Genomic DNA, 86,662 nt, shown 5'->3' with positions numbered 1-86,662 from the left:
GCCCAGACCGGCCTCGACATCGGTCGCCAGCTCGGCGTCTTCAACGCCGGCCAGCCCGGTGGCACGATGCACTAGACCCAACGCGCAGAGGGCGGGCGAACGCCCGCCCTCCACGCACAAATGAGAATGGAAACCAGATGGCGGATTCAAACGCGTCGCAGCAATTCATCGTGCAGGGAGACCCGGTCCAATCCGGTGAGCTCAACGACCACTTGCAGCGTGAACCCGACGTGAAGCGAGTCGCGCAGGTTGCACCCGACGTCGTCATTCTTTCGATGACGAAGACACAGGCCGATCGCTTGAAATCGAGGTTTGCCACGCTCGTGGTTGAACCGGATTCGGCGCTGAAGCCGTTCGATGCCGACTGATTTCGGTGGGCAAACATTGGACACGCAAAACATCAAGGAGGCCGCAGATGGCCACGAGAGGAAAATCAGGACCTTCCGCGCAGGGCGAGCACGGTGCGAGCGAATCGGCGACAAACGGCAACGGCGCGCTTCCCGAGCATGGCGACAGCCCGTCACCGGCACGCGGGCAGGGGGCCGCAACGATCGCACCGCGCCCGGCGCAATTCATGATCGCGCCGCAGCAGCAACCCGGGCTTGCGACCTTCAGCATCGATTTTCTGACCCAGCAGCTCACCAGCAGCCCCGACATCGAAGTGGTGAAGACGGTGCCTGCGCCGCGCCTGTTCGGATTTCAGAGCGCGGATCTCGGGCAAGTGCCGCTCAGTCCGCTGGTCCTCGCCAAGATGACTCCCGACAAGGCCAGGGTGCTGCAGACCCAGGCGGGAGAGCGTTGCGCGGTGGAGCGTGACGAGCGGCTGACCTACATGCTCGACCCGACGACGCCGCAGCTTCCCAATCCGGGGGTGCTGACGCCGCTGGCCGACGGCTTCACTGCGACCATCGAAGTCCTGGGCCAGGACGGCCCGCTGCCCGGCGCCGAAGTCTACGTGTTCGGCAGCATGTGGCCGGCACAGGCCATCACCGACGCCACCGGCCGTGCCACGGTGACACTCCAAGGCGAAACTCCCGAGACCATCCGCTCGATCCTGGTCAAGCCGAAGATCGACTACTGGACCTTCTGGCTCGATCGTCCGCAGCTCGTTCCCAACAATGTCAACCGGATCGTCGTGCGGGCGCTCGGCGCAGTCTTGCGGAGCTTCCCCGGCCAGCAATTGACCGGTTGGGGTGAGCGCGCCATGGGCCTCGATCGTGTGCCGCCGTCCTTTGATGGCGCCGGTATCAAGATCGCGGTCATCGATTCCGGCCTGGCGCCGACCCATCGCAACCTGCGCGGCATTACGGAAGGCACCAGCATCGTCGGCAATGACAAGTCGGCGTGGACCGTCGACACGATCGGCCACGGCTCGCATTGCGCTGGGATCATCGCCGGCGGCCCCATCGGCTCCGGCGGCGGAATCCGCGGCTTCGCGCCCGCGGCTGAAATCCATGTCTGCCGCATCTTCCCGGGCGGCCGGTTCAGCGATCTCGTCTCTGCGCTCGATTATTGCATGGAGCATGGCATCGACGTCGCCAATATGAGCCTCGGTGGCGGCGAGCCTTCGCGGATCATCGAGGAACGCATCGTCCGCGCCAAGGAAAGGGGCATGGCCTGCATCATTGCCGCCGGGAATTCCTCGGGGCCGGTGCAGTTTCCGGCTTCGACCCCGCATTGCCTGGCGGTCGCCGCGTTGGGCAAGTGGGGCGAGTTTCCCGAGGACAGTTATCATGCGCAGCAAGCCCTCGACGGTTTCCAGAGCCGCGATGGATATTTTCCGGCCAAGTTCTCCTGCTTCGGGCCGGAGATCGACGTCTGCGCACCGGGTGTTGCGATCGTCTCATCGCTTCCCGCCGATGGTTTCGGTGCATGGGACGGTACCTCGATGGCGACGCCGCATGTCACCGGCCTGGCCGCGCTTGTGCTGGCGCACCATCCGGACTTCACCAAAGGCAGCTTCCAGAATCGCGATGCACGCCGGGTCGAGCGGCTGTTCCAGATCCTGAAGGAAACCGCGACGCCGCTGCAATTCGGTGACCCGAATCGTGCCGGCGCGGGACTGCCGAACGCGATGCGGGCGCTCGGCCTGGAAACCGGAATCGCCCCGGTTGCCGCCGCGGCGTCCGGAACCGATCCCTCGCTGGCAGCGCTGCGTCGCCTGCTTGGATTGCGGCCGGTCGAAGCGCCGAGCATGATTCCGGCGGGCGCGATGACGCCACAGTCCTTTGCTCCCATGCCGAACGGTTCGAGCCACGTCGCGCGCGGTCCGGCCCAGGTCGCCAATGGAATCGCCCCCATGATGATGGATCCCGATCCAGCTCAGATCCGGCAGCTCATGCACAAGGTCGGATTGCTGTAACGCGCGTCCTTGTGGCCTTGAACGCGGGGCACGGCAGGAGCTGTGCCCCGCGCGTTTTCTCACGCGGAGCGATCATTGCGACAGATTCAAGAAACCTCGGGATGTGCGATTTCGTACCAGCGAGGCTGGCATGGCGAGTGTGCTTCGTTTGGTGCTCAGGGCGACACCGCATGTCCTGTGTCGCCACCCCGTCAACCCCTCGTCGCAAAAATATTCCTCTTTACCGAAATTCGGAAATGGCGTATGTGTCGCCCATCCCGGCTCAACCAGGAGGGGCGATCTCGAGGTCGTCTTGATCGCGAGCCGGGCTTGCGGTGGACGCGGCAGCGTCGGCATGAGAGGTGCGGGCAGGGCGGGTAGTCCCTGTGAGTCCGTAACCGCGTGCGGACGACGGCGCTGCTAGGCTTCGTCTCGCCTGTAAGTTTCGCAGCTCCGTCGACAGGGCTGGAAAGACTGCGGCGAAAGGGCGGGCCGTGCGTACGGCAAAACCGTGTGGTCCTGGCCGTCGTTGCTACGGTCAAGCCTGTCGCGGAGATGTGCGCGATCCCAACCGGGCAGACGGCATCGTGAATTCGCGGGGCGAGGGAGGCCAGAAGGAAAGTTCGGCTCCCGGGAGAGTACGGCATAAGCCGTCCGACCACCGCGCAGGGAAGGCCGAGTGATCGGCACCACCTGTATGCTGCTGTGCGGTTCTTCTGCGTGTGCATTTTGCGCAGCGGACCGCGGGTGCGATGTCGGCACCCGGCCTTCCCTGCGCCCTCTTGGATTTGAGGGTGGAGTGATCAAGCAAAGCTCGGGCGAAAATCGTCGCGAGGCTGCGAAGTCGTGCCCCAATCCCTAAAGTCCCCTCACGGCCATGATCAGCGTGTGAGAGCCGCGTGATCCAGCACGTCTCCTTGGCCGCTTCGGCTCATGTCCTCGGCTTTGCCGGCATTCTGCTCGGCCTCGTACACGACGCCGATGGTCCGGAGGATGCTGGACGGATTGACGCTGATCGAGTCGATCCCAAGCCCGGCCAGAAACCGTGCGATCTCCGGATAGTTCGCCGGTGCCTCGCCGCAGATGCCGATATGGCGGCGGTTGCGCTTGGCGCCGTCGACGGCGAGTCTCAGCATTTCCAGCATGCCGGGATCGCGCTCGTCGAAGTCGAAGGCGACGATGTCGGAATCCCTGTCGACGCCCAGCGTGAGCTGGGTCAAATCGTTCGAGCCGATCGAGAAGCCGTCGAACAGCTCCGCGAACCGGTCGATCAGGATGACGTTGTTGGGAATCTCGCACATCACGTAGATCTCGAGCCCGTTCTCGCCCTGTTTCAACCCATGCTGGGCCATGGTCTGGATGACATTGCGGGCTTCCTCGACACGCCGGCAGAACGGAATCATGACCTTCAGGTTGGTCAGGCCCATGTCGTTGCGGACCCGCCGCAATGCGGCGCATTCCAGTGCAAAGCCCGCGGCATAGGCCGGGTGGGCGTAGCGGGCCGCGCCGCGGAAGCCGAGCATCGGGTTCTCCTCCCGCGGCTCGAAATCGGCGCCGGCTCTGAGATTGGCATATTCGTTGGTCTTGAAATCGGACAGGCGAACGATGACCGGACGTGGGAAGAACGCAGCCGCGATCGTACCCACGCCCTCCGAGAGGCGCTCGACGAAGAAGTCCGAGGGCTTCCTGTAGCGCCGGGTGATCTGCTCGATCAATCGCCGGTCCTTGGCGGATTTCACCTGCTTCGGCTTTGCCAGCGCCATGGGGTGAATGCCGATGTGCTGGTTGATGATGAATTCCATGCGCGCCAGGCCGACGCCGTCGTTCGGCATCATCGCGGTCTTGAAGGCCAGCTCTGGATTGCCGAGATTGACCATGATCCTGGTGCGCGGCTTGTTCAGCGCCGCGGTCGCGACTCGCTCGACGTCGAAGGGCAGGCGGCCGGCATAGACATGGCCGATGTCGCCTTCGGCACAGGATACGGTCACGTTGGCGCCGGTCTTCACCTTCCTGGTGATGCCTTCGATCCCCACCACGGCGGGAACGCCGAGTTCGCGGGCGACGATGGCGGCATGGCAGGTCCGGCCGCCATGCTCGGTGACGATCGCGGCGGCGATCTTCATGACCGGTTCCCAGTCGGGACTGGTGGCCGGCGCGACCAGGACCTCGCCCGGCTTGAAGGCGCGCAGATCCTGCTTCCTTCTAATCAGCCGGACCTTGCCGGCCGCGATCTTCTCGCCGACGGCGCGGCCTTCGCCGAGCACCGCCGCGGCATTCGGCTTGAGCACATAGTTCTCGAACGCCTCGGGCGTGCGGCGGGATGCAACCGTCTCGGGCCGGGCCTGGATGATGTAGAGCTTGCCGTCGGTGCCGTCCTTAGCCCATTCGACATCCATCGGTCGCGGATGTCCCGCCTTGTTCGAGTAATGGTTCTCGATGACGATTGCGCTCTCGGCGAGGCTGAGGACATCGTCGTCCGAAATGCAAAGACTCTCGCGCTCGCGGCGCGACGTCGGCACGTTGCGGGTGGTGGTGCGACTTCGCGCGTAGATCATCTTCTTGTCCTTGGCCCCGATCCGGCGCGACAGGACCGCGCGGAAGCCCGCGTTGAAGGTCGGCTTATGGACATAGAACTCGTCCGGCTCGACGGCGCCCTGCACGATGTTCTCGCCCAACCCGTAGGCGCCGGTCACGAACACCACATCGCGAAACCCGGATTCCGTATCGAGCGTGAAGATGACGCCGCTGGACGCGAGGTCCGACCGGACCATCTTCATCACGGCGACCGAAAGCGCGACCTTGAAATGATCGAAGCCGTTGTCGATGCGATAGGAGATCGCGCGATCCGTGAAGATCGAGGCGAAGCAGCGGCGGCAGGCCTCGAACAGCGCGCGCGCGCCGCGGACGTTGAGAAAGCTGTCATGCTGTCCGGCGAAGCTCGCGTTCGGCAGGTCCTCGGCGGTGGCCGAGCTGCGGACTGCCACCGCAACGTTCGGCCCGTATTCCTGCTCGAGCTGCCGATAGGCCTCCGCAACCTTCTGCCTCAGCTCGGCGAGGTCCGTCGCGGCGTACACGATGTCCCGTGCGGCGGCACCCCGCCGGGCGAGGTCCGCGATATGCCGCTTGTCGAGACCTGCAAGCAGCTTGCGCAACTCTTCCCAGGCGCCCTGCTGCAGCAGGGCGGCGCGGTAGGCGGCGGCCGTCAGCGCAAAGCCGTTCGGCACCGAGATGCCGCGCCGCGACAGCATCGAATAGAGCTCGCCGAGCGAGGCGGTCTTGCCGCCGACCATGCCGACATCGTCCAGGCCGAGGTCCTCGAACCAGCGAACGTAGGGGTTGTCGCTCATCTCTTTGCTCCGCATTGCAAGTCGAGGGTACCGGTCGGGACGCGATCCTCATCGGCAATGTGGCGGGAGGCGGGGTGTACGGTGTTGCGAAAGATCAATGGCGGCGTCAGCTAGGTTTCTTCGATCACCACTTGCTCGGCCAGCCGTTCGACATCCGCGGTCCGGCACAGCTCGGTGCCGGGATGGAGCAGGGCGGCGGCGCCCGCTGCCATGGCGTAGCGGAAAGCGGTGCCCAGATCGGTGCCGGAAGCGAGCCTCAGCACCAGCGCGCCAAGAAAGCTGTCACCGGCCCCGACGGCGCTCAGCGGCTTGATCGGCAGAGACTTCGCTCGCCATGTGCGGTCCCGGGTCACCAGCGCCGCGCCGAGATGTCCCATGGTCAGCGCGACGATCGATGCTTGCCGCATCTCGACGATGCGTCGGGCGGCCGCCACCCATTCACCGGCGTCCTGAGGCTCCGTTCCCGTCAATTCACGCATCTCGCGCAAATTCGGCTTGATCAGGTCGACGCCTTCGGCGACTGCCACGGCAAGCGCCGCTCCTGACGTGTCGAGAATGATCTGGGATCCGCGCCGCTTGGTGATCGCCGCCAGGCGGGCATAGAAATCGTCGGGTACTCCGCCCGGCAAGCTGCCGCTTGCGACGACATAGCGGGGAAAAGGATCGAGCGAGGCGACCAGCTGCAGGAACTCCGACCATTCGCGATCAATGAGTGTCGGCCCCGGAAGGATGAAGCGGTATTGCAAAGCAGTTGACTGCTCGTGGACGAAGAAATCCTCCCGCGTCTCTCCCGCGATCTGGAAGGTCTGGCTGTCGACGCTCTCCGCGTCGAGCAGGCGGCGCAGCAGATCACCCGTCCCGCCGCCCACCGGATAGATCGCGCGCACGCCGCGGCCGCCGAGCCGCTTGATCACGCGCGCGACATTGATGCCGCCGCCGCCAGGGTCGCGCCGCTGCGAGGTGCCGCGCAACTTCGCGACGGGAACGATCTTTTCGACCGAAGTCGACACATCGACCGCGGGATTGATCGTGACGGTGGCGATGTCCGGCATGACCTTGTCTGTATCCACTTGGAGTCAGAATATCGTCCCGCAATGATGGGCCAGCCTGGAGCGCTCATCTGCCTTCGATTAGCTTCGCAGGATATCCCGGCAGGGCAGCGCCAGTTTAATCTGGATCAAGGCCGATGTTGCGCCGTCGGTCGGTTGAAGAATCGAACCGCGGAGTCTTTGCCGCAAGGCGCGACTAGGAACTCCGGGCGCGCCCGGCGCTTGAATCGGCGGGCCAGAGTCGCCGTCGATTGCTGGCCTGCACGGCCCGCCTCCAAAGCCCCCATGCCCCCCAGGGTGGGCCGTGCGTCACCAGAGGAGACGCCATGTCCGACCCGACCGAGCAAGAGATCAGAGAACGCGCGCACCGCCTGTGGGAGCAGGCCGGCAAGCCTGAAGGCCGCGAGGACGAGTTTTGGCAGGCCGCCGAGCAGGAGCTGCGCAACGAGGACAAGTCCAACACGCTGCGGACGCCGGATACGTTGTGACCGACAAGGCCTGCCCATTCTGCCGGGGTCTGGGATGGGTCTGCGAAAATCATCCACTCCGGGCCTGGAGCGAACAGCTGGGCGGCTGCCGCTGCGGCGAGGGCATGCCCTGCACCTGCAACACGACCGAAGATCCGGAGATACGCGTGGTGATCGTCGAAGCGGACACGACGTGGCACTGAACCGGGGCGACCCGTTTCTCGTGCGACGCGGGCTGCGGCTCGGGGAACAGAGCATCCCGGACGGGCATTCAGTGTCTGAACAGCACGGGCTCCAAAAGATATCCCTTTCCCACGGCAGTGTCGGCGGTGGACGAGCAGAAGAAGCTAGAGCACCAGATCGAACTCGCAACGCGAGCGGCCGCGCTGGTCCGGGACGAAACCACCGGGCAGCGCTTCCGAAGCTTTGCCGAGGAGCTGAAGCGAAAGCTCCGGCGCATGATGCGGCGCGGCAAGGTGCGCGCGCGCGCCTACGAGCTTTGGGAGCAGGCTGGCCGGCCGGCCGGTCGCGAGCTGGAGTTCTGGCTCGAAGCGGAACGGCAGATCGAGGACGACCGCGAAGAACGGAAGGGTTCCGACGCGTCCTCGAAGCGATAGCAGCGAGCCCGATCCGGGCTCGATCACCGGATTTTTGCGAGGTCGTCAGGCCCGGGCTTGACTGGTGTCCACATTTTCGGTGCTGCGTTGCAATAGTGCGGCGCTTGCAACGAAAGAAAAGGCCGCCGGGTTCCTCACCCTGGCGGCCTCGAAAAGTCCGTAGCTGTTGATTGCCTCCGCAGCCTCGCGCGTACCGCCGTTACCTTGTTTGCGGCCATGCACGATGCTTGTAGGCCAGGGCGCGCGATTCGGCTGTGATCTGAAGCACACAATGGGAAAAGTATGATCGCGGCCAGCGGCGGCAATATGGATTGCTGCGCACTGACGATGTGGAGGCGGCGAGTGCTACCGCTCTCGTGCCCCGGACGCAGCGCAGTGTCGCTTCGACGGTGCGCTGCTGAGCCGGGGCCCATGTCGCCGCATCGTGCCGTATCGCCTTCCGGGTCCTGCTCGGCGCCGCAACGCCATAAGTGCGTTCACGCGCGTCTTCGACGCGCTATGCGCGTTGCAGCTTGTCCCGGACAACGGACTACACCCGATACCACGCCGCCAGATTCCACGTCGTGACGTCCCAGCCCGACATGTCGACCATGAGGTTGTTGACGTGGGCGTTGACGACGTTGCGAGAGAGCAGCGGCAGGAACACATGTGCCTCGCAGAAGATCTCGTCGACCTTGATCAGCAGCGTGGCGCGCTTGGCCGGATCGAGCTCGTTCTGCGCGGCCTTGTAGGCCTTGTCGGCTTCGGGATCCGACCAGCGCGAGATGTTGCGGCCGAGCCATTTATTCTCCTTGCTGGCGACCTCCCAGGAGACGCACTGGTTCAGGAAGCGCTCCGGATCGGGCTGCGGCTGCGTGGTGTTGTACATCTCCATGTCGGCATAGAATTTCGAGTAGGTGTCGGGGTTGCCGACGTCCGAGGAGAAGAACACCGAGGCGGTGACCGCCTTGATCTCGATCTCGATGCCGGCCTTCTCGCAGGCCTGCTTGATGATGGCCTGGGTCTTCTGGCGCGGCGCGTTGGTCGAGGTCTGGAACACGTATTTGAGCCTCTTGCCGTCCTTCTCGCGGATGCCGTCCGCGCCTTTCTTCCAGCCGGCCTCGTCGAGCACCTTGTTGGCCTTGTCGATGCTGAACTCGTATTTCAGCTTGGGCGACTTGAACTGCTTGGGTGCGTTGACGAAGCTCGCGGTGGCGATGCCGCCGCGGCCGTAGATGTATTTCTGGATCGAATCGCGGTCGATCAGCAGGTTGATGGCCCGGCGCACGGCAGGGTCGGACAGCGTCGGATGCTTGGTCTTGGCGTTCGAACGCTCGCCGTCGACCTCGGTCCACGGGTCGGTCGTGTTGAGGATGATGAACTCGACGTTGCCGGACGGCGTGATGTCGAGCTTGCCCTTGCCACCCGCCTCCATGCGCTTGAGGACCTCCTCCTCGACCTGCATGTTCCAGGCGAAGTCATATTCGCCGGTCTGCAGCACGGCGCGCGCCGCGGACACCGCATCGCCGCCGCCCTTGATCTCGAGCGTGTCGAAATGCGGCTGGTTCTTGATGTGATAGTCGGGATTGCGTTCGGCGCGGATCAGGTCGCCGGGCTTGAACTCGACGAATTTGTAGGGGCCGGTGCCGACCGGTTTCAGATTGGCCGGCGCCTCGCGCGACTTGGCGCCGGCATAATCGCCGAAATGATGTTTTGGCAGGATCGGGCCGACCGAGCCGACGAACGGGTCGGCCCAGAACGGCGTCGGCGCCTTGAAGGTCACCTTGACCGTATGGTCGTCGATCTTGTCGACCTTGATGTCCTTGTAGGATCCTGTGGTATAGGCCGCTGTCGCGAGATCGGCGGCATAAACCCAGGTGAAGACGACGTCGTCGGCGGTGAAGGGCTTGCCGTCATGCCATTTGACGCCCTGCTTCAGCTTCCAGATCACGCTCGTGCCGTCGGCGGCGAGGCCGCCGTTCTGCTTGGTCGGGACTTCGGCGGCGAGGCAGGGGACCAAATTGCCCTCCCTGTCCCAGCCGGCGAGCGGCTCGAAGAACACGCGCGAGGCCATCTGGTCCTTGGTGCCGATCGCGAAATGCGGATTGAGCAGGGTCGGGGCCTGCCAGAACAGCAGCTTCAGCGGGCCGCCGCCGCCAGCCTTGGTCGGCTTGTACGGCAGCGTGGCATCCGCCATCGCGACGTCGTGCCAGACCAGGATCTGGCTCGCGATCGGGGCCGCGATTCCGAGCGCGGCCACCTTTTGCATGAACGATCGCCGCGACAGCGTGCCTTGCTTCACCTGTCCGACCAGACCCCGGATTTCGTTCTCGTTCATCAGATGACCCCTCCACCTCGAAGACAAATCGTCGCTGGCAACCATCATGTTGCATCAGCCGCGAGGCGGCAATGCCGGCAATGCTGCCCTGCGACGAAATGACGACGTGGAGGGCCCGTGCGGGCCGGGACCTGGATCGCCGCCTGAGAAACCCAGGCGACGATCCAGTGCGAACTCAAGTGAACTTGGGGAAGTTCTAAGGCCGCGCCGCAACCCTAACGCGGTCACGCCTGGCATCAAGTTTCGTGATGTTGCTGCGGCCGCAGATTCGTTGCAGCCGCCACGCCATCGCCACACATGGTCCCGTGGACAGCCGGCATCGACCTGATGCTGGCCACGCAGCAAGACCCGAGTTCGCAGCTGAAACGCCGTGTTCGGCTACGCCAGCCCGCGAATGTCCGCTTGTCTCGAGCCGCGGCTACCGACATCATCGGGCGACTGGCCATCCTCGTCCGACAGGGGGCGCATGAAACGTTTTGCAAACCTGAAACGCCTGGGATTTTTCACGCGGCTGCTCGACGAGGCTCCGCCGGCGGACCGCTACCGCTTCGCGGCCGAGCAGATCGTGCACGCTGAGAAGGCGGGCCTTGATGCCGCGTGGATTGCGCAGCATCATTTCCACGAGCGCGAGGGCGGCCTGCCGTCGCCCTTCACCTTCCTCGGCTACGTCGCGGCGCAAACCTCGCGCATCCGCCTCGGCACCGGCATCGTCACGCTGCCGCTGGAGAATGCGGTGCGGGTAGCGGAGGACGCCGCGGTGCTCGATCTCCTCTGCAACGGCCGCTTCGAGCTCGGCGTCGGCACCGGCGGCAATCCCTCGGCGTTTGCCGCCTTCGGCCTCGACAGCGCCCAGCGCAACGAGATCTTTGCCCGCAATCTCGAGGTCGTCCGCACCGCGCTGGTCGGCAAGCCGCTCGCGGGCGGCGACACGATCTATCCGCAGCGGCCGCAACTGGACAAGCGGATCTGGCAGGCGACCTTCTCGGTGGCCGGCGGGGCGCGCGCCGGCAAGGCCGGCGATGGCCTGCTGCTCTCGCGCACCCAGCCGCGAACCAAGGAGGCGCCAAACGCGACCCTCGCCGAGATCCAGAACCCGGTGATCGATGCCTATCTGGACGCGCTGCCCAAGGGGACTGAGCCGCGCATCATGGCTTCACGCAGCGTCTTCGTCGCCGACGATCATCGAGAGGCCATGCGGCTCGCAGACATTGGTCTGCGCCGCGCGCTGCCGCAATTCCTGCAGGGCGGGCACGCCAAGCCGGGCGAGACACTGGAGGAGATGATCGCGGCGTTCGACACTCATGTCGGCAATGCCGATCACGTCATCGCCTCGCTGCGGGCCGATGCGACGCTTGAGCGGGTGACCGATCTCGTGTTCCAGGTGCATTCGGTCGATGCGCCGCACCCTCACGTCCTGCGCTCGATCGAGCTGGTCGCCGAGAAGGTCGCGCCGGCGCTGGGCTGGACCCAGACGGCGGGCGAAGTGGCGCTGGCGGTCTAGCCGGAATGGATGTGCTCGCGTTGCACCAAGTTATCTCGTATCAGGCCGACGCTGCTCGCGCGACCGGCTCGGCCGGCAGATCATCGCCGTTGGGGTCGCCCGGCGCGGTGGCCCAGGCCAGCTCCACCAGCGTCACGATGCGGCGGCCGCCGCCGTCGAGCTGGACCACGATCAGGCCCTGCTCCTCCATGTAGCCGAGCAGCCGCTGCGCCCGGCGCAGCGAATGCGAGCCGTAGGCCCGCGCGATCGCGGCATCGCCAGGGCAGGGCCAGCCCTCCTTGGCCGCGCGTGCGATCATCATGAACACGCCCTGCATGTCCTCGGGCAGAATCGACGCGCGCAGCGACACGTCCTGCCAGGCGTCGTCTTCGGTGAGATCGGTGCCAAGCCCGGCGCGCGCATGCGTCAGCATGCGGCGAAATTCATTGAGGTCGGGCACCGCCGAGCCGAGGCCCTCGATGCGGCAGCGGACCACGAACTCCTGGTAGAGCACGCCGATGGCGCGGAAGCCCGCGTCGGGCGCGGCGAGCACGGCCCGCAGCGTGCGGTCCACGCGCTCGCGCCGCTCGGCGAGCTCCTCGGCGCTGACCGGCACCTCGACCACTTCCGGCTGGATCACCGGGGCGGCGGCCTTCGCGGCACGAAGCTGCTCCAGCAGATCGGGCGCCGGCCGGCGCTGCGGCCGGCTGGCATCGGGCGGCGGCGCGGCCAGGATCACGGCGCGCGCATCTTCCAGCGTCGCTTCGGGCAGCGGCATCAGGCGCGGCGTCGAGTTGCGCGGAGAGGTGTCGGTCGGGCCGATGTTGAGACGCAGCGGACGGCGCGACAGCGCAGGTCCGAGCGCCATGAACTGCCCGCGCTCGAGATCGCGAAAGGCTTCGGCCTGCCGCCGCTCCATGCCGAGCAGGTCGGCGGCGCGCGCCATGTCGATGTCGAGGAAGGTCCGGCCCATTAGGAAATTGGAGGCTTCCGCCGCGACGTTCTTGGCGAGCTTTGCCAAGCGTTGCGTCGCGATGATGCCGGCGAGGCCACGCTTGCGGCCGCGGCACATCAGGTTGGTCATGGCGCCGAGCGAGAGCTTTCGCGCTTCGTCCGAGACTTCGCCCGCCACCGCCGGCGCGAACAGCTGCGCCTCGTCCACGACCACGAGCATCGGATACCAATGGTCGCGGTCGACGTCGAACAGGCCGCCGAGAAAGGCGGCGGCGCGCCGCATCTGGTTCTCGGCGTCGAGACCTTCGAGATTGAGCACGGTGGAGACGCGATGCAGTCGCGCGCGTTCGCCGGCAACCTGAAGGCCGCGCTCGGTGTGATCCTCGGCCTCGATCACCAGATGGCCGAAGCGCTCGGCCAGCGTGACGAAATCGCCTTCGGGATCGATGATGGCCTGCTGCACCCAGGGCGCACTCTGTTCCAACAGCCGCCGCAGCAAATGCGATTTGCCGGAACCGGAATTGCCCTGCACGAGGAGGCGGGTCGCCAAGAGTTCCTCGAGGTCCATGGCGGCCACGGCGCCCGCCGTGGTCTGCCCCATCTCGATCGCAACCGTCATGTCCCCGACTCAAGTCCTCGTCATTCGCGGACAGCGGCTTATCAATCCCATCGCGGCGCGTCGAGCGGCACGGGCTTGATCATTCGCGTTGCCCACGACGGCGTTCCGATTCGATGTGCCGTAGAAGTGAGGGACGACAGGGGATTTGCGGATCGTCCTCCCCATTCGTGGTCATTTCGGCGGCTTAGGCGCCGATTCCCGGCTTTGACGACCGGATTCGATGATGAAGATCAAACCAGCCTGACTGCAAGCCTGGTAGTCAGACGCATGAGCTTCGTAACCTTTCTCGCAGCGACCTATTTCCTGCTCGCCGTACCGGGGCCGACCAACACCTTGCTCGCGACATCGGGCGCGGGAATCGGCATTGCGCGCTCGCTTCATCTGCTCGTTGCGGAGCTTTGCGGCTATCTGCTGGCGATTGCCCTGTTGCGGCTCGCGCTCGGCCCCATCGTCGGCGACATCCCGGTCGCGGCGCTCGTGCTGCGCGTCGCGGTGACCTGCTATATTCTCTGCCTCGCCTTCATGCTCTGGCGGGTCAACACACGCGAGCTGCGCGATGGTGCACCGGTGACGTTCGGCCAGGTGCTGCTTGCGACGCTGCTCAACCCGAAAGCGCTCGTGTTCGCTTTCCTGCTCCTGCCGCTCGAGGCTGCGCCGCTCGAATTGCTGCCCTGGTTCGGCGCGATCGCGCTTCAGATTGTCACGGCCGGCGCCGCGTGGATCGCTCTCGGCGCAACGCTTGGCCGCGGCGCCCGTCGCCTCGGGCATCCCCATTTGGTCACGCGCATCGGCGCGGTCACACTGGTCGCCGTGACCGGCCTGATCTGGCTTCAACCTTTGCTGACGGCCTGAAGCGCCACGCCCGCTCGTAACGGGGCGCTTACTGCGCGCCGGAGCCGCCCTGCACGATCTTCTCGTTCAGCTTCTGGTCCACGGTGTCGACCGTGCGGTCGATCTCGGCGTTGGGCACGCCGAGTTGATGCGAGATCAGCTTCACCAGGAGGTCGACGCGTTCGATGAAGGGCGCGCCGCTTGCGACCGCCCGTGCGGCCGATGACGGCTTGAGCAGGCTCTCGGCGGCCTTGGCATATTTTGCGAACGGCACCTGGTCCTGCGGATCGGCGCCGAGGCGGCGCGCGATCGCGTCGACATGCTCGTAGATCGTCTGCGAACGCTTGAGGTCGCCGTGCACGGCGTCGCGGATCGACTGCGGCTCGTTCGGGGTGATGCAGCGGTAATTGCCGGTCAGCAGCATCGACCATTTCGCCAGCGGCACGAACAGGGAGTCGAATACTTTCAGCTTCACCGGAACGTCGTGGCCGTCGAGCGTCACCGCATCGATGTCGGCTTCGAGTTCGCGCAGCACCTTGTTGTGCTTGTCGTCGGCAAAGACCGACGCCTTGAAGTTGGTGGGCAGGCCGACATGCAGCACGTTGGCGGCTTCTTCCGGCGGGCGGAATGCCTGCGGGTCGGGCGAGCACAGCGTCACCAGCCCCGGCTCGAACCGCTCCCACACCTGCGCGTTGGTGTAGGCCTCTTCCAGATCCATGTCGGCGAGCGCCGGAATCCGCTTCAGATAGGGCAGCGGCGGCATGTTCATGATCGACAGGCACGGCAGCTTGGCCGCGGCGATCTTGACCATGAGAACGCGCACGGTGTGGTTGGTGTATTGCGGCTCCTGCATCGCAAGGCCGACCAGATCGTAGCGGGAGAGATCGACATTCTGCGGGGTCACCGCGTCGAGCTTGCCCGGAAGGTCGCGCGAGAAGATCGCCCGGTGCACCGCCTCGTCACGCAACTTGATGCGCACCTCGGTACCTTCGCGGTTGATCAGCTCCGCGGTCTTGGCGCGGCACACCAGGGTCACGTTGTGCCCGGCCATCAGCAGCTTCGTGCCCAGCAGGGAGCCGTAAGAAGCCCCGAGAATCAATATGTTGCGCGCCATGCTCCGTCCCTTTGACAATCTGTGCGATTTTTCAGCCCCGGCCGTCATCCGCGGGCGTTTGCCGGCATGTAAAGCGAAGTGCGCGGGGATGGCAACTGGGATAATGCATACAAGGCCGGCTGGGGCCGGCTTCTATTGGCGGTGATGCTCGAAGCTGGTGCAGAGCAGATCGACCTCCGCCTCCGCGATCGGCGAGCGGAACAGGCGGCAGCTGAGGCCGGCCGTCGCCTTGCTGTCCGAGGCGGTGCGCTCCTCCCGGAGGAAGATGCATCGCCTGCAGACGTCAGTGTGGTGCCGCTGCTCGGCCGAGTCCGACTGGTCCAGCACCTGCCGGAACGTGTCGCGGAAGCGGATCTTGACCTCGTCGTCGAGCCCGGCAATCGCCTCGACCAGAACGTTGACGGGATCGCGCACCAGGAATTTCTTGCCCTGCTGCGTCACGCTCAACATCACCGAGCGCTTGTCAGTGGCGGAGCGCTTCCGCTCGAGGTAGCCGAGCCGCTCGAGCTCTCCGATGATGAAGGATGCGGTGCCGCGCGTGGTGCCGACATAAGTTGCGAGCGCCGAAGGTGTCCGCGAGAAGCGGTTGGCGCGGGAGAGGAACCGCAGCGCCATCCACTCGCGGTCGCGCAGGCCGTGCCTGGTGCCTTCGAACCACAGGATACTTGCGGCCTGCTCCAGCAGTGCAATGGATTCGCGAGCCAAATTCATTTCAATTCCAAGCCGGATAAAGCTCTATTCAATTGAGCCTTTTGGAGCGCAATCTGAGTGGAGGAGATGAAGTCCCGCCTCGCCGTTCGTCCGTTGCCGGATGCGTACCGCGCGTGGGGAAGAAGCTCGCCGCTGGAACTTCCGGCCGTGGACCTAGGACGTCACACAGAAAGTTCGAGTAAATCGCACAGCTCAAATTGTTTGAAACTTTCAATCAAATGACGGCGGCTCGCACGTGATTGGGCACACGCGCGGCATTGGCAGCAGCGGCGCAATATGTTCGAGCTCTACGGCTTCGTTGCCGGCAGCTTTCTCGCTCTCACTTCGTCATCGCGCCATAGACGATGTCCTGCACTTGCTCGCGGTAATATTTCCGGAGCTCGCCCGGCGCCGCCGTTCCGACCACGACGACGAGACGCTCCCTGGGATCGCAGAAGAACTGCGTTCCGTAGGCACCGTTCCAGGTGAACTCGCCGGGGTTGCCGGGGACCGCTGACAGCCCCTCGCTGGTCCGGACCGCGACCGAAAGGCCGAAGCCGAAGCCGGCGCGATGCGGCTCGACCTTGGCCACGTTGTTCTTGATCTCGGGACCGAGATGGTTGGCCGTCATGTGATGCACGGTCTTGGGGGAAAGGATGCGCTGGCCGTCGAGCTCGCCCCCGTTGAGCAGCATCTGGCCGAAGCGGAGGTAGTCGCCGATCGTGGCGAACGCGCAGGCGCCGCCGCAGTCGAACTTGGTCGGCGTGTCCAGCAGCTTGATGGCTTGCGGCTTGCCGGTCAGCGGATCCTTGGCGAAGGGGCGGGCGAGGCGAGGGCGCTGCGCGTCGGTCGGGTGGAAGGTCGCGTCCTTCATGCCGAGCGGCTGCCAGACATTGGCGGCGAGATAGTCGCCGAGCTTCTGCTCGCTCACCTTCTCGACGACCGCGCCGAGCACGTCGATCGAAAAACCGTACTCGAACACGGTCGAGGGCTGGTGCGCCAGCGGCAGCTTGGTGATGCGGTCGATGAAGGCCTGGGTGTCGCCTTCGATCGCCGGAGCAATGCCGTCAGGGTATTGCCGCGCCACCGGGCTCGACGAGTCCGGACGGCCGCCATACATCAAACCCGACGTGTGCCGGTAGAGATCGTGGACGAAGATCGGCGAGGCCTGGGGCTCGAGCTTGAGCGAACCGTCGGCCTCGGTCACGCCGACCTTCATGTCGGCAAAGCCGGGATAGTAATTGGACAGCTTGGCCTGGAGCGGCAGCCGTCCCTGCTCCATCAGCGTCAGGCCCGCGACCGCCGCCATCGGCTTGGTCATCGAGGCCAGCGCGAAGATCGCATCGAGCGGCATCGGCGTGCCCTTGTCCGGATCGAGCAGGCCGTAGGCCTTGTAGTGCACCAGCTTGCCGTCCCGCGCGACGGCGACGACGGCGCCGGGCACGCGCTTGGCGGCGATCTCGCGCGCGAAGAAATTGTCGAGGCGTGCCAGGCCCGGCTTGGAAAAGCCGACGTCGTCGGGATTGGCTTCGGGCAGTGGCGCGGCGCTGGCCGTGCCGAAGGCGATGACGGCAGCCGCCGTCGCGATCATGGCGATCGTCTTGATCATTGCGTCCTCCCAGGCGAGCTCGTTATGCGGTGGCCCACGTGAGGCCTAGATCACGTCCGCTTCGACGCGAAGTCAAGCACGGGCGGGCATGACTGGGGCACCGGGAACGCCGGAACCTATCGTGCTTCGCCCGCGCGCCACAGCGCATCGAGGCCGTGCCGATAGGTCGGATGGACCAGCGCGACGCCGAGCTCGCGCTTCAATTTCGCGTTGGAGACACGGGCGCTGCTGGCATAGAAGCTGCGGGCCATCGGCGACATCTCGGCCGTCGCGAACGCCTCTTCCGGTGGTGGCGCCACGCCCATCAGCGTCGCGGCATAGGCGATCACGTCCTGCGGCGGCGCAGGCTCGTCGTCGCAGACGTTCCAGATGCCGCCGCTTTCGTGGCGGATGGCGGCCATGATCGCGCTGGCGATATCGTCGACATGGATGCGGTTGAAGACCTGGCCGGGCTTGATGATGCGCCGCGCCGTTCCCGCGCGCAGCGTCGCCAGCGCATTGCGGCCGGGACCATAGATGCCGGCGAGCCGCAGGATTGCGGCATTGCCGTGCGCAACGTCCATCCAGGCCTGCTCGGCGGCAATCCGCAGGCGCGCGCGGTCGAGCGTGGCCTGCGGCGGGGTGCTCTCGTCGACCCATCCGCCGCCATGGTCGCCATAGACGCCGATCGTCGAGAGATAGACGATCTTGCGGCGGCCCGCTGCCAGCACGTCGCCGAACGCCGCGATGGCGGGATCGCCGGTGCTGCCGGGCGGGATCGAGACCAGAAGCACGTCGGCGTCGCGCACCTGCTCGACCGTCTCGCGCGACGGAGCGCTGCCGGAAAAGGCGTGGAGCTCGATGCCGGCGAGGTCGTTCCGCTGCGCCGGATCGCGCACGCTGCCGGCGAGATGCGGGAAGCTGCCGCCGTGCTTGCGGACGAAATGCAAGGCGCTGTAGCCGAGGCCGAGAATGAAGAGGCGCATGGGTCTCCCTGAAAGCTCGAAGTTCCCGTCCGCGCCGTCGCGCGCCTTTCGCTCATAAGGGAATTTTGGGGCCGGCAAAAGATATTGCGATTTGTCTCGCCACCAGCCTCGGGCGATGTTCGCCTGTCACAGGGAGGCACCGATCATGCAGGCAGAAGCGCTCGCTTTGGCGCCGGCGAATGCCAGCGAGCTGATCCGGCGCGCGGCCGCGCTGATCTTCGACGTCGACGGCACCCTGGCCGAGACCGAGGAGCTGCATCGGCAGGCCTTCAATCATGCCTTCGCGCGCCACGGTCTCGATTGGCAATGGGGCCGCGCCGTCTACAAGGAACTGCTGCGGGTGACCGGCGGCAAGGAACGCATGCGCGCCTACCACGCCCGGCTGCCGATCGCTCCGCCGCTGCCGGATGCGGACATCGTCGCGCTTCACCGCATCAAGACCGCGCATTATGCCGAACTGGTCGAGACCGGCTGCTGTCGCTTGAGGCCCGGCGTGATCGAGCTGCTCGCCGCGGCGAAGGCACGCGGCCAGCGGCTCGCGATCGCGACCACGACCTCGCACGGCAACATCGATGCGCTCCTGTCGCAGGCGCTGGGGGCGCGCTGGCCGGCCGAGTTCGATGCCATCGTCGCCGGCGACGACGTCAGGCACAAGAAACCCGCGCCGGACGTCTATCTCGAAACGCTGGCGCGGCTGCAGCTGGGCGCGGCCGGCTGCGTCGCCATCGAGGATTCTGCCAACGGCCTGATCGCGGCCTCACGCGCCGGCATTCCTGTCCTGATCACCCGCAGCATGTTTTTCCGCGACGAGGATTTCAGCGCGGCACGGTTCGTGCTGGATGATCTGTCGGAACTCGACGCCGCCAAGCAAGAAACCGAAAAACAACCCCATGCACAGTAGAACGCGCCCGCCTGTCCGGCGCCGTCAGTGGACCCGGTGGCTCGTCCTATCGTCCTCAGCCTGCTCGACAATCTGCGCGATCGGGCTGGACTGGTGATGCACCAGGCGCCAATCGTCGCCGACGCGGCGGAAATGGTTCGCGGCGGCCAAGGCGGTGCCGTCGACGATCTCGATGCAGAGTACGCGGGCGCTGTCGCCGTCGACGATCGCCTGCGGTTCTGCGCAGACGATCTGCGGCCGCTCTGGATTTTGCAGGATGTCGCGCCAGCTTCCGATCACCGTGGCGCGGCCGACGATGGCGGGCCAGCCGGGATGGATGCAGGAAATGCCGTCGTCATCCGCCCACATCCGTTCCATGCCGGCGAAGTCGCCTGCTGAAAACGCGGCGTAGAAGGCCGCGTTGGCGGCGATGATCTTGCTGTCTCTTGCCATCTCTCCCGGGTGGGGCAACGACAGACAAAAATCAAGCGCGACTTCCGTTCGACGTGGCGTTCAATTTGGACCGCAGTGCAGCATTGTGCGCTTGTGCTCAAGCCGAGACCAGCGACTTCACCGCCCGCCGCGCGCCATCCTGGTAGAGACGGCCGAGGGCCGCGGCGACCGCCTCGCGCAGGCGCGGCTCCGCGCCGAGCGGTCCGAACACCTTCTCCACGGCGAGCAGCGCCGGCGCGAGCCGCTCCGCGACGGGCCCCGCCTCGCGTGCCAGCTGTGCGAACTCGGCGGCAAGCGGATCGCGCACGTCGATGGCGCGGCCCTGTTCGTCCGTTGCGCTGACGTAGCGCATCCAGCCGGCCACCGCGAGCGCATGCGTTGCGATCGGCAGATTCTTGGCGAGGCGGTCCCGCATCGTGCCGAGCAGGCGCTGCGGCAGCTTCTGTGAGCCGTCCATCGCGATCTGCCAGGTGCGGTGATGCAGCGCCGGATTGGAGAAGCGCTTCAGCAGCGAGGCGCGATAGGCGGCGAGATCCGTGCCTGATGGCATCGTCAGCGTCACCGCGGCCTGCTCCATCACCTGCGCGGCCAAACGCGCGAAATGCGGATCCTGCATGGTGTCGGCGATGGTCTCGTAGCCTGCGAGATAGCCGAGATAGGCCAGCGCCGAATGGCTGGCGTTGAGCAGCCGCAGCTTCATCAGCTCGAACGGCTTGACGTCGCTGACGAGCTCGACGCCCACAGCGGCAAGATCGGGCCGGCCCGCCGTGAAGCGGTCCTCCACCACCCATTGCGTGAAGGGCTCGGTCATGACGGGCCAGGCGTCGCGCAGGCCCAGCGCGGATGACACCGCGTCCCGGTCGGCAGCCGTGGTTTCAGGAACGATACGGTCGACCATGGTCGAGGGGAATGCGGCATTGTCCGCGATCCACTTGCCGAGATCCTTGGAGCGCAGCGCGGCAAACTGCGTCACGATCCGCTGTGTAGTGTGGCCATTGGCGGCGAGATTGTCGCAGCACAGCACGGTGAAGGGCTTGGCTCCGAGCGCGCGCCGCCGCGCCAGCGCCGCGACGATGAAGCCGGGTGCCGATCGCGGCGCGTCCAGATTGTTCAGGTCATGCACGACGTCAGGGTGCCGCTCGTCGAGATCGCCGGTCTGCGGCGTGTGGCAATAGCCCTTCTCGGTGACGGTGAGCGAGACGATGCGGGTGGCGGGATCGGCCATCCGCTCGACCAGGGCCGCCGGCTTCTCGCGTGCGACGACACTGTCGAGCAGCGCGCCGATGACGCGGTGCTCGGTGCCCTCCGCGGCGCGTACCGCAACCGTGTAGAGATGATCCTGCGGGGCGAGGGCGTCGCGCGTGTCCGGGCTGCGCAGGCTCGCCCCGACAATGCCCCAGGATGGGCTGCCCGTGGCAAGGCAATCGTCGATGACGACGGCCTGATGCGCGCGATGAAACGCGCCGAGACCCAGATGCACGATGCCGGGCGTGACGCGCGAGAGGTCGTAGGCCGGGCGGCGGACGGCCGGCGGCAGCCGGTCGAGATTGGCCCTGGCAAGACGCGCTGAACCTGGGCGCATGGACGTCTCCCCTTTGCTTTGCCGCTGCTTGACATGGCGTCCGGATCGGGTCAATGCTCTGGCCAATTGGTAAGGCCAATTTTCCAAAATTGGCGGGCCGCGGGCGGAAAGTCCCGCGTGACCCTTTCGGGAGGACCAGCGTGCCGCTGGAAGCTGTGGAGGCGAGACGGCTCTATCGCCAGGTCGCCGATCAATTGCGAAGCCTGATCGACAGCGGCGAGTACGCGGTCGGCAGCCGTTTGCCGACCGAACGTGAGCTCGCCGAGCAGCTCAAGGTGTCCAGGCCCACGGTGCGCGAAGCCCTGATTGCGCTCGAGGTCGAGGGGCGGCTGCGCATTCGCGTCGGCTCCGGCATTTATGTCATCGAGCCTGCCGCAAGCGCCGCGCCGGCAGCCGCGTCCGTCATCGAGGGGCCGTTCGAGCTGCTGCGCGCCCGCGAATTCCTGGAAAGCGCGATCGCCGAAGAGGCCGCGCGCGTGGCGACGAAGGACGACATCGCCCGCATCGACGCCTCGCTGCTCGCGATGGAGAAGGTTGAGCATCCCGGCGAAGCCTCCATGGTTCACGACCGCGCATTCCACGTCGCGATCGCCGGCAGCCTCGGCAATGCCGTGCTGGTGCGCGTGGTCGGCGAGCTGTTCGACCAGCGCCTCAATCCGTATTTCGCGCAGCTCGCGCATTATTTCGAGAATCCGGGCACCTGGCGCACCGCGGTAGACGAGCATCGCGCCGTGCGCGAGGCGATCGCGGCGCATGATCCGCAAGCCGCGCGTGAGGCGATGCGGGTCCATCTGGTGAGATCGCAGGAGCGCTTCGCGCAGAATTTCGGTGCCGAGAACGCGGCCGCGCCGTCGTCGGGAGCGAGCCGAAGCGAGCGCGCCCCGGCGAAGTCGCCAAAACCAAAACCGAAAAAGCGCGCCACGGGCAGCAGCGCGCGGCGGCGATGAGATTGTGCGGCCCGCATCCATGCCGGGGCGGGCGAACAAGAAGCAGACTTGAACGATGGAGGAAAAGTCGATGTTGAAAAAGATGACGATTGCAGCAATGATCTCCGCCGCTGCGCTGCTGGCTGCGACCAGTGCCAGCATGGCGCAGACCAAGCTCAAATGGGCCCATGTCTACGAGACCTCGGAGCCGTTCCACACCGCTTCGGTCTGGGCCGCGCAGGAGATCGGCAAGCGCACCAACGGGCGCTACCAAATCGACGTCTATCCGGCCTCCCAGCTCGGCAAGGAGACCGACATCAACCAGGGCCTCTCGCTCGGCTCGGTCGACCTCATCATCTCCGGCTCGAGCTTCGCGGCCAAGAGCTTTGCGCCGATCGGCGTGACCTATTATCCCTACACGTTCCGCGATGCCGATCATCTGCTCGCCTATACCAAGAGCGACATCTTCAAGGAGCTCGTCAAGGGCTACGAGGACAAGAGCGGCCATCACATCGTCGCGGTGACCTATTACGGGGTGCGGCAGACCTCGTCGAACAAGCCGATCAAGACCTGCGCCGACATGAAGGGCCTGAAGATCCGTGTGCCCGACGTGCCCGCCTATCTCGCGATGCCGCGCGCCTGCGGCGCCAACACCGCGCCGATCGCGTTCGCCGAAGTCTATCTCGCGCTCCAAAACGGCACCGTCGAGGCGCAGGAGAATCCCCTGACCACGATCGAGGCCAAGAAGTTCTACGAGGTGCAGAAGCACATCGTACTGACCGGCCACATCGTCGATCACCTCAACACCGTGGTCGCCGGCGCACTGTGGAAGAAGCTCAGCGACGAAGACAAGAAGATCTTCACCGACGTGGCCCAGGAAGCCGCCGCCAAGGCCACCGGCGAGATCAAGCAGAACGAGGCCAAGCTGGTCGCCTTCTTCAAGGAGAAGGGCCTGAGCGTGACCGAGGTCGACAAGAACGAGTTCCGCGACACCGTGCTGAAGAACGTCGCGTTCGAGACCTTCGGCTATCGCAAGGCCGACTGGGAGAAGATCCAGGCGGTCAAGTAAGCAAGACCCTCATGGTGAGGAGCGCGGAACGCGCGTCTCGAACCACGAAGGCCCCAATGCCAATGTCGCCCGCGGCCATCCTTCGAGACGCTTGCTTCGCAAGCTCCTCAGGATGAGGAGCGGCGATCGCAAAGCAAAGACGTCGTTCCGGGTTCTCGCTTCGCGAGCCCCGGAACGACGATCTGGAGAGAGGTAGCTTAATGTCCACCGCCGAAATCCACCGGCAGATCACCGCGGAGGAGATCGCCCATACTTTCGAGGAGGAGGCGACGCCGAAGGTCGATCTCGGCATCTACGCGTTCGAGGATTGGGTGGCGCTCGCGGTCTTCTGGGTGATGGCGCTCGCCGTCTTCCTGCAGTTCTTCACCCGCTACGTGCTCAATGACAGCTACGCCTGGACCGAGGAGATCGCGACCTATTGCCTGATCGGTGTGGTCTTCATCGGCGCTTCGATGTGCGTGCGGCTGTCCCGGCACATCCAGGTCGACCTTCTCTACCGCTATCTGCCGCCGCGCGTGGGGCGTGCGCTGTCGACGATGATCGACCTGATCCGGATCGGCTTCTTCGGCTACGCCATCAAGCTGGTCTGGGTCTACATCCAGATCATCGGCGACGAGCAGATGACCACGATCAATTTCCCCAAGAACTACGTCTATTACTTCGTGCTGCTCGGCTTCGTGCTGATGTTCCTGCGTTCCGTGCAGGCGGCGCTGCAACATTGGCGGCAGGGTTACTCGGTCCTCGAACGTCCCGGTGCCTACGACGGGTCGGAGATATAACGTCATGCTGCTGTTGCTCGGAGGCTTTCTCCTTCTGATGCTGCTCGGCGTTCCCGTGGCGATCGCCATGGCCGCCTCGTCGCTGCTCTACATCCTGGTCAGCGGGGTGACGCCCGACGTCACGCTGGCGCAGCGCATGATCGCCGGCGTCGAGAGCTTTCCGCTGCTCGCCGTGCCGTTCTTCATCCTCGCCGGCAACCTGATGAACATCGCCGGTGTCACCGGGCGCATCTACAAGTTCGCCGTCGCGCTGGTGGGGTGGATGCGCGGCGGCCTCGGCCACGTCAACATCATCGGCTCGGTGATCTTCTCCGGCATGTCCGGCACCGCGATCGCGGACGCCGCCGGCCTCGGCACCATCGAGATCAAGGCGATGAAGGACCACGGCTACTCGACCGAGTTCTCGGTCGGCGTCACCGCGGCCTCGGCGACGCTCGGGCCCATCATCCCGCCGTCGCTGCCTTTCGTGATCTACGGCATGATGGCGAACGTCTCGATCGGCGCGCTGTTTCTCGGCGGCGTCATTCCGGGCGTCGTTCTGACCTTGTTCATGATGATCACCGTCACCTATTTCGCCCACAAGAACAAATGGGGCAGCGACACCCCGTTCTCCTGGCCGCAGCTCGGATCGGCCGGCCTCGAGATCGTCATCGTACTGTCGTTCCCGCTCGCGATCTGGCTGATGGTGATGGCCGGCCTCTCGATCAACGTGGCGGTCGTCATCGGTCTCGGCACGCTGCTCGTGATCGACTGGTACTTCGACTTCTCGGCGGTGATGGCGCTGATGGCGCCGGTGATCCTGATCGGCGGCATGACGCTCGGCTGGTTCACGCCGACGGAAGCTGCCGTTGCGGCCGTGATCTGGTCGCTGTTCCTTGGCCTCGTCCGCTACCGCACCATGACGCTGCAGACGGTGGCGAAGGCGACGTTCGACACGATCGAGACCACGGCCTCGGTGCTGTTCATCGTCACCGCCGCCTCGATCTTCGCCTGGCTGCTCACGGTGTCGCAGGCCGCGCAGACGCTCTCGGACTGGATGCTCAGCGTCACCCACAACAAATGGGTGTTCCTGGCGCTCGCCAACGTGCTGATCCTGTTCGTCGGCTGCTTCATCGACACCACGGCGGCGATCACCATCCTGGTGCCGATCCTGCTGCCGATCGTGCTCAAGCTCGGCATCGATCCCATTCACTTCGGCCTGATCATGACGCTGAACCTGATGATCGGCCTGTTGCATCCGCCGCTCGGCATGGTGCTGTTCGTGCTCGCGCGTGTCGCAAAACTCTCGGTCGAGCGCACGACGGTGGCGATCCTGCCCTGGCTGGTGCCGCTGATGTTGGGGCTGATCGCGATCACCTTCATTCCCGAACTGACCCTCTGGCTGCCAAAATACATGGGACTCTCCAAATGACCTCGACCGCTCTCGCCGCAACCCTGTTCGGTCCGGAAGATCTGCGCATGATCGAGCAGCCGCTCGACAGGCTTGCCGACGGCATGGTGCGCATCCGCTTCGGGGCCGGCGGCATCTGTGGCTCGGACATGCACTATTTCCGCCATGCCCGGACCGGCGATTTCGTGGTGAAGTCGCCGCTGGTGCTGGGCCACGAGATCTCGGGTGAGGTCGTGGAGATCGCAGGCACTGCCGCCAATCTGAAGGTCGGTGACCGCGTCGCCGTCAACCCGTCGCGCTGGTGCGGGCGTTGCGTCGCCTGCCGCGAAGGCCGGCCGAACCTGTGCGAGAACATCTACTTCATGGGCTCGGCCTCGAAGACGCCGCACATGCAGGGCGGCTTTGCCAATTATTTCGACGCGATCCCCGCGCAGTGCGTGAAGATCCCGGATCACGTGTCGTACCAGGCCGCCGCGCTGGCCGAGCCGCTCGCAGTCTGCCTGCACGCGGTCGCGCGCGCCGGCAATATCGAGGGCAAGCGCGGCATCATCTTCGGTGCCGGCCCGATCGGGCTTCTGACCATGCTGGCCGCGCGCCGCGCCGGCATGGCCGACATCACGGTGGCCGACATCGCACCGGCGCCGCTGGCGTTTGCAACCCGGCTTGGCGCTTCGCATGTCGAGAATGTCTCGGGCGGGGAGGAGGGCCTGAACGCGCAGGCGGCCTCGCGCCCATACGACGTCGCCTTCGAGGTGTCGGGCACCGCCGCCGGCCTTGCCAGCGCCATCGGCATCGTCAGGCGCGGCGGCATCGTGGTGCAGATCGGCAATCTGCCGGGCGGCCAGATCCCGACGCCGTCGAATGCGGTGATGGCCAAGGAGATCGACCTGCGCGGCTCGTTCCGCTTCGGCTTCGAGTTCATGACCGCGGTGGAGCTGATCTCAAATGGCAGCGTCGACGTGCTGTCGCTGGTCACCGCCGAGCGTCCGCTGGCGACCGCGCCGGATGCGCTGCGGCTGGCGCTCGACCGCTCGCAGAGCGTCAAGGTCGTGCTGACCGCGACCTGATTGGGAGAGAGCCATGATGCTGGAAGGATGGCGCTGGTACGGGCCCGATGATCCCGTGTCGCTTGACGACGTCAGGCAGGCCGGGGCGACCGACATCGTCTCGGCGCTGCATCAGGTCCCGATCGGGGAGGCCTGGACGCGCAAGGCGGTCGAAGAGCGCAAGAATCTTATCGAGAACGGTCAACCGGGGCGATCGCAGCTGACCTGGTCGGTGGTGGAATCGATTCCGGTGCCCGACGACGTCAAGCGCCTGGGGGCCAAGGCGACCAGGTCCATCGAGGCCTGGATCGCCAGCCTTGAAGCCGTCGCGGCGGCCGGCATCAAGATCATCTGCTACAATTTCATGCCTGTGGTCGATTGGTGCCGCACCGATCTCGAATGGGAGCTGCCGAACGGCGCCCGCGCCATGCGCTTCGACCAGGATCGTTTCGCCGCCTTCGAGCTGCATATCCTCAAGCGTCCGGCGGCCGTGCAGGAGTACTCGCCGGAACAGCAGGCCCGCGCGAAAGCGCTGTTCGAGCAGATGAGCCAGGCCGACATCGACTATCTCGTGATGGTGATCGCCAGCGCGCTGCCGGGCTCGACCACCGAGCCGATGACCATCCCGCAATTCCGCGACCGGCTGGAGAGCTACCGCGACATCACGCCAAGGATCCTGCGGCAGCATCTCGCCGAGTTCCTGGCGCGCGTGACGCCGGTGGCCGAGCAGCTCGGGGTGTCGCTGACCCTGCATCCGGACGATCCGCCGCGGCCGTTGTTCGGCCTGCCGCGCATTGCCTCCTCGGCCGACGATTATCAGGCGCTGTTCGATGCGGTGCCGTCCAAGGCCAACGGCATCTGCCTGTGCACGGGCTCGCTCGGCGTGCGCGCGGAGAACAACCTGCCCGACATGGCCGAGCGCTTCGGCCCGCGCATCGCCTTTGCCCATCTGCGCGCCACCAAGCGCGAATCCGACGGGCTGTCGTTCTACGAATCCGATCATCTCGACGGCGACGTCGATATGGTCGCGGTGCTCAAGTCGCTATTGAAGGAGAACGCGCGACGGTCGCCGGACAAGAGGATCGTGTTCCGTCCCGATCACGGCCACCGCATGCTCGATGACCTCGCCGCCACCAAACGCACCAACCCCGGTTACACCGCCATCGGCCGCCTGCGCGGTCTCGCCGAGCTTCGCGGCGCGATCCGCGCGATCGAGCATCGGTAGACCGACGGTCTGTCCACATCGTCATTGCGAGCGCAGCGAAGCAATCCAGACTGCGTCTGCAGAAAGACCCTGGATTGCTTCGCTGCGCTCGCAATGACGTGGAGGGAGAGGAGCCTCACCCAGCACCGCCTGCTCAATAGCACGCCGCCATTGCCCCCAGCTCCGGATAGAGGCGGTCGATCGCGGCGATCTCGCTTGTCATCTGCGCGATGATCCAGTCGCGGATCTCGGCGGCGATCGGGCGCATCGGGCGGTTGCGCGGTGGCAGGAATTCGCAGACGCGGCGCGTGGTGGTGAGCCGGTCGGAGGCCGGCACCAGCGCGCCGGTGAGCAGCCAGTGCGAGGCGACCGTCAGCCAGCCGAGCGCGATGCCCTGGCCGAGCAGGGCGGCCTGCACCACGACGGCATAATCGGTGAAGCTCAGCGCCTTGGCCGCGCCGCGGCGACCGGTGAGGAGCGAGGCGTAATCCGCGGCCCAGTCGCCCGGCGTCTCGGCAAGGCGGATGATGGTGTTGCCCTCGGTGGGATCGGTTTCGCCGAGATAGGACGGGCTGCACATCGGCAGCATGACTTCCTTCATCACCAGCGTGCCGCCCGACGGCGGCTCGTCGCGATCGCGGAAGCGCATGCCGAGGTCGACATTCTCCACCGGCCCGCGCAACGCGCCGGAGATGAGCTGGAAGCGTAAATCCACTTGCGGAAACTGCTTCTGCAGCTTGTCGATGCGCGGCATCAGCCAATGCGTGGTGAAGGCCGACGAGACCGACAGCGTCACCGTCTCGGTGCCCTTGCGGCGCCGCTCGATCTCGACCAGCCCGCTCTCGATGCTGCGAAAGCCGTCGAGCACGCGGCGATAGAGCAGTTCGCCCTCCTCGGTGAGCACCGCGCGCCCCGCCTTGCGGTCGAACAGGCGCACGCCGAGATGCTCCTCGAACTGGCCGAGCATCCGGCTCACCGCCGGCTGCGTGACGTTCAGTTCGGCGGCCGCGGCCGTGAAGCTGCCATTGCGCGCCGCGGCGTCGAAGACGAACAGGGCGTTGCTCGATGGCAGCATGCGGCGAAGCTCGGGCATAACGCCATGTTATGAGCCGCGTGAGAATTTGGCAATTGCCGAGTTTTGCCAAGTCTGTTGTCATCGCGATCACAGCCAAAAGACAGGGGCTGGCGAGCAAGGATTTGGTGCGGCGCACGCTTCGATTCCGAGTGCCCGGATTCCCTGTCTATAAAGCAGGCTTATGGCGCGCAGTGAGGCACGCCGTTGCAGGGACGGGCGAGGTCGATCGTTGGACAAACGAGCGGAAAGCGTCGAGATCAGATCCGCGAGCAAGGCCTATGGCCCCGTCCGCGCCCTCGACGACGTCTCCCTCAATGTCGGCGCCGGCGAGTTCGTCTCGCTGCTCGGTCCCTCCGGCTCGGGCAAGACCACGCTGCTTGGAATTCTGGGCGGCTTCATCCTGCCGTCGGCGGGCACGATCCTGTTCGGCGGCCGCGACGTCACCTACATGCCGCCGCACAAGCGCGACATCGGCGTCGTGTTCCAGAACTACGCGCTGTTCCCGCATATGAGCGTCGGCGAGAACGTCGCCTTCCCCTTGCGTGCGCGGCGCCTGCCGAAGGCGTCCTGGCCGGACAAGGTGCGCGCGGCGCTCGGCATGGTCGGGCTCGCCGGCTATGAGGAGCGCGGCATCGCACAGCTCTCCGGAGGCCAGCGCCAGCGCGTGGCGCTGGCGCGTGCCATGATCTTCGAGCCGCGGCTGATCCTGATGGACGAGCCGCTCTCCGCACTCGACAAGCAACTGCGCGAATCCATGCAGATCGAGCTGCGCGCACTGCACCGGCGCATCCAGGCCACCATCATCTATGTCACCCATGATCAGCGCGAAGCCTTGACCATGAGCGACCGCGTCGCCGTCATGAAGGACGGCCGGCTGATCCAGATCGATCAGCCTGAACGCCTGCACGACCATCCCGCCAATTCCTTCGTCGCGAGCTTCATCGGCGAAGCGACCATGCTCCCGGTTCGCCGCGTCGATGCCTCCAGCGTCGCGCTTGGCAATGCGCTGCTGCGCAGCGCCCGCGTCATTCCCGATGGCGATGCGCTGATGCTGGCCGTGCACAGCGAGAAGCTCCTGATCGACGACGGCGCGCAGGATGCCGCCTGCAACCGGCTGACCGGCACGGTCACCGACATCGTCTACCAGGGCGAGAGCCTGCGCATCTTCCTGGCGCTTGCCGATGGCGTCGCGCTCAGCCTGCGCCAGCCGGCCTATCACCAGGCCTATACCCGCATTCCGCCGCTCGGCGGCAGCCTCACCGTCACCCTTCACCCCGAGGACACCATCGTCGTCCCCAGGGTGGACTGATTCAAGCCTTGTCCAACCGAAGAGAAGAAACCGACATGTCGACCCAAGCCGCGTTCAGCAATTTCAAGGTTCTCACCTTCGACGTCGTCGGCACCTTGATCGACTTCGAGACCGGCGTGCTCTCGGCGGTGCGCAAGATCGGAGGCAAGAAGGCGGCCGAGCTCAGTGACGAGCAGATTTTCGAGCCCTACAAGCGCGGCCGCGACAGGCACTATGAGCGCTCCAGCGAGGCGATGTTCCACGTCTACCGTCACCTCGCCACGGAGCTTGGGCTGCCCGCCGACGACGCGGCCTGCGATGTGTTCCAGCTCTCGGTGCTGCGCTGGGGACCGTTCGCCGATTCGGTCGAGGCGCTGAGGCGCCTGCGCACGAAATTCCGGCTGGTGGCGATGACCAACGCGGACTGCGTCGCTCTGTCCTGCTACGCCCACGCGCTCGGCGATCCCTTCGACGACACGGTGTGCGCCGACGACACCGGGGTGGCAAAACCCAACCCCGAATTCTTCGCCTACAACAGGGGACGCCAGTCCGCGTTCGGCTACAAGCAGTCCGACATCCTGCATGTCGCGCAGAGCCAGTACCACGACATCGGGATTGCGCGGAAGCTCGGCTACAAGGTGTGCTGGATCGAGCGCCGCCAGGGCATCGCCGGCTTCGGCGGCACGCCGGCCGTGGAGACGCTGACCAAGCCGGACTTCCATTTCCCGACGCTGAAGGCGCTCGCCGACGCCGCCGTCGGGCCCGCGGCGTAACATCGTGAGCGCGGGCATGACACGGGACTGGAGTGCGCTGCCGTCGGTCAACTCGCTGTGGGAAGCCACGGCGGCGCCGGCGCGCGATTTTCCCGTGCTGTCGGGCGAGCAGCAGGCGGATGTCGTGATCGTCGGTGCCGGCTACACGGGGCTCTCTGCGGCGCACCACATCGCCAGGAGCGGCCTCGCGCCGATCGTGCTCGAGGCCAACCGCCCCGGCTGGGGCGCGAGCGGCCGCAACGGCGGGGTGATCAGCGCAAAGTTCCGCCTGTCGTTCCGCGAGATCGACGCCGCGCATGGCCGCGCCATGGCGAAGCGGATGTACGAGATCGCGCATGAATCGACCGACATGGTCGAAGAGCTAGTGTCGGAGTACGGCATCACCGGCGCGAACCTGACGCGCACCGGCCAGGTCAAGGCCGCGCATAACGAGACGACGCTCCGGGCCGCGATCGACGAAGCCAACTGGATGACGCGCGAGATGGGCTCTGCCGAGGTCCGCATCCTCGACAAGAACGGGGTGCGCGAGGAGACCGGCTCGGACATCTTCGTCGGCGGCGTGCTCCATCCCGGCTCCGGCGGTATCCATCCGCTGAACTACCTGCGCGGCCTCGCCGACGGCGTCGCGCGCCGCGGTGTCTCGGTGTTCCAGGAGTCGCCCGTCGTGAGGCTGCGGCGTGAGAAGGACGGCATCGTCGCCGAGACGCCGCAAGGCGTCGTGCGCGCAAGACAGGCGATCATCGCCACCAACAGCTATTCCGACCTCACCGGCGCCACCGCGCACCTGCAGCGCACACTGGTCCCGTTCCGCAGCGCCATGGTCGCGACCGCGCAGCTGCCGCGCAATCTTGCGGGAAAGCTGATGCCGTCGGGGCGCACCTATACCGAGACCAAGCGCATGATGCGCTGGTTCCGTATGGTCGATCAACGCGTGATTTTCGGCGGCCGCGGCGCCTTCGGCAAGCAGGACTCGCAAGCCGCGTTCGACGCACTTCGCAAGGCGATGGTCGGCATCTTCCCCGATCTTGCCGACGTCCCGCTCGACTACAAATGGTCGGGCCTGGTCGCGATGACGCTGGACTCGGTGCCCCATATCGGCCGGCTCGACGACCGCACGCTGGTCTCGCTGGGCTACAACGGCGCCGGCGTTGCGATGTCGAGCCTGATGGGTCGCTATCTCGCCGCTTTCGTGCGCGGCGAAAGCCCCGATGTCGGCCTGCTCGACGTCAGGCGGATGAAGACGATTCCGCTCTACCCGCTGCGCGAGCCCGCCGTGCGCATGGTCGCCGGCTGGTACCAGTTTCTCGATGCGATCGGTCGGTGAGACCCTTTGGAGGAGGCGAGGATGACGATGAAGCAGAGTTTTGGACTAAGCTGCGCGCTGCTGAGTGCAATCGGATTGAGCACGGCCGCCGGTGCGGCCGAGCAGATCACCTTCGTCTCGCAGGGCGGGGCCTATCAGCAGGCGCAGACGGTGGCGATTCTCGATCCCTCCGCCAAGAAGCTCGGCATCACCATCAACCAGGATTCGATCCCCGACGCCTGGCCGGCGATCAAGACGCAGGTCGGCAGTGGCAAGCCGATCTGGGACGTGGTCGACACCCCCACCGGCAATTGCCTGCGCGGCGGCGAGCAGGGGCTGATCGAGAAACTGGACTTCTCGAAGATTCCGAACGGCGCGGCCATGCCGGAGGCTTATCGCAGTCCGTATTCGGTGTCTTACGAGTTCTATTCGAGCGTGCTGGCCTACAGCCAGAAGACATTTCCGAAGGATGCGCCGAACAGCTGGGCCGATTTCTGGGACGTGAAGAAATTTCCCGGCCGTCGCGCGCTGCGCAACCACCCGTTCGCGACGCTCGAGGCGGCGCTGATGGCCGACGGCGTCGCGCCCGACAAGCTCTATCCGCTCGACGTCGACCGGGCCTTCAAGAAGCTCGAGGAGATCAAGCCGCACATCACGGTGTGGTGGACCTCGGGCGCGCAGTCGGCCCAGCTGCTCAACGACGGCGAGGTCGACATGGAGATGGCCTGGAACGGCCGTGTCAGCGCGGTCGCCAAGGAAGGCGCCAAGGTCGCCTTCACCTACAACCAGGGCATCCTGCAGAGCACATCGCTCTGCATCCTCAAGGGCGCGCCCAATCTCGCCACCGCGGTGAAATTCCTCAACGAGGCCGTCGATCCCGTGCACCAGGCCAATCTGCCGCTCCACATCGATTACGGCCCGGGCAATCCAAAGGCATTCGAAACGAACGTGATCAAGCCCGAGCGTGCCGCACAATTGCCGAGCGAGCCGGCCAATGCGGCCAGGCAGGCGCTGATGTCCTACGCCTGGTGGTCCTCGCCCGCCGGCGAAGCCGCGGAGAAGCGCTGGGCGTCGTTCATGCAGAAGTGAGGCGAGGCAACGTTGACGACAACAATCTCCGATCCATCGCAGAAGCATCAGCGCCGCGAGCACGGGCTGATGCTGGCGCTGGTGTCGCCGGCGTTGCTCGTGATCCTGGCTCTGATCGTGCTGCCGGTCGGCTGGCTCGCCTGGCAGTCGATCTACCATGACGGCTTCACGCTGGAGAATTATCGGCGCGTCTTCACCGAGGACATCTACTGGCGCAGCTTTGCGCTGACCTTCGAGATCAGCCTCGCGGTCACGCTGATTGCGCTGCTGCTCGGCTATCCCGTCGCCTATCTCGCCAACGCGCTGCCGAAGGGCTGGAGCATCCTCATCCTGTCGCTGGTCGTGCTGCCGTTCTGGACCAGCGTGCTGGTGCGCGCCTATGCCTGGCTGGTGCTGCTTCAGCGCAGCGGCGTGATCAACCAGTTCCTGCGCCATCTCGAATGGGTCTCCGAGCCGCTCGCGCTGGTCCACAACACCTTCGGCACGGTCGTCGCGACGGTGCACATCCTGCTGCCCTTCATGGTGCTGCCGCTCTATGCGACCATGCAGAAGATCCCGAACGAGCTGATGCAGGCCGGCGCCAGCCTGGGCGCGAGCCCGTCGCTGACGTTCGTCCGCGTGTTCCTGCCGCTGTCGCTGCCGGGCGTGCTGGCGGGCTGCACCATGGTGTTCGTGCTCTGCCTCGGCTTCTACATCACGCCGGAATTGCTGGGCGGCGGTCGCACCGTGATGGTGTCGATGCTGGTGAGCCGCAATGTCGAGCTCTACAACGAGTTCGGCGCCGCCAGCGCCGTTGCGGTGGTGCTGCTCCTCAGCGTGCTCGCCATCTTCGTTCTCGTCAGCCGCTTCATCTCGCTCGATCGCGTGCTGGGGCAGAAATGAACCGTATCTCGCCCGCACGCATCGTCCTCTACGTGTTCAGCGCGCTGGTGCTGGTCTACCTGATCCTTCCCGTGCTGATCATCGTGCCGATTTCGTTCTCCAGCGCACGCTTCCTGACCTTCCCGCCGCCGTCGTTCTCGCTGCGCTGGTACCAGCAATATTTCGCCAGCTCCGCCTGGATGCAGGCGACGCAGGTGACGCTGACGGTCGCGGCCCTGACCGTCCTGATCGCGACGCCGTGTGGCGTCGCCGCCGCCTACGCCATCAGCCAATCGAAGCTGCGCATCATGCGCGTGATCCACATGGCGCTGCTGCTGCCGCTGGTGGTGCCGATCATCATCACCGCGGTCGGCATCTTCTTCGTCTATGCCAAGGTCGGCCTCGTCGCCACCATGCCCGGCCTCGTGCTGGCAAATGTGATGCTGGGATTGCCTTACGTCGTCATCTCGGTGCTGGCAGGCCTGCAGAGCTTCGATCCGGCGCAGGAGATGGTGGCGCGCAGCCTCGGCATGAACCGCCTCCGCAGCTTCTTTGCGGTGACGCTGCCGCAGATCAAGTCCAGCGTGTTCGCCGGCGGCATCTTTGCCTTCATCTCGGCGATGGACGAGACCATCGTCGCGCTGTTCATCTCGGGCGGCCAGTATCAGCCGCTGACCAAGCGCATGTTCACCGCGTTGCGCGACGAGATCGACCCGACCATCGCCGCGATCTCGACGCTGATGACGGCGGCCTCGTTCATGCTGGTGCTGCTGGCGAGCGCGCGCAAGAAGGACGGGTGAGGGCGGCGTTGCTGCTGGCACAATACGGCGCGACAGAGGCCGTTGCGCGAGCCTTGTTCAGGATTACCCGATCGCGAAATCCGCGGCGGTCTCGGCGTGAATGGCCGTGGTGTCGAACGTCTCGACCGACGTGTCATCGGGGCCGACCAGCATCGTGATCTCGGTGCAGCCGAGGATGATGCATTCCGCGCCTGCGGCGACGAGCGCTGCCATCACGTCCTGATAACGACGACGCGAAGCATCGGCGACGATTCCGAGACACAGCTCGTCGTAGATGATGCGGTTGACGTCGGCGCGCGCCTCGGGGGGAGGAACCAGCACATCGAGGTCATGCGCGCGCAGCCGGTCGATGTAGAAGTCCTCCTCCATCGTGAACCTGGTGCCGAGCAGCCCGACCCGCCGGTAGCCTTTCGCCCGAATCCGCTGCGCCGTCGCATCGCCAAGGTGGATGAACGGGATGGTCACGCTGGAGACGATCTCGGGCGCCAGCTTGTGCATCGTGTTGGTGCACAACACGATCGCCCGCGCGCCTGAGCTTTCGAGGCGCCGCGCGACCTCGGCCAGGCTGGCGGCCGCCTCGCTCCAGCGGCCCGCATACTGCATCTGCTTGATCTCTTCGAAATCGTAGGAATACAGCAGCAGCGGGGCGGAATGCAGCCTGCCCATGCGATCGCGGACGCGCTCGTTGATCAGCCTGTAATAGAGCGCCGTGCTCTCCCAGCTCATGCCGCCGATCAGGCCGATGGTCTGCATTCCAGTTGCTCCCGAACTTGGTTCACCCGGATCGTAACCGAAGACGTCGAAGCTCGGTAGCCGTTGCTTGATTGCAGGCCTGTTGTGGCCGAAGGTCGCGAACAAGCCGTCGTGCAAACGGCACGGATCGGCATGACGCCTGCGCAGGCGACCAGGACCTTTCGACCTTGCGCGCGCTCTCGGCCTGTCTTACGCAGTTCCCGAATATTGGCGCATCGCCAGAGCCTTGAGGGAGCCGTCATGACCATCCGCAACACCCGCACCGGCGGCCAGATCCTGATCGATCAGCTCGTCGCGCAAGGCGTCGAGCGCGTCACCTGCGTGCCGGGTGAGAGCTATCTGGCGGCGCTCGATGCGCTGCATGACAGCCCGATCGACGTCGTGATCTGCCGCGCCGAGGGCGGCGCGGCGATGATGGCGGAAGCCTATGGCAAGCTCACGGGCCGACCGGGAGTCTGCTTCGTCACCCGCGGCCCCGGCGCCACCAATGCCAGCCACGGCGTGCACATCGCGATGCAGGATTCGACGCCGATGATCCTGTTCGTCGGCCAGGTCGACACCGGCATGCGTGAGCGCGAGGCGTTCCAGGAGCTGGACTACAAGGCGGTATTCGGCTCCATGGCGAAATGGGCGGTCGAGATCGATCGCCCCGACCGCATTCCGGAGCTGGTGGCGCGCGCCTTCCGCGTCGCCATGCAGGGCCGTCCCGGTCCCGTGGTGATCGCGCTGCCGGAGAACATGCTGACCGAGACCGCCGCCGTCGCCGATGCCATGCGCATCGAGCCTGCGGTGAGCTGGCCCGCGCCGGCCGATCTCGACAAGCTCAGTGCCATGCTCGCGGGCGCCAAGGCACCGCTGGTGATCCTCGGCGGCTCACGCTGGACCGATGAAGCGACCAAGAGCATTGCGCGCTTTGCCGAGCGGTTCGACCTGCCGGTCGCGACCTCGTTCCGCCGCGCCTCGCTGATCGACGCCGACCATTCGCACTATGCCGGCGATCTCGGCATCGGGCCGAGCCCGGGGCTGAAGGCGCGCATCGAGAATGCCGACGTCGTCCTGCTCATCGGCGGCCGCATGTCGGAAATGCCGTCCTCGTCCTACACGCTGTTCGCCATTCCCTCGCCGAAGCAGAAGCTGGTCCATGTGCATCCGGGCTCGGAGGAGCTCGGCCGCGTCTATCAACCGGCTCTCGCGATCCAGGCAACGCCTGCCGCCTTCGCTGCCGCCGTCGAGACGCTGAAGCCCTCGGGTGCGGTGGCCTGGAAGGGCGAGGCCGCCAAGGCCCATGCCGATTACCTTGCCTGGACCGACAAGGCGCGCGAGCTGCCGGGCACGTTCCAGTACGGCCAAGTCATGACCTGGCTGCGCGACCGGCTGCCGAAGGACGCGATCGTCTGCAACGGCGCCGGCAACTATGCCGGCTGGATCCATCGCCATCACCGCTTCCACAGCTTTGCGGCGCAGCTGGCGCCGACTTCGGGCTCGATGGGCTATGGCGTGCCGGCGGGCGTGCTCGCGAAGCGGCAATATCCGGATCGAATCGTCGTCGCCTTTGCCGGCGACGGCTGCTTCCTGATGAACGGCCAGGAATTCGCGACCGCCGTGCAATATGACGCAGCCCTGATCGTCGTCGTCGTCGACAATTCGCAATACGGCACCATCCGCATGCACCAGGAGCGTGACTATCCCGGCCGCGTCGTCGGCACCCAGCTCAAGAATCCGGACTTCGCGATGTATGCGAAGGCGTTCGGCGGCCATGGCGAGCGGGTCGAGCGCACCGAAGAATTCGCACCCGCGTTCGAGCGTGCGCTGGCTTCGGGCAAGCCGTCGATCCTCCACTGCATCATCGATCCCCGCGCGATCTCGGTCGGCAAGGATTTCACGCCCGCGGTGAAGGCTTAAAGCGATGGCGGCCGGCCGCCACGTCGCGATCATCGGCGCCGGCGCGGTCGGGGTGATCAGCGCCATCGAGGCGCTGCGTGAGGGGCATCGCGTCACGCTGATCGATCCGGGCGAGCCCGGCGGCGAACAGGCGGCGAGCTATGGCAATGCCGGTTGGCTGTCGTCGCATTCGGTGATCCCGCCGGCGGAGCCCGGCATCTGGAGGAAGGTGCCGGGCTATCTGATGGACCCGCTCGGGCCGCTGGCGATCCGCTGGTCCTATTTGCCGACGGCGCTGCCCTGGCTGGTCAGATACCTGCTCTCGGGCTGGACCGCGGCGCGGGTCGAGACGACGGCGTTCGCGCTGCGCGATCTCTTGAAGGACGCACCACTGCTGCACCGGAAGCTGGCCGAAGAGGCAGGCGTCCCCGAGTTGATCGAGCGCAACGGCGTGATGCATGTGTTTCCGTCGCGCGGCAATTTCGACAACGATCTCGGCTGGCGCCTGCGCAAGAAGGTCGGCGTCGAATGGCTCGAGCTTTCCGCCGACGAGATGCGCCAGCGCGAGCCGGATCTGCATCCGCGCTACAACTTCGGCGTGGTGGTGGAAGAGGCCGGACGCTGCCGTGATCCCGGCGCCTATGTCGCCGCGCTCGCCGCTCATGCGATCGCCAGCGGCGCCAAGCACGTACGGGCCAAGGCCACCGGCTTGAGGCTGGACGGCGGCAGGCTCGTGGCTGTCGTCACCGAGGCCGGCGAGATCGCTTGCGATGCCGCCGTGATCGCCGCGGGCGCGCGGTCAAAGCAACTGACGGCATCGGTCGGCGATCCGCTGCCGCTGGAGACCGAACGCGGCTATCACGTCATGATCGAGAATCCGGAATCGGGCCCGCGCAGCTCGATGATGGCGTCCGACGCCAAGATGGTGGTGAACTGGACCAACAAGGGGCTCCGTGCCGCCGGCACGGTCGAGATCGCCGGCCTCGAGGCTGCGCCGAACTGGAAGCGCGCCGAGATCCTGCGCGATCATCTTCTCGGCATGTTCCCGAAACTGCCGAGGGATATTCCGGCCTCGCGCATCAAGACCTGGTTCGGCCATCGCCCGAGCATGCCGGATGGGCGACCCTGCATCGGCTATGCGCGCGCCTCGCGCGATATCGTCTATGCTTTCGGTCATGGCCATGTCGGCTTGGTCGGCTCGGCCCGTACCGGCCGGCTCGTCGCGCAGCTCCTCAGCGGCAAGCAACCGGAAATTCCGCTTCGTCCCTTCGCGCCCGATCGTTTCCTCTGAGGTCGCAGCCATGACCAACTCGGCTCATTCGTCCTCCCGCATCGCCCGTGGCGGCAAGGCCATCTACGGCGCGCCGCTCGGCATCTTGATGCTGGAAGCGCGCTTTCCCCGCATTCCCGGCGACATGGGCAACGGCACCACCTGGCCGTTCCCCGTGCTCTATCGCGTGGTGAGCGGGGCTTCGCCTGAGAAGGTGGTGTTGAAGGGCGCGGCGGGCCTGCTGCCCGACTTCATCGATGCGGCTAAGGACCTGGTGCGGTTAGGGGCCGAAGCCATCACCACCAATTGCGGCTTCCTCTCGCTGTTCCAGAAGGAGATCGCGGCCGCGGTTGGCGTTCCCGTCGCGACCTCCTCGCTGATGCAGGTGCCGTGGGTGCAGGCGACCCTGCCGCCGGGCAAGCGCGTCGGTCTCGTCACGGTGTCGGGCTCGACCCTGACGCCGGCCCATCTCGAAGGCGCGGGCGTGCCGCTCGATACGCCGCTGGTCGGCACCGAGAACGGCAAGGAGTTCTTTCGCGTCCTGATCAAGGCCGAGAAGGACGACATGGACATCGCGCAGGCCCAGCGTGACGTGATTGAGGCCGGCAAGCAGCTCGTCGCCGAGAATCCCGATATCGGCGCCATCGTGCTCGAATGCACCAACATGCCGCCTTACGCCGCGGCGCTTCAGGCCGAGGTGGGATTGCCGGTCTACGACATCTATTCCATGATCACCTGGTTTCACGCCGGACTGCGCCCGCGCGTCTTTGCGTGACCGCGTCCCGCGAGATCGTCACAAGTCCTGGAGCAGCCCCATGAAACTATCCGGCAAGGTCGCCGCCATCACCGGCGCGGCGCGCGGCATCGGCAAGGCCTGTGCGAAGAGATTCTTGGACGACGGCGTCAAGATCGTGATCTCGGACGTCGATGCCGAGGGCCTCGCCGCGACGGCCGCGGAGCTGGGGCGGCCGGATGCCCTGCGCATCGTGGTCGGCAATGTCGCCAAGCGCACCGATGTGGATCAGCTCGTTGCCACCGCCGTGAAGGCGTTCGGCCGGCTCGACATCATGGTCAACAATGCCGGCGTCGCACGCAACCGGGACATCCTCGACATCACCGAAGATGAGTTCGACGAAATCATTGGCATCAACTTGAAGGGCGCGTTCTTCGGCGTGCAGGCGGCGGCGAGGCAGATGATCGCGCAAGGCGGTGGCGGCGTCATCATCAACATGTCCTCGGTGAATGCACTGCTGGCGATCCCGGCGCTGGCGACCTATGCGATGTCCAAGGGCGGCATGAAGCAGCTGACGTCGGTTGCCGCCGTTGCGCTTGCCCCGCACAACATCCGCGTCGTCGCGGTCGGACCGGGCACAATCCTGACCGACATGGTGGCATCGTCGATCTACACGTCAGATGACGCCCGCAAGACCGTGATGTCGCGTACGCCTGCGGGGCGCGGCGGCGAGCCGAGCGAGGTGGCCTCGGTGGTGGCGTTCCTGGCGAGCGACGATGCCTCCTACATCACCGGACAGACGATCTATCCGGATGGCGGAAGACTGGTCCTGAACTACACGGTGCCGGTGAAGGATAAGTAGGCCTCGCTGCATCTCAGTCGTCATGCCCGGGCTTGACCCGGGCACCCACGTCTCTCAACAATCGCGGTGCTGCGTGGATGGCCGGGACAAGCCCGGCCATGACGGTGGCGCCGTCCAGGCCTATTCCGCCGCGACTGTGATGCCGTGACCCAGCCGCTTCGAGATGCCGCCGGCGCAATCGCGCAGCGCATGCGCGATCGGGCTGTCCCAGCGCGCATCGAACGTGCCTTCGGGACCCATCGCGGTGATGACCAGCGCGACGTGGCCGGAATGGTCGAACACCGGGGCCGAGAAGGCGTTGACGCCGGGCAGGGGATCGCCGAGGGCGCGGGCGAGGCCGTGCTTGCGGACCTCCGCGAGCATCTCGGTGAGCTTGGCGCCCTTCACGGCGCGCTTCGGATTGTAGCCGACGCCGTGGCGGTCGAGCCCGCTCTCGAGAGCGGCGGTGATCGTCTGCTCCGGCAGGAACGCCGCGAAGGCCCGGCCGGTCGCGGTCTCCAGCAGCGCCATCACCGAGCCGACGCGCATCACGATGTGCACGGGCTGAGCCGGCTCCTCGAGCTGGACCACGGTCGGGCCGTGCGTGCCCCACACGGCGAGAGACACGGCATGCCCGATCTGGCTGGCGAGCGCGGCGATTCTCGGCCTTGCGATGCGAACGCCGGAGAGCCGGCGCAGGCTGATCAGGCCGAGCTCCAGCGCCAGCGCGCCGATCTCGTAGCGGCCGGTGGTCTCGTCCTGCTCGATCAGCCCGATGCGCGAGAAGCTGGCGAGATAGGGGTGCGCCTTGGCCGGCGCCATGCCGGCCTCGCGCGCGAGATCGCGCAGCATCATCGGCTCGCCGCACCGGGCGAGCGCACGGAGCAGCTCTCCGCCGACCTCGATGGACTGGATGCCGCGACTTTCCCTGCTCATGCGCTTCCTGGCGTGGCTCAAGCCGCGTCGCGCTTTTCGGCGCTGTCGGCGAGATGACGGCCGGCAATGTAGCCGAAGGTCAGCGCCGGCCCAAGCGTGATGCCGGCCCCGGGATAATTGCCGCCCATGATGCTCGCCATGTCGTTGCCGGCGGCATAGAGCCCGGGAATGACGCGGCCCTCGGCGTCGAGCGCCCGCGCATTCGCGTCGGTGACGATGCCGGCATAGGTGCCGAGATCGCCGATCACCATCTTGATGGCATAGAATGGCCCGTTCTCGATCGGCGCGACGCAAGGGTTGGGGCCGTGCAGCGCATCGCCCTGGTAGCGGTTGTAGGCCTTCGAGCCCTTGCCGAAGGCGGCGTCATGGCCTTGCGGCGCCGTCGCGTTGAACTGCCTGACGGTCTCGACGAAGGACTGGGCGTCGATGCCGGCCTTCGCCGCCAGCGCCTCCAGCGTGTCGCCGCACATGAGATAGCCGGACTTCAGGTGATGGCCCAGCGGCATCGGGAAGGGCGGCACGCAGCCAAGGCCGTATTTGCGCAACGTCTTGTGATCGCAGACGAGGAAGGCGGCGATCTCCTCGCCGGGCTTCGCGGCTTTGACCATGGCCTGGACGAAGTCGTGGTAGGAATTGCCTTCATTGGCAAAGCGCCTGCCGTCGCCCATCACTGCGATCACGCCGGGCTTGGCGCGGTCGATGAAATGCGGCATCACGCCCTTCGAGCCGTCCTTGCGGGTGGTCAGCGACACCGGCACCCACGCTGCTGCGTTCGGCAGGCGGTCCTCGACATGCCCGCCTGCGCGCTCCGCAAGACGCAAGCCGTCGCCGGTGTTGCCGGTGGGCCCCGGCGAAAAATGTTCATTGCCGGTCGGTGCGTGCGGAAACATCTTTCTGCGCCGCTCCACATCGTGCGGGAAGCCGCCGCAGGCGAGCACGACGCCCTGGCGGGTGCGGACGTGGACCTCGCGTCCCTCGCGCGACACGATGGCGCCGGTGACGGCGCCGCTCTCGACCGTCAGCTCGCGCACCGGCGAGGACAACCACATCGGAATCTTCAGGTCGAGCGCGGATTTTGCGAGGCGCCCGGCGAGCGCATTGCCGTTGGTCAAGGTCATGCCGCGGCCGTAGCGCAGCACGTCCATCAGGTGCCGCGACAGGCGCTTGGCGACATAGACCGCCGACGTCAGCGACTTCGTCACCCGCATGAAGTGGATGATCTCCTTGCCGCTTCCCAGCATCATGCCGAACACGGTGAGCTCGGGCAGCGGCATGCCCAGCGACTTGATGAGGTCGCCGAGCTCGCGGCCGTCGAACGGACGCGTCACCATGGAGCGGCCGCCCTGCGCGCCGCCCGGCGCCTCCGCGTGATAGTCCGGAAACACCAGCGGCATGTCGAAGCGCAGCGCGGTCTTGGTGGTGAAGAAATCGACCGCCTCGGGGCCGGCCGAGAGAAACGCATCGACGCGTGCCGCATCAAAGTTGTTGCCGGCCTCGTGCCGCAGATAGGTGCGGGCCTGCTCCGGCGTCTCCTCGATGCCGTACGCTTTCGCCAGCGAAGTCCCGGGAATCCAGAGCCAGCCGCCGGAGCGGGCGGTGGTGCCGCCGAAACGCGGCTCCTTCTCGACGATCAGGACGTCGAGGCCGCGGGACCGGGCGGTGATCGCGGCCGACATGCCGGAGCAGCCCGATCCGGCCACGAGCACATCGCATTCGTAAGTCTCTATGGCGCTCTGCTCGTTGCCGGTCATCTGGGCCTCACTTTTTCAGGAGCGGACATTTGGATTCGGAGACGGGGCGAAAGGCGTCCTCGCCCTTCACGGTCTTGACGATGTCCAGATAGTCCCACGGCTCCTTCGATTGCTCGGGCGTCTTCACCTTGGCGAGATACATGTCCCGGATGACCCGGCCGTCCTCGCGCAACTTGCCGCCATGGACGAAGATATCCTCGATCGGCAGCTCGCGCATCTTCGTCATCACCTTGGCGGACTCGTCAGTGCCGGCGGCCTTGATGGCCTTGAGATAATGCAGAACCGCGCCATAGACGCCGGTCTGGATCATGGTCGGCATCACCTTGGTGCGCTCGTAGAACTTCTTCGACCAGGCACGCGTGGCCTCGTCCATGGCCCAGTAAGAGGCCGTGGTCATGTAGGTGCCCTGCGCCGCCTTCAGGCCGATCGCGTGCACGTCGGTGTCGAACATCAGGAGGCCGACCAGCTTCTGGCCGCCCTGAACGAGGCCGAACTCGCCAGACTGCTTGATGGCATTGTCGGTGTCCTGGCCGGCATTGGCGAAGGCGACCACGTCGGACTTGGAGCTCTGCGCCTGCAGCGCGAAGGAGGAGAAGTCCGCGGTGTTGGTCGGATGCTTGACGCCACCGAGCACCTTGCCGCCCATCTCGTTGATGAAGCGGATTGCGTCCTTCTCGAGCTGCTGGCCGAAGGCATAATCGGCCGTGATGAAGTACCAGGACTTGCCGCCCTCCTTGATCACGGCGGACGCCGTGACTTTCGACAGCGCATAGGTGTCGTAGGTGAAATGCACGGTGTTCGGGCTGCACAGCTCGTCGGTCAGCGAACTGGCGCCGGGGCCGGAGAGCAGCGCGACCTTGCCGCGCTCGCGCACCATGTTGTGCACGGCGATCGCGATGCCGGAATTGGGAATGTCGACGACGGCATCGACCTTGCCGTTGTCGAACCAGCCGCGCACGATCTGCACGCCGACATCGGTTTTCATCTGGTGGTCGGCGCTGATGATCTCGATCGGCTTGCCGAGCACGGTCGGCCCGAATTCCTCCACGGCCATCTTGGCGGCTTCGACCGAGCCCGGTCCTGAATTGTCGCGGCCCCAGCTCGACAGATCCGTCAGCACGCCGATCCGCACCGCATCGTCGGAGACTTGCGCGGTCGCCGCTGTGGTCATGGCAGCCGAAGTCATGGCCGCGAGCATGGCGCAGGCCAGAAGCTCTCTCATGATGTTTCCTCTTTTCTTGGCCGCATGGCGCGGCGGGTGTTGAGGAGATAAATTAGATAATGGCGAATGAGTTTGTCAATGCCGAACGAAGAATGCCGGGTGGGTTCCGCTATGGGTGCGTGCCGGGCCGAAGAATTTTTGGGCCGCCCCCTTGAAAGCCATGTCCGATTTTCTAAGTCGTTTCTCGCCGCGAGAGCGGTGTGCCGGATGCCAGATCGGGTCCGGTACGGGCGCCGGGCCGGTCTTCGGACCTCGTCCGAAAACCCTGTCCTGCGCTCCTTCGTATCCATCTTGCTCTCAGGAGGACTTGGTTATGAGGACCAGTTTCGACTTCGCGCCCCTGTGGCGTTCCACCATCGGCTTCGATCACCTGGCCGACCTCGTCGACAGCACGCTGCGCCAGGCGACCGAGGACAATTATCCCCCCTACAACATCGAACGCTCCGGCGAGGACCATTACCGGATCAGCCTTGCGGTGGCAGGCTTCGGCGCCAGCGACATCACGGTGACGGCCGAGCAGAACGCGCTCACGATCGAGGGCAGGAAGCCCGAGACCGCCGCGCGGGAATATCTGTACCAGGGCATCGCCGCGCGGCCGTTCCGGCGTGTGTTCAACCTTGCCGACTATGTCCAGGTGAAGCAGGCCTCGTTCCAGGACGGGCTGTTGATCATCGACCTCGTCCGCGAGGTTCCGGAAGCGATGAAGCCGCGCCGGATTCCGATCTCGGGCGCCGCGCCTGCGGCATCGCAGATCGAGCAGAAGAAAGCGGCTTAGGCTCTCGAGCAGGCGAGACGGCGAAGCGCGGCGCGCGATGCGTGGGCCGCGCTTCCCCGATGCATGGAGGAGAGAACCATGGGTTTTCGTGATCTGATTCCCTGGTCAGGCAAACAGGAGCTTGCGCCTGGGCGCGACAATTTCGATCCCTTCCTGACGCTTCATCGCGAGATGAACCGTCTGTTCGACGACGTCTTCCGCGGCTTCGGCAGGACCAGCCTGTCGCCGCTGATGGAGGGCCGTTTCGGCTGGCCGAAGGTCGAGCTCAGCGAGACCGACAAGACGCTGACCGTCTCGGCCGAGCTTCCCGGCCTCACCGAGAAGGACGTCCAGGTCGAGATTGCCAATGGCGTGCTGACGCTGCGCGGCGAGAAGAAGGCGGAGCGCAACGGCGAAGGCAAATACTTCACGGAGCGCTATTACGGCAGCTTCGAACGTCAGATCCCTCTCGACGGCGTCGAGGAGGACAAGGCCGAGGCGTCGTTCAAGAACGGCGTCCTGACCGTGTCGCTGCCGAAATCCGAGAAGGCGCGCGAAGGCGTCAAGCGCATCGCGATCAACACGCGTTAAGTGAAGATGGGGCGGCGGCAGTTGCCGCCGCCCCATCATCGTCAACAAGCCCGTCCCTTGGAAAGGAGCATGAGGGGAGGTCCAGAAATGACCAACGTCAATACCAATACCGGCACGCTCAATCCGCTGTTTCACCCCGCGGCCCATTACGACTCGCCTGCCGACGTTCTGAATGCGACGGAGCTCTCTCCGCCGGAGAAGCGCATCATCCTGTCGTCCTGGGCGTCGGACATGTACGCGGTCGAATCCTGTCCCGCCTTGCGCGAGATCCCTGGGATGAGCCAAACGGTGCGGCTCGCCGATATCCTGGCCGCCCTGCGCAAGCTCGACGGCGACAATGACAACGACGATCCGCCGCGCGGCGGCGGCGTGCCGATGCGACTGCGGCGGCCCTGGGCCGCCGCAGAGGGGGCAAGCCCATGATGCTCACACAGACCGTTCTGGGACTCGTGCTGCTCGGTCAGGCCTCGGCGGCCTTCGCCGCTCCGTTGCTGGCCATGCAAGGCTGGATCGTCGCGTCCCGCGACGCGTGAAGCCACTTCACTCTTCGATCTCCATACAAGGCGGCAGGAAAGAATATGAATGCTGTGCGTCCGCTCTTGCTGGCGATGCTGGTGCTGACGCTCACGGCGTCACAGCCTGCCGCCGGCCAGATCCCCGACATGAAAACCGGCGGCCCGGTGCCGACACTGGCGCCGCTGGTGCGCCGGGTGACACCCGCCGTGGTCAACATTTCCGTGCACGGCCGCGTCCGCGAGGACAACCCGCTCTATCGCGACCCGTTGTTCCGCGAGTTCTTCGACGTTCCCCGGCAGATCGAAAAGGAGGTCAACGCGACCGGCTCCGGCGTGATCGTCGATGCCGAGCGCGGTTATGTGCTGACCAACAACCACGTGGTCGAAGGCACTTCCGCCGTCCAGATCACGACCAAGGACGGCCGGCAGTTTTCCGCCAAGGTGGTCGGGCGCGATCCGCCGACCGACGTTGCCGTGCTCCAGATCCAGAACCCCGTGGGGCTCAAGGCGCTTCCCTTCGGCGACAGCGATGCGCTCGACGTCGGCGATTTCGTGCTGGCGATCGGCAATCCTTTCGGTCTCGGCCAGACCGTGACATCCGGCCTCGTCAGCGCGCTGGGCCGCACCGGTCTCGGCAAGCAGGGCTATGAGGATTTCATCCAGACCGATGCCGCGATCAATCCGGGCAATTCCGGCGGCGCGCTGGTGAGCCTGCGCGGCGAGCTGGTCGGCATCAACTCGGCGATCATCTCGCCCGCCGGCGGCAATGTCGGCATCGGCTTCGCCATTCCGGTCAACATGGCGCGCAAGGTGATGGAGCAGATCATCGTCAGCGGCCGCGTCGAGCGCGGCCGCATCGGCGTCTCGCTGAAGGATCTGCATCCGTCAATCAACAAGGGACTGAATCAAGGCGCCGTCGTCGCCGAGATCGCTGCGGACTCGCCCGCGGAAAGGGCCGGCCTGCGCAAGGGCGATATCGTGACCGCAGCCGACGAGCGTCCGATCCGTACCGCCGCCCAGCTCCGCAACACGATCGGCCTCGCCCGTGTCGGGGAGGAGGTGAGGCTCACTCTGCTGCGCAACGGTGCGCCGCTGACCGCCACGGTGCGCGTGGCGCCGGCGAACCAATCGAGCAGTGCGCTTGCAGGCCCCAATCGCCTCGTTCGCTAAATCAAATGCAGGGGCAGTTCGCCGAAAGTAAAGGCGGTCCGCCCCTGCAACGGTCTTAGACCATTTTTGCTCTCTCGGTCAGGCGGCGCGAGAATCCGGCTCGCCTTGCAGGTCGCGGATCAGCCGACGCTCGCGCTCGATGCGCTGCCGATAGAGCTCGCGCTCATGCTCGCTCTTGGCGCTTGCAAGCAGAAGCTCGTAGTGGCCGATTACCTTCTCGCTGCCGCGAATGAGCAGCTGCCGCTGACGGCTCATCACGCCACCCCCATCGCCTCGGCCGGCATCCCGGGGGCTCGGAAGCCGACAGGGAAGGTCGCCGCGGTCAGCGCATCGAGTGCCGACCTCTCTTCTGCCAGGCGTCTCTCGATGAAATCGCGCTCCAGCTGCGACAGCGTCGTCTTCAGCAGCCGCCGATAGCGGTGAATATTGTTGCGGTGCGCACGTATGCGGGCAAAGTTCTCATCGAGCATCGTCGTCTCTCCAGACGGTCGCCTTGGATCCTTTGATTTTTCGAGGGTGAGAAAGTGCTTTCTCGCCCGAAAAATATTCAGCGCGAAACCGCTGTCAAGATGTTCGAAGCTCGTACGCCGCTGCACAACCGTCGGTTGGCGGCGTTGGCTCTGCGGCGACCGGTTCCGCTGAGCGATTGCCTCCTGTTGGCCGGCAAGCGAACCTCGTGCGGCCATATTTGAGCAGGAATGGTTTCCCGTGAGGGAGGCGCTCCGATGACCAAAGCTCTGATCAGTGCTGTCGTATTGCTGGCCTGTGTGCCCGTCAGCGCGCTTGCGCAGGAGCGCGCCGGCGATGCGGCGCTCGGCGCGGTATCCGGCGCGGTCGTGCTGGGACCGGTCGGGGCAGTCGCCGGGGCTTTGATCGGTTACACCGCGGGACCGTCGATCGCCCGCTCCTGGGGCATCAGAGGGTCGCACTCGGCAGGACGTCGGCCGCCGCCGCGCCGCGCGGCCGCGACCAGAAGCCCGCCGCCCACGCGCCAGGCCATGAATGCCAATGGCCAGATGCGAGCTGCCGCCAATCCGGCTCCGCCGGTTCAAGCCGCGCCCGCGCAGACCTCGACGCCGCCCGTTCAGGGCTTCGACTGATACTGTTTCCTCAAGCCGATGCCTCGGTTGAGCCGCTCGACCTGGCGGGCTGGCGCCCCGACCTAGGGCTGGCCGAGGATCTTTTTCGCGGCGCGAAGATGCGGCCTGTCGATCATCTGGCCGTCGAGCCGCAGCGTGCCGGAATTGGGATTGCCGGCAAACGCTGCGATCACCTTCTCGGCCCAGGTCCGCTCCGCGTCCGTCGGCGCGAACGCCGCATTGACGATGTCGACATGCTTGGGATGGATCAGCGCCTTCGCCGAAAAACCGTCGCGCCGCGCGGCGCGCGTCTCCTGCTCGAGGCCGGCGAGGTTGTCGATGTCGGTATAGACGGTGTCGATCGGCGCGACCTCGGCCGCGGCCGCAGCCATCAGGCATAGATCCCGCGCGAGGCGATAGGGGCTGTGGAACACTCCCGCTGCGGCTTTTTCGGTGGCGCCGAGCGACGCCGAGAGGTCTTCCGCGCCCCACATCAGGCCGGCGAGGCGGGGGGAGCAACCCTTGTAACTGCCGAGGCCGAAGATCGAGCTCGCTGTCTCCGTCGCGACGCAGACGATCCGCGTCGTGCCGACCGCGATGCCGGCAGCAGCTTCCAGCGCTTCGAGCCAGGTCGCGACCTGGCGCACGTCGTCGCCCCCTTGCGATTTCGGCAGCACGATACCGTCGGGCCTGCCGGGCAGCACTGCCGCGAGGTCGGTCAGCGTCATGCCGGTGTCGAGCGCGTTGACGCGGACATAGAGCTGGTGCGGACCGGGACGGCGCTTCAGCATCGCAAGCGTCAGGGTGCGCGCCTCCGGCTTCTTATCGGTGACGACGGAATCCTCGAGATCGATGATCAGCGCGTCGGCCCTGCCTTCGCTCGCCTTCTCGAACTTGCGCGGGGAATCGCCCGGCACGAACAGCATCGAACGCATCAGACCGGCCTCTTGTGCATCATCGCCATGCGACGGCATTTGCCGACAATCTCGTCGTTCTGGTTCAAGGCATGGTGCTCGAACTCGACGATGCCCGCTCTCGGGCGCGATTTGGATTCCCTCAACGCCAGCACCTTCGTCGTCGCCCGCAGGGTGTCGCCATGGAAGACCGGTTTTGGAAACGTGACGTCGGTCATGCCGAGATTGGCGACGGTTGTGCCCATGGTCGTATCATAGACCGTCATGCCGATCATGATGCCGAGGGTGTAAAGGCTGTTGAAAATGCGCTGGCCGAACTCGGTCTTCTCGGCGAAATGCGCGTCGATATGCAGCGGCTGCGGGTTGAGCGTCAGCAGGCTGAACATCGTGTTGTCCATCTCCGTGACGGTTCGCGTCAGCGGATGCCTGAACTCCTGACCCACGGAAAAGTCTTCGAAATAAAGCCCGGCCATCGCGGTTTCCTCCCTGCGAAATAACGGCGCGCCCTTGGCGTCACGCCGCATGAGCCCATGCATGGTAGACACAGTTGACAGGCAAATTCACGTATCTGCATACGGGATTCCGAGCTAAGAACACAGGCGAGGCACGTCGGGCGCAGCAAGTCGCCATGGCCTTTGCGTGGGGAACGCGACGAGACGGGAGATGGCGCGGTGGCGGCTCCCAGGAAGGAGACCAAGACCATGGATTTCGCGCTCACCGATCAGCAGGAAGCCATTCGCGACGCCATCGCCAAGATCTGCGAAGGCTTCCCGGATGCCTATTGGCTGAAGAAGGACCATGATGGCGGCTTTCCGCACGACTTCCACAAGGCCTTGGCGGACGCCGGTTGGCTCGGCATCTGCGTGCCGGAAGCCTACGGCGGCTCGGGGCTCGGCATTACCGAAGCTGCGATCATGATGCGCACCATTGCGGAATCGGGCGCCGGCATGTCCGGGGCATCCGCCGTGCACATCAACGTGTTCGGGCTCAATCCCGTCGTGGTGTTCGGCACCGAGGAGCAGCGCAAGCGCATGCTGCCGCCGATGGTCGAGGGCCGCGAGAAGGCGTGCTTTGCCGTCACCGAGCCCAACACCGGCCTCAACACCACCCAGCTCAAGACCCGCGCGGTCGCCAAGAACGACCGCTACATCGTCAACGGCCAGAAGGTGTGGATCTCGACCGCGCAGGTCGCGCACAAGATCCTGCTGCTCGCACGTACCACGCCGCTCGAGGAGGTGCGCTCGCCGACCCACGGTCTCAGCCTGTTCTACACCGATTTCGACCGCAGCAGGATCAAGGTCCACGAGATCGAGAAGATGGGCCGCAAGGTCGTCGATTCCAACGAGCTGTTCTTCGAGGATTTCGAGATCCCGATGGAGGACCGCATCGGCGAGGAAGGCAAAGGCTTCGAGTACATCCTCGAAGGCATGAACCCGGAGCGTATCCTGATCGCGGCGGAGGCGGTTGGCCTCGGCAAGCTGGCGCTGTCGCGCGCCACCGAATACGCCAAGACGCGAATCGTGTTCAACCGTCCGATCGGCAAGAACCAGGGCATCCAGCACCCGCTCGCGGTGAACTGGGTCGAGCTCGAGGCGGCCTGGCTGATGGTGATGTCGGCGGCTTGGCAATACGACAAGGGCATGCCGTGCGGCGCTGCGGCCAACGCCGCAAAGTACCTCGCGGGCGAGGCGGGTTTCTCGGCCTGCGAGCAGGCCGTGATGACCCATGGCGGCTTCGGCTATGCCAAGGAATTCCACGTCGAGCGATATTTGCGAGAAATCCTGATCCCGCGCATCGCGCCGGTCAGCCCGCAGCTCGCGCTCAGCTTCATCGCCGAGAAGGTGCTGGGGCTCGCCAAGTCGTACTGAACGCCTCTTGGGGCGGAAACCAGATAGGCGGCCTATTCGGCGGCGATCCGCTCCATCGCCATGGCGCGCAGCCTGGCGCGCTGGATCTTCACGCCGTTGGCGCTGTCGGTGACCGGAAAGGCGTCCACGAGATAGATCCGCGCCGGTACCTTGTAGCCGGCGAGCCGCTCGCGCAGATGCGCGATCAACCTCTCTTGCAGCGGCGGCTCCCTTGTCGGAATCACGAACGCGACGCAGCGCGCCTGGCCGTTCAAATCGACCGCAACCACCTGGGCATCACCCACGCCGGCACAGGACTTGAGCTCATCCTCGATCTCGCCGGGCGCAACCAGGAAGCCGCCCAGCCGCATGGCATCGCCGGCGCGGGTCTCGTAGACGAAGGAGCCGTCGCCGCGCAGCCGGCCGATGTCGCCGGTGCGGAAGAAGCCGTCCGCGGTGATCGCCTCGCGTGTCGCATCCGGGTTATGGAAATACCCAAGGAAGCGTGACGGCGCGCTAATCTCGATCTCGCCGGACACGCCGTCGGCCGCAAGCTCGCCGGTCTCGGTGTCGCGCACGCGCACGCTTGCGTCGGGTGACATCGGCCAGCCGCCGCCCTCGATGCGATCGGCGTAGGCATCGCTAGCTTGCGCGATCGCGAACAGGGCCTGGACCTCGCTTGAGCCGTAGAGGCCGAACAGCTTCAGGCCGCGCGATTCAGCCTCTGCCGCAAGCTCGCGCCAACCTGGCTGGAACGCGGCGAAACCGCAGAGCTCGAGATGCGGAAGCGGGCGTGGTGCATCGGTGAGGGCGAGAATGCGCCGGAACATCTCGTCGGAGCCGAAGGAATGCGTGATCCTGTGCTCGCGCAGAATCTCGAAGGCCGGCGCCGCCTCGAAGGCGTCGAGCACATGAATGGTTGCACCGGCCGCGACGAAGCCGAGCAGGCTCGTCATGCCGAAGGTTCCGCAGAACGGCAGCATGGCCAGCAGCGCGTGACGCTGTGGATCGAGCCGAAGCGCCTTGGCGACGGAGACGGCATGGCTCGCCAGCGTCCGCTGCGAATGCGCCACCAGCTTCGGCCCCTTGGTGGTGCCCGATGTGGTGTAGAGCAGCACCGGCAGGTCGATATCGTCCTCGGCCGGCGGCGCGGGCGGATAGAAGCTGTCGAAGGCGTCGAAGCGCACGCAGGGCCAGTGCGCCGGAATCGCATCTGCGCCGACCACCGCGAGCCGTTGCAGCGCGGGGACTTCGTGTCCGGCGATCCCGGCGAGGATCGCGGCAAAATCGATCGAGCGGAATGCGGCCTCCACCACCATCAGCCTGGCGCCGGACAAGCGAAGCAGATGCGCGACTTCCGCACTCCGGTAGCGCGTATTGACGGCGGCGACGATCGCACCACATCGGGCGGCGGCGAACAGCAGGGCGAGCCATTCGATCCGGTTGACCAGCCAGACCGCGACGACGTCCCCCTTGCCGATGCCTTGCGCTGCGAGCCAGGCGGCGGTCTGCTCTACTCTGCTTGCGAATTCCGCGCGCGAGACCGGCGTGCCGTCGAATACGAAAGCGGGATCGGCGGCGGCCTCGGCCCGGATCAGCGATTGCAGCGACGGCGTATTGGCACTCATGGCAACGGGAGTAACGCGATCATGCCAAGCTGTCTACTTGGTGCCGAACATCCGGTCGCCGGCATCGCCGAGGCCCGGCACGATGTAGCCGTGGTCGTTGAGCCGCTCGTCGATCGCGGCGGTCCAGATCGGCACGTCGGGATGCTCGCTCTGGAATTGCGCGATGCCCTCGGGCGCGGCCAGAAGGCACACGAAGCGGATGTCGCGGGCGCCGCGGGCCTTGAGCAGGGAGGCGCCGGCGCACGCGGAGTTGCCCGTGGCCAGCATCGGGTCCATCAGGATCACGGTGCGGTCGGACAGGTCCTGCGGGGCCTTGAAGTAATATTCCACAGCCTGCAACGTCTCGGGGTCGCGGTAGAGCCCGATATGGGCGATGCGCGCCGAGGGCATCAGCGCCAGCATGCCGTCGAGGAAACCGACGCCGGCGCGCAGGATCGGCGCCAGCGTGAGCTTCTTGCCGGCGATCTTGGGTGTCCGCATCGGCGCGATCGGCGTCTCGATCTCTACCAGCTCCAGCGGCAAATCGCGCGTCACCTCGTAAGCGAGCAGCATCCCGATCTCGTTCAGGATCTCGCGAAAGCTCTTGGTCGAGCGGTCCTTCTCCCGCATCAGGGAGAGCTTGTGCTGGACCAGGGGGTGGACGACGACGTTGACATTGCTGGTGCTCATGAAACCGCTCTACACGGTTCCGTGAAACTGCGCCAGATCGCTCCACCTGGCCTTTATGAGATTCCTATAACTTTGCCGTCGCGATCGTCTCGAAAACCTATGCCTGCGGTGGCACCTCAGCACGGTCAAGAGCGCGGGCCGGTCGTGGAAGCCCACCCCTCCTTGCGCTCACCGGAGTCCCGGGAAAGCGGTTGCGCCGCACATGAGGCGCAACGAGGAGTATCGCCATGATGGACTTTCTGATGCTGGCGCTCGCCATCGCCTTGTTCGCCCTCGCGATCGGCTACACCTACGCCTGCGAACGGCTGTGACGGAGCGGACCGTGATCCTCGATTATGCGCTCGCCGGCGCCGTCTCGTTCGGCCTCCTGCTCTATCTCACCTACGCGCTGCTGCGGCCCGAGCGGTTCTGAATCGTGCTGCTGCTCGTTCAATTGCTGCTGGCCGACGCTGTGCTCGTCGCGGCTCTGCTCGCGCTGCTCCTGCCGCTGTTGCGCCGGTCCCAAAGCCTGAAGGTTTAATGCCATGACTGCGATCGGTTGGTTCCAGATCATTCTTTACTGTGCGATCGTCGTCGCGCTGACCATGCCGCTCGGCTGGTACATGACGCGCGTGTTCAACGGCGAGCGCACGTTCCTGTCGCCCGTCCTGCGCCCGATCGAGGCCGGCATCTATTGGATCTCCGGCGTCGATGAGAAGCGTGAGCAGCACTGGATGACCTACACGGTCGCCATGCTGCTGTTCCATGTCGGCGGCTTTCTCATGATCTACAGCTTGATGCGGCTGCAGGGGGCGTTGCCCTTCAATCCGGCCGACATGTCGGCGGTCGCGGAAGATCTGTCGTTCAACACCGCGATCTCCTTCATCACCAACACCAACTGGCAGAACTACGGCGGCGAGAGCACGCTGTCCTATCTGACCCAGATGGCCGGCCTCACGCACCAGAATTTCCTGTCGGCGGCGACCGGCATCGTGCTCGCGGTCGCGCTGATCCGCGGCTTTGCCCGCGCCTCGATGCGCACCGTCGGCAATTTCTGGGTCGATGTCACCCGCTGCACGCTCTACGTGTTGCTGCCGATCTGCATCGTCTACACGCTGTTCCTGGTCTGGCAGGGCATCCCGCAAACGCTCGGTGCCTATGTCGAGGCGACCACGCTGGAAGGCGCCAAGCAGACCATCGCGGTCGGCCCGGTCGCTTCCCAGGTGGCGATCAAGATGCTCGGGACCAATGGCGGCGGTTTCTTCAACGCCAATGCCGCGCATCCCTTCGAGAACCCGACCGCGCTGTCGAACTTCGTGCAGATGCTCTCGATCTTCGCGCTTGGCGCGGCGCTCACCAACGTGTTCGGCCGCATGGTCGGCAACCAGCGCCAGGGCTGGGCGATCCTCGCGGTGATGGGCGTGCTGTTCATCGCCGGCGTTGCCGTCTGCTATTGGGCTGAGGCCAACGGCACCTCCACCATGCATGCGCTCGGCCTGGCCGGCGGCAACATGGAGGGCAAGGAGGTCCGCTTCGGCATCGTCGCGTCCTCGCTGTTCGCCGTGATCACCACGGCCGCCTCGTGCGGCGCCGTCAACGCCATGCACGACAGCTTCACCGCGCTGGGCGGCATGATCCCGCTGATCAACATGCAGCTCGGTGAGATCATCGTCGGCGGCGTCGGCGCCGGCATGTATGGCATGCTGCTGTTCGTCATCCTCGCGATCTTCGTCGCGGGCCTGATGGTCGGCCGCACGCCGGAATATGTCGGCAAGAAGATCGAGGCGCGCGAGGTCAAGATGGCGATGCTCGCCATTCTCGTCCTGCCGCTGATGATTCTCGGCTGGACCGCCGTCGCCGTGGTCTACCCGGCGGCGGTCGCTTCCATGGCGAATGCCGGTCCGCACGGCTTCACCGAAGCTCTGTACGCCTTCACCTCGGGGGCGGCCAACAACGGCTCGGCCTTCGCCGGCCTCACCGGCAACACCTTCTTCTACAACCTCACGCTCGCCAGCGCGATGTTCGTCGGCCGCTTCTTCATGATCGTGCCGGCGATGGCGATCGCGGGCTCGCTCGCGACGAAGAAATCGATCCCGCCGTCGATGGGCACCTTCCCGACCACCGGAGGCCTGTTCGTCGGTCTCGTCGTCGGCGTCATCCTGATCATGGGCGGTTTGACGTTCTTCCCGGCGCTCGCGCTCGGTCCCATCGTCGAGCACCTCGCGATGAACGCCGGGAACCTGTTCTGATTCAGTTCTTTCGGAGTGACCTCCATGGAATCCATCCATAAACCCAACAAGCGCATGCCTGTTACGGCGATGCTGGATCCCAAGATCGTGGGGCCCGCGATCGGCGCGGCCTTCGCCAAGCTCGATCCACGCGCCATGATCAAGAACCCGGTCATGTTCGTGGTCGAGATCGTCGCTGCGCTCACCACCGTGATCTTCCTGCGCGATCTTCTCACCGGCGGCGAGAATCTCGGCTTCACCTTTCAGATCATCCTCTGGCTGTGGTTCACCGTGCTGTTCGCCAACCTCGCCGAAGCGGTGGCTGAAGGCCGTGGCAAGGCGCAGGCCGAGACGCTGCGCAAGACTCGCACCGAGAGCCAGGCCAAGCTGCTGGGCGGCGCGAGCCGGGACTACAAGCTGGTGCCCGGCACGAGCCTGAAGATCGGCGATCTCGTGCTGGTCGAGGCGGGTGACACGATCCCCTCGGACGGCGAAGTGATCGAGGGCGTCGCCTCCGTCAACGAGGCTGCCATCACCGGCGAATCCGCGCCCGTGATCCGCGAATCCGGCGGCGACCGTTCGGCGGTGACCGGCGGCACGCAGGTGCTGTCGGACTGGATCCGCGTCCGCATCACGGCCGCCCAGGGCTCGACCTTCATCGACCGCATGATCAAGCTGGTCGAGGGCGCCGAGCGGCAGAAGACGCCGAACGAGATCGCGCTCAACATTCTGCTCGCCGGCCTCACCATCATCTTCGTGTTCGCCACCGTCACGATCCCGAGCTACGCGGCCTATGCCGGCGGCTCGATCTCGGTGATCGTGCTGGTCGCGCTGTTCGTGACGCTGATCCCGACCACGATCGGCGCGCTGCTGTCGGCCATCGGCATCGCTGGCATGGACCGCCTGGTCCGCTTCAACGTGCTGGCGATGTCCGGCCGCGCCGTCGAGGCCGCCGGCGACGTCGATACGCTGCTGCTCGACAAGACCGGCACCATCACTCTCGGCAACCGGCAGGCGACCGCGTTCCGCCCTGTCCGCGGCGTCACCGAGCAGGAGCTGGCGGACGCCGCCCAGCTCGCTTCGCTGGCGGACGAGACGCCGGAAGGCCGCTCCATCGTCGTGCTGGCGAAGGAGAAGTACCGCATCCGCGGCCGCGACATGGCGGAGCTGGGCGCGACCTTCGTTCCGTTCACGGCCCAGACCCGCATGAGCGGCGTCGATGCCGGCGGCTCGTCGGTGCGCAAGGGTGCGGTCGATGCCATGCTGAACTATGTCGGGGGCGGCGCTCCGACCACGGCTGCTTCCGGCAACGCGGCGCGGTCGATGCAGCCTGCCGCATTGTCCGAGCTGGGCCGCGAGATCCAGGCCATCGCCGATGACGTGTCGAAGTCCGGCGGCACGCCGCTGGCCGTCGCCAGGGACGGCAGACTGCTCGGGATCGTCCAGCTCAAGGACATCGTCAAGGGCGGCATTCGCGAGCGCTTCGCGGAGCTGCGCCGCATGGGCATCCGCACCATCATGATCACCGGCGACAATCCGATGACGGCCGCCGCCATCGCGGCCGAGGCTGGCGTCGACGACTTCCTGGCGCAGGCAACGCCCGAGGACAAGCTCAAGCTGATCCGCGACGAGCAGGCCAAGGGCAAGCTGGTCGCCATGTGCGGCGACGGCACCAACGACGCGCCGGCGCTCGCCCAGGCCGACGTCGGCGTCGCCATGAACACCGGCACCCAGGCCGCGCGCGAGGCCGGCAACATGGTCGACCTCGACTCCAATCCGACCAAGCTGATCGAGGTGGTCGAGATCGGCAAGCAGCTCCTGATGACCCGCGGTGCGCTGACGACGTTTTCGATCGCCAACGACGTCGCCAAGTATTTCGCGATCATCCCAGCGATGTTCCTGGCGTTCTACCCCCAGCTCGGCGTGCTCAACGTCATGAATCTGTCGAGCCCGCAGAGCGCCATCCTGTCGGCGATCATCTTCAACGCGCTGATCATCATCGGATTGATCCCGCTCGCGCTGAAAGGCGTCGCCTATCGCGCGGTCGGTGCCGGCGCGCTGCTCCGGCGCAATCTCTTGATCTACGGGCTTGGCGGCATCGTCATCCCCTTCATCGGCATCAAGGCGATCGACCTCGTGGTGACCGCCTTGCACTTGGCATAACCCCGTCATTGCGAGGAGCAAATTCTCTCTGTCATTCCGGGGCGCCTCGAAGAGGCGAACCCGGAATCTCGAGGTTCCGGGTTCGATGCTTCGCATCGCCCCGGAACGACGGGAGAGATGCTTCGCTCGCAATGACGAAATCATTGGAGACTCAACATGCTCAGAGAAATCCGCCCCGCGATCGTCCTCTTGCTGGCGCTCACCGCCATCACCGGTCTTGCCTATCCGCTCGCGATGACCGCCATTGCCGGCACGTTGTTTCCCGTGCAGGCGCAGGGCAGCCTCATCGAGAAGGACGGCAAGGTGGTCGGCTCCGCCCTGATCGGGCAGGAATTCAAGGACGACAAGTACTTCCATGGCCGTCCCTCGGCGACGGTTGCGCCGGACCCGAATGATTCGACCAAGACGGTGTCGGCCCCCTACAACGCCGCCAATTCGGGCGGCTCCAACCTCGGCCCGACCAGCAAGGCGCTGGCCGACCGGCTCAAGGAAGATGTGGCCAAGCTCAGGGCCGAGAATCCGAACGCCCCCGTGCCGGTCGACCTGGTGACGACCTCGGCCAGCGGCCTCGACCCGGACATCTCGCCGGCAGCGGCGCAATTCCAGGTGCCGCGCGTGGCCAAGGCGCGGAATATGCAGGAAGATCAGGTCAAGCAGCTCGTGACCGCCCACACGGAAGGCCGTCTGCTCGGACTGCTCGGCGAGCCCAGGGTCAACGTTCTGGCGCTGAATCTCGCGCTCGATCGGATGGTCGCGAAGTAGCAGTCTAGGCTCGCGGCGCGCAGATGAATATATTGATGAAATGGTCCGAGAGCGCCGCGATCCCGAACAACGTCCCTCTCCCGAGGCGCTGCTGGAAGCTGCGCGCCGGGAGGAGGGGGCGGGCGGCAAGCTGAAGATCTTCGTCGGCGCCGCGCCGGGCGTCGGCAAGACCTACGAGATGCTGCAAAGCGCCCACGCCAAGCGTAAGGCCGGCATCGACGTCGTCGTTGGCTTCGTCGAAACCCACGGCCGGGCCGAGACCGAGGCGCTGGTGCGCGGCCTCGAGGTGGTCCCGCGCAAGCGGCTGGAGTACCGCGGCCAGATCGTCGAGGAGATGGATCTCGATGCCGTGATCGCGCGGCGGCCGCAGATTGCCCTGGTCGACGAGCTCGCCCACACCAATGCGGCCGGCAGCCGCCATCCCAAGCGCTACATCGACGTCGAGGAGCTGCTCTCCCACGGCATCGACGTCTACACCGCCGTCAACATCCAGCACATCGAGAGCCTCAACGACGTCGTCGCCCAGATCACCCATGTCCGGGTCCGCGAGACTGTGCCGGATTCGGTCTTCGATCGCGCCGATGCGATCGAGCTGATTGACCTCACGCCCGATGATCTGATCCAGCGGCTGAAGGAGGGCAAGGTCTACGTGCCCAAGCAGGCCGAGCGGGCGCTGGAGCATTATTTCTCGCCGGGCAACCTCACCGCGCTGCGTGAGCTCGCATTGCGGCGCACCGCCGAGCGGGTCGACGAACAGCTCCTCAGCCACATGCAGGCGAATGCGATTGCCGGGCCCTGGGCCGCGGGGGAGCGCATCCTGGTCTGCGTCAGCGAGGATCCACGCGCTGCCGGCCTCGTGCGTTACACCAAGCGTCTGGCCGACCGGCTGCATGCGCCGTTCACCGCGCTGTCGATCGAGACGCGGCGCACCCTGCAACTGTCCGACCAGGAGCGGGACCGGCTGGCCGACACGCTGCGACTGGCGGAATCGCTCGGCGGCGAGGCGCTGACGATTCCCGCGGTCGGCCGCCGTATCGCCGATGACGTCGTCAATTTCGCGCAAGGCAACAACGTCACCCAGATCGTGATCGGCAAGTCGAGCCGCTCGCGCTGGTTCGAGATGACGCGCGGGTCGGTCGTACACGATCTGGTGCGCCGCGCCGGCAACATCACCGTCCACGTCATCGCCGGCGACGAGATGCCGGGCGAGGCCGCACCCAAGACCGCGGTGCAGACCGCTGCGCGGTCGGAGCCGTTCGATCCGCTGCCCTATCTGAAGGCGCTCGGCATCGTGCTGATCGGCCTTGGCGCCGCGGAGCTGATCCAGCCCCGGTTCGGCATCGAGAACGTCGACCTCGTGCTGCTGACGGCGGTGGTCGTGGTTGCCGTGCGCTATGGCTTATGGCCGTCGCTGCTGGCGACCGTCGCGGCTTCCCTGTGCTATAACTTCTTCTTCCTGCCGCCACTCTACACCTTCACGATCACCGACCCGACCAATGTCGCCGCCTTCGTGCTGTTCCTGGTGGTGGCGATGATCGTCTCCAATGTCGCCGCGCGCGTGCGCATCCAGGCCGACACCGCCATCGGCCGGATCAGGATGACCGAGCAGCTCCATGCCTTCAGCCGCAAGCTCGCCGGCACCGCCGCGCTCGACGACGTGCTGTGGGCCACGGCCTACCAGATCGCGTTGATGCTGAAGGTCCGCGTCGTGCTGCTGCTGCCGGAGAACGGGCTGCTGACGGTGAAATCCGGCTATCCGCCGGAAGACCAGCTCGATCAGGCCGACCTTGCCGCCGCCAACTGGGCGTGGAGCAACGACCGCCCCGCCGGGCGCGGGTCCGATACGTTGCCGGGTGCAAAGCGGCTGTTCCTGCCGATGCGCACCGGGCGCGGTCCGATCGGCGTCATCGGCATCGACAACGACCGCACCGGCCCGCTGTTGACGCCGGACCAGCGCCGGCTGCTCGATGCGCTGGTCGACCAGGGCGCGCTCGCGATCGAGCGCGTGCTGCTGGTCGAGGACATGGACCGCGTCAAGCGCACCGTCGAATCCGAGCGCTTGCGCTCCGCGCTGCTGACCTCGATCTCGCACGATCTGAAGACGCCGCTCGCCTCGGTGCTGGGAGCGGCCTCGACCATGCGCGATCTCGCCGGTGCCCTCTCTGACACCGAGAAGCGCGACCTGCTGGCCACCGTCATCGACGAATCCGAGCGGCTCAACCGCTTCATCGCCAATCTGCTCGACATGACCAAGCTCGAATCCGGCGCCATCGTCCCCAACTCGGCGCTGCACGATCTCGGTGAGATCGTGGGCAGCGCGCTGCGGCGCGCGGCCAAGATTCTCAACTGCCACAAGGTCGAGCTGGTGCTGGCTGCCGATCTGCCGATGCTCCAGCTCGATGCCGTGCTGTTCGAGCAGGTGCTGTTCAACCTGCTCGACAATGCCGCCAAATATTCGCCGCCCGACACGACGGTTTCGATCCGCAGCCGGCGGGACCGCGATCATGTCGTGCTCGAGATCGTGGACGAGGGGGCCGGGATTCCGCCCGACGAGCTCGAGAGCGTGTTCGACAAGTTCTACCGCGTGCAGAAGGGCGATCATGTCCGCCCCGGCACCGGGCTCGGCCTCGCCATCTCCCGCGGCTTCGTCGAGGCGATGCGCGGCACGATCTCAGCCGCCAACCGCAGCGACCGGCGCGGCGCCGTCCTCACCGTCCGTCTTCCCGTTCCGGCAGAGAGCCGCACATTGGATACCGCTGCATGAACGCTGCGCCGATCAAGGTCCTTGTCATCGACGACGAGCCGCCGATCCGTAAATTGCTGCGGATGGGGCTGACGACGCAAGGCTACGAAATCCTGGAGGCGTCGAACGGCAGGACTGCGCTGGAGAAGCTTGGCGAAGGGCCGGCGTTGATCATCCTCGATCTCGGCCTGCCCGACGTGCAGGGGCACGAACTGCTCCGCACCATCCGCGCCCGCGACGAGGCGGTGCCGATCGTGGTGCTGTCGAGCCGCGGCGACGAGGCCGGCAAGGTGCAGGCGCTCGATCTCGGCGCCGATGACTATCTCACCAAGCCGTTCGGCATGGACGAGCTGTTGGCCCGCCTGCGGGCCGCGCTGCGCCACCAGCTCCAGGTCAAGGGCGAACGCCCGGTGTTCCGCACTGGCGATCTCTCGGTCGATCTCGTCCGCCGCATCGTCAAGGTCGGCGAGCGTGAGGTGAAGCTGTCGCCGAAGGAATATGACCTGTTGCGCGTGCTGGTGCAGCATGCCGGCAAGGTTCTGACCCATCGCTTCCTGCTGAAAGAACTCTGGGACGAACTGACCGACGCGCAATATCTGCGCGTCTATGTCCGCCAGCTCCGCCAGAAGATCGAAGCCGACCCGGAGCGGCCGCAATACGTGCTGACCGAGACGGGGATCGGGTACAGGCTCAAGGCGGGGGATTGATTCTCGCTGTCGTTCCGGGGCGGCGCGAAGCGCCGAACCCGGAACCTCGAGATTCCGGGTTCGCCTCTTCGAGGCGCCCCGGAATGACGGTAGGCTTGCTAACCCGCCTTCCTGTGCCTTGCCGTCGACCGGTGCGCCTTCTTCGGGGCGTGCCGTCGTCCCGTCGCGCGGCGTGCATGGGACTTTGTCGCCGTCTTCTTGCCGCCCTTCAGGCTCTGCTTCAGCGCGTCCATCAAGCTGACGACGTTGCTCGGCCGCTCCTCGGGCTCGGGCAATTCAATCTTCTTGCCACTGGCCTTGCGTTTCACCAGCGCTTTCAGCGCGGTCTCGTAGTCGTCCCTGAACTTGCCGGGATCGAAATGCGCGGCCTTGGTGTGCAGGATGTGGCCGGCGAGCTCGACCATGTCCTTGGTGATCTTCGGGCTCTTGATGTCGTCGAAGAACTGGTCCTCGTCGCGCAGCTCGTAGGGAAAGCGCAGCGTGGTGCCGAGCAGGCCCTTGCCGAGCGGCTCGATCGCGATGACGTGCTCGCGGTTGGTGAGCACGATCTTGGCGAGCGCCACGCGGTCCTGGTCCTTCATGGCGTCGCGGATCACCGCGAAGGCGTCGACCGCGGCCTTGCCGTCGGGCGCGATGTAGTAGGGATGGTTGAGGTAGCGCTGGTCGATCTCCTCGCTTGGCACGAAGCTCTCGATGTCGATGGTATGGTTGCTCTCGATCCGGACCGCCTCGAGCTCCTCCGGCTCGATCTCGACATATTTGCCCTTGCGCAGCTCGTAGCCGCGCCCTTTCTGGTCGCTCTCGACGACGTCGCCGGTCTCGGAATCGATCATCTGCTGCTTGAGCCGGTTGCCGGTCTCGCGGTTGATCAGGTGAAACCGCGTCTTCTCCGCCGCCGTGGTCGCGGGGTAGAGCACGACCGGGCAACTGACCAGCGACAGCTTCAACGTTCCCTTCCAATAGGCGCGCGGGGCCATTCCATTCTCCAGCGTTTTCAAGGCGTTTTGGAACCCCAACCCTCCCACAGGGTTTTGGTTCCGGGCGGGACTTTGGCCGTGATAGGCTCGATGCCGAAAGAGAAGCGGGACCAGTCGTGCTGCAAAAACTCTCCACTTACCGACAAAAGCGTGACTTCGAGAAGACACCCGAGCCGTCGGGCAAGGCCGCGGTCGCGCCATCGAAGCAGCGGCGCTTCGTGATCCAGAAGCACGATGCCAGCCGTCTGCACTACGACCTCAGGCTCGAATTCGACGGCGTGTTCAAGTCGTGGGCGGTGACCAAAGGCCCCTCGCTCGATCCGCACGACAAGCGCCTGGCGGTCGAGGTGGAAGATCATCCGCTCGACTACGGCGATTTCGAAGGCACGATTCCGGAAGGCCAGTACGGCGGCGGCACGGTGATGCTGTGGGATCGCGGCACTTGGGAGGCCGAGGATCCGGAAGCCGGGTTCAAGAAGGGCGATCTGAAGTTCACTCTGCATGGCGACAAGCTGCACGGCAGCTGGGTGCTGGTGCGCATGCGCAATCGCGGTGGCGAAAAGCGCACCAACTGGCTTCTGATCAAGCATCGCGACGAATATGTTCGCGAGGGCAAGCACAACGACATTCTCGACGAGGACAAGTCGGTCGCCTCCGGCCGCGCGATGGAGCAGATCGCCGCGGGCAAGGGGCGCGCGCCAAAGCCGTTCATGCTGGCGAAGGGTGCCAAGGGCAAGGCCGACGCCGTCTGGCAGTCCAACCGTGCCGAGGAGGCGAAGGGGCGCACCGTCAAGCCGGCACCGCGCGCGGCGTTGAAGGCCGGCAAGACCCCCAAGACCAGGACGGCGAAGAAGAAAGCCACGATAGCGAGCAGCGCGAAGAAGGTCGCCGAGATGCCGGACTTCGTGGCGCCGCAACTCTGCACGCTGGTCGAGCGGCCGCCGGCCGGAGAGGGCTGGTGCCACGAGATCAAGTTCGATGGCTATCGCGTGCAGCTCCGAGTCGAGGACGGCGAGGCGACGCTGAAGACGCGCAAGGGCCTCGACTGGACCGGCAAGTTCGGCGCCATCGCCAAGGAGGCGGCCGCGCTGCCGGACGTGATGATCGACGGCGAGATCGTCGCGCTCGACCACAACGGCGCACCGAATTTCTCCTCGCTGCAGGCTGCGCTGTCCGATGGCAAGACCGAAGAGCTGATCTTCTTTGCTTTCGACCTGCTGTTCGCCGAGGGACAGGATTACCGGCGGCTGCCGCTCGGCGAGCGCAAGGCGCGGCTGAAGCAGCTGCTGGAGGCCCGCAAGCGGAAATCGAACCAAATCCGCTATGTCGAGCATTTCGAGAGCGGCGGCGATGCGGTGCTGCAATCGGCCTGCAAGCTCGAGCTCGAGGGCGTGGTGTCGAAGAAGCTGGATGCGCCGTATCGTTCGGGACGCACCGAGAGCTGGATCAAGTCGAAATGTCGCGCCGGCCATGAGGTGGTGATCGGCGGCTACAAGACCACGAACGGCAAATTCCGCTCGTTGATGGCAGGCGTGCAGCGCGGCGATCATCTCGCCTTCGTCGGCATGGTCGGCACCGGCTTCGGCTCCGACAAGGTCAAGCGCATCATGCCGTCGTTGAAGGCGATGGCGGCCAAGGAAAGCCCCTTCGGCGGCAAGAATGCCCCCAAGAAGACGCGCGAGGTGCACTGGCTGAAGCCGGAGCTCGTCGCCGAGATCGAGTTCGCAGGCTTCACCGCCGACGGCAATATCCGTCAGGCCGCGTTCAAGGGCCTGCGGCAGGACAAGCCGGCCGAGGAGGTGGAGGCGGAAACGCCCGTCGACACCGAGCTTGCCGAACCTGCACCCGCGAAGCGGGCCGCGAAGATGGCCAAACGCTCCAAGGATGCCGGCACCGCGGAGGTGATGGGCGTCATCATCTCCAAGCCGGACAAGGAGCTCTGGCCTGACGACGGCGAGGGTGCTCCCGTCACCAAGCTCGATCTCGCGCGCTATCTCGAAGCCGTCGGCGCGTGGATGATCGTGCATCTCAAGGGCCGGCCCTGCTCGCTGATCCGTGCCCCCGACGGCATCAAGGGCGAATGCTTCTTCCAGCGCCACGCCATGCAGGGCACGTCCAACCTTCTGGAGCTCGCGCGCGTCTCCGGCGACCGCAAGCCTTATCTGCAGATCGACCGCATCGAGGGACTCGCGGCCGTTGCGCAGATCGGCGGGGTCGAGCTGCATCCCTGGAATTGCGCGCCCTACGCCTATGACACGCCGGGCCGGCTCGTGTTCGATCTCGATCCGGCATCGGACGTCGAATTCGCTGACGTGGTCGAGGCGGCCAAGGAGATGCGGCAGCGGCTCGCCGATCTCGGCATGGAAAGCTTCTGCAAGACCACCGGCGGCAAGGGCCTGCACGTGGTGGTGCCGCTGCTTCACGGCGCGCGCGACAAGGTAAGCTGGAAGGAAGCGAAGGCCTTTGCGCAGGGCGTTTGCCAGTGGATGGCCGACGACAACCCCGAGCGCTATCTGCTCAACATGTCGAAGAAGCTGCGCGAGGGAAAGATCTTCCTCGACTATCTCCGCAACGACCGGATGTCGACGGCGGTGGCCCCGCTGTCGCCGCGGGCGCGCGCAGGTGCCACGGTCTCGATGCCGCTGACCTGGGCGCAGGTGAAGAGCGATCTCGACCCGAAGCGTTATACGCTGCGCACCGTGCCGGGCCTGCTGTCGCGGTCGAAGGCGTGGCAGGGCTACGAGGATGCGGCGGTGTCGATCAAGGCCGCGATCAAGAAGCTGGCGGGGAAGGTGAAGTAGGCGCCTTCCAAAACGTCATTCTGGGCTGCGCGATAGCGCAGACCCGGAATCCAGAGGTTATGCGGGCCCGAGATTCCGGGTTCGCGCTTGCGCGCGCCCCGGAATGACTGCGCGACTATATCCGCCCCATCAACAGCAGGATCAGCAGGATGACGATGACGAGCCCGAGGCCGCCGCCGCCGTAATAGCCGGTGCCGTAGAACGGGCCGCCGCCGATGCCGCTGAAGCCGCCGAGCAGGGCGATGATCAGAATGATCAGAATGATCGTGCCGATAGACATGCGAATCTCCTCCAGCCCTTCCTTGAAGGGTCCTTTGCAACCTGTCCCGTTGTGCGAAGGCAACTTGCCGCAGGTTGTAAAGTTCCCGCATTGAAACACGGCTGGCGGACCAGCTTGCATGGAACCTTTGTGCAGGCCGTCGGCATGACTATGTGAAGATCAGTCAATTCGGGGGAGGGCCATGTCAGCACCGCTTGTCGTTTCAATTCCGCACCGTCTCGGCCGCGAGGAGGCGGTGCGCCGCCTCAAGACCGGGCTCGGCCGCGCCGCGGCCAGCATTCCCGTGATGCAGGTCGAGGAGGAGCTCTGGACCGGCGACAGCATGGCGTTTCGCATTCGCGCGCTCGGCCAGATTGCGACGGGACAGGTCGACGTCGGCGACGACCAAGTCCGGGTCGAGGTGGTGCTACCCTGGCTGTTGCAGCGCTTTGCCGAGATGGCGCAGGCCACGATCAAAAAGCGTGGTCAGTTGCTGCTGACCAAGGATGGGGGAAAGTAATTTCAGGCGCGTCCGCGCCGTCGCGCCGGCCTGTTGGCGCCTGCCGTGCGGGCTTCGACGACGAACGCGGGAAAATCCCGGAACGCCTGCGCCAGCGGCAATTCACCACCGGCGAGGCCGGGCGCGGTGTAGCCGGTGAGGTCGATGGTGGCGTCAATGCTCTCCGACGCAGGCCATTCCCGGCCCGCTTGTGTGAGCGGCGCGAAGTGGCGCCCGACCACGACGATCGCCGCGCTGCGGCCATGACGACGGGCGAAGGCGACGACATGGTCCGCATGCGTGCCGTGCACCGCCAGCGGCTGGTAATCGCCTTGCGCGAAGACGTCGGCGAGCGCATTGCGCAGCTTGAGAAGACGCCGTGTCCAGGCCAGCTTGATCAGGCCGTCCGGCCACCGCGTCATGAGGCCGTTCCAGTCCGGCTCGTCCAGCGCGTTCAGCGCCGCGTGCCGCGCGCCAAAGTCGACCGGGCGGCGGTTGTCGGGGTCGACCAGCGACAGGTCCCAGAACTCGGTGCCCTGATAGAAATCGGGCACGCCGGGCAGCGTCGCCTTGAGGGTGAGCTGGCTCAGCGAATTCAACATGCCGAGCAGTGCGACGCGGCGGGCCAGCGTTTGCAGCGCATCGAGGAATTCGCCTGACAATGCGGGGTCGAGGATCTTGTCGATGAAGCTCTTGATGCCGCTCTCATAGGCTTCATGCGGGTTGAGCCAGCTGGTCTCCTCCTTGCCCTCGCGCGCGGCCTTCAGCGCGTAGGCCTGGATGCGCTCGACGAAGCCGGCGTCGATCGTCCCCTCGAGCGGGCAGGCACCGAGCAGTGTCTGGTAGAGCATGTATTCGAATGTCGCCGAGGGCGCGCGGAAATTGCCCTGGAGCGTGAGGTGCGGCGCGTTCAACACCTTCCAGCGCGAAACCGCGCCGGTCCATTCGCCCGGAATTTCGCTGAGGGCCGCGATCCGCGTGCGGGCATCCTCGCCGCGCTTGGTGTCGTGCGTGGCAGTGGCCGTCATTCCCAGCGGCCATTCCCTGGCGCGGGCCTGCATGGTCTGGTGGAATGCGGAAATCTCAAGACCGTTGCTGGCGGGATCGCCACCGACCTCGTTGAGCGCGAGCAGCCGGTGGAATTGATAGAACGCGGTGTCCTCCAGCGATTTCGCCATCATCGGCCCGGTGAATTGCTGCGCCTTCAGCGCGAAGCGGCGCACGCGCGGGGCACTGTGCGGAGGGCGCCCGGGCTTGAGCAGATCCATGGTCAGGGCGTCGCGCAGGAAATCGAAGATGCCTTCGTCCGCGGCGAACCATTCCGCGCGGGCGCGGGCGATGGTGTCGTCGATCAGCTTGCGGTCGGGCGCGGTCGGGCCGCTGTTGGTCAGATAGGTGCGGTACACCGGGAAATGGAGCACATAGAGCTCCAGCGCCTGCCGCAGGCTGTCGGCGGAGAAATCGCGGGTGGAGTAATGCCCGTTGGCGATACGTGCGAGCAGGCGCGTCAGCACGGTGAATTCACTGGTGAGCAGCGTCTCCAGCACGCGCCGCTTGGCGTCCTTCACATAGGGCGCAAGCCGTGGTGAACGGTTGCTGATCTGCCGCCAGGTCTCGTCCAGCGCCGCCATGCCCTTGGTGTCGACCAGGACCTGGGAAATCACGTTCATCCATTCATAGCCGGTGGTGCCCTGAACGCCGGCGAAGTGCGGCAGGCGCTCGTGCTCGCACAGGATTTTTTCGATCACCGTGTAGAACGGCTTGGTGTTGCCCTGCGCATCGCGCACCAGGCGGCGCAGCCGCTGGCAATATTGCGCGGGGTCACGCAGGCCGTCGATGTGGTCGAGCCGGATGCCCTGCAGCTTGCCCTCGGCGATCAGCTGCTTCACCAGCCGGTGCGTGGCGGCAAATGTGCTCGCGTCCTCGACGCGCAGACCGGCGAGTCCATTGACGTCGAAGAAGCGGCGATAATTGATGTCGCTGGAGGCGAGCCGCCAGTGCCCGAGCTTGTAGTGCTGGCGCTCCAGCAGGTGATGCAACGCCAGCGTCTGCGCGGGGCGATCCTTGGCGGCACGATAAGCGGCAAGACCGCGCGCGATGATCTCGGCGGCGCCCGCGATCCCCTTGAGCTCGGCCTTGAAGGCGGGGGCTTCCTTGCGGTTGGGGCGGCGCAGCCCGGTGTAGCGCGCGGCGAGCGACAGCAGGCGTTTGCCGGCCTCCGTCTCGACGGCATCGGCTTCCTTCGTGATCATGCGCAGCATCTCGCCATAGCGGTCCGGCGCGATCGGCAAGCGATGCTCGAAATACCAGGCGGAGAAGCTGCCCTGATCCGGGTCATAGCGCAGCTCGATCTCTCCGCTCTCCAGCGCCTCGCCGTAGGATTTGCCGAGGATCGGCAGCAGCACGCCGCCGCGGGCGCGATAGGCGAGCTGATCCCAGTCGATGTCGAAGGACACCGCGTGGGGCGAGGCCTGGCCCCATTCCAGCACGTCGAGCCACCAGGGATTGTCGGCGAAATGCACGCCGACATGGTTCGGCACGAAGTCGATGATCAGACCGAGGTCGTGGGCCCTGAGTGCCTCGTTCAGTCGCGCGAAACCGGCCTCACCGCCGAGTTCCGGATTGAACTGGCTGTGATCGACAGTGTCGTAGCCGTGGGTCGAGCCCTTGCGCGCCTTCATCACCGGCGAGGCGTAGAGATGGGTGATCCCCAGCGCCTTGAGGTAAGGCACCACAGCGGCGGCTTTGTCGAAGCCGAAATCCGCAGTGAGCTGAAGCCGGTAGGTCGCAAGAGGAATGGCAGGAGGCATGCTAACCTCCGAGATGCCAGATCACAGACCAGGACGGCAGCCGGTCGCCCGCTGCCTCTCCCCAAATCGGCGTGCCCGTGGCGGCTTCGGGACGCGCGATGTCCTTGTCCGAGAGATTGGCGAGGAGCCGCAGCGTCGTGCCGTCGCCCATGCGCCAATGCGCGGTGAGCAGGCCGTTGTCGGCCGCCTCGGCCGCGCCGAAGCTGGCCCCCTTCAGCCGCGGCATGATCTGCTTGCGGCGCAGCGCGAGCAGCTCGCGGACCAGCGCAAGCCGCGCGTCTTGCTGCGGCGTGCGGTCGGTCCAGTCGAGCACCGCCGATTGCAGCGTCGCCGGGTCGAGCGGGTCGGGCACTTCGTCGCCGAACGTTTCGTAGGCCCACGCATATTCCCGCTTGCGCCCCTGGCGGACGGCGTCGGCGAGCCCGCCCTGGAAATCGCAGAAGAACGGGAAGGGCACCGTCGAGCCCCATTCCTCGCCCTGAAACAGCATCGGCACCATCGGCGCCAGCAGGGTCACCGCGAGCGCGGCTTCGATCTGCTGCGGCGACGCCAGGCTTTCGAGCCGGTCGCCGAGCGGGCGGTTGCCGATCTGGTCGTGGTTTTGCAGGAAGTTGACGAAGGTCGCCGGCGGCAGCGCACCGCTCGGCTCGCCGCGCGGCTTCTTGCCCCAGAACTCGGAGACCTCGCCCTGGTAGACGAAGCCGGACGCCAGCGCGCGCGCCAGATCGAGGCGCGGCGTTTGATAATCCGCGTAATATCCGGCGAGCTCGCCGGTCAGCATCACGTGCCAGACGTGGTGGTAATCGTCGTTCCACTGCGCGCGATATTTTCCGTTCGGCGGCTGCTGTGCGGCGTCAAGCAGGCTGGCGCGATTGTCGCCGTTCTCCAGCACGAGATGGATGTGGCGTCCCGTCGCCTTGGCGAGCTCGCCGGCGGCGACGCTGAGATCCTGCAGCATCGACTGCTCGCCGGGCATCGCCATGATGTGATTGGCGGCATCCAGCCTCAGGCCGTCGAAACGGTAGTCGCTGAGCCAGCACAGCGCATTCTCGACCGCGAAGGCGCGCACCTGCGGCACGCGATAATCGATCGCGCTGCCCCAGGGGGTGTGCGCATCGGTGAAGAAGGCTGGAGCATAGCGGCCGAGATAATTCCCCTCAGGACCGAAATGATTGTAGACGACGTCGAGGAACACCATCAGGCCGCGCAGATGCGCCTCGTCGATCAGCGTCTTCAGGTCCTCGGGCCGGCCATAGGCACTGTCGGGCGCATACCACAGCACGCCGTCATAGCCCCAGCCGCGGCGTCCGGCGAAATCCGCCAGCGGCATCAATTCCAGCGCGGTGATGCCGGTTGCGGCGAGATGATCGAGCTTGTCGATCATGGCGCGGTAGGTGCCTTCGGAGGTGAAGGTGCCGACATGGGTTTCGATCAGCACCGTCTCCTCCCAGGGACGGCCGCGCCAATCGCGGGCACGCCAGGAAAAGGCGTCGTGGTCGATCACCTCGCTCGGGCCGAACACGTCGTCGGGCTGGAAAGCCGACGCCGGATCGGGCACGTCGATCGCGTCGTCGATCCTGAACTTGTAGGGGGTGCCGGCGGTGAGGCCGGCAATGTCGGCCACGTACCAGCCCTCCTGGCGGCGCTGCATCGCGTGTCGTCGGTCGAGCAGGAGGTCGACGCGGCGGGCGGCAGGCGCCCACAGGCGGAACGACACACCGTCCTTCGTCGGCTTCGCCCCGAAGGATGGCCTCATAGCGCCCCCGCGAAGGCGAGCACGGAGCGCGGCGGCGCCTTGCTGTCGCTTCCGGGCGGGAAGTCGATCGTATTCAGCTTGGCATCCGTCGTGTTCAGGATCTGCTGCCAGCTCTTGTATTCTGTCATTTTTGGCAATTTGAATGCGATCTCTTCGGGCGCGGCGTTCAGTACGATAAAGATCGCGGCTCCGCCCGGTTCCATCGGCCCCATCACGTAGGAGAGGAATCTTCCCTCCGGGAATTTCCAGTCGCTCTCCGTCATCTCGTCGCCGGCAGGCGTCAGCCACAACGCGCCGTAGGATACGCCGTCCGCGGGGCGGCCGTCGAGCCAGCGGTGGCTGCGAAGCTGCGAGAACCGGCGGCGGATCTCGGCGAGATGGGCGACGAAATCGACCATGTCGTCATCCTCCTTGCCGAGATTGTCCCATCCGACCCAGCCGATCTCGTTGTCCTGGCAATAGGCGTTGTTGTTGCCCGATTGCGAGTTGCCGACCTCGTCGCCGGCGAGGATCAGCGGAACGCCCTGCGCCAGCATCAGGCAGGCCAGCACGTTCTTGCGAAGCTGGCGGCGCAGGCCGAGGATCTGAGGATCGTCGGTCGGCCCCTCGACACCGCAATTGTTGCTGTGATTGTCGTTGGAGCCGTCGCGGTTGTCCTCGCCATTGGCCTCGTTGTGCTTCTCGTTGTAGCTGAAGAGGTCGGCGAGGGTGAAGCCATCGTGGACGGTGATGTGGTTGATGCTGGCGCGCGGCCGCCGTCCGTCATGGTTGAACAGGTCGGACGACGCGGTCATGCGGCTGGAGATGTCACCGATCAGGCTGCCTTCGCCGCTCCAGTAGCGGCGCATGGCGCTGCGATAGCGGTCGTTCCATTCCGACCATTGCGAGGGGAATGCGCCGACCTGGTAGCCGCCGAGGCCGAGGTCCCAGGGCTCGGCGACGAGCTTGACGGTTGCCAGCACCGGATCCTGGCGAATTGCGGTCAAGAACGAAATGCCGCGATCGAAGCCGTTGGGCCCGCGCGCCAGCGTGGTGGCGAGGTCGAAGCGGAAACCGTCGACATGGCAGACCTCGACCCAGTAGCGAAGCGAATCCATCACCATCTGCAGCACGCGCGGGTGGGTCAGGTTCACCGACGAGCCGCAGCCGGTGAAGTCGTCGTAATAGCGCGGATTCTCGCGGTTCAGCCAGTAATAGGAGGCGTTGTCGATGCCGCGATAGCACAGCGTCGGGCCGAGGTGATTGCCCTCGGCGGTGTGATTGTAGACCACGTCGAGCATCACCTCGATGCCGGCATCGTGCAGGCGCGCCACGGTGGTGCGGAAGGAATCGAGCGCATTGTCCTGGGCGTAGCGCGGCTCGGGCGCGAAGAAGGACAGCGTGTTGTAGCCCCAGTAATTGACGAGCTTCTTCTCCACCAGGATGCGATCGTCGACGAAGCTGTGCACCGGCAATAGCTCGACCGTGGTGACGCCGAGCCTCTTCAGATGCTCGATCATCGCCGGCGAGGACAGGCCGCCATAGGTGCCGCGCAAGTTCGGCGGCACGTCGTCGCGCTTCTGCGTCAGCCCCTTGACGTGAGCCTCGTAGATGATCGTGTCTTCCCAGGGGATGTTGGGACGGATCTCGCGGCGGCCCCAGTTGAAGGTCTCGTCGACCACCACGGCCTTGGGCATGCCGCGCGCGTTGTCGCGCCGGTCAAAGGACAGATCCTCGCGCGGGCTCCCGGTGCGGTAGGCAAAATGCGCATCGCTCCAGACCAGGCGTCCCGCGAGCCGCTTGGCATAGGGGTCGAGCAGCAGCTTGTTGGCATTGAAGCGATGGCCGTGCTCGGGCTCATAGGGGCCGTGCACGCGATAGCCGTAGAGCTGCCCGGGCGAGACGTCGTTGAGATAGCCGTGCCAGACGTCCTCGGTCTTCTCGGGCAGTTCGATGCGCTCGAGCTCGCGGCGGCCTTGCGTGTCGAACAGGCAAAGCTCGACCTTCTGCGCGTTGGCGGAGAACAGCGCGAAATTGGTGCCGCGTCCGTCCCAGCTTGCGCCGAGGCGTGCGGGCGATCCGGCAGTCAGGCGCATGTGTCAGCTTTCCGGAACGAGGAAGATCGCGGCGAGCGGCGGAATAGTGAGGCGGAGCTCGCCGCCCTCGGCATGGACTTCACCGATATTGCCGACATTGCTGCCGCCATAATGGGCGGAATCCGAGTTGAGCACTTCCTTCCATTTGCCGGCGAAGGGCACGCGAACGCGATAGTTCTGATAGACGTTCGGCGAGAAGTTGACGACCACGAGACAGCGCGCGTGCTCGTCAAATCCCTTGCGCAGCCAGGCGAACACGTTGCGGTTGGCGTCATCCGTGATCAGCCATTCGAAGCCGGCCTGGTCGCAGTCCATCTGGTGCAGCGCCGGCACCGCGCGATAGAGGCGGTTGAGGTCCCGGATCAGCGCCTGGGTGCCGGAATGGTACTTGTATTCGAGCAAATGCCAGTCGAGCGACTGGTCATGATTCCATTCGCGGCTCTGCGCGATTTCCGCGCCCATGAACAGCAGCTTCTTGCCGGGATGGCCGAACATGAAGCTGTAATAGGCGCGCAAATTCGCAAAGCGCTGCCACTCGTCGCCGGGCATGCGGCCGAGGATCGATCGCTTGCCGTGCACGACCTCGTCATGCGAGAGCGGCAGGATGAAGTTCTCCGAGAACGCGTAGTGCAGGCCGAACAGGATCTCGTCGTGATGGTATTTGCGGTGGATCGGATCCTTGCTGATGTAGTCCAGCGTGTCGTGCATCCAGCCCATGTTCCACTTGTAGCCGAAGCCGAGCCCGCCGAATTCGACCGGGCGCGAGACCTGCGGCCAGGCGGTGGACTCTTCGGCCGCCGTGGTCGCCTGCGGGAAGCGGGCGAAGACCTCGGTGTTGAAGCGACGCAAGAAGTTGATCGCCTCGATATTTTCGCGGCCGCCATACTGGTTCGGGATCCACGCGCCGGGGGGCCGGCTGTAGTCGAGGTAGAGCATGGATGCGACGGCATCGACACGCAGCCCGTCGATGGCATAGCGCTCCATCCAGAACAGCGCGTTCGAGACCAGAAAGTTGGTCACTTCGGTGCGGCCGTAATTGTAGATCAGCGTGCCCCAGTCGAGGTGGCGGCCCTGGAGCGGGTTGGCGTGCTCGTACAGCGCGGTGCCGTCGAAACTGCCGAGCCCGTGCGGATCGTCGGGGAAGTGACCCGGCACCCAGTCGAGCAGCACGCCGACGCCCTCGCGGTGGCAGGCATCGACCAGGGCGGCGAAATCCTCAGGGCTCCCGAAGCGGCTGGTGGGCGCATAGAGGCCGGTCGGCTGATAACCCCACGAGCCGTCGAACGGATGCTCGCTCACGGGCAGGAATTCGAGATGGGTGAAGCCCATGTCGCGGGCGTAGGCCGGCAGCTGCTCGGCCAGCTCGCGATAGGTCAGCCATTCATCGCCGTTCTTGCGCCGCCACGAGCCGAGATGAACCTCGTAGATCGACATCGGCGCCGACAGCGCATTGATGCCGTCCGGCGCCGGACGTGGCCGCGGCAGATGGGCTTCGTCGAACACGATGGAGGCCGTCTTCGGACGGACTTCGCTCGCAAACGCCATCGGATCGGATTTCAGCGGTAGCAGGTGGCCATGCGGCCCGATGATCTCGAACTTGTAGTGATCGCCGGCCTTGGCGTGCGGGATGAACAATTCCCAATAGCCGGCGCCGCGCACCCGCATCGGATGGCGCCGCCCGTCCCAGAAATTGAAATCGCCAACCACGGAAACGCGCCGTGCATTCGGCGCCAGCACCACGAAGCCGATGCCGTCGATGCCCTCGAGCCGCATCGGATGGGCGCCAAGCTTGTCATAGAGCCGCTGGTGGGTGCCCTCGCCGAGCAGATAGAGGTCGAAATCCGTCAGGATCGGTGGAAAGCGGTAAGCGTCCTCGAACTCGACGACGCTGTCGCCGAATTTCGCGCGCAACTGGTAGTGCTTCGAGCCGTTGGGCAGGGCGCCGATGAACAGACCGGCATCGTGCACGCGGTCGAGCGGCGCGACCTCGCCATGGTCGCCGACCGCCTCGACGTTGGAAGCCTCGGGCAGAAACGCGCGCACCACGCTTTTGCCGCCCTCGGGATGCAGCCCGAGATAGTGGAAGGGGTCGGAGTGGCGGCCCTCGATGATGGCATAGGCCTCGGCAGGAAGTTTAGGCATGGGCTTCGCTCTCGGTCTTGGACAGAATGCGAAGCAGTCCGGTCAGCGGCGCATGCAGCCCCTCAGGCCGGTGGGACAGCTCGTACTCTACGTCATTGAAGGCTTGATCAAGCAGGAAGAACCGCAGCAGTCCCTCGCTCGATTGCGCATCTGCCGGCCATAGCCGCTGATCGGTCATGGCTTCGCGGTAGGCGGACAGGAAGGTTGCGGTGGCACGCTCGCGCCATTCGTCGAGTGCGGCTGCGAGCCGGTCGTGCTCCTCGGAGGCACCGGTTGGTGCGTGACTGAGGGCGGCATTGACCGAAACATGAATCGAATGGATCAGCCCGGCGACATCGCGGGCGGCAGGCGCCTTGCGCCGCTTGGCAGCCAGGGGCACACGCGGATCGCCGTCGAAGTCGATGATGAAGATATCGTCCTTCACGATCAGAGTTTGCCCGAGCCGGAAGTCGCCATGATGACGGATGTTCAACCCACCGATCTCGGATGGCAAGAGCCCGCTCAGATGCTCGGAGAGGAGCGTACGCGCGTCCGTGAGCCGATCGACCAGCGGCCGGTCCGCCTCCCGTAGGCCCTCGCGGCTCTCGGCCAGCCTATCGAATACCCGCTCGGCGCGCGCCTTGAGGTCGGATACGAGCCGCTTGACGTATGCGGAGTCGATCGGCTCCGCAGCGAGTTCGACCGGCTCTGCCGCGGCCAGAGCGACATGCAGTTCGCCGAGGCGCCGGCCGATCTGCGCGACGAAGTGCAGATAGAGCGCTTGCTCCTGGGTCTCGCGCAGCGCTTCGCCGATCGGGACGACGCGTTGGTCGTCGATATAGCGATCGAGATAGCCCGTGGTCACGGTCCAGCCGTCGCCCTGGTTCTCGACATAGGCATGCAGCACGCCGAGCGCGCTGCGCTGGTCACCTTCGATCAGCTCGACGCTGCCGAGCAGCGCCGGTGTGTTGGCGAAGCGCGCGACCTCGGTGAGATAATGCCCGATCTCGATCTCGGGGCTGACACCGCCTTCGAGCCGGCGGTAGATCTTGGCGACGTATTGGTTGTCGACCAGCGCGGTGCTGTTCGACTGCTCGATGGCGCGGATGCGTTGGGGCTCCTTGATGGTGTAGTCGGCGAACCGGCTGGTCGCCTTGAACTCCAGCCGCAGATTGTTCTCCTCCACCACCAGGTTCTGCGACAGACCCCGCAGGAACAGGCCGATGAAGATCTGGTCGGTCGCGACGTCGAGCAGCGTGCCCTCGCGCGCGCCCTGGCGCACGGCGGCGAGCGCCTTCGGATTGAAGCGCTCGCGATCGAAGCGCACCCATTCGATCTGCATCGGCATCACGTAGCGCGTGGTCACGTCGTTCCGAGTGGTCTCGAAGAACGCGATCCAGGGCCTGTTGTCGCCGATGTCGCTGAACGGCACCGCCGAGGTCAGCGTGGCCTTGATCTGCTTCGGATTGTGCTCGGGGTACCACCTTGTGCGTGACAGGAATCCGGGCAGCACGTCGCGCTCGAACACGCCGCGCTCGCGGGCCAGCGACACCCAGTTCGAATTCACCGGCACCACCAGCGTCTCGAATTCCGGCACCGCGCGCGGCGTCACCGGCTCGGACTTGTCGCGCTCCTGTAGCTGGAACCAGTAGAAGCCATAGGGCCCCAGCGTGATCATGTAGGGGAGTTCGCCGATCGCCGGGAAGCGGGTGCGGCCGAGCATCTCCTGCGGAATGCGGTCCTTCCACGGCGACAGGTCGAGCTCGGTAGCTTGCGCCGCGCGCGACAAATTGGCGACGCAGAGGATCACCTCGTCGCGATATTGCCGGACATAGGCCAGTACGGCGCGGTTGGCCGGCCGGATGAAGGTCATGGTGCCGCGGCCGAAGGCAAGCGTCGACTTGCGGACCGAGATCAGCCGCTTGGTGGCGCTGAGCAGCGACGACAGGCTGCGCGACTGCGCCTCCACGTTGACCGATTCGTAGCCGTAGACCGGGTCCATGATCAGCGGCGCGTAGAGGCGCGCCGGGTCGCAGCGCGAGAAGCCGCCATTGCGGTCCGGGCTCCACTGCATCGGCGTGCGCACGCCGTTGCGGTCGCCGAGATAGATGTTGTCGCCCATCCCGATCTCGTCGCCGTAATAGATGATCGGCGTGCCGGGGAAGGACAGCAGCAGCGAGTTCATCAACTCGATCTTGCGGCGGTCGTTGTCCATCAGCGGCGCGAGGCGCCGGCGGATGCCGACATTGATGCGGGCGCGGGGATCGTTGGCGTAGGTGGTCCAGAGATAGTCGCGTTCGACGTCGGTCACCATCTCCAGCGTCAGCTCGTCATGGTTGCGCAGGAACAGCGCCCATTGGCAGCTCGCCGGAATGTCCGGCGTCTGGCGCAGGATGTCGGTGATCGGGAAGCGGTCCTCCTGCGCGATCGCCATGTAGATGCGCGGCATCAAGGGGAAGTGATAGGCCATGTGGCATTCGTCGCCGCGGCCGAAATATTCCTGCACGTCCTCGGGCCATTGATTGGCCTCGGCCAGCAGCAGCTTGCCCTTGGAGTAGGAATCGAGCTCCTGGCGCAGGCGCTTGATGATGGCGTGCGTCTCGGGAAGGTTCTCGTTGTTGGTGCCGTCGCGTTCGCAGAGGTAGGGAATGGCATCCAAGCGGAAGCCGTCGACGCCGGCGTCCAGCCAGCGCTTCATCACCTGGATGAGCGCGCTGACCACGCGCGGATTGTCGAAATTGAGGTCCGGCTGGTGCGAGAAGAAGCGGTGCCAGTAGAACGCGCCGGCCTCGGGATCCCACGTCCAGTTCGACTTCTCGGTGTCGGTGAAGATGATGCGCGTGCCCTGGTATTTCTGGTCGGTGTCGCTCCAGACATACCAGTTGCGGGCGCTGGAGCCCGGATGGCTGCGGCGCGCGCGCTTGAACCATTTGTGCTGGTCCGAGGTGTGGTTGACCACGAGCTCGGTGATGACGCGCAGGCCGCGCTTCTGCGCCTCCTGGATGAAGCGCTTGAAGTCCTTCATGGTCCCGAAATCGGGATTGACCGAGCCGTAATCGGCGATGTCGTAGCCGTCGTCGCGGCCGGGCGAGGGATAGAACGGCAACAGCCACAGCGCGGTGACGCCGAGCTCCTGCAGATAGGGCAGCTTCTCGGTCAGTCCGGCGAAGTCGCCGATGCCGTCATTGTTGCTGTCGGCGAAGGCCTTGACGTGCAGCTGATAGATGATGGCGTCCTTGTACCACAGCTCGTCCACGATCTCGGCAGCCTCGGCTTTCTTGGTGTCGACGGAAGACAGAACATTCATGGCGTGCCCCTTACGCCAGACAGCGGAACAAGAGCGCCGGATCGCGGTCAGGATCGATACGCAACCTGATCCCGCCCCATTCGATGCGGGACTGTTCGCCGGTGAGGAGGTTTTCGAGTGTCGTCACATGGTGACGCTGCCCGCCGGCGTCAACCGTGACGTCGCCGAGCGGCAGCCAGCATTCGCGCGACCGGCCGGAAAGTGCGATCACGATGACGACGGAGTTGGCGGGCTCGGCCGCTTCCTTGACGAAGGCGATGGTCTCGCCGTCGTCGACATCCAGAAAGCGCAAATTCGCCGTTTGCTGGAGCGCGGCATTGTCGTTGCGGACGCGGTTGAGGTCGGCAATGTAGGACTTGATGTTGCCGGGCTGGTCCCAGTCGCGCTGCTTGATCTGGTACTTCTCGGAATCGAGATACTCCTCGCGTCCGGGAATCGCTTCGTGCTCGAGCAGCTCGAACCCGCTGTAAACGCCGTAGCTGCCCGACAACGTGGCCGCCAGCGCAAGGCGCGACTTGAACGCCCAGGCTTCGCCGCTCTGGAGATGATAGGGCAGCAGGTCGGGCGTGTTGACGAACAGGTTCGGACGATAGAAGTCGCGCTCGGGATAGCGCGTCAGCTCGCCGAGATATTGCTCCAGCTCCCACCGTGAGGTGCGCCAGGGGAAATAGGTGAAGGACTGCGCAAAGCCGAGCTTGGCGAGTCCCTTCATCAGCTTGGGCCGCGCAAACGTCTTGGAGAACAGGATCACCTCGGGATGCCGGCGGCGGATGTCGCCGATCAGCCAGTCCCAGAACGCAAGCGGCGCGGTGTCGTGATTGTCGATGGCGAAGATGGTGACGCCGTGGTCGATCCAGAACAGCATGGCATCGCGAAAGGCGCTCCACAGGCCGACGCGGTCGACCGAGGCAAAATCGGGAATCACGATGTCCGAATAGGGCCCCTCCGCCGTCCGCACCGAGCGGTCCGGCCGCCATTTGAACCATTCCGGATGCTGCGTCAGCCAGGGATGGTCCGGCGAGCATTGCACGGCGAAGTCGAGCGCCAGCTCGAGGCCGTATTCGAGACAGGTCGCGACCAGTGCGCGGAAGTCCTCGATGGTGCCGAGCTCGGGATGCAGCGCGTCGTGGCCGCCCTCGGCAGCGCCGATCGCATAGGGCGAGCCGGGTTCGCCTTCACGCGCCACCGGCGCATTGTTGCGGCCTTTGCGGCGGCTGCGGCCGATCGGGTGGATCGGCGTGAAATAGAGCACGTCGAATCCCATCGCCGCGATATCGGGCACACGTGCGATGCAGTCGCGGAGCGTGCCGTGCCAGCCGGGAATCCGGCTCTGGCTGCGCGGCATCATCTGATACCAGGCGCCGAACCGCGCTCTGTCGCGGTCGACGACAAGCGGGAAGGATTGTGAGCGGGTCAGGTCGGGCCGGGACTGGCTCTCGGCCATGGCATCGCCGAGCTCGCTCGCCAGCAGCGAGGTGACATCGCCGGTCTGAAGATAATCCTCGCATTGTCGGACGATGATTGCCGCCGCGGCCTGCGGCGCGCCGTGGGTCTTGGTCAGCAGGCTGGCACCCTCGAGCGCGTCGAGATTGACATCGGCGCCCGTTCGCTGCTTGCGCGCGATCCCGTGGGACCAGGTGGCGAACTCGTCGGTCCAGGCCTCGATCGCAAAGAAGTATCCGCCGGGCTCCACCGGTGTGAAAGCGCCGGACCAGCGGTCATTGCCGTGCTGGATCATCGGCTCGCGGCGCCAATCCCGGTCCTGCTCGGGGCGCCAGAGCAGCGCGGCCCCGATCACGGCGTCGCCGTCGCGGTAGACATCGGCCCACACCTCGACGCGATCGCCCGCGATCCGCTTCACGGCGAAGCGGCCGCCATCGATCGCGGGATAGACGTCTTCGATGAGGAAAGCGCTGCCGGCTGCGGCACTTTCGACAGTTTGAATTGTCTTGTTCACGGTGATGCCATTGACAAGAAAGCAGGTGACAAGGGAGCAGGGGCCCGTTTCCCTTGTCGGGAACCTACGCTTGATACCCTATATAGAAAGCCGCTTGTGTGTCATTAGTTCCCCCTGGGAACGGCAGGCATGGTTTGTGAGTTGACCCAGACTAACGTCTTCCGCTGCCTCGTTAAAATCGATGCCCCCGGCCGAAGAATGGCCTGCAAGCTGCGTGCCGTATGGATCTTTTAGCTCAAGCCCGGATCAAGGGCGTTCAATCCGAATTCATTGATGCGCTTGGGAAGCTGCGGGTCACCGACCCCGTGGCCCTGAAGTCGATCCTCGACGCTCTGCCGGAAAAGCGGGTTTACCGCTTCGTCAACGGGCCGGTCGTGGTCCGCGCGCTCGGACATCCGCGCACGGAATTGGCCGCCATCGGCGCGCCGCCGCTGCAATGGAGATTAACCGCCAACGGCAAATCGACGGCCCAGGGCGAGACACGCGAGCCCGTGATCGCCTGGCCCGCCGGCCTGCCGCTGGGTTATCACCGGTTGACGCTGACCGATGCCGAAGGTGTGACCGAAGAGGTGCCGATGATCGTGGCGCCGGAGCGCGCCTTCGGCGGCGATTTCGACCGCGGCTGGCTGCTCGCCGTGCAGCTCTACAGCGTCCGTTCGGACCGCAATTGGGGCATCGGCGACTTCACCGACCTCGCCGATCTGGTCCGGCTCGCCAAGCAGCTCGGGGCCGACGGCGTGGGGCTCAATCCGCTGCACGTTCTGTTCGACGATCAGCCGTCCGACTGCAGTCCGTATTCGCCGAACAGCCGGCTGTTCCTCAATCCGCTCTATATCGACGTCGAGGCCATCCCCGAATTCTCGGCGGACCTCGTGCCCGACGCGGCGGCGACCGCTGCTCGTCTGCGTCAGGGCGATCGCGTGCCTTACGCCGACATGGCGGCGTTGAAATGGCTCGCCCTGCGCGCCGCGTTCAACAGTTTCGTGGCGAGCGGGAGCCAAGCGCGCCGCAAGGCGTTCGACGCCTTCCGCGCCGCCCGCGCGCCGTTGTTGTCCCGCTTTGCCTGCTTCGAGGTGTTGCGCCATCGCTTCGCCGCTCCGTGGTGGGAATGGCCAGCGGAATGGCGGCAGCCGGACGAGGCCAAGTGCGCCGAACTGCGCGATGGACCCGACAAGCGCGAGGTCGAATTCGTCGAATTCGTGCAATGGACCGCGGACAGTCAGCTGCATGCCGCCAAGGAGCTCGCCAGCCAGCTCGGCATGCGCGTCGGGCTCTATCTCGACGTCGCGGTCGGCGTGCAGTCCAACGGCTTCGATGCCTGGAACGAACAGATGGCGATCTCCCGCCATCTCGCCGTCGGCGCCCCGCCCGACGTGCTCAACACCATCGGCCAGGACTGGGGCCTTGCGGGCTTCAACGCCGGCGGCCTGGAGGCGCAATCCTTCGTGCCGTTCGCCGACATGCTGGCGGCCTCGATGCGCCATGCCGGCGCGATCAGGCTCGATCACGTGCTCGGCCTCAAGCGGCTCTATCTCGTTCCGCGCGGCTTCAAGCCGGACAACGGCGCCTATGTGCAGATGCCGTTCGAGGCGCTGCTCGGCGTCGTGGCGCGCGAGAGCGCGGCCCACAAATGCATCGTGATCGGCGAGGATCTCGGCACCGTGCCGGAGGGTTTCCGCGAGATGATGCAGGATTTCGGCATCTGGTCCTACCTCGTGATGATGTTCGAGCGCGACGAGACCGGCCGCTTCCGCAACGTCGAGCATTACCGGCCCAATGCGCTGGTCACGCTGAACACGCATGACCTGTCGACCTATGCCGGCTGGCGCTCCTTCGGCGACCTCAAGATGAAGCGTTCGCTCGGGCTCGATCCCGGCGAGAACGATCAGGCGCGCTGGGACGCGCTCGGCAGGCTCGACGAGATCTTGCGCCAGAACGGCATCAAGGCCAACGACCTCTATTCGGTGCTCGCCTTCCTGTCGCGCACGCCGTCGCGGCTGCTCGCGGTGTCGATGGAGGATCTGCTCGGCGTGATCGACCAGCCCAACATTCCCGGCACGATCGACGAACATCCGAACTGGCGCCAGCGTCTTCCCGTCGCACTCGACAAGATCGCCTCGAAGGTCGACCTCACGGCCTTGCGAGCGGCAACGCGGGAACGTTCGTTGAACGGCGGGAGTTGATCGGCCGGGGCGTCTCAGGCTCGCACGACATTGTCTCAGAGAATCGAGGACTACGCGCTGATCGGCGATTGCGAGACCGCGGCGCTGGTCGGGCGCAACGGCTCGATCGATTGGCTGTGCTGGCCGGCCTTCGATTCCGACGCGTGCTTTGCCGCCATCCTCGGCACCCACAAGAACGGCCGCTGGCTGATCGCACCGAGCGGCGACGTCACGGGGATATCGCGACGCTATCTCGGCGACACCCTCATCCTCGAAACGTGTTTCGAGACGAAGAGCGGCACCATTGCGCTGGTCGACTTCATGCCGCCGCGCGGCAAGGCGTCCGACGTCGTGCGGCTGGTGCGCGGCATCAAGGGCACGGTAAAGATGCGGATGGAGCTCGTCATCCGTTTTGGCTTCGGCGTCGATATTCCCTGGGTGCGGCGGATCGACCATTCCCTGATGGCCATCGCCGGCCAGGACATGACGGTGCTGCGCACGCCGGTCAAGATCCGCGGCGAGGATCTGACCACGGTCTCCGACTTCGAGGTGAGCGCGGGCGAGACCGTACCCTTCGTGCTGACCTATGGCCCCTCGCATCTGCCGCCGCCCGCGCCGATCGATCCGGAAATTGCGCTTCAGGAGACCGAGACATTCTGGCGGGATTGGTGCAGCCATTGCACCCGCGACGGCGAGTATCGCGATCTCATCATGCGCTCGCTGATCACGCTGAAGGCGCTGACCTTCGCCCCGACCGGCGGCATCGTCGCGGCGCCGACCACGTCGTTGCCGGAGAAGCTCGGCGGCAGCAGGAACTGGGATTACCGCTTCTGCTGGCTGCGCGATGCCACCTTCACGCTGCTGGCGCTGATGAACTCGGGCTACACCCAGGAAGCCCTGGCCTGGCACAATTGGCTGCTGCGCGCCGCCGCCGGCTCGCCGGCGAACATGCAGATCATGTACGGCATCTGGGGTCAGCGCCGGCTCCTGGAATGGGAGGCCGGCTGGCTCGACGGCTATGAGGGCGCAAAGCCGGTGCGCGTCGGCAACGCGGCGCATGCGCAGCTCCAGCTCGACGTCTACGGCGAGCTGATCGACGCCTTCCACCAGTCCCGCATGGCCAAGCTCCAGCTCGACGAGGAGACCTGGGCGCTGGAATGCGCGGTGCTCAATCATCTCGCCGAAGTCTGGGACCGGCCCGATCACGGCATCTGGGAGCGGCGCGGCGAGCCGAAGCACTACGTCTTCTCCAAGGTCATGACCTGGGTCGCGTTCGACCGCGGCATCAAGAGCGCGGAGACCTTCGGCTTCAAGGCGCCACTGTTGCACTGGCGCACCTTGCGCGAGGCGATTCATCGCGACGTCTGCCGCAGGGGATTTGACGCGGAGGAGAACGCCTTCGTCGAATCCTATGGCTCGAAGCTGCTCGATGCCAGCGTGCTGCTGCTGCCGTGTGTCGGTTTTCTGCCGGCGGAAGATCCGCGTATTCGCGGCACCATCGCGGCGGTCGAGAAATGCCTGATGCGCGACGGCTTCGTGCTGCGGCACGATCCGCGCGAATTGCCCGCAGGGCAGCCGCCGCTCGAAGGCGCGTTCCTGGCCTGCACATTGTGGCTGGCCGATGCCCATGTGCTGGCGGGCGATCTCGACAAGGCGCAAGCCCTGCTCGATCGCGTGGCGAGCATCGCCAACGACCTCGGTCTGCTCGCTGAGGAATACGATTCAGTCGCCCGGCGCCAGACCGGAAATTTCCCGCAGGCGCTGACCCACATCGCGCTGGTCAACACCGCGCAGAATCTGTCCGCGGCAAGGCAGAAGAGCGAGAAGCCGGCGATGCAGCGGTCGAAGTGAATCGGCGCGGCAGAGGTTTCCTCACCTCTCCCCGCTGGGGAGAGGTGAACAGCGAGCGCTCTGCTCGAACTGGCGACAAGGCTCAGCCCGCCCCGTTCAGCTTCAAGATCATCTCCATCGCCTCCGCAAACCCATCCTGCTCGTTGCTCGCGGTGACGTGGGTGGCCTGGTCCTTGACGTTGTCGGCGGCGTTGCCCATCGCGATCGAGGTGCCGCTGACGGCGAACATCGCAAGGTCGTTCTGCATGTCGCCGATGGTGGCGACGGCAGCGGTCGCAATGCCGAGGCGCCTGGCCATCGCCGCGACGAACGTGCCCTTGTCAAAGCCGGGCGGGGTGATGTCGAGATAATAGGTCTGTGAACGCACCGCGTTGGCTTCGCTGCCGAGCGCCTGCTGCATCGCCTTCTCGCAAGCCGCGAGGCCGGCGGCATCGGCGCTGGCGCCGACGATCTTGCAGGCGCTGGCGAGATAGGGCGAAAAATCCGTCACGACGGTCGGGTCCGAGCGGATCGTGTGCCGCTCATGCGCAACGTATTGTCCGCTTGGATTGTCGATCAGCCATTCGTCGGTGGTGAACAGCCAGATGTCGGCGCCGAATTCGCGAAGGATCTGCAAGGCGCGCTCGGCGGCGCCGGCCGGAATGAGATGCTGCTCGACCGGGCGCATCTCCGGATCGACGATCGAGGAGCCGTTGAAAGGGCCGACCGGAAGCCAGAGCGCCAGCGGCTCGATCAAGAAGCGCATGCCGATCGCGGGACGGCTGGACGTGATGGTGAAGCCGATGCCGGCCCTGTGCAGCCGCTGCACCGCACTCTTCGCGCGGCCCGTCAGCGTCTTGTCCTTGGTCAGCAGCGTGCCGTCGACGTCGGACACCACGAGTGAGATTTGCGTCATGACAGGACCTCACGTTGCTCGCGCCTCAGCGGTTCGTGCCGCCCAGTTTGAGTTGCCGGACGATGCCGTCCACGATCGCCTCGACGGTTTCGTCGATCGAGACGGTGATGACGTGCTCGCCCGCCTCCGGCGGCTCCAGCGTCTCGAACTGGCTCGCCAGCAGCCCGGGCGGCATGAAGTGGCCTTTGCGGTGCGCGAGCCGCTCGGCGATCAGCTCCCTTGTACCTTTCAGGAACACGAAACGGACATCGTCGCGGCGGCGCAGCAGCACGTCGCGGTAGGCGTGCTTCAGCGCCGAGCAGGCGATGATGATGTGCTCGCCGCGTCCGCAGACCCGCCCGATCTCGTCGGCGATGGCATTGAGCCAGGGCCAGCGGTCCTCGTCGGTGAGCGGGTGGCCGGCCCGCATCTTCTCGACATTGCTGGCGGGATGGAAGCTGTCGCCGTCCTCGAAGCGCCAGCCGAGCCGCTGGCCGAGCGCTTCGGCGATCGTGCTCTTGCCCGACCCCGACACGCCCATCACGATCAACGCACAAGGTGCTTCAACGCGGCCCACGAATGCCCTCCGGAAGCGCGGTCCTATCGACCAGCCAGACGGTCTCGCCAGCCGAGCGCGCGCGCAAGGCCGGCAAAGTCTCGCCATTGAGGAGGCGCGTCAAGATCGGCTGCTTGTCGTGCCCGGCAATCTCGAACAGCATTTCGTGGCAGGACGCCAAAGCGGGCAGGGTGAGCGAGACCCGCGGCACGAAAGGCGCGACATTGGCCCGGGGCACCCCAACGACCCAGCGCTCGGTCTCCTCGATTTCGGGGAAGCCGGGAAACAGCGAAGCGGTGTGGCCGTCCGGTCCTGCGCCCATCAGGACCAAATCGAACAGCGGCCGCGAGGGATCGAGGTGGTCGGAGCTGTAGAAGGCTTGCAGCTCGCGCGCATAGGCGTCGGCGCTCTGCTCAGGAGTCTCGGTCGCGGTCGGAATCGGGTGAATGTGGCTCAAGGCTGCATTGCGGTCGAGGAACGTCGCGCGCGCGACCGCCATGTTGTTGAGGGGATCGCTCGCGGGGACGAAGCGCTCGTCGCCGATGAACCAATGCACACGCTGCCACGGGATCCTGCCTCGCCAAGCCTCGCTGCCGAGCAATT

At 65.7% G+C, this 86,662-nt stretch carries 72 protein-coding genes (1 of these 72 running past the window's edge); 40 read left to right on the top strand and 32 right to left on the bottom strand.

The window, feature by feature from the left end:
• Window positions 1–137 precede the first annotated feature (137 nt).
• Window positions 138–368 carry a hypothetical protein gene (locus tag K410_RS0129825; RefSeq protein ID WP_028138273.1) on the top strand — a complete coding sequence of 77 codons (231 nt, stop codon included), beginning with the start codon at window positions 138–140 and terminating at the stop codon, window positions 366–368.
• A gap of 47 nt (window positions 369–415) precedes the next feature.
• Window positions 416–2,362: a S8 family serine peptidase gene (locus K410_RS37445; RefSeq protein ID WP_049820382.1), complete on the top strand. Its 1,947-nt coding sequence runs from the start codon at window positions 416–418 to the stop codon at window positions 2,360–2,362.
• Window positions 2,363–3,222: 860 nt separating this feature from the next.
• On the opposite strand, the gene ppsA is transcribed toward K410_RS37445, so the two are convergent.
• Together ppsA and K410_RS0129810 are read right to left on the bottom strand one after the other, a co-directional pair.
• Window positions 3,223–5,688: a phosphoenolpyruvate synthase gene (gene ppsA, locus K410_RS37440; protein WP_049820459.1), complete on the bottom strand. Its 2,466-nt coding sequence runs from the start codon at window positions 5,686–5,688 to the stop codon at window positions 3,223–3,225.
• 110 nt (window positions 5,689–5,798) lie between these two features.
• Window positions 5,799–6,740, bottom strand: a complete 942-nt coding sequence (locus K410_RS0129810) for a 1-phosphofructokinase family hexose kinase (protein WP_028138272.1) — start codon at window positions 6,738–6,740, stop codon at window positions 5,799–5,801.
• Between the two features lie 323 nt (window positions 6,741–7,063).
• Between K410_RS0129810 and K410_RS37435 the strand changes: the two genes are divergently transcribed.
• The 3 genes from K410_RS37435 (at window position 7,064) to K410_RS0129795 (ending at window position 7,821) form a co-directional block, all read left to right on the top strand.
• Window positions 7,064–7,225 (top strand): DUF2934 domain-containing protein, encoded by a 162-nt coding sequence (locus tag K410_RS37435; protein ID WP_080672312.1) that lies wholly within the window; start codon window positions 7,064–7,066, stop codon window positions 7,223–7,225.
• The gene (locus K410_RS0129800) at window positions 7,222–7,407 is read left to right on the top strand and encodes a hypothetical protein (protein ID WP_028138271.1); all 186 of its coding nucleotides are present in this window, start codon (window positions 7,222–7,224) and stop codon (window positions 7,405–7,407) included. The genes K410_RS37435 and K410_RS0129800 overlap by 4 nt, the downstream gene beginning before the upstream one ends.
• Before the next feature lie 126 nt (window positions 7,408–7,533).
• Window positions 7,534–7,821, top strand: coding sequence for a DUF2934 domain-containing protein (locus K410_RS0129795; RefSeq protein ID WP_028138270.1), 288 nt, complete (start codon window positions 7,534–7,536; stop codon window positions 7,819–7,821).
• 529 nt (window positions 7,822–8,350) lie between these two features.
• On the opposite strand, the gene K410_RS0129790 is transcribed toward K410_RS0129795, so the two are convergent.
• Window positions 8,351–10,138 carry a peptide ABC transporter substrate-binding protein gene (locus tag K410_RS0129790; RefSeq protein ID WP_028138269.1) on the bottom strand — a complete coding sequence of 596 codons (1,788 nt, stop codon included), beginning with the start codon at window positions 10,136–10,138 and terminating at the stop codon, window positions 8,351–8,353.
• A 466-nt stretch (window positions 10,139–10,604) separates the two neighbouring features.
• Between K410_RS0129790 and K410_RS0129785 the strand changes: the two genes are divergently transcribed.
• A complete protein-coding gene (locus K410_RS0129785) occupies window positions 10,605–11,639 on the top strand; it encodes a putative FMN-dependent luciferase-like monooxygenase (protein WP_028138268.1) in 1,035 nt (344 codons plus the stop codon).
• A gap of 40 nt (window positions 11,640–11,679) precedes the next feature.
• Here the strand turns inward: K410_RS0129785 and K410_RS0129780 are convergent, their stop codons facing one another.
• Window positions 11,680–13,191, bottom strand: coding sequence for a helicase HerA domain-containing protein (locus K410_RS0129780; protein WP_028138267.1), 1,512 nt, complete (start codon window positions 13,189–13,191; stop codon window positions 11,680–11,682).
• Window positions 13,192–13,458: 267 nt separating this feature from the next.
• Here K410_RS0129780 and K410_RS0129775 point away from each other — a divergent pair, with 267 nt between their 5' ends.
• Window positions 13,459–14,043 (top strand): LysE family translocator, encoded by a 585-nt coding sequence (locus K410_RS0129775; RefSeq protein ID WP_028138266.1) that lies wholly within the window; start codon window positions 13,459–13,461, stop codon window positions 14,041–14,043.
• Window positions 14,044–14,071: 28 nt separating this feature from the next.
• On the opposite strand, the gene K410_RS0129770 is transcribed toward K410_RS0129775, so the two are convergent.
• The 4 genes from K410_RS0129770 to K410_RS0129755 all read right to left on the bottom strand — a co-directional run bounded on the left by K410_RS0129770 (window position 14,072) and on the right by K410_RS0129755 (window position 18,400).
• Window positions 14,072–15,136 (bottom strand): ketopantoate reductase family protein, encoded by a 1,065-nt coding sequence (locus tag K410_RS0129770; RefSeq protein WP_028138265.1) that lies wholly within the window; start codon window positions 15,134–15,136, stop codon window positions 14,072–14,074.
• A 132-nt stretch (window positions 15,137–15,268) separates the two neighbouring features.
• The gene (locus K410_RS0129765) at window positions 15,269–15,847 is read right to left on the bottom strand and encodes a MarR family winged helix-turn-helix transcriptional regulator (protein WP_028138264.1); all 579 of its coding nucleotides are present in this window, start codon (window positions 15,845–15,847) and stop codon (window positions 15,269–15,271) included.
• Window positions 15,848–16,166: 319 nt separating this feature from the next.
• Window positions 16,167–17,435, bottom strand: a complete 1,269-nt coding sequence (locus K410_RS0129760; RefSeq protein ID WP_028138263.1) for a serine hydrolase domain-containing protein — start codon at window positions 17,433–17,435, stop codon at window positions 16,167–16,169.
• Window positions 17,436–17,551: 116 nt separating this feature from the next.
• Window positions 17,552–18,400 (bottom strand): SDR family oxidoreductase, encoded by an 849-nt coding sequence (locus K410_RS0129755; RefSeq protein ID WP_028138262.1) that lies wholly within the window; start codon window positions 18,398–18,400, stop codon window positions 17,552–17,554.
• Between the two features lie 145 nt (window positions 18,401–18,545).
• Here K410_RS0129755 and K410_RS0129750 point away from each other — a divergent pair, with 145 nt between their 5' ends.
• Entirely contained in the window at window positions 18,546–19,301 is a 756-nt protein-coding gene (locus K410_RS0129750) for an HAD family hydrolase (protein ID WP_049820458.1), read from the top strand.
• Window positions 19,302–19,325: 24 nt separating this feature from the next.
• On the opposite strand, the gene K410_RS0129745 is transcribed toward K410_RS0129750, so the two are convergent.
• On the bottom strand, window positions 19,326–19,733 hold the full coding sequence (locus K410_RS0129745; RefSeq protein WP_028138260.1) for a nuclear transport factor 2 family protein: 408 nt from the start codon (window positions 19,731–19,733) through the stop codon (window positions 19,326–19,328).
• A 97-nt stretch (window positions 19,734–19,830) separates the two neighbouring features.
• A complete protein-coding gene (locus tag K410_RS0129740; protein WP_028138259.1) occupies window positions 19,831–21,315 on the bottom strand; it encodes a mannitol dehydrogenase family protein in 1,485 nt (494 codons plus the stop codon).
• 140 nt (window positions 21,316–21,455) lie between these two features.
• Between K410_RS0129740 and K410_RS0129735 the strand changes: the two genes are divergently transcribed.
• The 6 genes from K410_RS0129735 (at window position 21,456) to uxuA (ending at window position 27,750) form a co-directional block, all read left to right on the top strand.
• Window positions 21,456–22,262 carry a FadR/GntR family transcriptional regulator gene (locus K410_RS0129735; protein WP_028138258.1) on the top strand — a complete coding sequence of 269 codons (807 nt, stop codon included), beginning with the start codon at window positions 21,456–21,458 and terminating at the stop codon, window positions 22,260–22,262.
• 70 nt (window positions 22,263–22,332) lie between these two features.
• The gene (locus tag K410_RS0129730) at window positions 22,333–23,310 is read left to right on the top strand and encodes a sialic acid TRAP transporter substrate-binding protein SiaP (RefSeq protein WP_028138257.1); all 978 of its coding nucleotides are present in this window, start codon (window positions 22,333–22,335) and stop codon (window positions 23,308–23,310) included.
• A 200-nt stretch (window positions 23,311–23,510) separates the two neighbouring features.
• Window positions 23,511–24,089: a TRAP transporter small permease gene (locus tag K410_RS0129725; RefSeq protein ID WP_028138256.1), complete on the top strand. Its 579-nt coding sequence runs from the start codon at window positions 23,511–23,513 to the stop codon at window positions 24,087–24,089.
• A 4-nt stretch (window positions 24,090–24,093) separates the two neighbouring features.
• Window positions 24,094–25,500 (top strand): TRAP transporter large permease, encoded by a 1,407-nt coding sequence (locus K410_RS0129720; RefSeq protein ID WP_028138255.1) that lies wholly within the window; start codon window positions 24,094–24,096, stop codon window positions 25,498–25,500.
• Window positions 25,497–26,546 carry an L-idonate 5-dehydrogenase gene (locus K410_RS0129715; RefSeq protein ID WP_028138254.1) on the top strand — a complete coding sequence of 350 codons (1,050 nt, stop codon included), beginning with the start codon at window positions 25,497–25,499 and terminating at the stop codon, window positions 26,544–26,546. Before K410_RS0129720 ends, K410_RS0129715 begins: the two co-directional genes overlap by 4 nt.
• Window positions 26,547–26,559: 13 nt before the next feature.
• A complete protein-coding gene (gene uxuA, locus K410_RS0129710) occupies window positions 26,560–27,750 on the top strand; it encodes a mannonate dehydratase (RefSeq protein WP_080672270.1) in 1,191 nt (396 codons plus the stop codon).
• Window positions 27,751–27,883: 133 nt separating this feature from the next.
• Here the strand turns inward: uxuA and K410_RS0129705 are convergent, their stop codons facing one another.
• Complete coding sequence (locus K410_RS0129705; RefSeq protein WP_028138252.1) at window positions 27,884–28,822, bottom strand: LysR family transcriptional regulator; 939 nt, start codon at window positions 28,820–28,822, stop codon at window positions 27,884–27,886.
• A 211-nt stretch (window positions 28,823–29,033) separates the two neighbouring features.
• Here K410_RS0129705 and K410_RS0129700 point away from each other — a divergent pair, with 211 nt between their 5' ends.
• From K410_RS0129700 to K410_RS0129675, 6 genes are all read left to right on the top strand, one after another.
• Entirely contained in the window at window positions 29,034–30,113 is a 1,080-nt protein-coding gene (locus K410_RS0129700) for an ABC transporter ATP-binding protein (RefSeq protein ID WP_028138251.1), read from the top strand.
• 35 nt (window positions 30,114–30,148) lie between these two features.
• Window positions 30,149–30,865: an HAD family hydrolase gene (locus tag K410_RS0129695; RefSeq protein WP_028138250.1), complete on the top strand. Its 717-nt coding sequence runs from the start codon at window positions 30,149–30,151 to the stop codon at window positions 30,863–30,865.
• 16 nt (window positions 30,866–30,881) lie between these two features.
• Window positions 30,882–32,189, top strand: a complete 1,308-nt coding sequence (locus K410_RS0129690; RefSeq protein WP_028138249.1) for an NAD(P)/FAD-dependent oxidoreductase — start codon at window positions 30,882–30,884, stop codon at window positions 32,187–32,189.
• Window positions 32,190–32,210: 21 nt separating this feature from the next.
• The gene (locus tag K410_RS0129685) at window positions 32,211–33,257 is read left to right on the top strand and encodes an ABC transporter substrate-binding protein (protein ID WP_028138248.1); all 1,047 of its coding nucleotides are present in this window, start codon (window positions 32,211–32,213) and stop codon (window positions 33,255–33,257) included.
• Between the two features lie 69 nt (window positions 33,258–33,326).
• A complete protein-coding gene (locus K410_RS0129680) occupies window positions 33,327–34,139 on the top strand; it encodes an ABC transporter permease (protein WP_049820456.1) in 813 nt (270 codons plus the stop codon).
• Window positions 34,136–34,918 carry an ABC transporter permease gene (locus tag K410_RS0129675; protein WP_028138246.1) on the top strand — a complete coding sequence of 261 codons (783 nt, stop codon included), beginning with the start codon at window positions 34,136–34,138 and terminating at the stop codon, window positions 34,916–34,918. The genes K410_RS0129680 and K410_RS0129675 overlap by 4 nt, the downstream gene beginning before the upstream one ends.
• 63 nt (window positions 34,919–34,981) lie before the next feature.
• Here the strand turns inward: K410_RS0129675 and K410_RS0129670 are convergent, their stop codons facing one another.
• Window positions 34,982–35,671, bottom strand: coding sequence for an aspartate/glutamate racemase family protein (locus tag K410_RS0129670; protein WP_028138245.1), 690 nt, complete (start codon window positions 35,669–35,671; stop codon window positions 34,982–34,984).
• A 240-nt stretch (window positions 35,672–35,911) separates the two neighbouring features.
• Here K410_RS0129670 and K410_RS0129665 point away from each other — a divergent pair, with 240 nt between their 5' ends.
• Genes K410_RS0129665 through K410_RS0129650 form a run of 4 tightly spaced genes read left to right on the top strand, consistent with a single transcriptional unit; the run spans window position 35,912 to window position 40,417 of the window.
• A complete protein-coding gene (locus K410_RS0129665; protein WP_028138244.1) occupies window positions 35,912–37,573 on the top strand; it encodes a thiamine pyrophosphate-binding protein in 1,662 nt (553 codons plus the stop codon).
• A 4-nt stretch (window positions 37,574–37,577) separates the two neighbouring features.
• Entirely contained in the window at window positions 37,578–38,843 is a 1,266-nt protein-coding gene (locus K410_RS0129660) for an NAD(P)/FAD-dependent oxidoreductase (protein WP_028138243.1), read from the top strand.
• Between the two features lie 10 nt (window positions 38,844–38,853).
• Window positions 38,854–39,597: an aspartate/glutamate racemase family protein gene (locus K410_RS0129655; protein ID WP_028138242.1), complete on the top strand. Its 744-nt coding sequence runs from the start codon at window positions 38,854–38,856 to the stop codon at window positions 39,595–39,597.
• Window positions 39,598–39,637: 40 nt separating this feature from the next.
• The gene (locus tag K410_RS0129650) at window positions 39,638–40,417 is read left to right on the top strand and encodes an SDR family NAD(P)-dependent oxidoreductase (RefSeq protein WP_028138241.1); all 780 of its coding nucleotides are present in this window, start codon (window positions 39,638–39,640) and stop codon (window positions 40,415–40,417) included.
• A 120-nt stretch (window positions 40,418–40,537) separates the two neighbouring features.
• On the opposite strand, the gene K410_RS0129645 is transcribed toward K410_RS0129650, so the two are convergent.
• Genes K410_RS0129645 through K410_RS0129635 form a run of 3 tightly spaced genes read right to left on the bottom strand, consistent with a single transcriptional unit; the run spans window position 40,538 to window position 44,305 of the window.
• Entirely contained in the window at window positions 40,538–41,332 is a 795-nt protein-coding gene (locus tag K410_RS0129645) for an IclR family transcriptional regulator (RefSeq protein WP_028138240.1), read from the bottom strand.
• Between the two features lie 17 nt (window positions 41,333–41,349).
• Window positions 41,350–43,083: an FAD-dependent oxidoreductase gene (locus tag K410_RS0129640; RefSeq protein ID WP_028138239.1), complete on the bottom strand. Its 1,734-nt coding sequence runs from the start codon at window positions 43,081–43,083 to the stop codon at window positions 41,350–41,352.
• A 7-nt stretch (window positions 43,084–43,090) separates the two neighbouring features.
• Window positions 43,091–44,305, bottom strand: a complete 1,215-nt coding sequence (locus K410_RS0129635) for an ABC transporter substrate-binding protein (RefSeq protein ID WP_028138238.1) — start codon at window positions 44,303–44,305, stop codon at window positions 43,091–43,093.
• Window positions 44,306–44,618: 313 nt separating this feature from the next.
• Between K410_RS0129635 and K410_RS0129630 the strand changes: the two genes are divergently transcribed.
• From K410_RS0129630 to K410_RS0129610, 4 genes are all read left to right on the top strand, one after another.
• Complete coding sequence (locus K410_RS0129630) at window positions 44,619–45,080, top strand: Hsp20 family protein (protein ID WP_028138237.1); 462 nt, start codon at window positions 44,619–44,621, stop codon at window positions 45,078–45,080.
• Between the two features lie 78 nt (window positions 45,081–45,158).
• Complete coding sequence (locus K410_RS0129625) at window positions 45,159–45,650, top strand: Hsp20/alpha crystallin family protein (protein ID WP_028138236.1); 492 nt, start codon at window positions 45,159–45,161, stop codon at window positions 45,648–45,650.
• 87 nt (window positions 45,651–45,737) lie between these two features.
• On the top strand, window positions 45,738–46,073 hold the full coding sequence (locus K410_RS0129620; protein WP_028138235.1) for a hypothetical protein: 336 nt from the start codon (window positions 45,738–45,740) through the stop codon (window positions 46,071–46,073).
• Window positions 46,074–46,228: 155 nt separating this feature from the next.
• Window positions 46,229–47,335 carry a trypsin-like peptidase domain-containing protein gene (locus tag K410_RS0129610; RefSeq protein ID WP_028138234.1) on the top strand — a complete coding sequence of 369 codons (1,107 nt, stop codon included), beginning with the start codon at window positions 46,229–46,231 and terminating at the stop codon, window positions 47,333–47,335.
• 78 nt (window positions 47,336–47,413) lie between these two features.
• On the opposite strand, the gene K410_RS40590 is transcribed toward K410_RS0129610, so the two are convergent.
• Together K410_RS40590 and K410_RS37430 are read right to left on the bottom strand one after the other, a co-directional pair.
• The gene (locus tag K410_RS40590; RefSeq protein ID WP_196236080.1) at window positions 47,414–47,590 is read right to left on the bottom strand and encodes a hypothetical protein; all 177 of its coding nucleotides are present in this window, start codon (window positions 47,588–47,590) and stop codon (window positions 47,414–47,416) included.
• Window positions 47,590–47,805, bottom strand: coding sequence for a hypothetical protein (locus K410_RS37430; protein WP_049820380.1), 216 nt, complete (start codon window positions 47,803–47,805; stop codon window positions 47,590–47,592). Before K410_RS37430 ends, K410_RS40590 begins: the two co-directional genes overlap by 1 nt.
• A 255-nt stretch (window positions 47,806–48,060) precedes the next feature.
• Here K410_RS37430 and K410_RS0129595 point away from each other — a divergent pair, with 255 nt between their 5' ends.
• A complete protein-coding gene (locus tag K410_RS0129595) occupies window positions 48,061–48,435 on the top strand; it encodes a hypothetical protein (protein ID WP_196236079.1) in 375 nt (124 codons plus the stop codon).
• A gap of 62 nt (window positions 48,436–48,497) precedes the next feature.
• On the opposite strand, the gene K410_RS0129590 is transcribed toward K410_RS0129595, so the two are convergent.
• On the bottom strand, window positions 48,498–49,349 hold the full coding sequence (locus K410_RS0129590; RefSeq protein ID WP_028138232.1) for an HpcH/HpaI aldolase/citrate lyase family protein: 852 nt from the start codon (window positions 49,347–49,349) through the stop codon (window positions 48,498–48,500).
• Window positions 49,349–49,852, bottom strand: coding sequence for a MaoC family dehydratase (locus K410_RS0129585; RefSeq protein ID WP_349509811.1), 504 nt, complete (start codon window positions 49,850–49,852; stop codon window positions 49,349–49,351). The genes K410_RS0129590 and K410_RS0129585 overlap by 1 nt, the downstream gene beginning before the upstream one ends.
• A gap of 177 nt (window positions 49,853–50,029) precedes the next feature.
• On the opposite strand from K410_RS0129585, the gene K410_RS0129580 reads away from it, so the two are divergent.
• On the top strand, window positions 50,030–51,196 hold the full coding sequence (locus K410_RS0129580) for an acyl-CoA dehydrogenase family protein (RefSeq protein ID WP_028138230.1): 1,167 nt from the start codon (window positions 50,030–50,032) through the stop codon (window positions 51,194–51,196).
• A gap of 32 nt (window positions 51,197–51,228) precedes the next feature.
• Here the strand turns inward: K410_RS0129580 and K410_RS0129575 are convergent, their stop codons facing one another.
• Together K410_RS0129575 and upp are read right to left on the bottom strand one after the other, a co-directional pair.
• Window positions 51,229–52,803: an AMP-binding protein gene (locus tag K410_RS0129575; protein WP_028138229.1), complete on the bottom strand. Its 1,575-nt coding sequence runs from the start codon at window positions 52,801–52,803 to the stop codon at window positions 51,229–51,231.
• A gap of 33 nt (window positions 52,804–52,836) precedes the next feature.
• On the bottom strand, window positions 52,837–53,472 hold the full coding sequence (upp, locus tag K410_RS0129570) for a uracil phosphoribosyltransferase (RefSeq protein WP_028138228.1): 636 nt from the start codon (window positions 53,470–53,472) through the stop codon (window positions 52,837–52,839).
• A gap of 322 nt (window positions 53,473–53,794) precedes the next feature.
• Between upp and K410_RS37425 the strand changes: the two genes are divergently transcribed.
• The 6 genes from K410_RS37425 (at window position 53,795) to K410_RS0129530 (ending at window position 62,054) form a co-directional block, all read left to right on the top strand.
• Window positions 53,795–53,884 carry a K(+)-transporting ATPase subunit F gene (locus K410_RS37425; RefSeq protein ID WP_155253743.1) on the top strand — a complete coding sequence of 30 codons (90 nt, stop codon included), beginning with the start codon at window positions 53,795–53,797 and terminating at the stop codon, window positions 53,882–53,884.
• Between the two features lie 112 nt (window positions 53,885–53,996).
• Window positions 53,997–55,700: a potassium-transporting ATPase subunit KdpA gene (gene kdpA, locus K410_RS0129550; protein WP_028138227.1), complete on the top strand. Its 1,704-nt coding sequence runs from the start codon at window positions 53,997–53,999 to the stop codon at window positions 55,698–55,700.
• 24 nt (window positions 55,701–55,724) lie between these two features.
• A complete protein-coding gene (gene kdpB / locus K410_RS0129545) occupies window positions 55,725–57,842 on the top strand; it encodes a potassium-transporting ATPase subunit KdpB (protein WP_028138226.1) in 2,118 nt (705 codons plus the stop codon).
• 156 nt (window positions 57,843–57,998) lie between these two features.
• Window positions 57,999–58,604: a K(+)-transporting ATPase subunit C gene (locus K410_RS0129540; protein ID WP_028138225.1), complete on the top strand. Its 606-nt coding sequence runs from the start codon at window positions 57,999–58,001 to the stop codon at window positions 58,602–58,604.
• A 40-nt stretch (window positions 58,605–58,644) separates the two neighbouring features.
• Window positions 58,645–61,368, top strand: coding sequence for a sensor histidine kinase (locus tag K410_RS0129535; RefSeq protein ID WP_028138224.1), 2,724 nt, complete (start codon window positions 58,645–58,647; stop codon window positions 61,366–61,368).
• Window positions 61,365–62,054, top strand: coding sequence for a response regulator (locus K410_RS0129530; RefSeq protein WP_028138223.1), 690 nt, complete (start codon window positions 61,365–61,367; stop codon window positions 62,052–62,054). The genes K410_RS0129535 and K410_RS0129530 overlap by 4 nt, the downstream gene beginning before the upstream one ends.
• A 98-nt stretch (window positions 62,055–62,152) precedes the next feature.
• Here K410_RS0129530 and ku read toward each other — a convergent pair whose 3' ends face one another.
• On the bottom strand, window positions 62,153–63,031 hold the full coding sequence (gene ku / locus K410_RS0129525) for a non-homologous end joining protein Ku (RefSeq protein WP_028138222.1): 879 nt from the start codon (window positions 63,029–63,031) through the stop codon (window positions 62,153–62,155).
• A 116-nt stretch (window positions 63,032–63,147) separates the two neighbouring features.
• Here ku and ligD point away from each other — a divergent pair, with 116 nt between their 5' ends.
• Complete coding sequence (gene ligD / locus K410_RS0129520) at window positions 63,148–65,832, top strand: DNA ligase D (protein ID WP_028138221.1); 2,685 nt, start codon at window positions 63,148–63,150, stop codon at window positions 65,830–65,832.
• Between the two features lie 115 nt (window positions 65,833–65,947).
• Here ligD and K410_RS38750 read toward each other — a convergent pair whose 3' ends face one another.
• Entirely contained in the window at window positions 65,948–66,112 is a 165-nt protein-coding gene (locus tag K410_RS38750; RefSeq protein WP_008560028.1) for a DUF3309 family protein, read from the bottom strand.
• A 181-nt stretch (window positions 66,113–66,293) separates the two neighbouring features.
• On the opposite strand from K410_RS38750, the gene K410_RS0129510 reads away from it, so the two are divergent.
• Window positions 66,294–66,611: a polyhydroxyalkanoic acid system family protein gene (locus K410_RS0129510; protein ID WP_028138220.1), complete on the top strand. Its 318-nt coding sequence runs from the start codon at window positions 66,294–66,296 to the stop codon at window positions 66,609–66,611.
• Window positions 66,612–66,613: 2 nt separating this feature from the next.
• Here K410_RS0129510 and treY read toward each other — a convergent pair whose 3' ends face one another.
• The 6 genes from treY to K410_RS0129480 are packed head-to-tail and all read right to left on the bottom strand — an operon-like array spanning window position 66,614 to window position 80,616.
• Window positions 66,614–69,400, bottom strand: coding sequence for a malto-oligosyltrehalose synthase (treY, locus tag K410_RS0129505; protein ID WP_028138219.1), 2,787 nt, complete (start codon window positions 69,398–69,400; stop codon window positions 66,614–66,616).
• Between the two features lies 1 nt (window position 69,401).
• Window positions 69,402–71,156: a malto-oligosyltrehalose trehalohydrolase gene (treZ, locus tag K410_RS0129500; protein WP_028138218.1), complete on the bottom strand. Its 1,755-nt coding sequence runs from the start codon at window positions 71,154–71,156 to the stop codon at window positions 69,402–69,404.
• Complete coding sequence (gene glgX, locus K410_RS0129495; protein ID WP_028138217.1) at window positions 71,153–73,231, bottom strand: glycogen debranching protein GlgX; 2,079 nt, start codon at window positions 73,229–73,231, stop codon at window positions 71,153–71,155. The genes treZ and glgX overlap by 4 nt, the downstream gene beginning before the upstream one ends.
• Window positions 73,232–73,234: 3 nt before the next feature.
• A complete protein-coding gene (gene glgB, locus K410_RS0129490) occupies window positions 73,235–75,373 on the bottom strand; it encodes a 1,4-alpha-glucan branching protein GlgB (RefSeq protein ID WP_028138216.1) in 2,139 nt (712 codons plus the stop codon).
• On the bottom strand, window positions 75,366–78,659 hold the full coding sequence (gene treS / locus K410_RS0129485) for a maltose alpha-D-glucosyltransferase (RefSeq protein WP_028138215.1): 3,294 nt from the start codon (window positions 78,657–78,659) through the stop codon (window positions 75,366–75,368). The genes glgB and treS overlap by 8 nt, the downstream gene beginning before the upstream one ends.
• 10 nt (window positions 78,660–78,669) lie before the next feature.
• A complete protein-coding gene (locus K410_RS0129480) occupies window positions 78,670–80,616 on the bottom strand; it encodes a maltotransferase domain-containing protein (RefSeq protein ID WP_028138214.1) in 1,947 nt (648 codons plus the stop codon).
• Between the two features lie 221 nt (window positions 80,617–80,837).
• Here K410_RS0129480 and malQ point away from each other — a divergent pair, with 221 nt between their 5' ends.
• Together malQ and K410_RS0129470 are read left to right on the top strand one after the other, a co-directional pair.
• On the top strand, window positions 80,838–82,799 hold the full coding sequence (gene malQ / locus K410_RS0129475; protein WP_028138213.1) for a 4-alpha-glucanotransferase: 1,962 nt from the start codon (window positions 80,838–80,840) through the stop codon (window positions 82,797–82,799).
• A 30-nt stretch (window positions 82,800–82,829) separates the two neighbouring features.
• Window positions 82,830–84,629, top strand: coding sequence for a glycoside hydrolase family 15 protein (locus K410_RS0129470; RefSeq protein ID WP_028138212.1), 1,800 nt, complete (start codon window positions 82,830–82,832; stop codon window positions 84,627–84,629).
• Between the two features lie 82 nt (window positions 84,630–84,711).
• On the opposite strand, the gene K410_RS0129465 is transcribed toward K410_RS0129470, so the two are convergent.
• The 3 genes in view from K410_RS0129465 to pgl are tightly spaced (at most 25 nt apart) and all read right to left on the bottom strand, a layout consistent with a single transcriptional unit that may run on beyond the window.
• Window positions 84,712–85,524 (bottom strand): Cof-type HAD-IIB family hydrolase, encoded by an 813-nt coding sequence (locus K410_RS0129465; protein ID WP_028138211.1) that lies wholly within the window; start codon window positions 85,522–85,524, stop codon window positions 84,712–84,714.
• A gap of 25 nt (window positions 85,525–85,549) precedes the next feature.
• Window positions 85,550–86,080 carry a gluconokinase gene (locus tag K410_RS0129460; RefSeq protein WP_155253742.1) on the bottom strand — a complete coding sequence of 177 codons (531 nt, stop codon included), beginning with the start codon at window positions 86,078–86,080 and terminating at the stop codon, window positions 85,550–85,552.
• Window positions 86,067–86,662: the 3' portion of a 6-phosphogluconolactonase gene (pgl, locus tag K410_RS0129455; RefSeq protein WP_028138209.1), read on the bottom strand. 154 nt of this gene lie beyond the right edge of the window; the window shows 596 of its 750 coding nt (coding positions 155–750); its start codon lies beyond the right edge, outside the window; it ends in the stop codon at window positions 86,067–86,069. Before pgl ends, K410_RS0129460 begins: the two co-directional genes overlap by 14 nt.

The sequence above is a fragment of the Bradyrhizobium sp. 22 genome (assembly GCF_000482425.1).
In the GTDB taxonomy this organism is placed as follows: Bacteria; Pseudomonadota; Alphaproteobacteria; order Rhizobiales; family Xanthobacteraceae; genus Bradyrhizobium; species Bradyrhizobium japonicum_B.
The sequence above is the reverse complement of the archived record's forward strand: the minus strand, read 5'-3'. Positions and strand labels throughout refer to the sequence as shown.

What these genes read in the sequence shown, in the direction of transcription:
- upp (WP_028138228.1), bottom strand. Translation starts at nt 53,472, where the DNA reads ATGAGCACCAGCAATGTCAACGTCGTCGTCCACCCCCTGGTCCAGCAC.
- K410_RS0129825 (WP_028138273.1), top strand. Translation starts at nt 138, where the DNA reads ATGGCGGATTCAAACGCGTCGCAGCAATTCATCGTGCAGGGAGACCCG.
- K410_RS0129755 (WP_028138262.1), bottom strand. Translation starts at nt 18,400, where the DNA reads ATGCGCCTCTTCATTCTCGGCCTCGGCTACAGCGCCTTGCATTTCGTC.
- K410_RS0129810 (WP_028138272.1), bottom strand. Translation starts at nt 6,740, where the DNA reads ATGCCGGACATCGCCACCGTCACGATCAATCCCGCGGTCGATGTGTCG.
- K410_RS0129585 (WP_349509811.1), bottom strand. Translation starts at nt 49,852, where the DNA reads ATGCGGCGTGACGCCAAGGGCGCGCCGTTATTTCGCAGGGAGGAAACC.
- K410_RS0129695 (WP_028138250.1), top strand. Translation starts at nt 30,149, where the DNA reads ATGTCGACCCAAGCCGCGTTCAGCAATTTCAAGGTTCTCACCTTCGAC.
- K410_RS0129745 (WP_028138260.1), bottom strand. Translation starts at nt 19,733, where the DNA reads ATGGCAAGAGACAGCAAGATCATCGCCGCCAACGCGGCCTTCTACGCC.
- K410_RS37430 (WP_049820380.1), bottom strand. Translation starts at nt 47,805, where the DNA reads ATGCTCGATGAGAACTTTGCCCGCATACGTGCGCACCGCAACAATATT.
- K410_RS0129790 (WP_028138269.1), bottom strand. Translation starts at nt 10,138, where the DNA reads ATGAACGAGAACGAAATCCGGGGTCTGGTCGGACAGGTGAAGCAAGGC.
- K410_RS0129785 (WP_028138268.1), top strand. Translation starts at nt 10,605, where the DNA reads ATGAAACGTTTTGCAAACCTGAAACGCCTGGGATTTTTCACGCGGCTG.
- ku (WP_028138222.1), bottom strand. Translation starts at nt 63,031, where the DNA reads ATGGCCCCGCGCGCCTATTGGAAGGGAACGTTGAAGCTGTCGCTGGTC.
- K410_RS0129775 (WP_028138266.1), top strand. Translation starts at nt 13,459, where the DNA reads ATGAGCTTCGTAACCTTTCTCGCAGCGACCTATTTCCTGCTCGCCGTA.
- K410_RS0129715 (WP_028138254.1), top strand. Translation starts at nt 25,497, where the DNA reads ATGACCTCGACCGCTCTCGCCGCAACCCTGTTCGGTCCGGAAGATCTG.
- kdpB (WP_028138226.1), top strand. Translation starts at nt 55,725, where the DNA reads ATGGAATCCATCCATAAACCCAACAAGCGCATGCCTGTTACGGCGATG.
- K410_RS38750 (WP_008560028.1), bottom strand. Translation starts at nt 66,112, where the DNA reads ATGTCTATCGGCACGATCATTCTGATCATTCTGATCATCGCCCTGCTC.
- K410_RS0129675 (WP_028138246.1), top strand. Translation starts at nt 34,136, where the DNA reads ATGAACCGTATCTCGCCCGCACGCATCGTCCTCTACGTGTTCAGCGCG.
- K410_RS0129730 (WP_028138257.1), top strand. Translation starts at nt 22,333, where the DNA reads ATGTTGAAAAAGATGACGATTGCAGCAATGATCTCCGCCGCTGCGCTG.
- K410_RS0129610 (WP_028138234.1), top strand. Translation starts at nt 46,229, where the DNA reads ATGAATGCTGTGCGTCCGCTCTTGCTGGCGATGCTGGTGCTGACGCTC.
- K410_RS0129530 (WP_028138223.1), top strand. Translation starts at nt 61,365, where the DNA reads ATGAACGCTGCGCCGATCAAGGTCCTTGTCATCGACGACGAGCCGCCG.
- K410_RS0129625 (WP_028138236.1), top strand. Translation starts at nt 45,159, where the DNA reads ATGGGTTTTCGTGATCTGATTCCCTGGTCAGGCAAACAGGAGCTTGCG.
- K410_RS0129655 (WP_028138242.1), top strand. Translation starts at nt 38,854, where the DNA reads ATGACCAACTCGGCTCATTCGTCCTCCCGCATCGCCCGTGGCGGCAAG.
- treS (WP_028138215.1), bottom strand. Translation starts at nt 78,659, where the DNA reads ATGAATGTTCTGTCTTCCGTCGACACCAAGAAAGCCGAGGCTGCCGAG.
- K410_RS0129590 (WP_028138232.1), bottom strand. Translation starts at nt 49,349, where the DNA reads ATGCGTTCGATGCTGTTCGTGCCGGGCGATTCCCCGCGCAAGTTCGAG.
- malQ (WP_028138213.1), top strand. Translation starts at nt 80,838, where the DNA reads ATGGATCTTTTAGCTCAAGCCCGGATCAAGGGCGTTCAATCCGAATTC.
- ppsA (WP_049820459.1), bottom strand. Translation starts at nt 5,688, where the DNA reads ATGAGCGACAACCCCTACGTTCGCTGGTTCGAGGACCTCGGCCTGGAC.
- treY (WP_028138219.1), bottom strand. Translation starts at nt 69,400, where the DNA reads ATGCCTCCTGCCATTCCTCTTGCGACCTACCGGCTTCAGCTCACTGCG.
- K410_RS0129540 (WP_028138225.1), top strand. Translation starts at nt 57,999, where the DNA reads ATGCTCAGAGAAATCCGCCCCGCGATCGTCCTCTTGCTGGCGCTCACC.
- K410_RS0129660 (WP_028138243.1), top strand. Translation starts at nt 37,578, where the DNA reads ATGGCGGCCGGCCGCCACGTCGCGATCATCGGCGCCGGCGCGGTCGGG.
- K410_RS0129575 (WP_028138229.1), bottom strand. Translation starts at nt 52,803, where the DNA reads ATGAGTGCCAATACGCCGTCGCTGCAATCGCTGATCCGGGCCGAGGCC.
- K410_RS0129740 (WP_028138259.1), bottom strand. Translation starts at nt 21,315, where the DNA reads ATGCGCCCAGGTTCAGCGCGTCTTGCCAGGGCCAATCTCGACCGGCTG.
- K410_RS0129665 (WP_028138244.1), top strand. Translation starts at nt 35,912, where the DNA reads ATGACCATCCGCAACACCCGCACCGGCGGCCAGATCCTGATCGATCAG.
- K410_RS0129620 (WP_028138235.1), top strand. Translation starts at nt 45,738, where the DNA reads ATGACCAACGTCAATACCAATACCGGCACGCTCAATCCGCTGTTTCAC.
- K410_RS0129465 (WP_028138211.1), bottom strand. Translation starts at nt 85,524, where the DNA reads ATGACGCAAATCTCACTCGTGGTGTCCGACGTCGACGGCACGCTGCTG.
- K410_RS0129595 (WP_196236079.1), top strand. Translation starts at nt 48,061, where the DNA reads ATGACCAAAGCTCTGATCAGTGCTGTCGTATTGCTGGCCTGTGTGCCC.
- K410_RS0129680 (WP_049820456.1), top strand. Translation starts at nt 33,327, where the DNA reads ATGCTGGCGCTGGTGTCGCCGGCGTTGCTCGTGATCCTGGCTCTGATC.
- K410_RS0129685 (WP_028138248.1), top strand. Translation starts at nt 32,211, where the DNA reads ATGACGATGAAGCAGAGTTTTGGACTAAGCTGCGCGCTGCTGAGTGCA.
- K410_RS0129645 (WP_028138240.1), bottom strand. Translation starts at nt 41,332, where the DNA reads ATGAGCAGGGAAAGTCGCGGCATCCAGTCCATCGAGGTCGGCGGAGAG.
- K410_RS0129770 (WP_028138265.1), bottom strand. Translation starts at nt 15,136, where the DNA reads ATGGCGCGCAACATATTGATTCTCGGGGCTTCTTACGGCTCCCTGCTG.
- K410_RS0129630 (WP_028138237.1), top strand. Translation starts at nt 44,619, where the DNA reads ATGAGGACCAGTTTCGACTTCGCGCCCCTGTGGCGTTCCACCATCGGC.
- K410_RS0129535 (WP_028138224.1), top strand. Translation starts at nt 58,645, where the DNA reads ATGGTCCGAGAGCGCCGCGATCCCGAACAACGTCCCTCTCCCGAGGCG.
- K410_RS0129705 (WP_028138252.1), bottom strand. Translation starts at nt 28,822, where the DNA reads ATGCCCGAGCTTCGCCGCATGCTGCCATCGAGCAACGCCCTGTTCGTC.
- K410_RS0129650 (WP_028138241.1), top strand. Translation starts at nt 39,638, where the DNA reads ATGAAACTATCCGGCAAGGTCGCCGCCATCACCGGCGCGGCGCGCGGC.
- K410_RS40590 (WP_196236080.1), bottom strand. Translation starts at nt 47,590, where the DNA reads ATGAGCCGTCAGCGGCAGCTGCTCATTCGCGGCAGCGAGAAGGTAATC.
- K410_RS0129640 (WP_028138239.1), bottom strand. Translation starts at nt 43,083, where the DNA reads ATGACCGGCAACGAGCAGAGCGCCATAGAGACTTACGAATGCGATGTG.
- K410_RS0129670 (WP_028138245.1), bottom strand. Translation starts at nt 35,671, where the DNA reads ATGCAGACCATCGGCCTGATCGGCGGCATGAGCTGGGAGAGCACGGCG.
- treZ (WP_028138218.1), bottom strand. Translation starts at nt 71,156, where the DNA reads ATGAGGCCATCCTTCGGGGCGAAGCCGACGAAGGACGGTGTGTCGTTC.
- K410_RS0129760 (WP_028138263.1), bottom strand. Translation starts at nt 17,435, where the DNA reads ATGATCAAGACGATCGCCATGATCGCGACGGCGGCTGCCGTCATCGCC.
- glgX (WP_028138217.1), bottom strand. Translation starts at nt 73,231, where the DNA reads ATGCGCCTGACTGCCGGATCGCCCGCACGCCTCGGCGCAAGCTGGGAC.
- K410_RS0129720 (WP_028138255.1), top strand. Translation starts at nt 24,094, where the DNA reads ATGCTGCTGTTGCTCGGAGGCTTTCTCCTTCTGATGCTGCTCGGCGTT.
- K410_RS0129510 (WP_028138220.1), top strand. Translation starts at nt 66,294, where the DNA reads ATGTCAGCACCGCTTGTCGTTTCAATTCCGCACCGTCTCGGCCGCGAG.
- glgB (WP_028138216.1), bottom strand. Translation starts at nt 75,373, where the DNA reads ATGCCTAAACTTCCTGCCGAGGCCTATGCCATCATCGAGGGCCGCCAC.
- K410_RS37435 (WP_080672312.1), top strand. Translation starts at nt 7,064, where the DNA reads ATGTCCGACCCGACCGAGCAAGAGATCAGAGAACGCGCGCACCGCCTG.
- K410_RS0129765 (WP_028138264.1), bottom strand. Translation starts at nt 15,847, where the DNA reads ATGAATTTGGCTCGCGAATCCATTGCACTGCTGGAGCAGGCCGCAAGT.
- K410_RS0129580 (WP_028138230.1), top strand. Translation starts at nt 50,030, where the DNA reads ATGGATTTCGCGCTCACCGATCAGCAGGAAGCCATTCGCGACGCCATC.
- kdpA (WP_028138227.1), top strand. Translation starts at nt 53,997, where the DNA reads ATGACTGCGATCGGTTGGTTCCAGATCATTCTTTACTGTGCGATCGTC.
- K410_RS0129690 (WP_028138249.1), top strand. Translation starts at nt 30,882, where the DNA reads ATGACACGGGACTGGAGTGCGCTGCCGTCGGTCAACTCGCTGTGGGAA.
- K410_RS0129725 (WP_028138256.1), top strand. Translation starts at nt 23,511, where the DNA reads ATGTCCACCGCCGAAATCCACCGGCAGATCACCGCGGAGGAGATCGCC.
- K410_RS0129635 (WP_028138238.1), bottom strand. Translation starts at nt 44,305, where the DNA reads ATGAGAGAGCTTCTGGCCTGCGCCATGCTCGCGGCCATGACTTCGGCT.
- uxuA (WP_080672270.1), top strand. Translation starts at nt 26,560, where the DNA reads ATGATGCTGGAAGGATGGCGCTGGTACGGGCCCGATGATCCCGTGTCG.
- K410_RS0129750 (WP_049820458.1), top strand. Translation starts at nt 18,546, where the DNA reads ATGCAGGCAGAAGCGCTCGCTTTGGCGCCGGCGAATGCCAGCGAGCTG.
- K410_RS37445 (WP_049820382.1), top strand. Translation starts at nt 416, where the DNA reads ATGGCCACGAGAGGAAAATCAGGACCTTCCGCGCAGGGCGAGCACGGT.
- K410_RS0129780 (WP_028138267.1), bottom strand. Translation starts at nt 13,191, where the DNA reads ATGACGGTTGCGATCGAGATGGGGCAGACCACGGCGGGCGCCGTGGCC.